The 115,343-nt window shown below is 69.2% G+C and carries 100 protein-coding genes and 2 pseudogenes (1 of these 102 running past the window's edge); 55 read left to right on the top strand and 47 right to left on the bottom strand.

Annotated features, from left to right (window positions below; all coding sequences use genetic code 11):
- Window positions 1–175: 175 nt before the first annotated feature.
- The 3 genes from AB4Z09_RS01470 to dapD all read right to left on the bottom strand — a co-directional run bounded on the left by AB4Z09_RS01470 (window position 176) and on the right by dapD (window position 3,425).
- Window positions 176–985, bottom strand: coding sequence for an enoyl-CoA hydratase (locus tag AB4Z09_RS01470; protein ID WP_174909115.1), 810 nt, complete (start codon window positions 983–985; stop codon window positions 176–178).
- A 78-nt stretch (window positions 986–1,063) separates the two neighbouring features.
- Window positions 1,064–2,452 carry an amino acid permease gene (locus AB4Z09_RS01475; protein WP_174909117.1) on the bottom strand — a complete coding sequence of 463 codons (1,389 nt, stop codon included), beginning with the start codon at window positions 2,450–2,452 and terminating at the stop codon, window positions 1,064–1,066.
- 10 nt (window positions 2,453–2,462) lie between these two features.
- A complete protein-coding gene (dapD, locus tag AB4Z09_RS01480; protein WP_114718439.1) occupies window positions 2,463–3,425 on the bottom strand; it encodes a 2,3,4,5-tetrahydropyridine-2,6-dicarboxylate N-succinyltransferase in 963 nt (320 codons plus the stop codon).
- Between the two features lie 119 nt (window positions 3,426–3,544).
- Between dapD and dapE the strand changes: the two genes are divergently transcribed.
- The 10 genes from dapE to AB4Z09_RS01530 all read left to right on the top strand — a co-directional run bounded on the left by dapE (window position 3,545) and on the right by AB4Z09_RS01530 (window position 12,055).
- Window positions 3,545–4,642, top strand: coding sequence for a succinyl-diaminopimelate desuccinylase (dapE, locus tag AB4Z09_RS01485; protein ID WP_114718575.1), 1,098 nt, complete (start codon window positions 3,545–3,547; stop codon window positions 4,640–4,642).
- Window positions 4,643–4,677: 35 nt separating this feature from the next.
- Complete coding sequence (locus AB4Z09_RS01490) at window positions 4,678–5,484, top strand: TIGR00730 family Rossman fold protein (RefSeq protein WP_174909123.1); 807 nt, start codon at window positions 4,678–4,680, stop codon at window positions 5,482–5,484.
- Window positions 5,478–6,032, top strand: a complete 555-nt coding sequence (locus tag AB4Z09_RS01495; protein ID WP_114718441.1) for a TIGR00730 family Rossman fold protein — start codon at window positions 5,478–5,480, stop codon at window positions 6,030–6,032. Before AB4Z09_RS01490 ends, AB4Z09_RS01495 begins: the two co-directional genes overlap by 7 nt.
- A gap of 103 nt (window positions 6,033–6,135) precedes the next feature.
- Complete coding sequence (locus tag AB4Z09_RS01500; protein ID WP_174909127.1) at window positions 6,136–7,911, top strand: long-chain-acyl-CoA synthetase; 1,776 nt, start codon at window positions 6,136–6,138, stop codon at window positions 7,909–7,911.
- Between the two features lie 29 nt (window positions 7,912–7,940).
- Window positions 7,941–8,858, top strand: a complete 918-nt coding sequence (gene folP / locus AB4Z09_RS01505; RefSeq protein WP_174909129.1) for a dihydropteroate synthase — start codon at window positions 7,941–7,943, stop codon at window positions 8,856–8,858.
- The gene (locus AB4Z09_RS01510) at window positions 8,855–9,778 is read left to right on the top strand and encodes a glucosyl-3-phosphoglycerate synthase (protein WP_114718444.1); all 924 of its coding nucleotides are present in this window, start codon (window positions 8,855–8,857) and stop codon (window positions 9,776–9,778) included. Before folP ends, AB4Z09_RS01510 begins: the two co-directional genes overlap by 4 nt.
- A 50-nt stretch (window positions 9,779–9,828) precedes the next feature.
- A complete protein-coding gene (locus tag AB4Z09_RS01515) occupies window positions 9,829–10,173 on the top strand; it encodes a DivIVA domain-containing protein (protein ID WP_114718445.1) in 345 nt (114 codons plus the stop codon).
- The gene (locus AB4Z09_RS01520; RefSeq protein WP_254622857.1) at window positions 10,170–10,769 is read left to right on the top strand and encodes a DNA-3-methyladenine glycosylase I; all 600 of its coding nucleotides are present in this window, start codon (window positions 10,170–10,172) and stop codon (window positions 10,767–10,769) included. Before AB4Z09_RS01515 ends, AB4Z09_RS01520 begins: the two co-directional genes overlap by 4 nt.
- A 153-nt stretch (window positions 10,770–10,922) precedes the next feature.
- Window positions 10,923–11,090: a DUF3117 domain-containing protein gene (locus AB4Z09_RS01525; RefSeq protein WP_003931055.1), complete on the top strand. Its 168-nt coding sequence runs from the start codon at window positions 10,923–10,925 to the stop codon at window positions 11,088–11,090.
- Window positions 11,091–11,200: 110 nt separating this feature from the next.
- Window positions 11,201–12,055, top strand: a complete 855-nt coding sequence (locus AB4Z09_RS01530; protein ID WP_174914555.1) for a putative RNA methyltransferase — start codon at window positions 11,201–11,203, stop codon at window positions 12,053–12,055.
- Here AB4Z09_RS01530 and glgA read toward each other — a convergent pair.
- On the bottom strand, window positions 12,028–13,200 hold the full coding sequence (gene glgA, locus AB4Z09_RS01535) for a glycogen synthase (RefSeq protein WP_174909131.1): 1,173 nt from the start codon (window positions 13,198–13,200) through the stop codon (window positions 12,028–12,030). The genes AB4Z09_RS01530 and glgA overlap by 28 nt on opposite strands.
- A gap of 99 nt (window positions 13,201–13,299) precedes the next feature.
- Between glgA and glgC the strand changes: the two genes are divergently transcribed.
- The gene (gene glgC, locus AB4Z09_RS01540; RefSeq protein ID WP_114718447.1) at window positions 13,300–14,514 is read left to right on the top strand and encodes a glucose-1-phosphate adenylyltransferase; all 1,215 of its coding nucleotides are present in this window, start codon (window positions 13,300–13,302) and stop codon (window positions 14,512–14,514) included.
- Between the two features lie 39 nt (window positions 14,515–14,553).
- On the opposite strand, the gene AB4Z09_RS01545 is transcribed toward glgC, so the two are convergent.
- Complete coding sequence (locus AB4Z09_RS01545) at window positions 14,554–15,186, bottom strand: O-methyltransferase (protein WP_174909133.1); 633 nt, start codon at window positions 15,184–15,186, stop codon at window positions 14,554–14,556.
- Between the two features lie 330 nt (window positions 15,187–15,516).
- On the opposite strand from AB4Z09_RS01545, the gene sigE reads away from it, so the two are divergent.
- The 4 genes from sigE (at window position 15,517) to tatB (ending at window position 18,652) form a co-directional block, all read left to right on the top strand.
- On the top strand, window positions 15,517–16,188 hold the full coding sequence (gene sigE, locus AB4Z09_RS01550; protein WP_114718449.1) for an RNA polymerase sigma factor SigE: 672 nt from the start codon (window positions 15,517–15,519) through the stop codon (window positions 16,186–16,188).
- A gap of 17 nt (window positions 16,189–16,205) precedes the next feature.
- On the top strand, window positions 16,206–16,565 hold the full coding sequence (locus AB4Z09_RS01555) for an RNA polymerase subunit sigma-70 (protein WP_174909134.1): 360 nt from the start codon (window positions 16,206–16,208) through the stop codon (window positions 16,563–16,565).
- A gap of 79 nt (window positions 16,566–16,644) precedes the next feature.
- Window positions 16,645–18,165, top strand: coding sequence for a S1C family serine protease (locus tag AB4Z09_RS01560; protein ID WP_174909136.1), 1,521 nt, complete (start codon window positions 16,645–16,647; stop codon window positions 18,163–18,165).
- Window positions 18,166–18,247: 82 nt separating this feature from the next.
- A complete protein-coding gene (gene tatB / locus AB4Z09_RS01565) occupies window positions 18,248–18,652 on the top strand; it encodes a Sec-independent protein translocase protein TatB (protein ID WP_442239023.1) in 405 nt (134 codons plus the stop codon).
- Window positions 18,653–18,680: 28 nt separating this feature from the next.
- Here tatB and AB4Z09_RS01570 read toward each other — a convergent pair.
- From AB4Z09_RS01570 to AB4Z09_RS01585, 4 genes and pseudogenes are all read right to left on the bottom strand, one after another.
- Window positions 18,681–19,599 (bottom strand): annotated as a pseudogene (locus AB4Z09_RS01570) (P-loop NTPase); the annotation flags it as partial.
- Between the two features lie 22 nt (window positions 19,600–19,621).
- Entirely contained in the window at window positions 19,622–20,653 is a 1,032-nt protein-coding gene (locus tag AB4Z09_RS01575; protein WP_254622858.1) for a lytic transglycosylase domain-containing protein, read from the bottom strand.
- Between the two features lie 238 nt (window positions 20,654–20,891).
- On the bottom strand, window positions 20,892–21,425 hold the full coding sequence (locus tag AB4Z09_RS01580) for a DUF1003 domain-containing protein (RefSeq protein ID WP_114718454.1): 534 nt from the start codon (window positions 21,423–21,425) through the stop codon (window positions 20,892–20,894).
- On the bottom strand, window positions 21,418–22,692 hold the full coding sequence (locus tag AB4Z09_RS01585) for a magnesium transporter MgtE N-terminal domain-containing protein (RefSeq protein WP_114718455.1): 1,275 nt from the start codon (window positions 22,690–22,692) through the stop codon (window positions 21,418–21,420). Before AB4Z09_RS01585 ends, AB4Z09_RS01580 begins: the two co-directional genes overlap by 8 nt.
- A 56-nt stretch (window positions 22,693–22,748) precedes the next feature.
- On the opposite strand from AB4Z09_RS01585, the gene AB4Z09_RS01590 reads away from it, so the two are divergent.
- Window positions 22,749–23,711 carry an HpcH/HpaI aldolase/citrate lyase family protein gene (locus AB4Z09_RS01590; RefSeq protein WP_429516457.1) on the top strand — a complete coding sequence of 321 codons (963 nt, stop codon included), beginning with the start codon at window positions 22,749–22,751 and terminating at the stop codon, window positions 23,709–23,711.
- A 96-nt stretch (window positions 23,712–23,807) separates the two neighbouring features.
- The gene (locus AB4Z09_RS01595) at window positions 23,808–24,296 is read left to right on the top strand and encodes a general stress protein (protein ID WP_114718457.1); all 489 of its coding nucleotides are present in this window, start codon (window positions 23,808–23,810) and stop codon (window positions 24,294–24,296) included.
- On the opposite strand, the gene AB4Z09_RS01600 is transcribed toward AB4Z09_RS01595, so the two are convergent.
- On the bottom strand, window positions 24,293–25,720 hold the full coding sequence (locus AB4Z09_RS01600) for an MFS transporter (RefSeq protein WP_174909144.1): 1,428 nt from the start codon (window positions 25,718–25,720) through the stop codon (window positions 24,293–24,295). The two genes, AB4Z09_RS01595 and AB4Z09_RS01600, sit on opposite strands and share 4 nt — an antisense overlap.
- A 166-nt stretch (window positions 25,721–25,886) precedes the next feature.
- On the opposite strand from AB4Z09_RS01600, the gene AB4Z09_RS01605 reads away from it, so the two are divergent.
- The 5 genes from AB4Z09_RS01605 to AB4Z09_RS01625 all read left to right on the top strand — a co-directional run bounded on the left by AB4Z09_RS01605 (window position 25,887) and on the right by AB4Z09_RS01625 (window position 30,453).
- Complete coding sequence (locus AB4Z09_RS01605) at window positions 25,887–27,029, top strand: winged helix DNA-binding domain-containing protein (protein WP_442239024.1); 1,143 nt, start codon at window positions 25,887–25,889, stop codon at window positions 27,027–27,029.
- Between the two features lie 30 nt (window positions 27,030–27,059).
- Complete coding sequence (locus AB4Z09_RS01610; RefSeq protein WP_114718460.1) at window positions 27,060–27,647, top strand: suppressor of fused domain protein; 588 nt, start codon at window positions 27,060–27,062, stop codon at window positions 27,645–27,647.
- A 54-nt stretch (window positions 27,648–27,701) separates the two neighbouring features.
- Entirely contained in the window at window positions 27,702–28,586 is an 885-nt protein-coding gene (locus tag AB4Z09_RS01615; protein ID WP_442239025.1) for a PHP domain-containing protein, read from the top strand.
- Entirely contained in the window at window positions 28,586–28,900 is a 315-nt protein-coding gene (locus AB4Z09_RS01620; protein WP_174914559.1) for a hypothetical protein, read from the top strand. Before AB4Z09_RS01615 ends, AB4Z09_RS01620 begins: the two co-directional genes overlap by 1 nt.
- 362 nt (window positions 28,901–29,262) lie before the next feature.
- Window positions 29,263–30,453, top strand: coding sequence for an NAD(P)-dependent malic enzyme (locus AB4Z09_RS01625; protein ID WP_114718463.1), 1,191 nt, complete (start codon window positions 29,263–29,265; stop codon window positions 30,451–30,453).
- Between the two features lie 91 nt (window positions 30,454–30,544).
- On the opposite strand, the gene AB4Z09_RS01630 is transcribed toward AB4Z09_RS01625, so the two are convergent.
- On the bottom strand, window positions 30,545–31,009 hold the full coding sequence (locus AB4Z09_RS01630) for a MarR family winged helix-turn-helix transcriptional regulator (protein ID WP_114718464.1): 465 nt from the start codon (window positions 31,007–31,009) through the stop codon (window positions 30,545–30,547).
- A 134-nt stretch (window positions 31,010–31,143) separates the two neighbouring features.
- Here AB4Z09_RS01630 and AB4Z09_RS01635 point away from each other — a divergent pair, with 134 nt between their 5' ends.
- Complete coding sequence (locus AB4Z09_RS01635; RefSeq protein WP_114718465.1) at window positions 31,144–32,598, top strand: MFS transporter; 1,455 nt, start codon at window positions 31,144–31,146, stop codon at window positions 32,596–32,598.
- Here AB4Z09_RS01635 and AB4Z09_RS01640 read toward each other — a convergent pair.
- From AB4Z09_RS01640 to AB4Z09_RS01655, 4 genes are read right to left on the bottom strand one after another with little or no spacing between them, the layout of a single operon-like run.
- Window positions 32,525–33,313, bottom strand: a complete 789-nt coding sequence (locus AB4Z09_RS01640) for an ABC transporter permease (RefSeq protein ID WP_254622859.1) — start codon at window positions 33,311–33,313, stop codon at window positions 32,525–32,527. The genes AB4Z09_RS01635 and AB4Z09_RS01640 overlap by 74 nt on opposite strands.
- A 1-nt stretch (window position 33,314) precedes the next feature.
- Complete coding sequence (locus AB4Z09_RS01645; RefSeq protein WP_114718466.1) at window positions 33,315–34,001, bottom strand: ABC transporter permease; 687 nt, start codon at window positions 33,999–34,001, stop codon at window positions 33,315–33,317.
- 4 nt (window positions 34,002–34,005) lie between these two features.
- The gene (locus AB4Z09_RS01650) at window positions 34,006–35,127 is read right to left on the bottom strand and encodes an ABC transporter ATP-binding protein (RefSeq protein WP_114718467.1); all 1,122 of its coding nucleotides are present in this window, start codon (window positions 35,125–35,127) and stop codon (window positions 34,006–34,008) included.
- A complete protein-coding gene (locus AB4Z09_RS01655; protein WP_174909148.1) occupies window positions 35,124–36,068 on the bottom strand; it encodes an ABC transporter substrate-binding protein in 945 nt (314 codons plus the stop codon). The genes AB4Z09_RS01650 and AB4Z09_RS01655 overlap by 4 nt, the downstream gene beginning before the upstream one ends.
- Window positions 36,069–36,269: 201 nt before the next feature.
- On the opposite strand from AB4Z09_RS01655, the gene AB4Z09_RS01660 reads away from it, so the two are divergent.
- Window positions 36,270–37,160 carry an ABC transporter substrate-binding protein gene (locus AB4Z09_RS01660; protein WP_254622860.1) on the top strand — a complete coding sequence of 297 codons (891 nt, stop codon included), beginning with the start codon at window positions 36,270–36,272 and terminating at the stop codon, window positions 37,158–37,160.
- 23 nt (window positions 37,161–37,183) lie between these two features.
- On the opposite strand, the gene AB4Z09_RS01665 is transcribed toward AB4Z09_RS01660, so the two are convergent.
- From AB4Z09_RS01665 to AB4Z09_RS01680, 4 genes are all read right to left on the bottom strand, one after another.
- Window positions 37,184–39,529 carry a hypothetical protein gene (locus AB4Z09_RS01665; protein WP_174909152.1) on the bottom strand — a complete coding sequence of 782 codons (2,346 nt, stop codon included), beginning with the start codon at window positions 39,527–39,529 and terminating at the stop codon, window positions 37,184–37,186.
- Window positions 39,519–41,378 carry an HSP90 family protein gene (locus AB4Z09_RS01670; protein WP_442239026.1) on the bottom strand — a complete coding sequence of 620 codons (1,860 nt, stop codon included), beginning with the start codon at window positions 41,376–41,378 and terminating at the stop codon, window positions 39,519–39,521. Before AB4Z09_RS01670 ends, AB4Z09_RS01665 begins: the two co-directional genes overlap by 11 nt.
- Window positions 41,379–41,474: 96 nt before the next feature.
- The gene (locus AB4Z09_RS01675; protein WP_114718472.1) at window positions 41,475–42,305 is read right to left on the bottom strand and encodes an SDR family NAD(P)-dependent oxidoreductase; all 831 of its coding nucleotides are present in this window, start codon (window positions 42,303–42,305) and stop codon (window positions 41,475–41,477) included.
- Window positions 42,302–43,900 (bottom strand): flavin-containing monooxygenase, encoded by a 1,599-nt coding sequence (locus AB4Z09_RS01680; RefSeq protein WP_442239027.1) that lies wholly within the window; start codon window positions 43,898–43,900, stop codon window positions 42,302–42,304. Before AB4Z09_RS01680 ends, AB4Z09_RS01675 begins: the two co-directional genes overlap by 4 nt.
- A 71-nt stretch (window positions 43,901–43,971) precedes the next feature.
- Between AB4Z09_RS01680 and AB4Z09_RS01685 the strand changes: the two genes are divergently transcribed.
- Complete coding sequence (locus tag AB4Z09_RS01685; RefSeq protein ID WP_114718474.1) at window positions 43,972–44,580, top strand: TetR/AcrR family transcriptional regulator; 609 nt, start codon at window positions 43,972–43,974, stop codon at window positions 44,578–44,580.
- Window positions 44,581–44,619: 39 nt separating this feature from the next.
- Here AB4Z09_RS01685 and AB4Z09_RS01690 read toward each other — a convergent pair whose 3' ends face one another.
- The 9 genes from AB4Z09_RS01690 to AB4Z09_RS01730 all read right to left on the bottom strand — a co-directional run bounded on the left by AB4Z09_RS01690 (window position 44,620) and on the right by AB4Z09_RS01730 (window position 58,743).
- Window positions 44,620–46,026 carry a selenium-binding protein SBP56-related protein gene (locus tag AB4Z09_RS01690; RefSeq protein WP_174909162.1) on the bottom strand — a complete coding sequence of 469 codons (1,407 nt, stop codon included), beginning with the start codon at window positions 46,024–46,026 and terminating at the stop codon, window positions 44,620–44,622.
- A gap of 111 nt (window positions 46,027–46,137) precedes the next feature.
- A complete protein-coding gene (locus tag AB4Z09_RS01695; protein ID WP_114718476.1) occupies window positions 46,138–49,887 on the bottom strand; it encodes a multifunctional oxoglutarate decarboxylase/oxoglutarate dehydrogenase thiamine pyrophosphate-binding subunit/dihydrolipoyllysine-residue succinyltransferase subunit in 3,750 nt (1,249 codons plus the stop codon).
- A 112-nt stretch (window positions 49,888–49,999) separates the two neighbouring features.
- On the bottom strand, window positions 50,000–53,857 hold the full coding sequence (locus tag AB4Z09_RS01700; protein ID WP_174909165.1) for an ABC transporter ATP-binding protein: 3,858 nt from the start codon (window positions 53,855–53,857) through the stop codon (window positions 50,000–50,002).
- A 67-nt stretch (window positions 53,858–53,924) separates the two neighbouring features.
- Window positions 53,925–54,698 carry an ABC transporter permease gene (locus tag AB4Z09_RS01705; RefSeq protein ID WP_174909167.1) on the bottom strand — a complete coding sequence of 258 codons (774 nt, stop codon included), beginning with the start codon at window positions 54,696–54,698 and terminating at the stop codon, window positions 53,925–53,927.
- Window positions 54,695–55,825, bottom strand: coding sequence for an ABC transporter ATP-binding protein (locus AB4Z09_RS01710; protein ID WP_442239028.1), 1,131 nt, complete (start codon window positions 55,823–55,825; stop codon window positions 54,695–54,697). Before AB4Z09_RS01710 ends, AB4Z09_RS01705 begins: the two co-directional genes overlap by 4 nt.
- A gap of 76 nt (window positions 55,826–55,901) precedes the next feature.
- A complete protein-coding gene (locus tag AB4Z09_RS01715; protein WP_442239029.1) occupies window positions 55,902–56,624 on the bottom strand; it encodes a DUF305 domain-containing protein in 723 nt (240 codons plus the stop codon).
- A gap of 93 nt (window positions 56,625–56,717) precedes the next feature.
- Window positions 56,718–57,119, bottom strand: coding sequence for a DUF6153 family protein (locus AB4Z09_RS01720; protein ID WP_442239030.1), 402 nt, complete (start codon window positions 57,117–57,119; stop codon window positions 56,718–56,720).
- Between the two features lie 29 nt (window positions 57,120–57,148).
- Complete coding sequence (locus AB4Z09_RS01725; RefSeq protein ID WP_254622862.1) at window positions 57,149–57,967, bottom strand: alpha/beta fold hydrolase; 819 nt, start codon at window positions 57,965–57,967, stop codon at window positions 57,149–57,151.
- Window positions 57,968–57,999: 32 nt separating this feature from the next.
- Window positions 58,000–58,743: a hypothetical protein gene (locus AB4Z09_RS01730; RefSeq protein WP_254622965.1), complete on the bottom strand. Its 744-nt coding sequence runs from the start codon at window positions 58,741–58,743 to the stop codon at window positions 58,000–58,002.
- 101 nt (window positions 58,744–58,844) lie between these two features.
- Between AB4Z09_RS01730 and AB4Z09_RS01735 the strand changes: the two genes are divergently transcribed.
- Window positions 58,845–59,183: a VOC family protein gene (locus AB4Z09_RS01735; protein WP_442239111.1), complete on the top strand. Its 339-nt coding sequence runs from the start codon at window positions 58,845–58,847 to the stop codon at window positions 59,181–59,183.
- A 4-nt stretch (window positions 59,184–59,187) separates the two neighbouring features.
- Here AB4Z09_RS01735 and AB4Z09_RS01740 read toward each other — a convergent pair whose 3' ends face one another.
- Both AB4Z09_RS01740 and AB4Z09_RS01745 read right to left on the bottom strand, forming a co-directional pair.
- A complete protein-coding gene (locus AB4Z09_RS01740; RefSeq protein ID WP_114718481.1) occupies window positions 59,188–60,246 on the bottom strand; it encodes a glutathione S-transferase family protein in 1,059 nt (352 codons plus the stop codon).
- 50 nt (window positions 60,247–60,296) lie between these two features.
- On the bottom strand, window positions 60,297–61,001 hold the full coding sequence (locus AB4Z09_RS01745) for a GNAT family N-acetyltransferase (RefSeq protein ID WP_442239031.1): 705 nt from the start codon (window positions 60,999–61,001) through the stop codon (window positions 60,297–60,299).
- 71 nt (window positions 61,002–61,072) lie between these two features.
- Between AB4Z09_RS01745 and AB4Z09_RS01750 the strand changes: the two genes are divergently transcribed.
- From AB4Z09_RS01750 to AB4Z09_RS01775, 6 genes are all read left to right on the top strand, one after another.
- Window positions 61,073–63,433 (top strand): ATP-binding protein, encoded by a 2,361-nt coding sequence (locus AB4Z09_RS01750; RefSeq protein ID WP_429516450.1) that lies wholly within the window; start codon window positions 61,073–61,075, stop codon window positions 63,431–63,433.
- Between the two features lie 139 nt (window positions 63,434–63,572).
- On the top strand, window positions 63,573–64,433 hold the full coding sequence (locus AB4Z09_RS01755) for an alpha/beta fold hydrolase (protein WP_174909177.1): 861 nt from the start codon (window positions 63,573–63,575) through the stop codon (window positions 64,431–64,433).
- An 18-nt stretch (window positions 64,434–64,451) separates the two neighbouring features.
- Window positions 64,452–65,270, top strand: a complete 819-nt coding sequence (locus AB4Z09_RS01760; RefSeq protein ID WP_442239032.1) for an enoyl-CoA hydratase/isomerase family protein — start codon at window positions 64,452–64,454, stop codon at window positions 65,268–65,270.
- 87 nt (window positions 65,271–65,357) lie between these two features.
- Complete coding sequence (locus tag AB4Z09_RS01765) at window positions 65,358–66,917, top strand: class I adenylate-forming enzyme family protein (RefSeq protein WP_442239033.1); 1,560 nt, start codon at window positions 65,358–65,360, stop codon at window positions 66,915–66,917.
- Window positions 66,907–67,668, top strand: coding sequence for a crotonase/enoyl-CoA hydratase family protein (locus tag AB4Z09_RS01770; RefSeq protein WP_114718487.1), 762 nt, complete (start codon window positions 66,907–66,909; stop codon window positions 67,666–67,668). Before AB4Z09_RS01765 ends, AB4Z09_RS01770 begins: the two co-directional genes overlap by 11 nt.
- A 5-nt stretch (window positions 67,669–67,673) precedes the next feature.
- Window positions 67,674–68,642, top strand: a complete 969-nt coding sequence (locus AB4Z09_RS01775; RefSeq protein ID WP_174914562.1) for an adenosine deaminase — start codon at window positions 67,674–67,676, stop codon at window positions 68,640–68,642.
- A gap of 82 nt (window positions 68,643–68,724) precedes the next feature.
- Here the strand turns inward: AB4Z09_RS01775 and AB4Z09_RS01780 are convergent, their stop codons facing one another.
- Window positions 68,725–69,264 (bottom strand): Dps family protein, encoded by a 540-nt coding sequence (locus tag AB4Z09_RS01780; RefSeq protein WP_442239034.1) that lies wholly within the window; start codon window positions 69,262–69,264, stop codon window positions 68,725–68,727.
- Window positions 69,265–69,448: 184 nt separating this feature from the next.
- Between AB4Z09_RS01780 and AB4Z09_RS01785 the strand changes: the two genes are divergently transcribed.
- From AB4Z09_RS01785 to AB4Z09_RS01795, 3 genes are read left to right on the top strand one after another with little or no spacing between them, the layout of a single operon-like run.
- Window positions 69,449–70,303 carry a hypothetical protein gene (locus tag AB4Z09_RS01785; protein ID WP_442239035.1) on the top strand — a complete coding sequence of 285 codons (855 nt, stop codon included), beginning with the start codon at window positions 69,449–69,451 and terminating at the stop codon, window positions 70,301–70,303.
- A gap of 35 nt (window positions 70,304–70,338) precedes the next feature.
- Complete coding sequence (locus tag AB4Z09_RS01790; protein WP_442239036.1) at window positions 70,339–70,980, top strand: ArsR/SmtB family transcription factor; 642 nt, start codon at window positions 70,339–70,341, stop codon at window positions 70,978–70,980.
- Window positions 70,977–72,221, top strand: coding sequence for an MFS transporter (locus AB4Z09_RS01795; protein ID WP_442239037.1), 1,245 nt, complete (start codon window positions 70,977–70,979; stop codon window positions 72,219–72,221). Before AB4Z09_RS01790 ends, AB4Z09_RS01795 begins: the two co-directional genes overlap by 4 nt.
- A 60-nt stretch (window positions 72,222–72,281) precedes the next feature.
- On the opposite strand, the gene AB4Z09_RS01800 is transcribed toward AB4Z09_RS01795, so the two are convergent.
- From AB4Z09_RS01800 to AB4Z09_RS01810, 3 genes are all read right to left on the bottom strand, one after another.
- The gene (locus AB4Z09_RS01800) at window positions 72,282–73,454 is read right to left on the bottom strand and encodes a thiolase family protein (RefSeq protein ID WP_114718493.1); all 1,173 of its coding nucleotides are present in this window, start codon (window positions 73,452–73,454) and stop codon (window positions 72,282–72,284) included.
- 71 nt (window positions 73,455–73,525) lie between these two features.
- Window positions 73,526–74,872, bottom strand: a complete 1,347-nt coding sequence (locus AB4Z09_RS01805) for an amidase family protein (protein WP_442239038.1) — start codon at window positions 74,870–74,872, stop codon at window positions 73,526–73,528.
- Between the two features lie 52 nt (window positions 74,873–74,924).
- Window positions 74,925–76,235, bottom strand: a complete 1,311-nt coding sequence (locus tag AB4Z09_RS01810) for a D-arabinono-1,4-lactone oxidase (RefSeq protein WP_174909192.1) — start codon at window positions 76,233–76,235, stop codon at window positions 74,925–74,927.
- Between the two features lie 77 nt (window positions 76,236–76,312).
- On the opposite strand from AB4Z09_RS01810, the gene AB4Z09_RS01815 reads away from it, so the two are divergent.
- Together AB4Z09_RS01815 and AB4Z09_RS01820 are read left to right on the top strand one after the other, a co-directional pair.
- Complete coding sequence (locus AB4Z09_RS01815) at window positions 76,313–76,984, top strand: TetR/AcrR family transcriptional regulator (protein WP_174909194.1); 672 nt, start codon at window positions 76,313–76,315, stop codon at window positions 76,982–76,984.
- Between the two features lie 36 nt (window positions 76,985–77,020).
- Entirely contained in the window at window positions 77,021–78,199 is a 1,179-nt protein-coding gene (locus tag AB4Z09_RS01820) for an amino acid deaminase/aldolase (RefSeq protein WP_114718496.1), read from the top strand.
- Between the two features lie 7 nt (window positions 78,200–78,206).
- On the opposite strand, the gene AB4Z09_RS01825 is transcribed toward AB4Z09_RS01820, so the two are convergent.
- A complete protein-coding gene (locus AB4Z09_RS01825) occupies window positions 78,207–81,680 on the bottom strand; it encodes a TM0106 family RecB-like putative nuclease (protein ID WP_442239039.1) in 3,474 nt (1,157 codons plus the stop codon).
- Window positions 81,681–81,781: 101 nt separating this feature from the next.
- Between AB4Z09_RS01825 and AB4Z09_RS01830 the strand changes: the two genes are divergently transcribed.
- Together AB4Z09_RS01830 and AB4Z09_RS01835 are read left to right on the top strand one after the other, a co-directional pair.
- Entirely contained in the window at window positions 81,782–82,408 is a 627-nt protein-coding gene (locus tag AB4Z09_RS01830; RefSeq protein WP_174909199.1) for an alpha/beta hydrolase, read from the top strand.
- Window positions 82,408–83,163, top strand: a complete 756-nt coding sequence (locus AB4Z09_RS01835) for a maleylpyruvate isomerase N-terminal domain-containing protein (protein ID WP_442239040.1) — start codon at window positions 82,408–82,410, stop codon at window positions 83,161–83,163. Before AB4Z09_RS01830 ends, AB4Z09_RS01835 begins: the two co-directional genes overlap by 1 nt.
- Window positions 83,164–83,247: 84 nt before the next feature.
- On the opposite strand, the gene AB4Z09_RS01840 is transcribed toward AB4Z09_RS01835, so the two are convergent.
- The 4 genes from AB4Z09_RS01840 to AB4Z09_RS01855 all read right to left on the bottom strand — a co-directional run bounded on the left by AB4Z09_RS01840 (window position 83,248) and on the right by AB4Z09_RS01855 (window position 88,034).
- Window positions 83,248–85,035 (bottom strand): AMP-dependent synthetase/ligase, encoded by a 1,788-nt coding sequence (locus tag AB4Z09_RS01840; protein ID WP_114718499.1) that lies wholly within the window; start codon window positions 85,033–85,035, stop codon window positions 83,248–83,250.
- Between the two features lie 163 nt (window positions 85,036–85,198).
- The gene (locus AB4Z09_RS01845) at window positions 85,199–85,918 is read right to left on the bottom strand and encodes a heme peroxidase (RefSeq protein WP_442239041.1); all 720 of its coding nucleotides are present in this window, start codon (window positions 85,916–85,918) and stop codon (window positions 85,199–85,201) included.
- A gap of 69 nt (window positions 85,919–85,987) precedes the next feature.
- Window positions 85,988–86,632: a phosphoribosyltransferase gene (locus AB4Z09_RS01850; RefSeq protein ID WP_442239042.1), complete on the bottom strand. Its 645-nt coding sequence runs from the start codon at window positions 86,630–86,632 to the stop codon at window positions 85,988–85,990.
- 109 nt (window positions 86,633–86,741) lie between these two features.
- Window positions 86,742–88,034 carry a TrpB-like pyridoxal phosphate-dependent enzyme gene (locus tag AB4Z09_RS01855; protein ID WP_174909206.1) on the bottom strand — a complete coding sequence of 431 codons (1,293 nt, stop codon included), beginning with the start codon at window positions 88,032–88,034 and terminating at the stop codon, window positions 86,742–86,744.
- A gap of 257 nt (window positions 88,035–88,291) precedes the next feature.
- On the opposite strand from AB4Z09_RS01855, the gene AB4Z09_RS01860 reads away from it, so the two are divergent.
- The gene (locus AB4Z09_RS01860; protein WP_429516439.1) at window positions 88,292–90,073 is read left to right on the top strand and encodes a DEAD/DEAH box helicase; all 1,782 of its coding nucleotides are present in this window, start codon (window positions 88,292–88,294) and stop codon (window positions 90,071–90,073) included.
- Window positions 90,074–90,253: 180 nt separating this feature from the next.
- Window positions 90,254–90,793 carry an NlpC/P60 family protein gene (locus AB4Z09_RS01865; RefSeq protein ID WP_442239043.1) on the top strand — a complete coding sequence of 180 codons (540 nt, stop codon included), beginning with the start codon at window positions 90,254–90,256 and terminating at the stop codon, window positions 90,791–90,793.
- A gap of 13 nt (window positions 90,794–90,806) precedes the next feature.
- On the opposite strand, the gene AB4Z09_RS01870 is transcribed toward AB4Z09_RS01865, so the two are convergent.
- The 3 genes from AB4Z09_RS01870 to AB4Z09_RS01880 all read right to left on the bottom strand — a co-directional run bounded on the left by AB4Z09_RS01870 (window position 90,807) and on the right by AB4Z09_RS01880 (window position 94,302).
- Window positions 90,807–92,705 (bottom strand): ABC transporter ATP-binding protein, encoded by a 1,899-nt coding sequence (locus AB4Z09_RS01870; RefSeq protein WP_442239044.1) that lies wholly within the window; start codon window positions 92,703–92,705, stop codon window positions 90,807–90,809.
- 93 nt (window positions 92,706–92,798) lie between these two features.
- Entirely contained in the window at window positions 92,799–93,428 is a 630-nt protein-coding gene (locus AB4Z09_RS01875) for an AMIN-like domain-containing (lipo)protein (RefSeq protein ID WP_114718504.1), read from the bottom strand.
- A 97-nt stretch (window positions 93,429–93,525) separates the two neighbouring features.
- Complete coding sequence (locus tag AB4Z09_RS01880; protein ID WP_442239045.1) at window positions 93,526–94,302, bottom strand: deoxyribonuclease IV; 777 nt, start codon at window positions 94,300–94,302, stop codon at window positions 93,526–93,528.
- Between the two features lie 114 nt (window positions 94,303–94,416).
- On the opposite strand from AB4Z09_RS01880, the gene AB4Z09_RS01885 reads away from it, so the two are divergent.
- From AB4Z09_RS01885 to AB4Z09_RS01920, 8 genes are all read left to right on the top strand, one after another.
- Entirely contained in the window at window positions 94,417–95,178 is a 762-nt protein-coding gene (locus tag AB4Z09_RS01885; RefSeq protein ID WP_114718506.1) for an SDR family NAD(P)-dependent oxidoreductase, read from the top strand.
- Window positions 95,179–95,342: 164 nt separating this feature from the next.
- Window positions 95,343–97,715, top strand: a complete 2,373-nt coding sequence (locus tag AB4Z09_RS01890; protein ID WP_442239046.1) for an arylsulfatase — start codon at window positions 95,343–95,345, stop codon at window positions 97,713–97,715.
- A gap of 72 nt (window positions 97,716–97,787) precedes the next feature.
- Window positions 97,788–98,555, top strand: coding sequence for an ABC transporter ATP-binding protein (locus tag AB4Z09_RS01895; protein WP_114718508.1), 768 nt, complete (start codon window positions 97,788–97,790; stop codon window positions 98,553–98,555).
- A gap of 4 nt (window positions 98,556–98,559) precedes the next feature.
- Window positions 98,560–101,085, top strand: a complete 2,526-nt coding sequence (locus AB4Z09_RS01900; RefSeq protein ID WP_114718509.1) for an ABC transporter permease — start codon at window positions 98,560–98,562, stop codon at window positions 101,083–101,085.
- A 60-nt stretch (window positions 101,086–101,145) separates the two neighbouring features.
- The gene (locus tag AB4Z09_RS01905) at window positions 101,146–101,589 is read left to right on the top strand and encodes a hypothetical protein (protein WP_114718510.1); all 444 of its coding nucleotides are present in this window, start codon (window positions 101,146–101,148) and stop codon (window positions 101,587–101,589) included.
- Window positions 101,590–101,680: 91 nt separating this feature from the next.
- The gene (locus AB4Z09_RS01910; protein ID WP_114718511.1) at window positions 101,681–102,856 is read left to right on the top strand and encodes an acyl-CoA dehydrogenase family protein; all 1,176 of its coding nucleotides are present in this window, start codon (window positions 101,681–101,683) and stop codon (window positions 102,854–102,856) included.
- An 8-nt stretch (window positions 102,857–102,864) separates the two neighbouring features.
- Entirely contained in the window at window positions 102,865–103,998 is a 1,134-nt protein-coding gene (locus AB4Z09_RS01915) for an acyl-CoA dehydrogenase family protein (RefSeq protein ID WP_174909219.1), read from the top strand.
- Window positions 103,999–104,033: 35 nt separating this feature from the next.
- The gene (locus tag AB4Z09_RS01920) at window positions 104,034–106,910 is read left to right on the top strand and encodes an ATP-binding protein (protein ID WP_442239047.1); all 2,877 of its coding nucleotides are present in this window, start codon (window positions 104,034–104,036) and stop codon (window positions 106,908–106,910) included.
- Window positions 106,911–106,952: 42 nt separating this feature from the next.
- Here the strand turns inward: AB4Z09_RS01920 and AB4Z09_RS01925 are convergent, their stop codons facing one another.
- The 5 genes from AB4Z09_RS01925 to AB4Z09_RS01945 form a co-directional block, all read right to left on the bottom strand.
- Complete coding sequence (locus AB4Z09_RS01925; protein ID WP_442239048.1) at window positions 106,953–108,272, bottom strand: DUF222 domain-containing protein; 1,320 nt, start codon at window positions 108,270–108,272, stop codon at window positions 106,953–106,955.
- A gap of 117 nt (window positions 108,273–108,389) precedes the next feature.
- Window positions 108,390–108,977: a hypothetical protein gene (locus AB4Z09_RS01930; protein ID WP_442239049.1), complete on the bottom strand. Its 588-nt coding sequence runs from the start codon at window positions 108,975–108,977 to the stop codon at window positions 108,390–108,392.
- A 127-nt stretch (window positions 108,978–109,104) separates the two neighbouring features.
- Window positions 109,105–109,539, bottom strand: a complete 435-nt coding sequence (locus AB4Z09_RS01935; RefSeq protein WP_442239050.1) for a PPOX class F420-dependent oxidoreductase — start codon at window positions 109,537–109,539, stop codon at window positions 109,105–109,107.
- Between the two features lie 18 nt (window positions 109,540–109,557).
- The gene (locus tag AB4Z09_RS01940; RefSeq protein ID WP_174909226.1) at window positions 109,558–110,493 is read right to left on the bottom strand and encodes a hydroxymethylglutaryl-CoA lyase; all 936 of its coding nucleotides are present in this window, start codon (window positions 110,491–110,493) and stop codon (window positions 109,558–109,560) included.
- Entirely contained in the window at window positions 110,493–111,737 is a 1,245-nt protein-coding gene (locus tag AB4Z09_RS01945) for a CaiB/BaiF CoA transferase family protein (protein WP_442239051.1), read from the bottom strand. Before AB4Z09_RS01945 ends, AB4Z09_RS01940 begins: the two co-directional genes overlap by 1 nt.
- 132 nt (window positions 111,738–111,869) lie before the next feature.
- Here AB4Z09_RS01945 and AB4Z09_RS01950 point away from each other — a divergent pair.
- The 6 genes and pseudogenes from AB4Z09_RS01950 to AB4Z09_RS01975 form a co-directional block, all read left to right on the top strand.
- Window positions 111,870–112,746, top strand: a pseudogene (locus tag AB4Z09_RS01950) (SDR family NAD(P)-dependent oxidoreductase).
- 176 nt (window positions 112,747–112,922) lie between these two features.
- The gene (locus tag AB4Z09_RS01955; RefSeq protein ID WP_442239052.1) at window positions 112,923–113,123 is read left to right on the top strand and encodes a hypothetical protein; all 201 of its coding nucleotides are present in this window, start codon (window positions 112,923–112,925) and stop codon (window positions 113,121–113,123) included.
- A 72-nt stretch (window positions 113,124–113,195) separates the two neighbouring features.
- A complete protein-coding gene (locus AB4Z09_RS01960) occupies window positions 113,196–114,374 on the top strand; it encodes a hypothetical protein (RefSeq protein WP_442239053.1) in 1,179 nt (392 codons plus the stop codon).
- Window positions 114,375–114,553: 179 nt separating this feature from the next.
- On the top strand, window positions 114,554–115,060 hold the full coding sequence (locus AB4Z09_RS01965) for a DUF7700 domain-containing protein (protein WP_174909232.1): 507 nt from the start codon (window positions 114,554–114,556) through the stop codon (window positions 115,058–115,060).
- A 111-nt stretch (window positions 115,061–115,171) separates the two neighbouring features.
- Window positions 115,172–115,264, top strand: coding sequence for an alpha-L-fucosidase (locus AB4Z09_RS01970; protein WP_217487194.1), 93 nt, complete (start codon window positions 115,172–115,174; stop codon window positions 115,262–115,264).
- Window positions 115,265–115,317: 53 nt separating this feature from the next.
- A protein-coding gene (locus AB4Z09_RS01975) for a hypothetical protein (protein WP_174909234.1) crosses the window boundary here: on the top strand, window positions 115,318–115,343 show its beginning. Its footprint extends 208 nt past the window's final position; the window shows 26 of its 234 coding nt (coding positions 1–26); its start codon is at window positions 115,318–115,320; its stop codon lies beyond the right edge, outside the window.

Here is a 115,343-nt window from a genome sequence, read left to right on the forward strand (position 1 = left end):
CCCCTGGCGGCCCTTGGATGGGTCGCCGCCACGTTGCAGCAGGCCGTACCGCGCCCGGGAACACCACGGAGTGGTCCTGCTGCAGCGGGGTGAGGACGGTGTTGAAGACACCTAGCGCCAGGGCTGGTCATTTTTCAGACATGCCCTAGGTGGCATCCTTCTGTCGCGGCGGAACCTACCTGGCGTCGCGGAAGACCGGATCCCGCTTCTCGCGCCGTGCGAGGGTCGCCTCCTCGAAGTTGTCGGTCATCAGCCGGATGAGCAGCTGCCCGAGTCCCTCCTGGTTCATGTGTTGCGCCATCGACGACGCATCCAGGCTCGACCACAGCGTTCGTTTGGTCAGCTCGATGCCGGGGCGGGAGAACGACGCGATCCGCTGCGCCAGGTCGAACGCGTCGTCCAGTAGATCCTCCTGCGCGACGATGCGCGACACCAGTCCGATCCGTGCGGCCTCGTCGGCGTCGATGTCCCGGCCGGTGAGCATGATCTCGAACGCGCGCGACGATCCGATCGCGCGGGGCAGCAGGTAGCTCAGGCCCAGCTCGCTCGCGGTCAGACCGTTGTTGATGCCGGCCGCCCGGAAGTACGCCTCCGGCGCGGCCAGCCGGATGTCCGCCGCCATCGACAGACAGAAGCCGCCACCGATCGCGGCGCCGTTGACCGCCGCGATCACCGGCTGGTGCATGCGGCGCAGCGTGAGCACGACGTCGTCGAGCATCTCCATCGACCGCAGCGCGATCGACGGTCGGGTGAGCCCGTCGATGTGGGGCGGGCTGCCCGCGGACGTCTGGTCGGCGCCGGAGCAGAAGCCGTGGCCCGCCCCGGTCAGCACGAGGGCGCGCACCGAGTTGTCGCTGCTGATCGCCTCGAGCGATTCCTTGAACGGGACCATGACGTCGAACGCCATCGCGTTCATGCGTTCCGGACGGTTGAGGGTCACCAGCGCCACGTTCTCGCGCGGCCGTTCGACGAGGATGAAGCTCAACGGATCTCCTACGGTCCCGGGGGCGATTGTGCGCCGACCCTACGCCGCAGGAGCGTCCGGTGTGCCCGTTCTCGCGACCTAGATCGCGGGGTCCTCGACGGCCGCGTCCTTCCGCGCCCGGCGGCGCGAATTGATCACCGACAGCAGCAGAATGAGGAGGAACAGCCCCGCCGTGGCGATCAACTGGTCGCGGGCGTCGTCGTCGAACATCATCAGCACGGCGAACGCGGCGAGCAGTGCCAGCGTGAGGTAGCTCAGGTACGGGAACAGCCACATCTTCACGGTGAGCTTGCCCTCGCGCTCGAGCTGCGGCCGCAGCCGAAGGTGCGAGATGACGATGAACACCCAGATCACCAGCAGCGCCGCACCGACCGCGTTGAGCAGGATGCCGAGCAGGTCGTCGGGCAGCAGCCAGTTCAGCAGGACACTGACGAAGCCGAAGAACACCGACAGCACCACCGCATTGGTGGGCACGCCGGTCGTCGAGAGCTTCGCGAGCGGTGCCGGGCCGTCGTTCCGCCGGGCGAGCGAGAACGCCATCCGGGAGGTGCCGTAGACGTTCGCGTTGAACGCGGACAGCAGCGCGATCACCACGACCAGTTCCATCAGGCCGGAGACGTACGGGAGATTGGCCCGCTCGAGCACGGCGACGAAGGGGCCGTCCTGCAGGCCGGGATCGTTCCACGGCAGGACCAGGACCATGATGCCGATCGCGCCGATGTAGAAGACGCTGATCCGCCACATGACGGTGCGGACGGCCGTGGCGATCGAGCGCTCGGGGTCCTCGGACTCGGCCGCGGCGATCGTGACGATCTCGATGCCGCCGAACGCGAATGCCACGACCAGCAGGCCCGCCGCGATACCCGCGAATCCGTTGGGCATGAATCCGCCCTCACCGAGCAGGTTCGTGAATCCGACCGGATCGGTGTCCGGGAGCAGGCCGAAGACGAGCAGCACACCGACGACGAGGAAACCGATGATGGCGGCGACCTTGAGGGCCGCGAACCAGAACTCGAATTCGCCGAAGTTGCTGACCTTGGCGAGATTGACGACCGCGAAGAACGTCACGAAGACGAGGGCGATCACCCACTGCGGCACACCGGGCATCCAGTCGTTGACGATCGCCGAGGCGCCCGTGATCTCGGCGCCGAGCACCATGATCAGCATGAACCAGTACAGCCAGCCCATGACGAAGCCGGCCCATTCGCCGATGCCGATGCGCGCGTAGTGCGAGAAGGATCCGCTCGCCGGCAGCGCGGCGCCCATCTCGCCGAGCATGCGCATGACGCACACCACGACGAAACCGGCGATCACGTAGGAGATCAGGACCGCGGGGCCGGCCTTCGCGATCCCGACGCCGGTCCCGAGGAAGAGACCGGCGCCGATGGCCGACCCCAGGCCCATCATCGTCAGATGACGGACCTTGAGGCCGTGCCCTAATCGGACTGGGGTTTCGGTGGAGCTCACAAGCTGCGGATCAGTCGTTGGCGTGCAGTGCTGCGTTCAGTTCCACGCCCGTGCCCTTCCACGGCACCACCTCGACGGCGCCGGAGACGGAGTTGCGACGGAACAGGATGTTCGACTGGCCGCTCAGGTCGGCGGCCTTGACGACGGTGCCGTCCGGGCCGGTGACCTTGGTGCCGGCGGTGATGTAGAGGCCCGCCTCGACGACGCAGTCGTCGCCGAGCGAGATGCCCAGGCCGGCGTTGGCGCCGAGCAGGCAGCGCTCGCCGACGGAGATGACCTGCTTGCCGCCACCGGACAGCGTGCCCATGATCGAGGCGCCACCACCGACATCGGAGCCGTCACCGACGACGACGCCCGCGGAGATGCGGCCCTCGACCATCGAGCTGCCGAGCGTGCCGGCGTTGAAGTTCACGAAGCCCTCGTGCATGACGGTGGTGCCGCTCGCCAGGTGGGCACCCAGGCGGGCGCGGTCGGCGTCGGCGATGCGCACACCGGCCGGGACGACGTAGTCGACCATGCGCGGGAACTTGTCGACACCGAACACGGTGACCGCGCCGCGGATCCGCAGCCGCGAGCGGACCAGCTCGAAGCCGTCCACGGCGCACGGGCCGAAGTTGGTCCACACCACGTTCGCGAGCAGACCGAACTGGCCGTCGAGGTTGACGCCGTGCGGCTGCACCAGGCGGTGCGACAGGAGGTGCAGACGCAGGTAGACGTCGTGCGCGTCGACCGGCGGCGCGGACAGGTCCGTGATCGTGGTGCGCACCACGACCTGCTTGACCTCACGGGCTTCGTCGTGGCCGGCGAGCAGAGCGAGGTCCGACGGAATGTCGGTGCCCTCGAGCGCGACGGTTCCGGCGACGGTGCCGCCCTCGTACTCGCCCAGCTCGGGGGCCGGGTACCAGGTGTCGAGAACCGTGCCCGACTCGGTCACGTTGGCGACGCCTACTGCAGATGCTCCCTGTGCACTCACGGGTGCACAGGTTACGCGAGGTGTGCGAGGCCGTCCGGGGCGGTGAGCCGATTGTGATCCCGACCGCGCGTTCCGACCGGTCGGGTGCCCTGGTGGACAGGGCACCTAACCTGGAAGCCGTGAGCATCCTCGATCTGCACGCCGACCCCATCGACCTCACCACCGCGCTCGTGGACATCCCCAGCGTGTCGCAGGACGAGGGCGTCATCGCCGACGCCGTCGAGGCCGCGCTGCGCGAACAGACATCCGGGTTCGAGGTGATCCGCAGCGGCAACGCGGTGCTCGCCCGCACCGCCCGCGGGCTGCCGAGCCGGGTCATGCTCGCCGGTCACCTGGACACCGTGCCGATCGCCGACAACGTTCCGAGCCGGCGCACGACCGACGAGCGGGGCGACCTGCTGCACGGCTGCGGCACCGTCGACATGAAGTCCGGCGACGCGGTCTTCCTGCACCTGGCCGCGACGATCTCCGACTTCGCGCACGATCTGACGCTGGTGTTCTACGACTGCGAGGAGATCGCCGCGCAGTACAACGGGCTCGGACGCATCGAGCGTGACCTGCCCGAGTGGCTGGCCGCGGACGTCGCGATCCTCGGCGAGCCCACGGCCGGGTTCATCGAGGCGGGGTGTCAGGGCACGCTGCGGGTGCGCCTGACGACGTCGGGTGTGCGCGCGCATTCGGCGCGATCGTGGCTCGGCGACAACGCGATCCACAAGTTCGCCCCGGTGCTGGACCGGTTGTCGGCGTACGAGGCGCGGTCCGTGGACATCGACGGCTGTGTCTACCGGGAGGGGCTGTCCGCGGTGCGGATCGCGGGCGGGGTCGCGGGCAACGTCGTGCCCGACGCCGCCGAGATGGACGTCAACTTCCGCTTCGCGCCCGACCGCAGCGTGGAGCAGGCCGTCGAGCACGTGCGCGAGGTGTTCGAGCCGTCGGCGCTCGGCGGTCTCGAGCTCGGCTTCGAGGTCACCGACAGCTCGCCCGGCGCGTTGCCGGGTCTGTCGAACCCCGCGGCCGCGGCGCTGATCGAGGCCGCCGGCGGGCAGTATCGCGCCAAGTACGGCTGGACCGACGTATCCCGGTTCTCGGCGCTCGGTATCCCCGCGGTCAACTACGGTCCCGGCGATCCCAACCTGGCGCACAAGCGGGACGAGCACGTCCCGGTGGAGCAGATCACCGACGTCACGCGGGTGCTGCGCGGGTACCTCAGCGCGTAGGTGTGCGCCGCGGGTGAACGGCTAGCCTTGCCCGCATGGCACCAGACAGGAAGACCGGGGCCGCCCGGCGCAGTAGTTCCTCGGTGAAACACCGCGGTCCGATCATGTTGCGGCGCGACCGCAAGGTGGAGGCGACCACCACCGACCAGCGGCTCCTCGACCAGCGCGGGCCTACGGACTGGGTGCACACCGATCCGTGGCGGGTACTGCGGATCCAGAGCGAGTTCATCGAGGGCTTCGGCGCGCTCGCCGAGGTGCCGCGCGCCGTGACCGTGTTCGGGTCGGCCCGGACGGGGGAGGGCACCTCCGAGTACGCCGCCGCGCGCGAACTCGGCACGGCGCTCGCGGCGGCCGGATTCGCGATCATCACCGGCGGCGGACCCGGTGTCATGGAGGGCGCCAACCGCGGCGCCAGCGAGACCGGCGGATACTCGATCGGCCTCGGCATCGAGTTGCCGTTCGAGCAGGGACTCAACGAGTGGGTCGATCTCGGCATCAACTTCCGCTACTTCTTCGCGCGTAAGACGATGTTCGTGAAGTACTCGCAGGCGTTCATCTGCCTTCCCGGCGGATTCGGCACTCTCGACGAGCTGTTCGAGGCGCTGACGCTGGTGCAGACCCGCAAGATCACCCGGTTCCCGATCGTGCTGATCGGCACGGAGTTCTGGGGCGGGCTGATCGACTGGGTCCGCGGCACTCTCGAGCGGACCGGGAAGATCTCGCCCGGGGACGCCGATCTCATCCATGTCACCGACAGTGTCGAGGAGGCGGTCCGGATCGTCGTCGAGTCGCAGCACGGCGTGGACGAGGCGGCACTGCTGGGAGACGAGGACGAGTGGTGAGCACGAGCGACAAGAAGTTCAGCGTCTGCGTGTACTGCGCGTCGGGGCCCGTGGATCAGCAGTTCCTCCAGCTGGCATCCGAGGTGGGCACGGCGATCGGCCGCCGGGGATGGCAGTTGGTATCCGGCGGCGGCAACGTCTCGATGATGGGCGCCGTCGCGACCGCGGCCCGCGAAGCGGGCGCGTGGACCGTCGGCGTCATCCCGAAGGCGCTGGTGCACAAGGAGGTTGCGGACGTCGACGCCGACGAGCTGATCGTCACCGACACGATGCGTGAACGCAAGCGCATCATGGAGGACCGCGCCGACGCATTCATCACGCTGCCCGGTGGGATCGGCACCCTCGAGGAACTGTTCGAGACCTGGACCGCCGGATACCTCGGTATGCACGAGAAGCCGGTGGTGATGCTCGATCCCGTCGACCACTTCCGCGGACTGCTGCACTGGCTCGAGGGGCTGCGCGGTCAGGGGTTCGTCGCGCAGCGTGCACTTGACGGGCTGATCGTCACGGGCGACGTCGAATCCGCGCTGGACGCCTGCGTGCGCTGAAAACGGTTCCTGTCGAGGGGTTCCGGGGGCGGGTCGTAAAGGTTACTGTGGAGTAAGAAACGTCCCCTTTCGACCCTCCCTGCCCCTTCCGACAAGGATGCCGATGAGTTCAGACGCCACCGCTTCGACGATCAGTCTCGTGCAGCTCGCGCTGCAACTGCCGCGGATGGCGACCGAACTCCCCAGCCTGGCGCGCGGGGCGCTGGGGATGACCCGCAAGCCGGAGTCGCGCGAGTCGATCGGCCGGGTGTTCCAGGAACTGGCCCGCCGCCAGCCGGATCAGCCGTTCATTCGCTTCGAAGGCGAGTCGATCGGCTACGGGGATGCCAATTCTCGGGTCAACCGCTACGCCGACGTCCTCGTACGGCACGGCGTCCGGCGCGGCGACGTCGTCGGGATTCTCATGAAGAACCGGCCCGAGACGTTGCTGCTGACCCTGGCGGTGGTCAAACTCGGCGCGGTCGCGGGCATGCTCAACCACAATCAGCGCGCCGATGTGCTGGCGCACAGCCTGTCCGTGCTGGACAGCCGGGTGCTGGTGGTGGGGGAGGAGTGCGGCGAGGCGATCGCCTCACTGGGGAGCGAGGTGCACGCGAAGGCTGTGTTGGCCGCAGTCGATCTGGACCGACTCGCGCAGGATGCGGACTCGTCGAACCCCGCTGTGTGCGAGCACATCCGGGGCACGGAGCGTGCCTTCTACATCTTCACCTCGGGCACGACCGGATTGCCGAAGGCCAGCCTGATGAGCCACTTCCGGTGGCTCAAGAGCATGTCCGGGCTGGGCGCGATGGGAGTTCGACTGCGCCGCAACGACACTCTGTACTGTGCGTTGCCGCTGTACCACAACAACGCGTTGACGGTGTCGCTGTCGTCGGTGCTCTCCGCCGGAGCCGCGATCGCGATCGGACGCACCTTCTCCGCCTCCCGGTTCTGGGACGACGCGAAGGCCAACCGGGCCACCGCGTTCGTCTACATCGGTGAGGTCTGCCGGTACCTCCTCAACCAGCCGCCCAGGGCGAACGACCGCGACAACGGAATCCGCCTGATGGTCGGCAACGGGCTCCGGCCGGAGATCTGGACCGAGTTCACCGAGCGCTTCGGCATCGAGCGAGTCGCCGAGTTCTACGGCGCCAGCGAGTGCAACATCGCGTTCGTCAACGCCCTCGGCGTCGACCGCACCGCAGGGGTGTGCCCGCTGCCGTACGCGGTGGTGGAGTTCGACCCCGAGACCGGGCGTGCGCGCCGCGACCCGAAGGGGAGGCTGCGGCGCGTCGGCACCGGCGAGGTGGGGCTGCTGCTGTCGAAGGTGACCGATCGGGCGCCGTTCGACGGCTACACCGACCCGGAGGCCAGCGAGAAGAAGCTGGTGCGGGACGGATTCAAGGACGGCGACTGCTGGTTCGACACCGGCGATCTCGTGCGCAGCCAGGGCTTCATGCACGTCGCGTTCGTGGACCGTCTGGGTGACACGTTCCGGTGGAAGGGCGAGAACGTCGCGACCACCGAGGTGGAGGGGGCGCTGTCCGCGCACCCCGCGATCGAGCAGTCGGTGGTGTACGGCGTCGCGGTGCCCGGCACGGACGGCAAGGCGGGGATGGCGGCGGTGACGGTGCGCTCGGGTCACGCGCTCGACGGCGTTCGGCTCGCCGAGGAGCTGTACACCCGGCTGCCGGCGTACGCGATCCCCCTGTTCGTGCGTGTCGTCGACTCGCTCGAGACGACGTCGACTTTCAAGAGCCGCAAGGTGGAACTGCGCGAGGAGGGGTACTCGTCGACCGTCGACGAGCTGTACGTGCTCGCCGGCCGGGGTGAGGGTTACCGGCCCGCATACGACGGATACGTGCGTGATGTCGCCGAGGGCAATGCTCCCCGGGCGTAACGTCCTCCCGCTCATGCGACTATGGGGGCATGGCACCGCGCCCCGCCTCCGGCGACGACTCGGCCGTCTCGGCCCCCGGACACGTCCTGCCCACCCTGTGTGGCAGGCCGGTCGTGACCGATCGCGCCCTCGTGATGGCGATCGTCAACCGCACCCCGGACTCCTTCTACGACCGCGGTGCGACGTTCTCGGACGAGGCGGCGATGGCGGCGGTCGATCGCGCGGTCGCGGAGGGTGCCGATCTCGTCGACATCGGGGGCGTGAAGGCGGGCCCCGGCGCGCTCGTCGACGCCGCGGAGGAGACGCGCCGCGTGGTGCCGTTCGTGGAGGCGATCCGGGCGCGCTACCCGGACGTGATCATCAGCGTGGACACGTGGCGCAGCGAGGTCGCCCGACTCGCGTGCGGTGAGGGTGCCGACCTGATCAACGACACGTGGGCGGGGGCCGACCCCGAACTGGTGGAGGTCGCGGCCGAACTCGGTGCCGGGATCGTCTGCTCGCACACCGGGGGAGCGGTACCGCGCACGCGCCCGCACCGCGTCCGCTACACCGACGTGGTCGCCGACGTCGTCGGCGAGGTGGTCGCCGCGGCCGAACACGCGTCGCGGCTGGGGGTGCGGGCGGACTCGATCCTGATCGATCCCACCCACGATTTCGGGAAGAACACCTTTCACGGGCTCGAATTGTTGCGTCGCGTGGAAGATCTCGTTAAGACCGGATGGCCCGTGCTGATGGCGCTCAGCAACAAGGACTTCATCGGGGAGACTCTGGGTGTGGAACTGGCCGAGAGGTTGGAGGGAACCCTGGCGGCGACTGCTCTGGCGGCCGCCGGTGGGGCCCGCGTATTCCGCGTCCACGAGGTTGCCTCGACCCGGCGTGTGGTCGACATGGTCGCCGCGATCATGGGAACCAGGCAACCCGTCCGCACCGTACGGGGGTTGGCATGAGCATCACCGAAGCGTCGCGCACCTGGACGGACGCCAACAGTTGGGACCACCCGGTCTGGAGCATCGCGGAACTCGAGCGGGCCAAGGCCGGGCGCACCGTGTCGGTGGTGCTGCCGGCCCTCAACGAGGAGAAGACGGTCGCCGGTGTCGTCGACACCATCCACCCGCTGCTGGGCGGACTCGTCGACGAGCTGATCGTCCTGGACTCGGGCTCGTGCGACGCGACGGCCGAGCGCGCCGCGGCCGCCGGGGCGACGGTGATCAGCCGGGAGGACGCCGTCCCGGGACTCGCTCCGGTGCCGGGCAAGGGCGAGGTGCTGTGGCGTTCCATCGCCGCGAGCACCGGTGACCTCATCGCCTTCGTCGACTCCGACCTGGTCGAGCCCGATCCGGCGTTCGTCCCCAAGCTGCTGGGTCCGCTGCTCACGGTCGACGGGATCCATCTGGTCAAGGGCTACTACCGACGTCCGTTGCGGGTCAGCGGCACCGAGGACGCCAACGGCGGAGGGCGGGTGACCGAACTGGTGGCCCGGCCGATGCTCGCGGCGCTGCGTCCCGAACTGACGTGCGTCCTGCAGCCGCTCGGTGGCGAGTACGCCGGCACGCGTGAGCTGCTGTCGTCGGTGCCGTTCGCGCCCGGCTACGGCGTCGAGATCGGGCTGCTGCTCGACACCTACGACCGTCTCGGGCTCGGCGCGATCGGCCAGGTCAATCTGGGTGTGCGCAAGCACCGGAACCGGCCGCTGTCCGAACTCGGCGTGATGAGCCGCCAGATCATCGGCACGATGCTGCGCCGGTGCGGTGTCGAGGACACCGGCGGCGGTCTGACCCAGTTCCTGGTGGACGGAGACTCGTTCGTGCCCGCCCGGACCGACGTCGCGCTCACCGATCGGCCGCCGATGAACACGATCCGTCCCTGACTGCCGCGCGCGGCGACGTTCCTGTCGGTGGTTCGTGACAGTATCGGGGCATGCTGACGGTCCTTCTGTACCTGTTGATCATGGTGCTGGTCGGTGGCCTGCTGTACTTCGCCGCGAGCATGGTGTTCGGCCGTTCCGAGGAGTTGCCGCCGCTGCCGGCCGGCACCACCGCGACGGTGCTCCCCGCCGAGGGCGTCACCGGCTCCGACGTGCGCGCGCTCCGATTCCAGCAGACGCTGCGCGGGTACAAGGCGAGTGAGGTGGACTGGGCGCTCGACCGTCTCGGTCGGGAGATCGATTCCCTGAGAGCGCAATTGGAGACTCGGGTAGGCCCTGCGCCGGCCGATCGCGGCGAGGCCGCGGACGGGTCCGACAGTGCGGAGCCGGAGCGGTGAGCGCCGTCGGGATCGACGTCGGCGCACCGCCGGAAGAGCGGGTGCGTTGCCCCTGGGCCACCGACACCGACGGCTCCCGAATCTACAGCGACTACCACGATTTCGAGTGGGGGCAGCCGCTGCACGGCCGCGACGAATTGTTCGAGCGGCTGTGCCTCGAGGCGTTCCAGTCGGGGCTGTCCTGGATCACCATCCTGCGCAAGCGGCCGGCGTTCCGGGACGCGTTCGCGGACTTCGACCCCGAGATCGTCGCGGCCTACACGGAGTCCGACGTCGACCGCTTGCTGGGCGACGCACGGATCGTCCGGAACCGGGCGAAGATCGAGGCCGTGATCGGCAATGCCCGTGCGGTCCTGGATTTGGCCGACACCGATCTCGACACGCTGTTGTGGTCGTTCGAACCGCCGCGGCGCGCGCGGCGGTTCGAGCGAGTCGACGATGTTCCGGCGGTCACGCCCGAGTCCACCTCGATGGCCAAGGAACTGAAACGTCGGGGCTTTCGTTTCGTGGGCCCTACCACGGCATATGCGCTCATGCAGGCCACCGGGATGGTCGACGACCACATCGCGGCGTGCTGGGTGGAACCCGGCCTGTGACGCTGTCTGATTCGGGTGGTTTTGTGCCTCAGCTTCCCGGCAACCCACTCGATAGGGAAGAATGGACTCCAGAGCCTCGCTAATTGCTGGCGAGGTATCCACGGTAACCCGAGGCGCTAGAAAAGTCCGGCGCAGATTTGGAGGGAGCAGAGGATGGCGGCCATGAAGCCCCGGACCGGGGACGGTCCCCTCGAGGCAACCAAAGAGGGACGAGGAATCGTCATGAGGGTTCCACTCGAGGGCGGTGGACGTCTGGTCGTCGAACTCACCCCGGAGGAAGCAGCAGCGCTCGGGGACGAACTCAAGGGTGTCACCAGCTAGCGGATCAACCCTCTTCGGCGTTCCGGCCGGGTCGGCAAGACGACCCGGCCGGAGACGTTGATGCGTGATCGGACGAACGGGTGATCTCCGGAAAGGGCACGGCGGTACAGGTGCTGGCGGATGTGTGCGCGCTACTCGCGTGCCCGCAGTGCGGCGACGAGTTGGATCTGGCCGATCGTGCCCTGGTGTGCGCGCGTGGCCACAGCTTCGACATCGCGCGGCAGGGATACGTCACGTTGCTGACCGGTGCCGCGACCAAGTTCACCGGGGACAGCCCCGAGATGATCGCTGCGCGCTGCGATTTCCTCGACGCAGGGCACTTCGACCCGCTCATGACCGCGGTCGCCGAGGCCGTCGTGCAGACGACGGACGACGGTGTCGATCCCCGCATCCTCGAGATCGGTGCCGGCACCGGGCATTATCTCGCCCGCGTCCTGGACGCGTCGGCGTCCGCGCAGGGCATCGGGCTCGACGTCTCCAAGCCCGCGGCGCGGCGACTGGCCCGGGCGCATCCGCGTGCCGCCGCCGTCGTCGCCGATGTGTGGCGGCAACTGCCCGTGCAGGACGCCGCCCTCACTCATGTCCTCTCGATCTTCGCGCCGCGCAACGCCGCCGAGATCGACCGGGTTCTGACGGACGGGGGCACCCTCGTCGTGCTCACACCCACGGACCGGCACCTCGTCGAGCTCGTGGAGCTGCTCGGCATGGTCAGGGTCGACGACCGCAAGGTCGAGCGGCTGGGAGAGACCGTCGCCGGACGGTTCGAACGGGTTCACCGCACGCCCGTCGAGACCCGGATGATGCTCTCGCACCGGGATCTCGAGAACCTCGTGGGAATGGGGCCGTCCGCCCGTCATCTCACGGCCGAGCGCCGAACCGATGCGATCGCGGCGCTGCCCCAACCGTTCCCGGTGACGGCATCGGTGGTCGTCTCGACCTATCGGCGGTCGAGGACCTCGGTGTAGACGTCCAGGGTCTGCTGCGCGATACGGGCCCACGAGAACTCCGCCGTCGCCCGCAGCCGGCCCGCCCGCCCCATCTCCGCGGCTCGGTCCGGATCGGTCGCCACCTCGTTGACGGCTGCCGCAAGCGCGTGCTCGAACGCCCCCGGCTCGTACGAGTTGTAGTGGACCAGCCGACCGGTGACGCCGTCCTCCACCACTTCGGGAATCCCGCCGACGTCGGAGGCGACCACCGCGGTTTCGCACGCCATGGCCTCGAGGTTCACGATCCCCAACGGTTCGTACACCGACGGGCACACGAATACCGTCGCGGCGGAGAGCATTTCCCGCACCTGCGTGGTGGGGAGCATGTCCCGGATCCAGAAGACCCCGCCGCGTCGCGCGGTGAGGCGCGCGACGGCCGCCTCGGTTTCCGCGGCCAACTCGGCGGTGTCGGGTGCACCCGCGCACAACACCAGCTGGATCGCCGGGTCGAAGTCGTGTGCCGCGGCGACCAGATGGCCGAGCCCCTTCTGCCGGGTGATCCGTCCGACGAAGACCACGATGGGCCGCGCGGGATCGATGCCGTGTGTCGCCAGCACCGAGACGGCGTTCGGCTCGGCCGGACCGGGATACCACGCGCCGGCGTCGATGCCGTTGTGCACCACGTGCACCCGGGCCGGATCGATCGCCGGATACGTGTCGAGGACGTCGGCACGCATGCCCGCGCTGACCGCGATCACCGCGTCGGCGTGCTCCATCGCGTTGCGCTCGGACCACGATGACACCCGGTAGCCGCCACCGAGCTGCTCGGCTTTCCACGGCCGCCGCGGCTCCAGGGAGTGCGCGGTGACGATGTGCGGGACGTCGTAGAGTTCGCCCGCCAGATGCCCGGCGAGACCGGTGTACCAAGTGTGCGAGTGCGCGACGTCGGCGCCGCCCACGGCGTACGCCATCCGCAGTTCGGCCGACAGGGTGCTCAGGGCCGGATTGGCGCCGGCGAGGGCGGGATCGGGGCCGTGGACGAACGCACCGTCGCGGGGCGCACCCATGCAGTGCACGTCGACATCGCACAGCCGCTGCAGGTGGGTGACCAGTTCGGTGACGTGGACACCGGCGCCACCGTAGATCTCCGGGGGGTACTCCTTCGTCATCATCGCGACCCGCACCGGCTAAACGTAACCGCCGGAACCCGTTCCGGCCAGCACGACCCCGCCTGTTCGGGGCAATGCTGGCGGCGGTCGGGGCTGGCCGATAGGTTGACGGGTGTGAGGAGTCAGCCCCATGTGCTCGGGATCGTGCTCGCCGGTGGCGAGGGTAAGCGCTTGTACCCGCTCACCGCTGACCGCGCCAAGCCCGCAGTCCCCTTCGGTGGCGCCTACCGCCTCATCGACTTCGTGCTCAGCAATCTGGTGAATGCGGGGTACCTACGGATCTGCGTGCTCACCCAGTACAAGTCGCATTCCCTCGACCGGCACATCTCGCAGACGTGGCGGCTGTCCGGATTCGCCGGCGAGTACATCACCCCGGTACCTGCGCAGCAGCGGTTGGGCCCCCGCTGGTACACGGGCAGCGCCGACGCGATCTTCCAATCCCTCAACCTGGTCTACGACGAGGATCCCGAGTACATCGTCGTCTTCGGTGCCGACCATGTGTACCGGATGGATCCCGAGCAGATGGTGCAGCATCACATCGACTCGGGCGCGGGGGTCACCGTCGCCGGGATCCGGGTACCGCGCAGCGAAGCGTTCGCGTTCGGATGCATCGACAGCGACGAGACCGGCCGGATCACCCAGTTCCTCGAGAAGCCCGCACACCCGCCGGGAACGCCCGACGACCCCAATGTGACGTTCGCCTCGATGGGCAACTACGTCTTCACCACGAAGGTTCTCGTCGACGCGATCCGCGCCGACTCCGAGAACTCCGATTCCGACCACGACATGGGCGGCGACATCATTCCGGCGCTCGTCGACGCCGGGCTCGCGTCGGTCTACGACTTCAAGAACAACGTGGTCCCCGGCGCGACGGACCGTGACCGCGGGTACTGGCGGGACGTGGGCACCATCGACGCGTTCTACGACGCGCACATGGACCTCGTCTCCGTCCATCCGGTGTTCAACCTCTACAACCGGCGCTGGCCGATCCGGGGCGGTGCCGAGAACCTGGCGCCGGCGAAATTCGTCAAGGGCGGACTGGCACAGGAGTCCGTCGTCGGTGCCGGGTCGATCCTGTCCGCGGCCACCGTCCGGAACTCGGTGCTCAGCTCCAACGTCATGGTCGAGGACGGCGCCACCGTCGAGGGCAGCGTCCTGATGCCCGGCGTCCGGGTCGGCAAGGGTGCCGTGGTACGCCGCGCCATCCTCGACAAGAACGTCGTGGTCGGCGAGGGCGAGATCATCGGTGTCGACCTCGAACGGGACCGCCAACGGTTCGCCGTCAGCAACGGCGGCGTCGTCACGATCGGAAAGGGCGTGTGGATCTAGCCGCCGCCGGACCGCGCGTCCAGGCCGGTGGCCTGGGCGTCAGTGCCGGGCGGCGCAGAGCAGACCGTCGCCCACCGGGAACAGCACGCGGGTGAGCCGGTCGTCGTCGGCGATGGTCCGCGCGGCCTCCCGGACCGCGACCGTGGTGGCATCGCGCTGGCCCGGATCGGCCACACGGCCGCCCAGCAGCGCGTTGTGGAGCACGATCACGCCACCCGGGCGCAGCAACCGCACGCCCTCACGGACGAAGTGCGGGTGGTCGGCAGGGCAGTTGTCGACGAACACCAGGTCGTAGGCCGAATCGGCGAGGCGCGGCAGAACATCGAGGGCGCGGCCGTTGATCAGGCGGGTCCGGGACGGCGCGATGCCGGCCACTCGGAACGCCTGCTTGGCGGCACGCTGATGTTCGGGTTCGCTGTCGATCGTGGTGAGGACGCCGTCCTCGCGCATGCCACGGAGCAGCCACAACCCGCTGACGCCGGCGCCGGTTCCGACCTCGACAACGGTCTTCGCATCGAGCATCCTGGTGAAGAGCGCGAGTGCGGCACCGACCGGCGCAGGTACCGGCTCGGCACCGAGTTCCGCGGCTCGGTCCCGTGCGGTGGTCAGCATCTCGTCCTCGAGGATCGTGTCCTCGGTGTGGGTGAGAATCCGTTCGGCGTTCGTGTGCACGCAATAGAGGCTAGCCGCGCCGCGTTCCCGATTCCTCGAGGCTCGCTCGTCTGGACCCGTCGAGGCTCGCCTCGGCGCCATTGTGAGGCCCACCTCGGTGACATCGCGAGGCTCGCCTCGGCAGAATTCTCAGCCCCCGCTCAGCTTGTTCATAGTGCGCACATATCGGGGTACGACAGGCTGAGTGCAACGCCGGACGACTAGACCGCACGGCGTGAAGATCACGCTCCTCGCGGGCGGTGGGAACAATTCCGAGTTCTCGGTAGTTGAACCTCCGCAATCCCGTGTCTCGTGATCAGCGGTCCTGAGTAGGAGGATCCACCCATCCTGATGATCAATGCCGAACGCACACCCACCGACACCGCCGAAGGAATCGCGGCGGGCACAGATTCTGGTGTGTCCGCAGTCGGCATCGATGTCGAATGCCCCGAACCGACCGGCACGGCCGCGTTCGACGCTACGGGTGACCGGGCCGCGATGCCGTCGTGGGACGAGTTGGTCCGCGAGCACGGCGACCGCGTCTACCGGCTGGCCTACCGCCTCTCGGGCAACGCGCAGGACGCCGAGGACCTGACGCAGGACACGTTCATCCGTGTCTTCCGGTCGCTGCAGAACTACCAGCCCGGCACGTTCGAGGGTTGGCTGCACCGGATCACCACGAACCTCTTCCTGGACATGGTGCGTCGTCGCAACCGCATCCGGATGGAGGCGCTGCCCGAGGACTACGACCGGGTCCCGTCGGATTCGCCGAACCCCGAGCAGATCTACCACGACGCGCGTCTGGCACCCGACCTGCAGTCGGCGCTGGATTCGCTGGCTCCCGAGTTCCGTGCCGCGGTGGTCCTGTGTGACATCGAGGGACTGTCGTACGAGGAGATCGGTGCGACACTGGGAGTCAAGCTGGGTACTGTTCGCAGCAGGATTCATCGCGGACGACAGGCATTGCGTGACCACCTGGCCGCGAATGGGAAGGTTGACTCCGATCAGATCGGTGTCGGGTAGTGGTGCAGGAGGGTTTGATGACGCAGGCGCGCAGACCTCGTCAGTTCGGCTCCACTGAACACCTGGCGAGCGAGGCGATCGCCTCGTACGTGGACGGCGAACTCCGCATGAATGCGTATCTGCGTGCCTCCCAGCACCTGGCCTTGTGTCCCGACTGCGCCGCGGAGGTCGATGCCCAGCAGCAGGCGCGGATCGCGCTGCGGCATGCCGGCGAGGTCGCCATGCCCAGTTCCCTGCTCGGTCTGCTGAGCCAGATTCCGCGCTGTCACGTGCCCGACCCCGAGGACACGCCCGCACGGGATTCCGCTCCGGGCATCATCTCGTTCGACCGGGACAGCGACATTTCCCGTCGCTGGCCGTTCCGTCGGCGCCGCTGACGGTGCCTCCCGGCACACCGCTGTCCTGATCGGTGATACTGGCATGCGTGACTGACGCACACGAGGGGGACATGCGCGCGTGACGGCTGATTCGAGCACGCCGGGGACGGCTGACGGCGACACCCCGGACACCGGCGGGCACGCGGGTTCCGCCCGTCAAGACGGGCCGCGGCTGGCTCCCCGCCCTGTGTATCGCCCCGACGTCGACCCCACGGCACAACACGCGTTCGGGCGTCCCGCGGGCGTGAGCGGTTCCTTCGTGCCGGAGGCCGAGCACCGCGCCACCGGCGCGCCCACGCTCCGCCTCGGTGCGCCCGACGCGGTCATGGCGGAGGCGTTCGGTCGTCCCGCCGGTGAGCCACATTCGCTGCAGCGCGGCCCCGAGGGCCCACCCGACGTCCCCGAGGACGCACCGGACGGCGATCCGTGGCGCGATCCCGAGGCCCCCGTCCGGCTCGGCGCTCCAGCCGAGGCCGCCACCGGTCCCGCGCCGCTGTCGGACGCCCCCAAGCTCGGCATCCGTGACGTCCTGTTGGGCGAACGCATCGAACGGAAGGCGCTCGTGGCCCTGGCGGCCACCGCGCTCGCGATCGGCCTGGTGGGCGGCCTGATCGCCACCGCGGTCACGTCGGACCGGGGGTCCCTCACGAGCGATCGGGTGACGCTGTCGCAGTCCGGCGGCGGCGAAGACGCCCCGCAGGGGCAGATCGCCACCGTCGCCGACGCCGTCCTGCCGTCGGTGGTGTCGATCCAGGTGGCACAGGGTGATCAGTCCGGAACCGGTTCGGGCGTCGTCGTCGACGGCGCGGGCTACGTCGTCACCAACAATCACGTCATCTCGATGGCCGCGACCAATCCGGGGGACTCGACGATCCGCGTCACGTTCTCCGACGGCACGAAGGTGCCGGCGCAGATCGTCGGCCGCGACATCAAGACCGACCTCGCGGTCCTCAAGACCGAGGCGGAGAACCTGACTGTCGCCGACCTCGGCCGGTCCGACGACGTGCGGGTGGGCCAGGACGTCGTGGCGGTCGGCTCCCCGCTGGGTCTGAACAAGACCGTGACCCGGGGCATCGTGAGCGCACTCCAGCGTCCGGTGCGGCTCAGCGGCGAGGGCACCGACACCGACGCCGTGATCGACGCCGTCCAGACCGACGCCGCGATCAACCCCGGCAACTCGGGTGGCCCCCTCGTCGACATGGAGGGCCGCGTGATCGGCATCAACTCGGCGATCCGATCCGAGAGCGGCGGCTCGGTGGGTCTCGGCTTCGCCATCCCGATCGACGACGTCACGGCGGTCGCGCAGGAACTGATCCGCAACGGCGTGATGCACCATCCGGAGATCGGCGTCAACGCCCGCACGGTCATCAACGACGCGACCAGCGGTGCCCAGGTCGCCAACGTGCAGTCCGGAAGTCCGGCGGAGGAAGCCGGCATCGTCGAGGGCGACGTGATCGTCAAGGTCGGTGATCGGACCGTGGCGAGCGCCGACGAGCTGGTCGTGGCCGTGCACGACCAGACGGTCGGTCAGCAGGTTCAGGTGCAGCTGGTCCGCTCCGGGCGGCTCGTCGACGTCCAGGTGACGCCCACATCGGACTGATGTGAGCGTCCAGTATGTGACGGGCATGTGATATTTGCGGATCACACGAGCGATTCCGGCGTCGGGCACGTACTCTGAACCCGTGTTTGGCAACATCGGCTGGGGCGAGTTCATGGTGCTCCTCATCGCAGCGCTCGTGATCCTCGGACCCGAGCGGCTTCCTGGCGCCGTCAGCTGGGTCACCAAGACGATGCGTCAGGTCCGGGACTACGCGGGCGGCGCCAGCCAGCAACTCAAGGACGAGCTGGGACCGGAGTTCGACGATCTCCGCAAGCCGCTGTCCGACCTCAACCAGCTGCGCGGCATGACGCCGCGCGCGGTCATCACCAAGCACCTGCTCGACGGTGACGACTCGATCATCAGCGGGACCTTCGGCGGCAAGCCCTTCGCGAACGGGTCCACGGGCCCGTCGTTGTCGAAGCAGGCGCCCTCGTCGCCGCCCCTCGCGGCGAACGAGCGCCCGCCGGTCGACCCGGACGCCACGTAGCCGACCGGCCGCCACGTACACACGAGTAGGGCCCCCACGGCCTGCCCGCCACCCGAGCCGAACACCTCCATACGGGTGCCGTCGGGCAGTTCCATCCACGACATGTTCTCCACGACACCGGCGATGCGCTGGCGGGTCTGCAGCGCGATCGCGCCGGCCCGCTCGGCGACCTCGGCCGCGGCCTGCTGGGGCGTCGTGACGACGAGGATCTCGGCGCCGGGGATGAGCTGTGCGACGGAGATCGCGACGTCACCGGTGCCGGGCGGCAGGTCCAGCAGCAGCACGTCGAGATCGCCCCAGAAGACGTCCGCGAGGAACTGCTGCAGCGCGCGGTGCAGCATCGGTCCGCGCCACACGACCGGGGTGTTGCCCTGGGTGAACTGGGCGATCGAGATCAGCTTCACGTCGTGGGACTGCGGCGGCATGATCATCCGCTCCACCTGGGTGGGCTTGGCATCGGTGCCGAGCATGCGGGGCACGGAGTGGCCGTAGATATCGGCGTCGAGCACGCCCACCGACAGGCCCTTCGCGGCCATGGCCGCAGCGAGATTCACTGTGACGCTGGACTTTCCGACGCCACCCTTGCCGGACGCGACCGCGTAGACGCGGGTGAGCGAGCCGGGCTGGGCGAACGGGATCACCGGCTCGGTGGTGTCGCCGCGGAGCGAGCGGCGCAGCTCGGTCCGCTGCTCGTCGCTCATCACGTCGAGGTCGACGCGGATCGTGCCCGCGCCCTCGACGTCCGCGACGGCCTTGGTCACGCGTTCGGTGATCTCGGTACGCAGCGGGCAACCCGCGGTGGTGAGGTAGATGCCGATGTCGACACTGCCGTCGTCGCCGATCTCGATGCTCTTGACCATCCCGAGTTCCGTGATGGGTTTACGGATCTCGGGGTCCTGCACCCGCGACAGTGCGGTGCGGACGGCGGTCTCGCTCAGGGCTGCCATGCCCCCATGGTAGGCGGCGCCGTTATGCGACCGGGCCCGGTGGGGGTGCGGGTGCCTCCGCCGGTGCGGCGGGCGGGCAGAAGACGAGGCACGGCAGCGGCGGAAGCCCGGGGATGACGGGGAGGGGCATGGGCGCGGGCGCAGGTGCGGGGACCTGCTCGGCAGGCGGTGCCGCGGGTGCGGTGGGCGGTGTGGCCGACGTGGACTCGGGAGCCACGGCGGCCACCGATGCCGCCTCCGAATCGGGGGACCGCTCGGGCGGTGCGGGGGTGACGGGAACCGACGGGGCGGCTGTTCCGCCGGTCCGATAGGCCGCCGACCATCCGAGGACGTTCGCCATGTACGAGGCCGAGTTGTTGTAGCGCAGCACGGCGCGCGACGCCTGGGCCGGGTCGTTCAGATCGAGGCCGCCGGCACACAGGTACCGCGCCGCCGCGAGGGAGGCGTCGAAGACATTGTTGGGGTCCGCGACGCCGTCGCCGTTGCCGTCCGACGCGTAGCGCGCCCAGGTGCTCGGAATGAACTGCATCGGCCCGACGGCGCGGTCGTGCGTCGGATCACCGTCGAGCAGACCGCGATCGGTGTCGGTGATGATCTCGTTGCCGGCCAGGTGTCCGTTGAGGGTGGGGCCGAGGATCGGTGTGACGGTGGTGCCGGCCGCGTCGGTCTGGCCGCCACCCGCGTGGCCGGATTCGATCTTCCCGATGCCGGCGAGGAGGTTCCACTGCAGTCCGCAACCCGGCTGGGTGCTCGCCATCGTCAGCTCGGCCGACCGGTAGGCGTTGAGGACGATCTCCGGGATGCCGAGCGGGCCGACCACCACGGGGACCGGGACCGAGCGCGGCGCGGCGCCGGGCAGCAGGCTCGCCGGGTCCGGGATCGTCGGCGTCGCGGCCGGCTTCGCGGTGCGCAGTTGACGCTCGGGCCGGGGTGCGGCGGGGACCAGCCCCACGGTGGGGATGAGGGCGGCCTGCGCGGCCGGAGGCTCGGTGGTGGGATCCAGGTCGTGGGTCGCCGCGGCCGACGCGGACTCGGTGGGGGGAGCCTCGAACACGCCACCTATCGATGACGCTGCTGTCACGAATCCGGCAAGGACGAGGGCCGACACTCCGACAGTTCCACGCACACGCACTCGACAACCCCTCCTTGCAGGAACCCTGCATCCACGCTCACGTACCTCGTTCCGAGCGTTCCGTCGGATACATCTCGAACGATGTGACACACGTTACATATCGGTGACGGGTCGTGTCGGGGAACCGTGGCACCCGCGGGGATCGTCCGCTGTGTCCGGGCTACTTGCGCGCGGGGCGAGCCTTCGGGGATGGACCGGGTTCGCCGTCGTCGTCCTGTCGGGCGTCGCGTTCGGCGAGGATCTGCTTGAGGTCGTCGAGTTCGCGGCGCAGGTAGTCCCGGGTCGCGACCTCGCCCACCGCCAGCCGCAGCGCGGCCAGCTCGCGGGCCAGGAACTCGGTGTCCGCCTTGGTTTGTTCGGCGCGCGCCCGGTCCTCCTCGAGCGAGACGCGGTCGCGGTTCTCCTGCCGGTTCTGAGCCAGCAGGATCAGCGGCGCGGCGTACGCGGCCTGCGTCGAGAACGCGAGGTTCAGCAGGATGAACGGGTAGGGATCCCACTGCAGGCTCACCGCGAAGATGTTCAGCGCGATCCACACGATCACGATCACGGTCTGGATCAGTAGGTAACGGCCGGTGCCGAGGAACCGTGCGATGCTCTCGCTCACCCTGCCCACGGCCTCGACGTCGAAGTGCATGCGCAGCCCGCGAGTCCCGCGGGGGGTCTCGAGGCGCTGGCGTCCGGTCGGCTCACTCATCGCCGGCCTCCTCTTCACGCCAGTCCGTCGGCAGGAGGTGGTCGAGCACGTCGTCGACGGTCACCGCGCCGAGCAGATGGTGCTCGTCGTCGACGACGGGCGCGCACACCAGGTTGTAGGTGGCGAAGTACCGCGTGACGGTGGCGAGCGAGTCCTCGGGATCGAGTCGGGGCAGGTCGTCGTCGAGCACGCCGCCGACAAGGCTCGCGGGCGGCTCGCGGAGCAGCCGTTGCAGGTGGACGCACCCCAGATATCGCCCGGTCGGCGTCGCGGTCGGTGGCCGCACCACGAAGACCATGCTGGCGAGCGCGGGGGTCAGGTCGGCGTTGCGGGCGCGGGCCAGCGCCTCGGCGACCGTCGTGGACGGCGTCAGGACCACCGGCTCGGGCGTCATGAGACCGCCCGCGGTGTCGGGGGAGTGCTCGAGGAGACGACGGACCGGGGCGGAGTCCTCCGGATCCATCAGCTGCAGCAACGACTCGGCGTCGGTCTCGGGGAGCTCGCCGAGGAGGTCGGCGGCGTCGTCGGGGTCCATCGCCTCGAGCACGTCCGCCGCGCGTTCGACCTCGAGGTGGAGCAGCAGGTCGGTCTGGTCGTCGGCGGGCAGCTCCTGCACGACGTCGGCGAGGCGTTCGTCGTCGAGCGCGAATGCCACCTCGTGGCGGCGCTTCTCGGGCAGCTCGCGCATCGCGTGCGCGACGTCGGCGGGGCGCATGCCCTCGAACTGCATCAGCAGCTGGGAGACGCCCTGGCCCGGCATCGACAGCGCGGTCGGGGTCAGCCCGTGCACGTGCTGCCAGTCGACGACGTGGATCGCGGAGCGGCGGCCGAGTCGCCCGCGCGGAGCACGCACCGCGACCCGGGACACCACCCAGTCGCGGGTGCGGGTGAGCTCGATCCCGAGGTCGACGATCACCGCGTCGGTTCCGATGGTCTCGGTGACCTCCGGATCGTCGATCCGGACGCGGGAATCGAGAACCTGGGCGAGTGCCAGGATCTCGGTCGGACGCTGGGTGAAGCGGCGCAGACTGACGTTGCCGGTCTTGAGGGTGACCGACGCCGGTTCGATCGCGGTGACGCGGAGCATGGGCACGAAAATTCTCTTGCGCGTGAACATTTCGATGACCAGGCCCAGCACCCGGGGCGGTTGTCGGCCTATTCGGATCGTCAGGACCACGTCCCGCACACGCCCGATCGACTCGCCGTCCGGTCCGAGAACCACCAGGCCGGCGAGCCTGGCTGCGAATACCTTGTTCACAGCTGCCATGATGAAAAGGCTAGATCCTTGCTGTGTGATCCACTGAATTCGGAGGGCCGTCGGTCATGACTTCTCGTATCAGGCCGCGTCGGTCCGTCCTGGCGGTGCCGGGTTCGAGCCGGAAGATGATCGACAAGGCGAAGGGTCTGCCTGCCGACGAGATCTTCCTCGATCTCGAGGACGCGGTGGCGCCGATCGCGAAGGCCGAGGCGCGGGCGCGGATCGTCGACGCGCTCAACGAGGACGGGTGGGGCGAGCAGATCAAGGTGGTGCGGGTCAACGACTGGACCACCGAGTGGACCCACGCGGACATCGCGACCGTTGTCGGCGGCGCGGGCGCCAATCTCGACGCCGTGCTGCTGCCGAAGGTGCCCGACGCCAGTCACGTTCAGGCCCTCGACCTGCTGCTGACGCAGATCGAGAAGGCCAACGGCCTCGAGGTGGGCCGGATCGGCATCGAACCGCAGATCGAGAATGCGATCGGCTTGACGAACATCAACGCGATCGCGACCGCCAGCCCGCGCGTCCAGACGCTCGTGTTCGGTCCGGCGGACTTCATGGCCAGCATCAACATGCGCACGCTCGTGGTCGGCGAGCAGCCCGACGGGTACGACCGCGGCGACGCCTACCACCACATCCTGATGACGATCCTGATGGCCGCGCGGGCGCACGACCTGCAGGCCATCGACGGCCCGTACCTGCAGATCCGGGACGTCGACGCGTTCCGTCGCTCCGCGCAGCGGACGGCCGCACTGGGGTTCGACGGCAAGTGGGTCCTGCACCCCACCCAGATCGACGCCGCGAACGAGGTCTTCAGCCCGCGGCAGGAAGACTTCGACCAGGCGGAGATGATCCTCGACGCCTACCAGTTCCACACCTCCGCGGAGGGTGGCGGACGCGGTGCGGTCATGCTCGATGACGAGATGATCGACGAGGCGAGCCGCAAGATGGCCCTGGTGATCTCGGCGAAGGGGCGCGCGGCCGGCATGGCGCGCACGTCGGCGTTCACGCCGCCCGCGAACGGGTAGGCGCTCGTCGCTCGGTGCGGGCACAATTGATATCAAGAACCGGACATCGGTAGAACCGGACATATCGCACGCCCCCGAGCAGAAGAGACGAAGACGATGACGAATCCACTCTCGCAGCCGAACCGACAGGGCCGCGGGCTACCGACGCCGCCCACCGGCTGGCCCATCGGTTCGTATCCGACGTACGCCGAGGCGCAGCGCGCCGTGGACTACCTGTCGGATCAGGAGTTCTCGGTCGAGGACGTCACGATCGTCGGCGTCGACCTGATGCAGGTCGAGCGCGTGCTCGGCAGGCTGACCTGGGCCAAAGTCATTGGTGGCGGCATCGTTTCGGGTGCCTGGCTGGGCGTGTTCTTCGGCCTCCTGCTCGGCATCTTCACCGGCGGATTCCTCGGACCGTTGCTGGTGGGCGTGTTCGGCGGCATCATCTTCGGGCTGATCTCCACCACAATCCCGTACGCGGCGGCCCGTGGCACGCGCGACTTCTCGTCGACGATGCAGTTGGTGGCCGGACGTTACGACGTGCTGTGCGACCCGAAGACGGCGGAGTCCGCCCGCGACATGCTGGCCAAGCTTGCGCTCTAGCCGACCGGCGCCGCTTCCGCACCGGCCTGCCGGCGCCGGTGGGACTTCGCGGTAGCGAGGAACACCAGCAGGGTCGCGGCCACAGCGCATCCGGCACCGATCGCGAACGCGATCAGGTAGGCGTCCACCGTGGCTACACCGGCGGCAGTGTGGGTCGTGAGCAGGGTCGCCAACAGGGCGCTCGCGACGCTGCTGCCGACGGTCCGGGCGATCGAGTTGACGCTGTTGGCGACGCCCGTCAGGCCCGGTTCCACCTCCGCGACCAGCAACGCGGGCAGGGACGCGTACGACAGGCTCGTGAACGCGCACATCAGCATCGACGCGCACACCACCTGCCACGCGTGCTCGTGCGCCACGATCATCGAACCGAACCCGAGCACCCCGAGCACGGATGCCGCCGCCATCACGCTGCGCGGGCCGAACCGGGTGATGAGCATGCCGCTGCAGATCGACGCGATCACGCCCACGGTCGCGCCGGGGAGGATGAACATCACGCTGGCGCGCATCGGATCGGCGTCGAAGCCGTAGCCGGCGACCCCGAGGGAACTCTGCACGAAGTACATCACCGCCGTGACGTTGACGAACATTCCGGCGCCGACGAGCAGACCGGCCAGGTGGGTGAACAGCACGGGCCGGCGAGTGAGCATCTCGGTCGGCACGAGCGGCTGGCCGATCCGGCGTTCGAGGGCGAACCAGACGCCCAGCACGACGAGGCCGCCGAAGGCGCAGCCGATCGTCGCGGGCGAGGTCCAGCCCCACCGGACGCCCTCGGCCAGCGGCATCAGCAGCAGCACCAGCCCCGCGCCGAGCAGTGCGGCGCCGGCCCAGTCCACCCGACCGGGGGTGGGGTTCGGGCGGGACGGCACCGTCGCGACGACGCCGACGAGCGCGATGATCGTCATGCCTGTCGCGAGCCAGAACACTCGTCGGTAGTCGGTGCCCTCCGAGACGAGCAGTCCGGTCAGGACCATGCCGATGGCGCCGCCGAAACCGAGCGTGCCGGACAGCAGGCCCATCGCGGACGTCAGCCGCTTCGGCGTGAACTCGTCGCGCAGAATCGCGATACTCACCGGGAAGGCTGCGAACGACAGACCCTGCAGCACGCGTGCGACCAGCAGCCACGGCAGCGACTCGGTGACGGCCCCGATGATCGACCCGACCAGCACGATCACCAGGACGCCCAGCAGGACCGTCCGCTTGCGGCGCAGATCCGCCATCCGGCCCGCTATCGGTGTGGTGACCGCCGCCGCGAGGAAGCTCGCGGTGAGCGTCCAGCCGATCGCGGTCGTGTCGACGTCGAGCTGGTGGCCGATCACACCGGACAGGGGGATGACGATGGTCTGCTGGACCGACGCGACGAGGATGACGAAGCAGAGCGTGGCGGTCAGGGCGGTGCCGGGCGGGCGGGTTTCATTGCGGGGCAAGGGGACTCCTGGACGAATCTGAACGAGATCGAGCAAAGGGCGGAGCAAGGTGTGCGCGAGGCAAGGGGGAGTGCAAATTGGTTAATTCATCTAACTAGTGCGTCGGGTAGGGGATGTCCAGTCGGCTTCCCTGTGGTCGGGAGAGGATCGAAGTAGGTTCGAGCCCATGAACGTTCGACGCCCGAGCCCGACCACCGTTCGGCCCCACGCGTTGTCGCAGCGTTCGGCAGGGCGGGCAACGCTCGCGCGTCAGCACCTACTGCGGCGCAGCGCCGGCGACACGCTCACGACGGTGGAGCACCTGTACGGCGTCCAGGCGCAGTCCCCGTCGGCGCCGTACTTCGCGTTGTGGTCGCGGCTGAAGGGATTTCGGCCCGAGCATCTCGCCAGGCTGATCGAACGCGGCGAGGTGGTCCGCATCGCCTTGATGCGTGGCACCGTCCATCTGGTGACCGCCGACGATGCGTTCGCGCTCCGGGCTCTCGTCCAGCCGCTCTTCGACCGCGATCTCGACACCACTACGCAACACGCCCCGCACCTGGCCGGAATCGACCGGGTCGAACTCGCGGCGGTCGGACGGCGACTCGTCGAGCAAGAGCCCCGCACGATGGCACAGTTGCGCCCGCTGCTGGCCGAGTGTTGGCCCGGACGTGACCCGAACGCCCTCGCGCACGGGGTGCGCGGGCTGGTCCCGCTCGTGCAGCTTCCACCCCGCGGACTGTGGGGCCGGTCGGGGTCTGCGGTGTGCACCACACTGGACTCGTGGGTGGGCAGGTCCGCCCCGTCGGCCCCCTCGGTGGAGCAGATGGTGCTCCGGTACCTCGCGGCGTACGGTCCCGCGAGCGTGCGCGATGTCCAGGCCTGGTCCGGCCTCACCCGGCTGGGGGAGGTGGTCGACCGCCTGCGGCCCGGGCTCGAACGATTCTCGTCGGAGGCGGGGGCCGAGCTGTTCGACCTTCCGGACGCTCCGCGGCCCGACGCCTCGGTCCCGGCCCCGGTGCGGTTCCTCGCGCCGTACGACAACATGCTGCTCTCGTACGCCGATCGCACGCGTTTCCTCGCCGACGAGCACAGGCGGGCGCTGTTCACGCAGAACGGGATCGTCAAGCCCGCGCTGCTCGTCGGCGGCACTGTCGCCGGATGGATCGCAGCGCGGATGGAGGGTGCGACCGCGGTGCTCGAGGTCTCGACCTTCCGGACCCTCGCCCGCACCCACGCGGCGGCCGTGGAGGCGGAAGGGCGGCGTCTGCTGCGCTTCGCCCACCCGGAGGCCGAGACGTTCGATGTGCGGATCGGGCGAGCGGAGTGAGCCTCGCGCGCCCGGGTGTTAGATGGGTGTGTGACTGACAGCGTTATCTCCGCCGTACGCGCACATCTCGACGAATACATCGGCGGGCCGGAGCCGACCGCTGCGTCCGTGACGTTCCTCGGAGTCGAACCCGTCGATGTCCTCCGCTACCCCGGCGACGGTGATGGTCCGGTCCGCTACGCGAGCCTGGGGTGCTCGCGGCACCCGATGGGCGATCCGAGCGACATGATCGCCGACCCGACACGTGGTCCGCGCGCCGAACTGGTGCTCAGCCTCGTCGGCGGCGCGGGCGTCGCGTCCGGCGTGCACCGCACGCTGGCCGTCCTCGCCGCTGCACCGTCCGTCGAGGGCGTGGTCCTCAAGCCGGACGGCCTGATCGACCTGGGGGAGCCGCTGTGGAAGGGCGTGCCGTTCACCGCGGTTCTGCTGGGGCCCAGCGAGATCCCGGACCTGGTGCTGCCCGAACCTCTGGACCCCGTCCAGTTCCTCTCGGTGGTGCCGTTGACCGGAACCGAGGCGGCGTGGGTGCGTCTGCGCGGCGCCGCCGCGCTGCGTGAGGCCTGGGCGGAGGCCGGAATCGACGTGCGCGACCCCGATCGGGGCGCCGCCGCCTTGTGACCCGCCGGTAAAGCGGGCGCAGCGCACATCTTTCGGACCTGACACACTGGACCGGTGCGTATCGATCTCCACACCCACTCGACCGCCTCCGACGGCACGGACACGCCGACGGAACTGGTGCACGCCGCGGCGCGGGCCGGAGTCGACGTACTCGCGATCACCGACCACGACACCACCGCAGGCTGGAGCGACGCGGCGGCCGCCCTTCCCGCCGGAATGCAGTTGGTGCGGGGCATGGAGATGTCGTGCGAGGGGCGGGGCGAGGACGGGCGTCCGGTGGCCGTGCACCTGCTGGCCTACCTGTTCGATCCGAGCGCGCGCGAATTCGCCGTCGAGCGCGAGCGCCTGCGCGGGGAGCGGGTGGCGCGGCTGCGTGCGATGGCGACACGGATGGCCGACGACGGGCTTCCGATCGATCCCGACGCGCTGATGGCCGACGCCGGCCCCGCTGTCGGACGTCCGCACCTGGCGCAGGCGCTGGTCCGTGCCGGCGTGGTCGCCAGCGTCGGCGAGGCGTTCACCGATCTGCTGTCCACCCGGAGCCGCTACTACGTGCACAAGGTCGACACCCCGCTCGAGCACGCGGTCCAGATGGTCGCCGGTGCCGGCGGGGTGAGTGTGATCGCGCACGCCCGGGCCCGCACGCGCGGACGGCTGCTGTCGCTCGACCACATCCGTGTACTCGCCGAGCGCGGTCTGGGTGGACTCGAGGTCGATCACCCCGATCACGACGAGCACGACGTCGCGGTCCTGCGGTCGCTGGCGTCCGAACTGGATCTGATCACCACCGGGTCGTCGGACTACCACGGGTCGAACAAGACCATCGAGCTCGGCTGGCACACCACCGATCCCGGCGAGTTCGAGGCGCTGGTGGCGCGGGCGAGTGGAGTGCCGGTGCTCTCCGGCAGCGACGTCACGATCGGGGGATCCGGCCGGTGATGCGGGACGGATTCGACGGCGTCCGTCGTCGGGGTGACTCGTGGGCGGTGCGTGCCCTGCGGGGGCTGTCCGGTGTCGTGGCGGGCGGCGTCGTGGTCCTCACGCTCGTCGTGATCGGTACCGCGTACCTCGCGTCGGACCGCGGTTTCCCCGGGCCGGGCGGCGAGTCGATCACCGCGCACGCGCTGGCGAGTGTCGCCGTTGTCGGGCTCCAGGTGTTCGCGGATCGGCGCCGCGGGGGAGCCGCGGTGATGTCGGCGATCGCGGCGCTGGCGATCACCGGGCTGTTGCTGTGGAGCCAGTGGTGGTCCTGACCGCCCACTTTCGTCGCCATCCGGCGCGCGACACTGTGCGTCCTCACAGGTAGAACCACTTTTCGGTGAGGTTTCGACCGATCTGACGGATTTGATTCCTGCCTCCCGATGGTGCAGAATTACTGCACTCCACGTGGGTGCTACCGCCCTTCGTTGGAGTTCTCCAGGTGGCAGAACTTGAGCCAGGGCCCACCCCGCCCGGCGCCATCACGCTCCGGCAGTAGTGCAGCGATCGCGCGCCCCGGTAGCTGCAACCGATCAAATCCTGTGTTTCGAAGTGCTGTCTCGTTTTCATCTTGCCGAGACGGTTACTTCTCAGTAACCAGGACCCGAGTGAGTCTGGCCTCAAGAGGAGTGTCATCGTGTCCCCTGTGTCTGAAGCTTCCGTAACGCCAAAGGTCGAAATCACCGACGAGGAAATTTTCGCGGGCCACATCGGTGGCAAGCTCTCAGTTGAGACGACCGCGCCCCTCGATTCCCAGCGTGCGCTGTCGATCGCGTACACCCCCGGTGTTGCGCAGGTCAGCCGTGCGATCCACGCCGACGAGACGCTGGCCGATCGCTACACGTGGACCAGCCGGCTCGTCGTCGTCGTGAGCGACGGCACCGCGGTTCTGGGCCTCGGCGACATCGGCCCGCGCGCCTCGCTTCCCGTCATGGAGGGCAAGTCGGCGCTGTTCAAGAACTTCGCCGGCCTCAACTCGATCCCGCTGGTGCTCGACACCAAGGATCCCGACGAGATCGTCGAGACCCTGATCCGTCTGCGCCCGAGTTTCGGCGCAGTGAACCTCGAGGACATCTCGGCGCCGCGCTGCTTCGAGATCGAGCGCCGCGTCATCGAGGCGCTGGACTGCCCCGTGATGCACGACGATCAGCACGGCACGGCCATCGTGGCGCTCGCGGCGCTGCGCGGTGCCGCGAAGGTCCAGAACCGCGGGATCGAGGGTCTGCGCGTGGTGATCTCCGGTGCCGGTGCAGCCGGTGTCGCGTGCGCCAACATCCTGCTCGCTGCGGGTGTGCCCGACGTGACCGTCCTGGATTCGAAGGGCATCGTCTCGAGCGACCGCGGCGATCTCAACGAGATCAAGGCCGACCTCGCTGCTCGCACCAACCCGGCCGGACGCACCGGTGGGATCGTCGAGGCACTCGACGGCGCCGACGTGTTCCTGGGTGTCTCGGCGGGCACGGTGCCCGAGGAGATCATCGCGACGATGGCTCCCGAGTCGATCATCTTCGCGATGTCGAACCCGGATCCCGAGATCCACCCCGACATCGCGAGCAAGTACGCCGCGATCGTCGCGACGGGCCGCAGCGATTTCCCGAACCAGATCAACAACGTGCTCGCGTTCCCCGGTGTCTTCAAGGGCGCCCTGGACGCCGGTGCGCGCCGGATCACCGAGGGCATGAAGCTGGCAGCCGCGGAGGCGATCCTGTCGGTGCTCGGCGACGAGCTCGCGGTCGACAAGATCGTCCCGAGCCCGCTGGACCCGCGGGTTGCCCCGGCGGTCGCCGCGGCGGTCGCGCAGGCGGCCAAGGACGAGGGCGTCGCGTAGGACGTCCAGGGCGCATCGCGTCTATCGGATCAGCGAAACGCTCGGCCGGGGTTCCCCGGCCGAGCGTTTTCGTGTTCTGGCCCGGTCCCCGTCAACGTCGTTGCGCGAGTAGCGCCGCAGCGAACGCGTCGAGGTCGGCATTGAGGCGTCGCACTCGCTCGGCGCCGAGTTCCTCGACCAGCCGACCGTGGAAGTCCTCCAGGATGTCCCGGCCTGCGGCGGCGGCCGTTTCGCCCGCGTCGGTGAGGGAATGACCGATGATCCTCCCCTTGCCCGGGGTGCGGAGGATCAGGCCGTCGCGTTCCAGGATCGCGGCCATGCTCGTGAGGGACTGGGGCGTCTGCAGCGTCGTGTTCGCCAGCGCCGCGCCCGAAACACCTGGGTGGCGCTTGATCGCCGCGAGCACCGTGTACCTCGCGATCGTGAGATCGATCGTCGCCATCTCGTCGTCGACGACGCGTAGCGCGAGTTGGGAGACATACCGGAGTCGGTGATGAAGGTTGTCGAGTCCGGTCGGATCCGGTTGCGAGAGAAGGTCGGACAGATAGTCCGCCACGGTGGTCTCCTCGAGTTCGTCGTGCCGTTGCCGGCAGTCTATATCAGGTGCCTTATCAGGGACCTGATATAAATGGTTCGGCTCGCCTTCCGGTTCAGCCGACTCCAGAGAGAAGGGATGGACCGTTGCGGGCAGTGCGGCCGACCAACACGGACCGAGGCCGCCTCGACGCGGATCGCGACGACGACGCCGACGGGAAGCGCTCGAGAATGACCGTGCCCGTCATCGCCTTCTCGGCGCTGCTGGGCACGATGATGCAGGCCCTCGTCGTCCCGATGCTGCCGGAGCTCCCCGAAATGCTGAACGCATCGTCCGGTGCGACTTCGTGGATGGTGACCGCGATGCTCCTGTCGGGAGCGATCAGCAGTGTGCTGTTCGGCAGTCTCGGTGACCTCTACGGTCAGCGGCGGATGATGGTCATCGCCATGGCCTGCATGGTTGCCGGATCGGCGATCGGCGCATCGGCGACGACAGTCGGTCCGATGATCGTCGCCCGTGTCCTCCAGGGCGTCACGATGGCGATGATCCCCCTGGGCATCAGTGCGTTGCGTTCGTTCGTGCACGGCGACCGCGTGTTCAAGTCGGTCAGCCTGGTCAGCGCGATGGTGGGTGTGGGCGGTGCTCTCGGCTTCACGGTGAGCGCCGTGGCCGCCGAGTTCGTCGGGCTGCGCGGGTTGTTCGGTGCGTGTGTGGTTCTCGGCCTCATCGCTCTGGCCGGCATCGTCGCCGTCGTGCCGGAAACGACCGGGCGGCCGGGCACGCGAGTCGATGTCGTGGGCGCAGTGGGGCTGAGTATCGGCGTGATCGGCCTCCTGATCGCCCTCAGCAACGGAAACCTGTGGGGATGGGGTTCCGCGGCGACGATCGGCACACTCGCCGGTTCCGTGATCGTGCTCGCGTTGTGGGGGTGGTACGAGTTGCGGATCAGTGCGCCGTTGCTCGACCTGCGTACGACCGCGACCCGCCCGATCCTGTTCACGAACCTGGCCACGATCGCGGTCGGAATCGGTATGTACGTGATCCTGCTCGCGCAGCCTCAGTTGATGCAGCTACCGACCCAGACGGGATTCGGACTGGGGAAGTCCCTCGTCTTCACGGGTCTCTGTGTCGCCCCGAGCGGCCTGGTGTCGCTGACGATGCCGGGCATCGCGGCGCGGGTGTCGGAGCGGTTCGGCCCGAAGATCACGATGGTCATAGGCGCGAGCGGGTTCGCCGCCGGGTACGTGTTTCTCGTACCGTTCCACGGTCAGCTCTGGCAGTTGGTCGCGGCGAGCATGCTCATCATGGGTAGCGTCGCGTTCTGCTTCTCCGCGGCGCCCGCTCTGATTCTCCTGCACGTCGACCGGGCCCAGTCCGGCCAGGCGAACGGAATCAACACTCTCGGACGCTCCCTGGGAACGTCGATCTCGAGTGCCGTGACGACGGCCATCCTGTCGACGACGCTCATCACCACCGGCTTCGGTGCAGGAGAACTCCCGAGCGAACGCGGTTTCACGACGGCGTTCGTCATCGCAGTCATCGCCGGCGTATCGGCGGTCGCGTTCGCCGCAGCGATCCCCCGCGAGGGTCCGGCTGCGGACCGACTGTGACGGGAGCTTCGGAGTCGGTGGGGACGGTCGGTGCGGTGCTCGGTGCGATGTAGGGGCGGCGCAGGCGCCCGGTGCCGGGCACCGACGCCCACACCGCCGCGGCCAGCACGCCGTCGACGATCAGAGCCAGCACCGCCACCAGGATCGCGCCGACCAGGACGCGGTCGTAGCTGCGCAACGCCAGTCCGTCGAAGATGTAGCGGCCGAGGCCACCCAGATTGACGTACGCGGCGACGGTCGCGGTGGCGATCACCTGCAGGGTCGCGCTGCGCAGCCCGCCGAGGATCAACGGCAGCGCGTTGGGGATCTCGACCCGCACCAGCACCTGCAGCGGCGTCATCCCCATCGCCTCCGCGGCGTCCACCACGGTCCGGTCCACGTTCGCGACGCCCGCGTACGTGCCGGCCAGCAGCGGCGGGATACCGAGCAGGACCAGCGCGAGGATCGGCGGCACCAACCCCAGCCCCAGTAGCAGTACCAGCAGTGTGAGCACGCCCAGGGTGGGCAGGGACCGCAGCGCGTTCACCACGCCCACGACGACGATCTCGCCGCGGCGGAAGTGACCGATCGCCAGACCTGCCGGCACCGCGATCACCGCCGCGAACACGACCGCCAGCAGGCTGTACCAGAGATGCTGCAGGATCCGGGCGCCGATCCCGGTCGGACCCTGCCAGTTGGCGGGGTCGACGATGAAGTCCCATGCGCTCGTGAACATGTCAGGCCGGCCCCTCGGACAACTCGAGGGTGTCGCGCCGGGAACGATCGGGGCGCGGGCCGTGCTCCCACGGCGTGAGCAGCCGACCCAGGACGTACAGCGCGGCGTCGAAGATCAGCGCCAGCGCGACGATCGCGATGATGCCGGCCACGATCTGGTCCGGGTAGTCCCGCTGGTAGCCCTTCGTGAACAGCTCACCCAGGCCGCCCACTCCGATCAGCGAGCCCACCGACACGAGCGAGATGTTGGTGACGGCCACGACCCGGACGTTCGCGATCAGGACGGGCAGGGCCAGGGGGAGTTCGACGGTGAGCGCGCGGCGCAGCGGCGTGAACCCGATCGCGGTCGCGGCGTCCACGACATCGTCCGGCACCGCGTCCAACGCCTCCGGAACCACACGGATCAGCAGCGCGGTGGAGTACACGCTCAGCGCGATCACGACGTTGTTCGGGTCGAGGACGCTCAGCCCGAACACACTCGGAATGGTCACGAACAGCGCCAGCGACGGGATCGTGAACGCGATACTCGCGGCGACGAGGGTGGTGCGGCGCAGCCAGCGGACACCCCGGATCGCGGTGCCGACCGGCACCGCGATCACCAGACCGATCAGGAGCGGAAGCAGCGCCAGATAGAGGTGTGTGCGGGTCAGTTCCAGCACGTGCGAGAAGTTGTCGATCAGCCAGCGCACACGATCACCGGCCGTTCCGCAGTCGGTCCTCTTCGCGCCGCTGCTCGGCCAGCCGGGCGATCACGTCGGCCGCGTCGATGCCCCCGGCGACCACACCGCGCTCGTCCACCGCGACACCGATCCCGGAGGGCGAGGAGATGGCGGCGTCGAGGGCCCGGCGCAGGTCCGTGCCGACCGTGAACAGCGAACCGCCGGCCGCGGTCGCGTCCGCGACGGTGCGTCCGGTGCGGACGGCGTCGACCCCGGCCGCGTCGATCCAACCCTGGGGGCGGTCGTCGGCGGTGACGATCAACGCCCATTCGTCGGGGCCGAGCGTGGTTGTCGCGGCTTCGGATTCGCGCACGCGGCGGATCTCGCGCAGCTCCACCGTGTCGGCGCTGCGGAAGGACAATCCGCGGTACCCCCGATCGTGCCCCACGAAGTCGGCAACGAAATCGGTTGCGGGCGCCGAGAGTACGCTGCGCGGCGTGTCGAACTGCTGCAGGCGGCCGTGCGGGCCGAACACCGCGAGCCGGTCGCCGAGCCGGACGGCCTCGTCGATGTCGTGGGTGACGAACACGATGGTCTTGCGCAGCTCGGACTGCAGCCGCAGCATCTCCGACTGCAGATCGGCCCGTACCACCGGATCCACCGCGCTGAACGGCTCGTCCATCAACAGGATCGGGGGATCGGCCGCCAATGCCCGGGCCACGCCCACCCGCTGCTGCTGACCGCCGGACAGCTGGCCCGGATACCGTCCGGCCAGCGCCGGGTCCAAGCCCACGCGTTCGAGCACCTCGAGCGCGACCCGCCGCGCTGCGCGGCGCGAGTCGCCGCGCAGCACCGGAACGGTCGCGACGTTGTCGACGACGGTGCGGTGCGGCAGCAGGCCGGCGCTCTGGATGACGTACCCGATGCCGAGTCGCAGTCGGACGGCGTCCGTCGCGGCCACGTCCTGACCGTCGACGGTGACGGTTCCCGCGGTGGGCAGCACCATCCGGTTGATCATCCGCATCGACGTCGTCTTGCCGCACCCGGACGGGCCGACGAACACCGTGAACGAGCCTTCGTCGATCTTCAGGTCGAGGTCGTCGACGGCCACCGTGCCGTCGGGAAAACGTTTGGTGACACCGGAGAACGAGATCACGAGACGGGAGCGTCCAATCCCTGCCGTGCGACCCACTGCTTCGCCGCGGCCTCCGGTTCGGTCTTGCTGTCGCCCGATACGGCGTCGTTGAGGCCCACCAACTCCTCGGTGGTGAGCTTCGCCGACACAGCGTCCAGGACGCGCGCCAACTGCTCGGTCTTCGCGGATGCACGCAGCAGCGGCACCACGTTCTGCGCCGGGAAGTTGCTCTTCGGATCGGCCAGCACCACCAGATCGTTCGCCTCGATCGCGGGTGAGGTCGTGAAGATGTTCGCGGCGGTCACCTGTCCCGACGTCAGCGCCTTCACCGTCGCGGGGCCACCGCCGTCGGCGATCGGAACGAAGTTGGACGGCGAGATCTCGAGTCCGTAGTTCTCGCGCAGGCCCGGAAGACCCACCGCGCGCTCCTGGAACTCGGCCGGCGCCGCGAACTTCACCTCCGCCGAATGCGCGGCGAGGTCGGCGATCGACGTCAGGTTCCATTTCTCGGCCGTCTCGCGCGTCACCACGACGGCGTCCTTGTCCTCGGCCGGTGCGGGTGTGGTGATCGCGAGATCCGGCGCGAGCGCAGCGGGCAGGGCGGCGTCGATTTCCTCGGCGGTCGTGGCCGTCGAGGACGGGTCGATGTAGTCGAGGAGATTCCCGGTGTAGTCGGGAATGAGCGTGAGCGAACCGTCGCGCAGGGCCGGGACGTAGATCTCCCGGGAACCGATGTTCATCTTGGTCTGCACGTCGAAACCGTTGGCCCGCAGCGCCTCGGCGTAGACGAAGCCGACCGTCTCCGACTCGGGGAAGTTGGCGGAGCCGACGACGATCGAGTTGGGGTCACCACCGCTCGATCCATTGCTTTCGAGCGGGTCGCTGCTGCCGCACGCCGTGAGGAGTGCCAGTGACGCCGCGACTGCGACGCCCGCGAGCCTGTGGATCCGAGAACTCTTCATGTCGTCCTTCCATCGGATCCGGCGTGGCGGCCGCCCAGGGGAGCGGAGCCGTGCGGTGACAAGCCGGATCTCTCGACCGCTCGTGATGGTGCGCGAAGTCAGTGTAACGATAGGTACGACAAGTGCGCGGTACCGACAGGTGCCGGTTCGCACCGCAGCAGAGCGGAGAGGGACACGGTGTCACCGAACGGAAATGGGCGCGTGGGCAGGTTCGCGGCGCGGTTGACGATCGCTGCGCTGCTCGCGGTCGTGACGGCCTGCGGTGTGGACACCGGCAGCAGCGTCGGGGGACCCGAGACACCCGAACCGGTCGTCGTCGGCGCCTCGGACACGGTCGAGAGCGAACTCGTCGCCCGGTTGTACGCGGGCGCGCTCGAAGCTGCCGGGCGCAGCACCGAAGTCGTGCTGGGGCTGGGAGACCGCGCCGACCGCGTCGCCGCCCTCGATGCGAACCGGGTGGCACTGGTGCCGGAGCACACCGGGCGCCTCCTGCACTGGTTCGATCCGGACGCCGATGTCACCGACGCCGAGGACGTATTCGAGGCGCTCAACAAGTCTCTGCCCGAAGGCCTTACGGTGTCCGACTACTCGCCGGCCGACGACCGGTCCGCGCTGGCGCTGTCCGCGGCACAGGCCGACGACCTCGGTGCCCGGTCGATCGACGACATCGCTTCCGCGTGCGCAGGCATGACGCTGTACGCATCCGACACGTTCCGCGAGGATGCGCAGGCGCTCTCGGGTCTCCGATCGGCCTACGGGTGCACGTTCGGGACCGTCGTCCCGGTCCGTTCGACCTCCGACGCGGCCCGTGAACTGATCGTCGGCGCGTCACCCGTCGGCGGCACCACGGCCGCCGCACCCGACGTCGCGCGGGACGAGCTCGTCGTTCTCGCCGACACGAAGGACGCGTTCACCGCGCAGAACGTGGTGCCGCTCTTCCGCAGCGGGGTGCTGCGGGCCGACGACGTCAAGGGGCTCAGCGTGGTCCTGCAACTCACCACCGCGGACCTCACGGACATGGCCGGGCGGGTCCGCGGCGGCGAGATCACCTCGGCCGACGCCGCGGGGGAGTGGCTCGCCGAGCACATCTGACGGCCCCGCGGGGTCGGCCGTCGTCAGCCTCCCACCCGTGCCCGCGCTGCCGCGGCGGCGTCGTGCCGGCCGAGAGCTTCGTGGGCGTCGCCCTCCATCAGCGCGACCCGGACCGCGAGCCGCGGCGCCTCGGTCACCCGCGGCGCGGCGTCGGCGAGCACCGCGAGGGCCTCCTCGTGGCGGTCGGTCGACAGCAACGCCTGCGCGACGACGATCAGTGCGCTGCCGGAGCCGACGACGTCCTCGGCTGCGGCGTAGGCATCGGAGGCCGCGAGCCCCGTCCGTACCGCCTCGTCGAACCGGCCCAGCTGGGACAGTGCCCGAGCCGTCGAGTCCTCGATGTCCGCACGGGTCCAGGGGTCGGCGTGTTCGGCCGCGGCCCGTAGGTCCTCGAGCCCGTCCTCGTCGGCGAACTGGCACCGAGCCCGCCCACGTGCGTGCAGGAGGTCGGCGAGTGCGTCCGGCTGATCGGTGAGTTTCCGGGCGTCCTCGACCGCGTCGTCGAGGGCTTCGACGGCGTCCTCGTCGTCGAACTGCATCATCAGAAGCCCGAGTTCCTTGCCGACCCGTGCCGCCACCGCATAGTCCTCGCCCGCCCGGGCCAGCTCCCGGCCTTCGACCCACACCGCGACCGCTGCCCCCGGCTCGCCGGCGTCGCGCCTCGCGTAGCCGAGCCACAGGAGGGTCAGGGCACGGGATGCGGGCTCGGTGTCCCGGGCTTCCTCGATCTCCGCCACCGTCGTGAGTTCGTCGACGGCCTCGTCGGGGTGTCCGGACCGTACGAGCGTCACGCCGAGCCGGTAGCGGTGGCCGACGGACTCGGTGCCGGCCAGATCCGCCTCGCGCGTGGCCAGGCGCAGTCGGCCGGCCGCCTCGTCCAGCCGGCCCAGGTCGTCGCAGATCTGGGCGCTCAGGGCAGCCAGCGGGGCGGTCACGGACCGGGCAGCGTGGGTAACGGACAGGTCGAGCGCGGCGTCGACCGCGGTCAGCGCCTCCTCGAACCGGCCGCCCCCAGCCAGTAGTTGGGCCAGCAACCGCAACAGCACCGCGCGGCGTCCGGGCGCGGTTGTCGGGGTCAGTTCGGACTCGAGCCAGGCGAGCGCCGCCTCCCCGCCCTCGGCACCCAGGATCGTGTCGACCTGCTCGTCCAGCGGGCCCGAGCCTGTCACCTCGTCGACGAAGGCCGTCGTCGCGGCCGGGTCAGCCGAGGCGGGAGGAGCTGGCACAACGTGCGTCGTGCCGATCGGCAGGTCCCAGTGCTGCCCAGCCAGAGTCCTTGCGGCGGCGACCTTCTCGCTGCGCCGCTCGGTGCCGTTGCGCTCGTCGAATCGGGTCGCGAGTTCCTCGGCGGCACGCCAGGATGACTGTGCCAGTTCGGCGACGGTCCAGGCGCCGGTGTGCGCGCCGAAGAACCGGCGGAGGGGCTCCGCGCCGGCCCCGCGGACGTGCTCGTGTCCGAGCCCGGCACGGTCGGCCGCCGTGCACGTCACCGCGAAGGCGGTGAGGGCGTCGAGGTGCGCGATCGCGTTGAGGTTGTCGTGCGCCAGCCAGCCGATGTGCCGTTCGAGCATCTCCAGGGCGCGCTGAGCGTTTCCGGTGACCGAGAGGAAGATCAGGTGCTGCCCGACCATGTCGATGTTGTCGACGTTGCGGCGTGCGAGTCGGTAGCCCCGCATGTGCATCTGCTCGGCATCGTCGAGACGGCCGACCTGGAGCAGCGGCACCAGCGTGTGGGCCATCGCCCGCTCCGGTTCGTCGGCGCACCCCATGTCCTGGTCCAGCATCTCCTGGACGACGGCCAGTCCGGCCTCGAGGTCCCCGGTGGCGAGTCGGAACTGGGCCTCCTCGGAACGAACGCACGCCTCGCAGTGGCTGTAGTCGTCGCGCGGGGTCCGTCCCAGCTCCTCGAGGTAGCGGGCGGCCTCCTCGATCCGGCCTGCCTCGAATGCCTGCCAGAACCGGGTCTGCACCACCCCGGACAGGCCGACGCCGGCCTGCCGGTACGCGATCTCCATCTGCTCGATCGACTCGGCGATCGTCGCCCGCGGGAACATCGGGTTCGAGGCGAGCGCGTCGGCGATCCACTTGTGGAACCACAGCAGGTCGTGGTCGTCGACCTCGGTGGGGAAGGTGGCCGGGTCGGCGGCGTTTCGCCCGACACACCACGCGAATGCGGTGAGCAAGGCGTCGGTGTCGCCCGTCATGGAGGCGGACTGGATCAGGCGCATCCGCACGGCGTAGGCGGCGGCCTCGTCGCCGGTCTCCTCGGCGAGCGTGATCGCCCGCTCGATGAGTTCGCGTTCCGCCGGTCCGTAGGCCGTCGAGTCGATCTCGCTGATCAGTGCGTCGAGGGTGGTCTCAGTCGGCATGGTCGTCCTTGTCGATGGTGGAGGGGGAGTGCGGTCCGGCATCGGTGACGACGCCCGCGTCGAGACCGACGGACAGGTGCACGATGTCGGTCATGGCGTCGGTCAGGGCCGAGCGATCGGTCGCCCGCAGCGGCCGGTGCCCGGCAAGCAGTGCCTGGACGTAGAGGATCCGCACCGCCCGCGACAGCACCGCATCGTCGTCGACTGCGGCGAGGGTACGCACCAACCGATTTCGCCAGTTCAGGGCCAGCCGACCGGAGGCGTCGGCACCGGAGGCCGCCGCTGCGTCCTCCACCCGGCCGAGGACATCGGCCCAGAACCCACCGGCCGACTCGCCGGCTTGCTCGCGCCGCAGGTTCCGGAGCACCGCCTCGTCCGCGACGTACAGGGCCGGGACGGTTTCCGGCTGGAACGCCCGTACCGCGGTCGCGCAGTCGAGGTCCGCCAGCGCGGCGTCGGCACGCTCCTGCAGGCGGCGGGACGCGGCCCGCTCGGACAGCGGCGGCACGTCGAGGTGATCGATTTCGTCTGCCACGGTGACGATCTCGACTGCGGCACCGGGCACGAACTCCGGCAGCCGGGCCGCGATCTCCGCGTCGTAGACGTAGCCGCCGTTGACGATCGGAGCGCCGGGGCGGGCGATCCCGGCCAGCTGCCGGAACTCGTCGACGGTCCGGGTGTACCGCACCGTGCCGCGGCGGGCGGCCTCGCCGAAGGTCGTCTGCCCCTCGGTGGTCTCGATCGGCAGGTGGGGGACGATGAACCGGGCCAGTTCGTCGTCGTGGAGGACGAGCGCCCGCAACGCGAGGTGGTGCACGGACAGGAACGCCGCCAGCCGGTGCGGCGATTCCGTCGCCAGACCGATGACCCAGCGGCGAACCGCGGCACCCAGCTCGGCACGAGTCTCCTCGAGCGCGGTGTCCTCGATCAGGGACTCGCGGGAGGCCGTCGGGTGCAGCCCGGTGGTGTCCACGACGGACCGCACGAAGAACGCCCAGTCCGGCAGGAGGTCGTCCATGCGCTCGGACAGCAGCATGCCGCCCAGGTAGACGCGGCTCGACTGCCGTTGGCCAGGGGAGAGCTGGAACGGCAGCACGAACGCGGTGCCCCGGGTGCCGGTGGATGGGACATGCAGCGGAATCGTGGCGAAGGGCTCGGCACCGACGATCTCCCGGCCCAGCTCGCGCAGCTCGGGCGACGGGACTGTCGTGCGCTCGAGGAACGACGCCGGTCGGGTCACCGTCTCACCGGCCACGGTCACCCGCACCGGCAGGTGCCGGCCGAACCGGTCTGCCAGCTCGTACGCCCCCGCGCGCGATACGAGTCCGGCGGAGTCCGGGCGGGGGAACAGTTCGACCCGGGTTCCGACCGGCAGATCGTCGGCGAGTTCGGTCACCGTGAACGTGCCGTCGGTGCGGCCGGCCCATTCGACGGCGGGCGCACCGGTGGCCGACCGGGACCGGACCCGGATCTCGTCGCTCACCATGAAGCAGCTGAGCAGGCCGATCCCGAACTGGCCGAGGCGGTCGGTGCGTGGCAGATCGAGGATGTCGCGTTTGGAACTGCGGCCCACCGTCGCGAGCAGCTCGCCCACCTCGGCCGCGGTCAGTCCGACGCCGTCGTCCTCGACCGCGAACACGGCCCCGGCCTCGTCTGCGGGCAGCACCCGGATGGTGCCGACGTGGCCGGGTTCGTGGTCGCGACGGGCCGCGATCGCATCGCACCCGTTCTGCAGGAGCTCACGGATGAAGACCTGCGGCCCGGTGTAGATGCTCGCGCTGAGAAGCTCGATGATCCCACCGAGGTGTACCTGGAATGGACGGCTGCCGCCGTCGGCTCTCGTTGTCATCGAGGGAAGAGCTTAGCGAGGGGTAACGACATTTCGGTCAGCCGCGATCGGCCCAGGTGGTCCGGGGCGGCCGGCCGGATAGTCGGGACCGGCCCGTCAGTTCGCCTTCGGCAGGACGCGCGAGGTGATCGTCGCGACCACCCGCTGGTAGCTCGGGCCGACGATGCGCACCCAGGCGTCGAGGAACTTGGCGTCGGCACCGATCAGCACGCGCGCCTTGCCTTTTCGCACTCCGTTCACGATGGTCTTCGCGGCGTCCTCGGGCGTGGTGCGGGCCAGGTGCTTGTCGAAGAACTGGGCGAAGGTGACCTGGTCGTCGCCGTCGGGCACCGCCGCGTTTCGGGCGATCGCGGTCTTGATGCCGCCGGGATGCACGCACGTCACCTTCACGGGGTGCTTGGCGATCAGCATCTCCTGGCGCAGCGATTCGGTGAACCCGCGCACCGCGAACTTGGCTGCGTTGTACGCGCTCTGGCCCGGAATCGACAGCAGTCCGAACAGGCTCGAGACATTGACGATGTGTCCGTCGCCGGACGCGATCACGTGCGGCAGGAACGCCTTGGTGCCGTTCACGACACCCCAGAAGTCGACGTCCATGATGCGCTCGATGTCCTTGAACTCCGAGCGCTCGACCTCGCCGTGGAAGGCGATGCCGGCGTTGTTGTAGATCTGGTTGACCTTGCCGAAGTGCGCCACGACGGCGTCCGCGTACTCGAGGACGGCCTCGCGCTGGGTGACGTCGAGATGATCGGACTTCACGTGCGCGCCGAGCGCCTCGACCTGTCGTACCGTCTCCGCCAGGCCTGCCGGATCCATATCCGAGAGAGCGAGTTTCGCGCCCTGTCCGGCGAGGTTCAGTGCTACGGCCCGGCCGATGCCGGACCCCGCACCGGTGATGACACAGACCTTGCCCGCGAATTCACTCACTGTGCTGCCACCTTGTCGTCGTCGAGATCGGTCAGTTCGGTATCGATGCCTGCTGCGGTCGACACCGCCGCGGGTGCGGGCACCCGCAGGTCGCCGGTGGTCACGCTGCGGTACGCGCCGAGGTCGAATTGCTTTGTCATGTTGCGGAACTCGAACGTGAAGCCCGGCCACAGCGTGGTGTTGTTGCCGTGCTTGTCGAGGTACCAGCTGGCGCAGCCGCCGTTGTTCCACACGCTCTTGGACAGCCTGTCCTGCAGTTCCCGGTTGTAGCGGTCCTGCACGTCCTTGCGGACCTCGATGGTGCCGATGTCGTAGCGCTCGATCGCGTCGATCGCATCGACGACGTAGTTGAGCTGCGACTCGATCATGAACACCATCGACGAGTGGCCCAGTCCGGTGTTGGGGCCGACGAGAAAGAACATGTTGGGGTAGTTCGCGATTGCGGAGCCCTTGTATCCCTGCTGTCCGCCCTCGTCGAACGTCTCGGCCAGCGAGCGTCCGTCCTTGCCGAAGATGCCGGCGAAGGTGGGGGAGTCGGTGACGTGGAAGCCGGTGGCAACCACGATCGCGTCCACCTCCCGGACCGTGCCGTTCCTGTCGACGACGGAATCGGCGCGCATCTCGGCGATGCCGTCGGTGACCACGTCGACGTTCGACTGCGCGAGCGCCGGGTAGTAGTTGTTCGAGATCAGCATGCGCTTGCAGCCGATCTGGAAGTCGGGGGTGACCTTGCGGCGCAGCGCCCTGTCCTCGATCTGACGGCGCAGGTGGCGCTCGGCCGCGAACTGCAACGGCTTCATGAAGATCGGGGCCTTCGCCAGACCCACGACCTGAGTCTCCCGCATCCAGTAGATGCCGGTGCGGCAGAGCTTCTGGAAACCGGGCAGGTACTTGAACGCGAGATGCTCCGCCTTGGTGTACTCGCGGTCCGCGCGCGGCAGGATCCACGGCGCGGTGCGCTGGTACACGTCGAGGTGGGAGACCTTCTGCGCGAGTTGCGGCACGATCTGGATCGCCGACGCGCCGGTGCCGATCACCGCGACCCGCTTGCCGGTGAGGTCGGCGTCGTGGTTCCACTGCGCGGAGTGGAAGATCTCGCCCTCGAACTCGTCGATGCCCTTGATGTCGGGCAGCGACGGCTCGCACAGCGCGCCGACGGCGGAGACGACGATCTTGGCCTCGAAGTCGCCCTTCGACGTGCGGACGTCCCAGCGGGCCGTGTCCTCGTTCCAGCGCGCCGAGAGCACGTCGCACCCGAACACGTGCCTGTCGAGCACGTTGTACTTGCGGGCGACCGACGAGATGTAGCGCTGGATCTCGGGCTGTGGCGAGAACGAGCGGGTCCACTCCGGATTGAGTGCGAACGAGTACGAGTACAGGTGCGATGGGACGTCGCATGCCGCACCGGGATAGGTGTTGTCGCGCCACGTGCCGCCCACGTCGGCGCCGCGCTCGAGGACGAGGAAGTTGCGCTTGCCTGCCTGCGTCAGCTTGATAGCCGCGCCGAGGCCGGCGAAGCCGCTGCCGATGATCAGTGTGTCGACCTGGCGCGGAGATGCCGCCCGGGCGGAAGTATCTGTGACGGGAAGACTCATGTAGATGAGCGTAGGGAGTTGTTGATTGCTAGTCAATAGTCTACTGAACACGATTCAGTAAGGTGGACGTCATGGAAGGCGCAAAACGCACGCGGCTCAGCCCCCAGGAACGGCGCGCGCAGCTCATCGATCTGGGCGTGCGCATGCTCGCGGAACGGACGCTCGAACAGATCTCGGTCGAGGACATCGCCGACCGGGCCGGGGTGTCCCGCGGCCTGCTGTTCCACTACTTCGCGTCCAAGCACGACTTCCACGTCGAGATCGTCCGCCACACCAGCGCCGAGATGCTCGACCGCACCGCGCCGAACCTCGATCTGCAACCGATCGAGATCCTGCGCGACGTCATGGCGTCGTACGTCGACTACGTCTCCGAGAACCGCGACACCTACGTCTCGCTGCTGCGCGGAACCGCGAGCGGTGATCCGGCGATGCGGGAGGTGTTCGAACAGACCCGGGCCGAGATGGCACGCCGGGTCGTCGAGCAGTTGCCGACGCTCGGCATCGAACCGGACGCGCGCATCGCGCTGTCCGTGCGAGGCTGGATCGCCTTCGTCGAGGAAGCGACCATCACATGGCTGCGGGCGCCCGAGATCTCCCGTGAGGAACTGATCGAACTCCTGGTCACGGCGCTGCCGGCCGTTGCGCTCAGCTCCGACATGGCGGCGGCGCTGCTCCAGTAGCGGCGGTGCCCCGGGATCGCGGCGTGCCGTCGCCGGCCGCTACCGGTAACAGTAGGAATCCGACGAGGCATCGCCACCCTGGAGCCGGACCTGGTGCGCCCGTAGGCCCCGGAAGTCTCCGTCGTGCGGGAAGAAGCGCTCGTCCACGGTCATCCCACCGCGCGGATCGGTGTGCAGCAACGCCATCCAGGCGCCGACCCCGTCCGGGTAGAACTGGTCGTCCCAGGCGCCGTACAGGGAGTTGGTGACGTACACCCGCCGGCCGTCCCGACTGATCTCGACCATCTGTGCACCGCCGGACAGCGGCCGGTCCGGTGCGGCCGGATGCGCGGTGCGGCCGACGATGCCCCCCAGCCGGACGGACGCGGTCTCCTTCGGGGAGGCGGGGTCCCGCACGTCGAACTGCTTGAGCTCACCGGTGCCCCAGCACGAGACGTAGAGGAACGCGTCGTCGACGGACAGGTCGATGTCGGTGACGAGCGGGGGCACCGCACCGAACGGTTTCAGCGCCGGTGGGAGCGCGTCCGGCTCGGCGGTCTCGGCCGGGATGGTGATCACCTTGTCCACCGCCCAACCGCCGTCGTCGCGGTGCCAGCGCCACACCGAGGCCGACAGGTCCTCGGTCGAGACCACCACGCCGACGAATCCCCAGGTGGCCTCCGGATCGTGCGACGGGCGCAGTTCGAGCGGCATCTGGTGTTGTGCGCCGAGGTCCACCCGCTGCTGGTGCCGACCGGTGGCCAGGTCCCAGAAATGGATTGCGTGGCCGTACTCGTTGGCCAGCAGCAGGTCCGGTCGCAGCCCGTCCTCGATCATCGACGGCGTGCCCCATTCGCTGCTGATCAGCGTGTTCTGGTTGAGATGCCACCAGGCGTCGTACGCGAAGTACTGCGGTCCCCGATCGGTCTCCCAGCGTCGGAGCACGTCGAACGTGTCGTGATCGAGCAGGGCGATCCCGCCCGGGCCGTCCGATCCGTCGGCCCCTCCGAGGCAGGTCATGAAGATGCCGTCCGGCCCGCAGTGCAACGTGTGCGGCCGGGAGTATCCGGCCTTGGCGGCGAGTTCGGCGGCGTCCACCACCCTGGTCACCGTCGGCCGGCGCGGGTCGGGTCCGGTGTCGAGCACGTTCAGGGTGGACGAGCGCAGCCCCGGCACGATGAGGTACCGGCGGGCCAGCCCCGCCATGTCGTGCCCCTCGTGCTTCAACGCGCTGCTACACGCGTTCCAGCCGAAATGGTGCAGCTCGTTGCCCAGACCGGGAACTTCCGTCCAGCCCACCACCCGGCCGTAGGTGTCCGAGCCGGGATCCACGTCGACGACGCTCATCGCGTCGGGCTGGTCCGCCGCGCGGTCGAACGCGGCCACGTAGGCCAGTGACTCCGGTGGTGCGGCCGCCGCGTCCGCGGCTGTCCGGTAGAACGTCGGGTCCGTCGTCGGCTGACTCATCTTCAGCCTCCTTCGTAGAGACGATGAGCCCCGCTTCTCAGCCTATGAGAGCCGGGCGTGAGAAGGAACCGTGGTGACCGGGCCGCCGGGCCGGGATGCCGTGAAAGTCGATCAGACGGTGGGCGTGAACGCCGCGTCGATGATCTCCTGCTGCTCGACGGCGTGGACCTTGCTCGATCCCGACGACGGTGCCGACATCGCACGACGCGAGACGCGCTTGACGCCCGCCAGCTTCTCGGGCAGCAGCTCCGGCAGTGCCAGGCCCAGGAACGGCCATGCACCCTGGTTCGCCGGCTCCTCCTGGACCCAGTAGAACTCGGAGACGTTCGGGTAGCGGTCCAGCGTCTCCGCGATGCGGCGGCGCGGCACCGGGTACAGCTGCTCGATCCGGACGATCGCGACGTCGTCGCGGTTGTCCTTCTGCTTCTTCGCGAGCAGTTCCCAGTACAGCTTGCCCGAGGTCAGCAGCACGCGCTTGACCTTGGCGCGGTCGGCGTCGCCGGTCTCGTACGTCGGCTCCTCGAACACCGAGCGGAACTTGCCGGTCGTGAAGTCCTCGAGGTTGCTGACCGCGGCCTTGTTGCGCAGCATCGACTTCGGCGTGAACACCACCAGCGGGCGGCGGATGCCGTCGAGGTGATGGCGACGCAGCAGGTGGAAGTAGCTGGCCGGAGTGGACGGCACGGCAACGGTCATCGAGCCCTCGGCGCACAGCTGCAGGAACCGCTCGATACGACCGGAGGTGTGGTCCGGACCCTGGCCCTCGTGGCCGTGCGGCAGCAGCAGCACGACGTCCGACAGCTGGCCCCACTTGGCCTCACCGGAGCTGATGAACTCGTCGATGATGGTCTGCGCGCCGTTGACGAAGTCACCGAACTGCGCCTCCCACAGCACCAGCGCGTCGGGGTTGCCCACCGAGTAGCCGTACTCGAAGCCCACGCCCGCGTACTCGGTCAGGGCCGAGTCGTAGACCATGAACTTGCCGCCGTTGTCGGCGTTTGCCGCGATCTCGGAGATCGGGTTGTACTCGTCGCCGTTCTTGCGGTCGATGAGCACCGAGTGGCGCTGCGTGAACGTGCCGCGGCGCGAGTCCTGGCCGGTCAGGCGCACCAGTGCGCCCTGCTCGACCAGCGAGCCGAACGCCAGGAGCTCGGCGAACGCCCAGTCGATGTGGCCCTCGCGGGACATCTCGCGACGCTTCTCGATGACCGGCTTGACGCGCGGGTGCACCGTGAAGCCCTCGGGCACGTTGACGAACGCGTCACCGATGCGCTCGAGCACCGACTTGTCGACGGCCGTGGTCAGGCGCGCAGGCGGCGTCTGGTCCAGCTCCACCGACTCCGACGGTTCGGGCTTGAACTTCTCGAGCTCGCGAACCTCGTTGAACACCCGCTCGAGCTGGCCCTGGTAGTCGCGCAGGGCGTCTTCGGCTTCCTTCATCGAGATGTCGCCGCGGCCGATGAGGGACTCGGTGTAGCTCTTGCGGACGCTGCGCTTGGTGTCGATCACGTCGTACATCGCCGGCTGGGTCATCGACGGGTCGTCGCCCTCGTTGTGACCGCGACGGCGGTAGCAGATCATGTCGATCACGACGTCCTTGCCGAACTTCTCACGGAAGTCGACGGCGAGCTGCGCCACCCAGACACAGGCCTCGGGGTCGTCGCCGTTCACGTGGAAGATCGGTGCGCCGATCATCTTCGCGATGTCGGTGCAGTACTCGGACGAACGCGAGTGCTCCGGAGCGGTGGTGAAGCCGACCTGGTTGTTGACGACGATGTGCACGGTGCCGCCGGTGCGGTAGCCGCGCAGCAGCGCCAGGTTCAGGGTCTCGGCCACGACACCCTGGCCCGCGAAGGCAGCGTCGCCGTGCAGCATCAGCGGCAGGACGGTGAAGCCCTCCTGGCCCTTGTCCAGGATGTCCTGCTTGGCGCGGACCAGACCCTCGAGGACCGGGTCGACCGCTTCGAGGTGCGACGGGTTCGCGGTGAGCGAGACCTTGATGTCGTTCTCGCCGAACATCTGGATGTAGGTGCCCTCGGCGCCCAGGTGGTACTTCACGTCGCCGGAGCCGTGTGCGGCCGCCGGGTTCATGTTGCCCTCGAACTCGGTGAAGATCTTCGAGTAGGGCTTGCCGACAATGTTCGCCAGGACGTTGAGGCGACCACGGTGCGGCATGCCGATGACGACCTCGTCGAGGCTGTGCTCGGCGCTCTGGTCGATGACGGCGTCCATCATCGGGATGACGGACTCGGCGCCCTCGAGCGAGAAGCGCTTCTGGCCGACGTACTTGGTCTGCAGGAAGGTCTCGAACGCCTCGGCGGCGTTGAGCTTGCTCAGGATGTACTTCTGCTGCGCGACCGTGGGCTTGACGTGCTGGGCCTCGACGCGCTCCTGCAGCCATGCCTGCTGGTCCGGCTCGAGGATGTGCGTGTACTCGACGCCGATGTGGCGGCAGTACGCGTCACGCAGGATGCTCAGCACGTCGCGGAGCTTCATCCGGGCCTTGCCGTGGAAGCCGCCGACGTTGAACTCGCGGTCCAGATCCCACAGGGTCAGGCCGTGCGTCGTGACGTCGAGGTCCGGGTGGCTGCGGAACTTGTCCTTGACGAACTGCAACGGGTCCGTGTCGGCCATCAGGTGACCGCGGTTGCGGTACGCCGCGATGAGCTCGAGCACACGGGTGTTCTTGTCGACCGCGCCCTCCGGCACATCCTTGCGCCAGCGGACCGGCTCGTAAGGAATGTGCAGCGAGTGGAAGACCTCGTCGTAGAACTCGTCGCTGATCAGCAGGTTGTGGATCGTGCGCAGGAAGTCGCCGGACTCGGCGCCCTGGATGATCCGGTGATCGTAGGTGGAGGTCAGCGTCATCAGCTTGCCGACGCCCATCTCCGCGATGCGCTCGTCGCTCGCGCCCTGGAACTCGGCGGGGTACTCCATCGCACCGGCACCGATGATGGCGCCCTGGCCCTGCATCAGGCGCGGGACGGAGTGGACGGTGCCGATGCCGCCGGGGTTGGTCAGCGAGATCGTGACACCCGAGAAGTCCTCGGCCGTGAGCTTGCCGTCGCGCGCGCGACGGACGATGTCCTCGTACGCGCTGTAGAACTGCACGAAGTTCATCGAGTCGGTGCCCTTGATGGCAGCGACGACGAGCGAACGGCTGCCGTTCTTGCCGGGCAGGTCGATGGCCAGACCGAGGTTGGTGCTGGCAGGCGTGATGACGTTGGGCTTGCCGTCGATCTCCGCGAAGTGGCGGTTCATGTTCGGGAACGCCTTGACCGCCTGCACGATCGCGTAACCCAGGATGTGGGTGAACGAGACTTTGCCGCCACGGGTACGGGCGAGGTGGTTGTTGATGACGATCCGGTTGTCGAACATCAGCTTCGCCGGGATGGCGCGAACGCTGGTGGCAGTCGGGATGTTGAGCGAAGCCGACATGTTGCGGGCCACGGTGGCGGCCGCACCGCGCAGCACCTGGTTGGTGTTCTGAGCGGGAGTTTCCGAGGCGGGGGCAGCCTGGGGAGCGGCGGCCTTGGCGGCCGCAGGCTTGGGGGCGGCTGCCTGGGGGGCAGCTGCGGGCTTGGGTGCCGGCGGGGGCGCGGCCTTCGGGGCCGGAGTGGCAGCGGGTGCCGGGGCGGCAGGTGCCGCAGCCGCAGCACCGTTGGCTGCCTTCGTGGCGACATCACCGGCGCCGTTCAGCGCCTCACCGTTCCCGCCCGCATTCGCCGCATCGGGCGAGTAATCCGTCAGAAACTCGTGCCAACTAGCGTCCACGGATGAGGGGTCATCCTGAAAGCGTTGGTACATCTCGTCAACCAACCACTGGTTCTGTCCGAACTGGGAAGTAGAGCTGCTGCTCACGGCAGGTGTTCGCCTCGTTTCTTTCTTCGGTACCCGATCAGAGCGCCTATACACATGAGGCTAGCCTCCGCGCGTCGAGCTCGGGCATCCGGTCCGTCGCGTGTCGGCTGTCTCACATTGTTGCGATGCGGTCACCATCGATGACGGTTCTCGACGACGAATTATTCCCCTGATGACTGGCCGCCGCATCACAGAGCCTCGCGTAGTGCCCGCCCGAATGTCGAAGTGTGCTGTGAGCACCGGTTTCGACGATCCGGCCACCGTCGACCACCACGATCAGATCCGCCCGGGCGGCGGTCGCCAGGCGATGCGCGACCACCACCGACGTGCGCTTTCGAGTGACCATTCGGTTCGATTCGAGGACCACGCGCTCGGTCGCCGGGTCGAGGGTCGCGGTCGCCTCGTCGAGCAGGAGCAGGTCCGGATCGACCATCTCGGCACGCGCGAGCGCGATGAGCTGACGCTGACCCGCGGACAGCCCCTGCCCGCGTTCGCCGATCGGCTGGTTCATGCCGCCGCGCAGCGCCGCGATGGTCGGCAGTGCACCCACCGCCCGCGCCGCCGCCTCGATCTCGCCGCGGCTCGCATCCGGTCGTCCGTACGCGATGTTGCTCGCCACGGTGCCGGTGAACAGGTGTGCCTCCTGGGGGACGACCCCGAGCCGGCCCCGGTACGTGTGCAGCGGGTAGCGGCGGAGGTCTTCCGCGTCGACCCGGACCGATCCGGACGTCGGATCGTAGAAGCGAGCGAGCAGCTTCACGACGGTCGACTTGCCTGCGCCGGTGCGGCCCACCAGCGCGACCGTCGTGCCGGCGGGGATGTGCAGGTCGATGTCGCTGAGGGCATCCGAGTCGGCGCCCTGGTAGCGGAAGGTCACGTCGTCGAACGTCACGTCGCCGCGCAGATGACCCTCGATCGGGACGGTGTCGCCGGCGTCGGCCGTTTCGATCGAGCTCGGGGTGGCGAGCAGGTCGGCGATCCGCCGCAACCCGACGGCGGCCTGCTGGTAGCCGTCGAACACCTGCGACAGCTGCTGGATCGGCCCGAACAGCAGGCCCAGGTACAGCACGAACGCGACGAGGGTGCCGGCCGTCGCGGAACCGTCCGCGACACGATGCGCGCCCACGAACACGACCGCGGCGAGAGCGAGGTCCGACAGCAGCGTGATGAACGGGAAGTACACCGAGATGGCCCGCTGCGAGCGCATGCGGCTGCGGCGGTAGCTGTCCGCGCGCTCGGCGAACCGCCGCGCCGCGAACCCCTCGCGACGGTAGGCCTGCGCCGCTCGCAGGCCGGCGATGTTCTCCTGGAAATCGGCGTTGACGATCGAGATTCGTTCGCGGGAGACCGAGTACGCGGTGCCGGACACGCGGCGGAACACGATCGTCGCGACCGCGAGCGGGACGAGCGCGGCGAGGGCGACCAGCGCGAGTGTCGCATCGGTCACCAGCAGGGCGACGGCGATACCGCCGAGCGTGAGCAACGCGACCACCGCCGTCGACAGTCCCGTCTGGATGAACGACGACAGCGCGTCGACGTCGGTCGTCATGCGGGTCATGATCCGGCCCGACAGTTCACGTTCGTAGTAGTCGAGGCCGAGTCGCTGCAGGTGTGCGTAGCTGCGCACCCGCAGCCCGAACAGCACGCGCTCCCCGGCACGGGAGGTGATCACCGTGAGCACCGCGACCACGAGCCAGCCGACCAGCGCGAGCAGGGTGCCCACGGCGGTCGCGGCCCACAGCGGACCCGAGTCGGCGGCGGCCACGCCATGGTCGAGCGCGTACCGGACGATCGACGGGAATGTGATGCCGATCAGCGAGTCCAGGGCCAGACACGCGACGACGCCCGCCAGGATCCAGCGCACCGGATGCAGCAGCCGGCCCAGTCGGAACTCGGAGTCGTCGCGGCGCAGCCCGGTGGTGTCGGTGTGCGGGTCCTCCTCGGCCGGCGGCAGCGCCTCGACGGCGCGGAGCAGTTCGGGGGTCGCGGCGACACCACCCAGGGCGCCGGCCATCGGGCCGCCGCCGTGGCCGCCGCCACCGTGCCCGGTTCCCGGACCTGCCTGCGCGGACCCGTTCCCGGCGGTCGCCGCGTCATCCGCTGCGGCCGCGTCCACAGCCGGCCACAACTGCGCCTCGGGGGGCTCCGCGATCGGTGCCGTGACTGCGGCGAAGCCGTTTCCGTCCGGGTCTGCGGGGTCGGCCGGGTCGGGCGCCGCGAGCAGCGTGCGGAACAGCGCGCACCGCTCGTCCAGTTCGTCGACTGTTCCGATGTCGACGATGCGGCCGCCGTCGAGGACCGCGACACGGTCCGCCAGGGTCAGCGTGGACCGTCGGTGCGCGAGGATCAGCGTCGTCCGGCGCCGACCGTCGCGGAGTGCGTCGAAGATGACGGCCTCGGTGTTCGCGTCCACCGCCGACGTCGCGTCGTCCAGGATCAGGACCCGGGGATCGACGAGCAGGGCACGGGCCAGCGCGACCCGCTGGCGTTGCCCGCCGGACAGCGTCAGGCCGCGTTCGCCGACCACGGTGTCGTAGCCGTCGGACAGCGACGAGATGAACTCGTCGGCCTGGGCCAGTTTCGCGGCGGTGCGGATCTCCTCGGAGCTGGCGTCGGGCCGGCCCAGTGCGATGTTCGCAGCGACGGTGTCGGAGAACAGGAACGGCTCGTCGAAAACGAGGCCGACCGCCTCGCGGAGCTGGTCGGCGCGCAGCGCCGACACGTCGAACTCCCGGCCGTCGCTCGTGAGGGACACCGTCCCGGCGCTCGGGGTGTAGAAGCGCGGTAGGAGCAGCGACAGTGCGGTCTTGCCCGAACCCGCCGGACCCACTACGGCCACCGACTCGCCCGGCGCGATCGACAGGTCGAGACCCGAGAGCACGCTGCGGTCCTCCTCGAAGGCGAACTCGACGTCGCGCAGTTCCACGCCGAGGGGACCGCTCGGGAGATCGACGGGGTGCGGCGGATCGGAGACGTCGGGCTCGGTGTCGATCACCTCGTAGACCCGCTCGACGGCGGCCCGGGACAGCTGCGCCATGATCACGACCTGCGACAGCGTCCGGGTCGCGGTCGTCATCATCGTGACGTACGCCGCGAACGCCAGGAACGTGCCGACGGTGATCGTGCCGTGGAGCGCGAGGTAGCCGCCGAGCGCGACCACACCGACGAGACCGAGTTGGGGGAGCGCGGCCATCGACGGCGCGAACCGCGCGTTGATCCGTGCCGCCCGCATGCGTTCGGCGTACAGCGTGCGGCCGAGGTCCTCGAGCTGGTCGACCGCCCGCGCCTCCTGCCCGAACCCCTTGACGACCCGGACACCGGTGACGGTCTCCTCGACGTGCTGGGCGAGGTCGGCGGCCCGCTGCTGCGCCGACCATGTCGCGGCGAACAGGACCGGGCGCACCAGGTAGACCACCAGGGCCACCGCGGGGACCACGACGAGCGCGACCAGCGTCAGCAGCGGCGACAGCCACGCCATGATCCCCAGCGCGAGGACGAACTGCAGCACCACTCCCGCCGACATCGGCACCATCGCCAGCAGTCCCTGCACCAACTGGAGGTCGGTGATCGAGCGGGAGACCACCTGGCCGGTCCGGATCTGGTCCTGGCCGCGGCCGTCGAGGCGCTGCAGCGATCCCAGCAGCCCGAGGCGGAGGTCGTGCTGCACGTCGAGGGAGAGCCGGCCGGCGAGCATCCGGCGGCCGTACTGACAGCCGAAGCGGACGACAGCGAGGACCGCGATGAGTCCCGCCACGCCGGTGATGACCTTGGTGACGGTGGACTCGCCCGCTGACGCCGCGTCGAGCGCGACCTTCGTCAGCAGCGGGAAGACGATGTCGATGATTGCCGCCACCACCGTCACGGTGAGCGCCCCGACCGCGGTTCTGCGGTGGTTCCAGCACTCGGCTCCGAGTCGTCGTATCCAGCCGCGGTGCTCGCCGGACACCGTTGTCGCGTCGTGTGTACCCATCGCGATCAACGGTAGTCCGGCCCGGTGACAGGTCGTGTCGAGGCCGGTGTCCGTGTTGCCCGCGGTGTCAGGTGATGTCGCGCGAGCGGGTGGCCCACCAACCGAGTCCGCACGACGCGACGGCCCACAGACACAGCACCAGCAGCGACAGCGGCCAGCCGGGCATGCCGTCGAGGGCGCTGTGGTCGATCGTGCCGACGAAGGCGGTGACGGTGACCGAGCCCGGGAGCCATTGGGCGACCGCGTCGGCACCGAGCCCGGCCAGCACCAGGCGCACGATGCCTTCGCCCATGACGTACCAGACCACGAGCCCGACGGCGCTGGCGATCGACGAACCCGTCGCGAGAGCCAGACCGGCGCCGATCAGCGCCCACAGCGTCGACGCGACCAGGCCGATCGCCAGTACACCGACGATCGTCCCGTCGATCTCGAAGTTGTCCGACAGGGCGAGCAGCAGGGGCACGCTCACGACCTCGATGACGAGGCAGTAGAGGAGGCCGAACAGGGCCGTCACCGCGAGCTTCGCGGCCAGGACTCCGTCGCGCCCCCGGGCGGTGAGGAAGGTCGTGGTGAGCGTGTTGTGGCGATACTCGGTGCCGGCGTTGACGGCCCCGAACAGCGCCGAGAACAGGAATACCAGGCCCAGCGCGACGAACAGTCCGATCGCGGCGGCGGCGGTGTTCGCCTCCGTCGAGGCGACCTCGTCCGCGACCGCATTGAACATCGGGATGCTGATCGCGCTGGACATCACGCCGACCAGCAGCGGGGCCAGGCCCAGCGCCCACCAGAACCTGAGCGATGTGACTTTGCGGAACTCCGCGGTGAGCAGGCGTGTGGTCACTGTCCGCCTCCGTCGGTCGGACCGAACCAATGCTGGGGCGGCGGAGTCGGCGTGTATCCCGGTGGGGCGCCGTATCCCGGCGGCGGGGGACCGGGCGGACCCTGCGGCGGCAGGCCGGGGCCGAAGCCGTGACCGGGGGCCGCGTACTGCCCCGACGTCATCGCCAGGAAGACCTGCTCGAGATCGACGTGCTCGGTGGACGCGCCGAACACCGTCACCTCGACGTCGGCGGCGACCCGTCCCACCGTGGCGGGGTCGGATCCGGAGATCGCGATCCGCCCGTCGGCGAGGTGCTGGATGTCGATGATTCCGGCGGCCGCGAGGGCTGTCGCGAGCCGGACCGGGTCGGAGCACGCGACGAGCAGTCGTGCGCGGTGGGCTCCTCGGAGCTGATCCATGGCGCCTTGGAACACCAGCGACCCACGGCTGACGATCACCAGGTGATCGACCATCTGCTCGACCTCACGCAACTGGTGGCTCGACACCAGCACGGTGCGACCGGACCGGGCGAAGGCGACCAGGAAGTCGCGCAGCCACGCGATGCCCTCGGGATCGAGACCGTTGGACGGCTCGTCGAGCACGAGGATCTGCGGATCGCCGAGCAGGGCGGTCGCGAGGGTCAATCGCTGGCGCATGCCCAGGGAGAAGGTGCCGGCCTTGCGGTCGGCCGCGTCGGCCAGCCCGACCAGGTGCAGCACGTACAGGGCTCGATCGTCCGGCACACCGATCGCAGCGCAGTACATCCGGAGATGGTGGAGTGCGGTGCGTTTCGGGTGCAGCCCGCGGGAGTCGAGGACGGCGCCGACGGCTCGCGCGGGCTCGTCGATCGCACCGAACGGCCGACCGAAGATCGTCGAGCCTCCGGCGCTCGGGCGCACGAGCCCGAGCAGCATCCGCAGAGTGGTGGTCTTTCCCGCCCCGTTGGGCCCGAGGAACCCGGTGACCGAGCCGTGCGGGACCGAGAAACTCAGGTCGGACACGGCCCGAATCGTCTTGAACTGTTTGGACAGTCCCCGCGCCTCGATGGCCGGCGCGGCCGGTCCCGCCGGCCCGTAGCTCCCCGCCGGCCCGTAACTCCCTGCCGGCCTGTAGCCCCCGGGCGGACCGAACTGCATGGCTGAACTCACGAATCCCCCTCCGCGGCGATCACAGTCGATCGAATTCTTGAGAGGGTACCGGCCGGTCTGCACTACGCAGCTGGGACTACTTGCTCAGGAGAGCTTCCATCTGGGCGATCTCCGCCTGCTGGCTCGCGACGATCTGCTGGGCCAGGTCGCGCACCTGCTGGCTCTCACCGGTCTGGAGGATCTGCTCGGAGCTGGCGACCGCGCCCTGGTGGTGCTCGATCATCATCTCGAGCCACATCCGGTCGAACTCGGGTCCGTTCGCGTTCTCGAGGGCCTGCATCTGCTCGCCCGTCATCATCCCTTCATGACCGCCCTCCATGCCGGGCGTGCCGGACATCGATGCCATGGGGGCCGAGGTGCCGTGGCCCATACCGTCGTGGTCAGAGCCGTCGCGGTCCATGCCGTTGGGGCTGGCGGTGGCACCGGGCGTCCCGACATGGCTCGGTTCGGGAACGCCCCAGGCCTTCAGCCAGCCCTCCATCTGCTCGATCTCGGGGGCCTGGGCCTTCTCGATCTGGGCGGCGAGGGCGACGACGTCGGGATTCCCGCTCCGGCTCGGCACCAGTTCGGCCATCTCCACGGCCTGCTCGTGGTGCGGGATCATCATCTCGACGTAGGCGACGTCCGCGTCGTTGTGCGGGCCGCCCTGTTCGGCGGTTCCCGACGCGCTCGCCGACGTGGTCGTCGAGGTGCCGGTGGCCGAGGTGGCGGTGCCTGAGTCGTTGTTCGAACAGCCGACGACGAGGGTGACGGCGGCCGCCGCCGCACCGATTCCGACCAGCATGCGCTTGGTTTTCATGACGTGTCGTTCCTTACGTGTGTGCACTCGTGTGCGGGATCAAGGACCGGACTGCGGCCGGAACGACCCGAAGGTCGCGCCGCAGTGGCCCTGTCACACCGGCAGGATGCACAGTGACGAGAGGAAGACCGAGGTGGACGGCGCGAAGGGCGGACCGCGTCCCGCCCGGCGCGCCGGCCCGGAAGCACGGCGCGGGCGCACGCGCTGTTCCCGCGCGGTCCGCAGCAGCAACCACACGGCGAGGGTGAGCGTCGCGGCGAGGAGTACCGCCAGACACATGTGGAAGCTGTCGTGGTCCGGCGGGTGGATCGGGGCGTCGGCGGAGCCGTCCGACCCCGTGCCGCTGTGGTGGCCGAGTGCGTGATGCGCGGAGTCCGCGCCCGACGGTGTCGAGACGAGGGGGCCGGTCGTGACGTGGTGCATCGCCAGGACACCGAACGCGAGCGCACACAGTGCCGCGAGTCGAGCGAAGGACACTCGGACCTGGGCACGCATGGCTACAACTGTACCGATCGGCACGGTGCTCACCGTTCGAGAAAGGGGATGACCTCCGCGAGAAATTCGCTGGGGCAGTCCAGCTGTGGGCAGTGCCCGCAACTCGGGATGATCGCAACCCGGCGGTCGACGGACCGGGTGATCCGGTGGGCCGCGCGGGCGGGGGTGAGCAGGTCGTTGGCGCCCCACAGCAGGAGGGCCGGGACGGTCAACTCGTCCACCATCGTCGCGACGGGCAACTCCGCGATCTCCCGGATGACGACCCGCCCGATCGCGAGCAGGTCGGCTACCTGCGCCTTGGTGGCGTAGTGCTGGGTGTAGTCGGCGCGCACCCGGGCATCGGCCCGGCGCGGATGTCGCAGCGCTGCACCGGCATACAGGGTGCCGATCATCTGCTGCAGGTACCGGTCGGGCACCGGGCCGGTGAGCGCCCGCGTCACGCGATCCACACCGAACCGTGCGCCGCGGGTCCACGAGCGCGGAATCCCGGTCACCCCCGGCATGTCCGCGAGGACCACGTCGGTCACCAGGTCGGGGCGCGCGGAGGCGAAGGCGAGGGCGGTCACCGCGCCGAGCGAGTTGCCGATCACACTCACCGGTCCGGTCTCGTCGTCGACGAGGGCGGCGAGGATGTCGACGTAGCCGTCGATCAGCGGCTCGGACCACGATCCGGCGCTGAGGCCGAAACCAGGCAGGTCGACGACGAGGACCCGGAAGCGCTCGCCGAGCGTCGGCACCACTTTCTGCCAGGTGCCGCCGTGATCCGAGTAGCCGTGGAGCAGCACCACCGTGCGATCGCCCGATCCGGAGGTGAGTACGTGGGGAACCTCGGGGGATACGGGGAACACGACGACATCCTTTCGTCGGAGCTGACCCGGTCTCAGGACCGCATGCGGCGAGCCTCGCCCGGCAGTGGTGGGACCACCTGCAGTCGTGCTGCGCCGTCGACCGCGCGGAGTCGGTCCGGCCAGAGGGCCGGTGCCGGGCCGAATGCCTCACGCGCATTGTCGACGACGCCGCGGCCGATCGCGCGATTTCCGGCACCACCGATCACCGCGCCGACCCCGGCGGGGAGCAGCTTGCCGAGGATCAGGGCACTGCGCTTGGCCGCGTACTTGGTCACGAACTTGCGGACCAGCGAGCTGTTCATCGCCCGCATCGTGCTCGGCGGAATCCGGCCGGTGACAAGTCGTGCCCAATTGGTCGCCGTCAGGCCGGTCGCACGCTCGACGATCTCCATGCCCGATTCGCCCAGGGCCACCGCCAGCACGAGCGCGCGGCGCTGCTGGTGATCCTGCGGGGAGATGCCGTGCACCGCGGCGATCGCGAGGGTCAGCAGGGCCGACGCCTCGAGGAAGAACGCGGTCTCGGCGCCCACCGCCGCGATCGAGGTCACGGTTCCCACGGCCGGAACGGCCGCTGCCGCCCCCACCGCGCTGCCGCTGCCGGTGACCGCGGTCAGGAACATCTTCTCCATCCGCGCGACGATCTGTGCCGGGTTCTCGTCGGGATGGGCGCGGCGGACCCGCTCGACGTACTTGGCCACGGCCGGAGCCTGCAGCCGGCTGGCATTGTCGAGGACGGAGACGATGGTCGACTCCACACGTCCCTGCTTCTCGCCCATCATCAGTCCTCACTTCGGTATCCGGCGGTCGGTCGTCCGGTCACGCGATATCCGACTGTCTCGCTATCCGACTATAGGGAAACCGGGCTGTCGACCCCCGAATTCCCGGGGCCGGGACGGAGGCTCCGGGATACGCTGGACGGGTCTGTGACCGCGAGTCGAAGCAGGTGTCGGATATGGCCGAGACGACCAGGGTGTGGCCGGGAGGCGGCATCATGCTCGGCTCGCCCCGCGCCGACTCCGTCCTCGTCGACCTGCCCAGCGGGGTAGGGGCGGTGTACCTCGTCACCGACGATCCCGGCGGGCTCTACACGCGCGCCGTCGACGCCGGTGCGTCGGTGGTGCAGGGGCTCGAGGACGAGGACTACGGTTCCCGGGGATTCACGTGCCGGGATCCGGAGGGCGTGTACTGGAGCTTCGGTACCTATACCGGTGAATAGCGGGTCAGTCCCGCTGTGCGCTCGCCCAGTGTGACAGCGGCACAACCTCTTCCGGTCGTGGCGGGTGCGGCGCGGTGCCGCTGCCGAACGGCCGGCCGCCGAGTGCTTCGCGGCCGTGCGGTTCGAGCCAGTGCGACAGGTCGGGGCCCTTGGGCACGATCTGCGTCGGATTGATGTCCTTGTGGACGATGTAATAGTGCTGCTTGATGTGGGTGAAGTCGATCGTGTCCCCGAAACCCGGGGTCTGGAACAGATCCCGCGCGTAGTTCCACAGCACCGGCATCTCCGACAACTTGCTCCGATTGCACTTGAAGTGGCCGTGGTAGACCGCGTCGAACCGGGCGAGCGTGGTGAACAGTCGGACGTCGGCCTCGGTGATGGTGTCGCCCACCAGGAACCGCTGCGTCGACAGACGTTCGGTCAACCAGTCGAGGCGCTCGAACAGACGGTCGTACGCGCCGTCGTACGCCTCCTGTGAGCCGGCGAAACCGCAGCGGTAGACGCCGTTGTTGACGTCGTGGAACACCAGTTCGGACACCTCGTCGATCTCGCCGCGCAGGTCCTCCGGATACAGGTCCGGGGCCCCCTCGCGGTGGAATTCCTTCCACTCGGTGGACAGGTCCAGCGTGATCTGCGGGAAGTCGTTGGTGACGACCTGCCCGGTCTCGATCTCGACGATCGCCGGCACCGTGATCCCGCGCGAGTATCCGGGGAAGCGGGCGAAGTACGCGTCCTGCAGTCGGGGGATCTTCAGCACCGGGTCCACCCCGCCGGGATCGAGATCGAACGTCCAGCTGCGTTCGTCGTGGGTCGGCCCGCAGATCCCCATGGACAGAACGCCTTCCAGCCCCAGTAGACGTCGCACGATGATCGACCGGTTGGCCCACGGACAGGCGCGGGCCACGATCAGGCGGTACCGGCCGGGCTCGACGGGATAGCCGTCACGGCCGTCGGCAGTGATCCGTGTCGTGATGTAGTTCGTGTCGCGGGTGAACTCCTTGCCCGGTTCCACGAAATCGGCTCCGACGTCTTCGGTGTCCTTCCTGTCCGTGCTCTCGCTCATCGCGCATCAGCTCCGTGTCTCGGCCTCGCCGCTGCCGTGTCACCCCCACTTCACACGGTACTGGGAGCGACCTCGATCGACACCGAGGTTCCGAGTTCCTCGTATCCCAGCGTGGAGGCCAGTCGGCGGGAAGCGACGTTGTCGCGGTGCGCACGCCACTGGGGGATCAGCCCGGCGTCGAGCGCATCGTTGGTGGCCAGCAGTGTTGCGGTCGCACCGAACCCACGCCGGCGGGCAGCGGGTGCCGTCAGCGCGCCCATGTCCGCGACGATGCCCTGCCACTCCGTGTAGCCGGCCGAGGAAAGTGGACGGTGGGCGTCGTCGACGACGGTGAACCAGGCGCCCTTGTCGGCGAGTCCGGCCTCCGCGACGTCGTCGGGCGGGCAGAGGTTCTGCAGTTCGAGAACGTGCGCGAGGTCGTGCGAGACAAGCGGTTCCTCGACCGCGATGTCCGTCCCGAAATCCGCGGCCCAGGCCAGTTCGGTGGGTCCGCCGCTGCGACCCGCGTGATCCTTCGCGAGTGCGGACAGAGCGCCGGAGCGGGCCAGCTCGTCGTCGGACCATTCTTCCGCGCGTTCGGCGGCCCACGCCGGGCCCACGAGCGCGCTGGCACCGGCGATCGTCACGAACCGGATCCGGTTCGCGGTCTCGTCGACCCGCACGTGGCGGGTGCCGGGGGAGTCGAGGGCGCGGTCGGGGAGACCGAGTTCCCGAGACCAGGCGAGCCGGATGATGTCGATCTGATGCGCGTCCACGGGCCCAACGGTAGTGCGGGTTCGCGGCGTACCGTCGAAGCTGCAGGGAGCGCGAGGGAGCGTGACGGTTGATGGCGACCACCGTCCGGAGCAAGGTCGGGAATCTGCCCTCCGCGCTGACCACGTTCATCGGACGTCGGCGCGAGCTCACTGCGGTCAAGCGTTTACTCTCGTCGGCGCGGCTGGTGACGTTGACGGGTATCGGGGGTGTCGGCAAGACTCGGCTCGCGCTGCGGGTGGCCGAGGACGTGCGGCGCGATTTCGCCGACGGTGTGTGGCTCGTCGAGCTCGCGGAACTGCACGACCCCGAGCTGGTGCCCGACACCGTCGCCGCCGTCTTCGGGCTGCACGACCAGGCGGCCCGGTCTCCGATGGACCTGCTCGTCGAGCACTTCGCGGATCGGGACGCGTTGTTGATTCTGGACAACTGCGAGCACCTGGTGGCCGCGGCCGCCGAGTTGACGTCGGTGCTCCTGCGCGAGTGCCCCCGCGTACGGGTGCTCGCCACCAGCCGGGAGCCGCTCGGTGTGGGTGGGGAGGCGATCTTGCGGGTGCCACCCTTGGCGGTTCCGGATCCGGACGCACCACCGACACTGCACGCGCTTCCCCGGTACGAAGCGGTGACGCTGTTCGTCGATCGAGCACGCTCGGCGCTGCCGGATTTCGTTGTCACCGAATACAATCGAGTTGCGATTGCTCGCATCTGCCATCGCCTGGACGGTTTGCCCCTGCCGATCGAGTTGGCCGCTGCCAGGGTCCGTGCCCTGTCCCCGGACCAGATTCTCGAGCGCCTGACGGACAGGTTCCGGCTCCTCACCGCGGGTAGCAGGGTCGCTCCGACGCGGCAGCAGACTCTGCGCTGTTCCGTCGACTGGAGTTACGAGTTGTGCACGCCGAAGGAACGTCGGATGTGGACTCGGTTGGCGGTGTTCTCGGGTGGTTTCGAACTCGATGCTGCAGAGGGCATCTGCGTGGATGACGCCGCGCCGGGGGAGGTTCTGGACGTCGTGGCCTCGCTGGTCGACAAGTCGATCCTCCTCGTGGAGGGTTCCGGCCCGGTGGTGCGGTACGGCATGTTCGAGACTCTGCGCGACTACGGCCTGGAGAAGCTCGAGGAATCCGGCGAGCACGTGCGCTGTCGGCGGCACCACCGCGACTGGTTTCGTGGCTTCGCCGAGCGCGCGGCGGCCGGCTGGATCGGGCCCCGACAACCGGAGTCGATCGCCCGACTCGACCGGGAACAGGCGAACCTGCGTGACGCGCTGGAGTTCTGCGTCACCGAACCGGGCGAGGCAGACGCGGGGGTGGGCATGGCGGTCGCGATCTTCCCGTTCTGGTTCTGTCGCGGGATGTTCGGCGAAGCCCGACGATGGCTCGCGCGGACGCTCGAGCGGGCCGAGGACCGTCCCGATCGGGTCCGGGTGGGGGCGATGTGTGCGGCGAGTCAACTGGCGGGCATGCAGGACGACTTCGCGGCGGGTGCGGACTTGATCGCGCACGCCGCACACCTCGCCGAGCTCATCGGAGATCCGCTGGTCGACGCGACGGTCGCACACGCCTGTGGTCGCCAAGCGATGTTCCGGCGTGAGTTCGAGCGCGCGACCGGCTTCTTCGAGCAGGCGGTCGGTCCGTTTCGGGAGGAAGCCGATCCGCATCGGCTGATCTGCGTCCTGCAGGGTCTCGGACTGGTCGGCGGCATGAGCGGCGACATCGCGCGAGCGAAGGCCTGTCACGAGGAGGTCGTCGCGATCACGGCCGCACGTGGTGAGTGCGAGTTCCGGGCGCGGGCGATGTTCATGCTGGGCGTGGCCTTGTGGTGGCAGGGCGACCGTGCTCGCGCGTCCGGATTGTTCGTCGAGGCGCTGCAACTGACCCGCCGGGTCGACGATCACTTCGGGGGCGCGGGCTGCCTCGAGTCGATGGCGTGGGGGGCCGCGGCTCTCCGGGAAGGCGAGCGAGCGGCGATCCTGTCCGGTGCCGCGGAAGCCCTTCGGCAGTCCATGGGTGTGTCCGTCGCGCTGATAACGACCATGCTCGCCCCCCACGAGGAATGCCGGCGGTTGTGCCGTCAGATTCTCGGCGACCGGGCGTTCGAGGCAGCGTTCGCGAACGGGGCGGCACTCGAGTTCGCCGAAGCCGTCGACTACGCGCTCGGCCGCCGGGACGGGTTCGAACTGTCCCGCGCCGAGATGGAGGCCCCGACGGCGCCGATGCGGATCGTGATGCCGACCCCCGAGACGCCGGCGCTGACCCGCCGCGAAAGTCAGGTCGCGGATCTCGTCGCCCGCGGGCTGACGAACCGCGAGATCGCGGAGAAGCTGGTGATCTCGCCGCGCACCGCGGAGGGTCACGTCGAACGCGTGCTCGCCAAGCTCGGATTCGGCTCACGCGCCCAGATCGCGGCCTGGGTGGCCGAACACGATCGAACCTGACCTGGTCATTCCGTGTGTGGCGCGGATACCCGCCGTAGCGAAGCACGTATGGATACCGGTAGATCTACCGTCCCCGACGGGACGATTCCAGGGCACGCTGCGACCTGTCCCATCCGGTTCCGGAAGTCGAGGTCGTCCTGTGCGCCAGTATCCACCCGTTCACAGTTCGATCGAGGCCCGCTCTGCGGAGGTCCGCTGGCGGGACGTCGTGGTGGACGGGCGGAACGCGCCGTACGGCGTGGCCGGATCGGGGTCACCGGTGGTGTTTCTCCACGGGTTCGGGCTCACCCACCGCACCTATGCGGGCGCAGTCGAGCGACTCGCGGCCACCGGTGTGCGCGTGTACGCGCCCGCGCTACCCGGCTTCGCCGGAACCGACGCGCTGCCCCCGCACCGGGACGGGTTCGGAGGCTACGCGCGGTGGCTGGACCGGTTCCTCGACACGGTCGGTGTCGACGGGCCCGTGATGCTCGTCGGGCACTCGTTCGGCGGCGGGGTGGGGATCGCGTCGACGCACGACCTCGGGGCGCGGGTGTCGAGGTTGGTGCTGGTCAACTCTGTGGGTGGTGGGGCCTGGGCGCCCGGTGGGCCGCCGCGCGAACTCCGCGAACGTCCCCTCTGGCGGTGGGGCGCATCCGCGGCCGTCGACGCTGTCCTCGCCCGGACCCCGGCGAGCGCGATCGCGTCGATCGCCGGCGACGCGCTGCGCAACGCGGTCCGCAGCCCGGCAACGCTGTGGCGGATCGGTGAACTGGCCCGCGGCGCCGATCTGCGGGCCGAGGCGTCCCGGATCGCCGAGCGCGGCGTACCGACCACGATGGTGTGGAGCCACGGCGACACGTTCATCCCCCGCGCCAGCTTCGAGTCACTGCGGGGAGCGCTGCGCGACCCGCACGTGCACCGGGTCCCCGGCTGTCACGGCTGGCTGATCGGCGATCCGGACAGCTTCGGCCGGGCGATGACCACGGTGCTGGGGCTGCCGATCGCGCCGGCCGCGTGACGGTGGCATTCTGTGCCCATGACCGAACCTGACGCCGTGTCCGCCGCAGGATCCCGTCCGACCCGACTCGAGCGCGTCACCACCGACGCCGGTGCCGAGATCGCGATCCTCACCTTCGCGCACGGGCCGCTGAACCTGTTCGACCGGGCCATGTTCGACGCGGTCATCGCCGACATCGCGGACCTCACTGCCCGGCCGCCGCGGGCGGTGCTGTTGCGGGCCGAGGGCAAGGTGGTCTCGGGCGGCGTGGATGTCCACGTGTTCGACGGGCTCACGGTGGAACAGGGCACCGCACTGTGGCAGTCGCTGTTCGCGCAGATCGGGCATCCACTCGAGGTGTTGCCGTGCCCCGTCGTCTTCGCCGCCCACGGGTTGACCCTCACCGCCGCGTTCGAGATCGCGCTCGCGTGCGACATCGTCGTTGCCGGTCCGAAGGCGAAGTTCGGACTGGTCGAGACCGTTGTCGGGTTGACGCCCTCGATGGGCGGCCCGCAGCGTCTGGCCGAACGCGCCGGATCGGGACGCGCCCGGGAGTTGGTGATGACCGCGGACCTGTACGACGCGGCGACCATGCACGAGTGGGGTGTCGTCAACTACGTCCACGAGGACGTCGACGGCGCGGCCCGGTCGCTGGTCGCGCGCCTCGCGGACGGTCCCACCCGCGCGCACGCCGCCACCAAGGAGATTGTCTCGGCGTGGCGTTCCGGCGGTGTCGCGCATGCGGATTCGATCACACCGGAGACCTCCGGTGCTCTGTTCGCGACGGCCGATCTGCAGGGGGCCGTCCGCAGCTTCCTCGACGTCGGGCCGGGGCACGCGACGTACACCGGGGAGTAGCGGCGCGCCGAGGGTGCGGTTCGACGGACGCGAGTGTGAGGGCGGTCATATAGTCGTGCTGGTGGAACCTACTCGGTGGAGGTGGGCATGGCGTCGCTGCTCGAGTACCCGGCCGGGCGCGGTCGCCTGCGGGACGACCGCTTGGTGCGCGGTACGGACGGTCTGCTCCGATACACCGGGCTGACCTCCTCGCTCACCGAACTCCTCGACGTCGCCGCGCACCGCTTCGGCTCCCGTGAGGCCGTCGTCGAGGTCGGCGGTGCGCGCCTCACGCACGCACAGTTGTGGACATCGGCGTCGCGGGTTGCCGGGGGTCTACTCCAGCAGGGAATCGACATCGGTGACCGTGTCGCGATCCGCATGCCGAACGGGGCCCGCTGGGTGCAGGCGTTTCTCGGTGTGCTGCTGGCCGGCGGAGTGCCGGTGCCGATCCATCCGGGCCACGGCGTCGAGGAGACGCGGCACATCATGGCCGACAGCGGCAGTGTTCTCGTGCTGGACGGCGAACTGCCGCAGGGGGTTCCGTTCATCGACGACGGTGCGGGGCCCGACGATTCGGCGCTGCTGTTCTATACCGGCGGCACGACGGGCCCGCCGAAGGGTGTCGAACTCTGCCACGAGAACGTGCTCTCGACGATCGAGTCGGTGATCCGGGCCTGGGACCTGGATGTGGGAGCCGCCGGAGCCGTCGGCGGCGTACGTCACGCGATCGCGTTGCCGCTCAGTTCGGCGGCGGGCTGCGTGTCGCAGTTGCTTCCGACGCTCGTCGTGGGCGGCACCGTCGTCCTGCAATCCCACGCCGACGTCGGAGGTCTGCTCCACGCGCTCGATGTCGAACGAGTCGAACGTCTTTCGGTGGCCGCGCCTCTCTACCGGCAGATGGTCCGGGCGCCCGGCCGCGAGTTCGATGCGGTGCGGTTCCTCGCACTCGACGACGAACCGCTCTCGACCCCGATGCTGCGTCGCCTGCGCGACCGCTTCCCGGCAGCCGACGTCGCCTCCGGCTGGGCGATGACCGAGACGGGTGGTGCCGGACTGATCCAACGGGTCGGTGCCGCCTCCGGTGACGACCACCTACTCGAATCACCGCACGGGGGAATGGAGTTCGCGGTCGCCGAATCCGATCCGGGTATCGGCGAGTTGTGGTGCCGAGGCCCCAGCGTGATGCGGGGCTACTGGGGTGATCCCGCGACCACCGCCCGCACCACGGTCGGGGGATGGCTGCACACCGGTGACGTGATGCGGGTCGGTCGCAACGGTTCGTTCCGCATCGCGGGCCGTGCCGGGGATGCGGTCGAGTTCCCCGGCGGGGTCGTCTACAGCCGAGAGGTCGAGGTCGCGCTGCTCGAATGCCCCGGGGTGTCCGAGGCCGCGGTGGTGGGGGTGACCACCGCCGGCGGGCCGGACCTGGGCGTGGCCGTCGTCCGGGAGTCCGGCGCCGACGTCGGTCTCGACACGGTCCGCGAGCACGTCCGAGCCGTGCTGTCGGGGTATCGCCCGTCGCGTCGCCTGTGCGCGAGCGTGCCCATGCTGCCGCGCACGTCCACGGGACGCGTCGACCGGCGGTCGGTACGGTCTTGGCTGCAGGGTGTGCACGGTTCGCCAGGTTTCTGCTCCACGACGAAGGGATATGTCGATGTCGGATGAGGTCCTGCTCGACCGCCGCGATCGGGTGCTCGTGATCACGATCAACCGTCCGGAGGCGCGCAACGCGATCAACGGCGCGGTGAGCCGCGGTCTCGCCGCCGCCGTCGACGAGTTGGACGAGGATCCGGATCTGTCCCTCGCGATCCTGACCGGTGCCGGTGGGAACTTCTGCGCGGGTATGGATCTCAAGGCATTCGTGGCCGGCGAGAACGTCGTGGTGCCGGGCAGGGGCCTCGGCTTCACGGAGGCGCCGCCGCGCAAGCCGATCATCTCGGCCGTGGAAGGGTATGCGCTGGCGGGCGGCACGGAACTGGTGCTCGCGACGGATCTGGTGGTGGCGTCGCGCGAGGCCAAGTTCGGCATTCCGGAGGTCAAGCGCGGGCTGGCGGCCGGGGCCGGTGGCCTGTTGCGGCTGCCCGAGCGGATTCCGTACCAGAAGGCGATGGAGTACGCCCTGACCGGCGATCCGTTCACGGCCGCGGAGGCCGCCGCGTACGGGTTCGTGAACACGCTGACCGAGCCGGGCGGCGCGCTCGACGGCGCGCTCGCGCTCGCCGACCGGATCACGGCCAACGGCCCGCTCGCCGTCGCCAAGACCAAGGAGGTGCTCGTCCGTGCCCGCGACTGGCCCGCCGACGAGGCGTTCACCCGGCAGCTCGAGGTGATCGGCCCCGTGTTCGGTTCCGAGGACGCGCGGGAGGGGGCCACCGCGTTCGCGGAGAAGCGGGCCCCCGTGTGGAAGGGGCGTTGACGAACATGGCCGCGTTGCCGTTCGCGGAGTTGCACATGCACATCGAGGGGGCGCTCGGCCCGGAGCTGATCTTCGCGTTGGCCGAGCGCAACCGCATGCACCTGCCCTACGTGGACCTGGCCGATCTCGAATCGCGCTACGAGTTCACCGATCTGCAGTCGTTCCTCGACCTGTACTACGCGAACATGGCGGTGCTGCGGACGGCGGAGGACTTCGCCGACCTCACCCGGGACTACCTGCGCCGTGCGGCCGCCGCGGGAGTGCGGCACGCGGAGATCTTCTTCGACCCGCAGGCCCACGTCTCGCGCGGTGTTCCGCTGCAGGTGGTGCTGGACGGGATCCTCGACGCGCTCGCCGCCAGTGAGCGCGAGTTCGGCGTGAGCAGCGGCCTGATCGCGGCGTTCCTGCGCGACCAACCCGTGCACGACGCGGAGGAGGTGCTCGCGGAGATCCTGAGACTGCAGGCGCCGATCATCGGCGTCGGACTCGATTCCGCAGAGGTCGGCTACCCGCCGACGCTGTTCGAGGACGTCTTCGCCCACGCCCGCGCCGAGGGTCTGCACGTGGTGGCGCACGCCGGCGAGGAGGGCCCGCCCGAATATATCTGGCAGGCATTGGATCTCCTCGGCGCCGAGCGGATCGACCACGGTGTGCGCTGTCTCGAGGACCAGGCACTCGTGCAGCGTCTGGTGGACGAGGAGATCCCCCTGACCGTGTGCCCGCTGTCGAATGTCCGTCTGCGCGTGGTGGATACGATCGCCGAACATCCCCTGCGCACGATGCTGCGCGCGGGTCTGCGGGTGACCGTCAACTCCGACGACCCCGCCTACTTCGGCGGTGACGTGGGCGAGAACTTCGCACAGCTGCGGGCCGGGATCGGGTTGACCGACGACGAGGTCGAGACGCTGGCACGCAACTCGATCGAGGCGTCCTTCGCGTCGCCCGCCCGCAAGGCCGAACTGCTCCGCACCTAGGCGGACGGGCGGTCCGGACGCCCCCCAACGGGCGCCCGGACCGGGATCTGGTGGATGCGCTGGTGCGTGTGGCGGGTACCGGTCAGCGCACGGCGGCCGCGGCCTTCTTCTCGGTGGGCTCGCCCTCGTTGGCGAGACGGCCCCCGGAGTTCTCGAGGTGGGCACGGACGAACCACTGGAACTTCTCCAGTTCCGCGGTCTGACCGATCAGCATGTCCTCGGTGATCGGGTCGATCTCGCCGACCTTCGCAATCGCCTTCCGATTGTGCTCGATCACGCCGGTGTACACGAGATCGAGAGCAGCGAGGTGCGCCTGGGCGCTGTCGCGCCCGACGGAGTAGTCGTCCCACGACCGGTCCTTCTCGATGGCACCGGGCGTGCCCTGGGGGGAGGCACCCAACGCTGCGATCCGTTCGGCGACCGCGTCGGCGAAGCCGCGGACCAGGTCCACCTGCGGGTCGATCATCTCGTGGACGCCGATGAAGTTGGGGCCCACGACGTTCCAGTGGATGTGCTTGAGCGTCAGGTGGAGGTCGTTGTAGGCGCTGAGTCGATTCTGGAGCGTGTTCGCGACCGCGGCGCCCTGGTCTGCGGTCAGTCCGGGAACGGTGAAGTTCGTCATCGTCTGTCCTTTCGATCCTGTGTCCACACCTGCCGGCCGATTCGAACTCTTTGTCGGCCGAGCGATGTTGTCCTGTTCAACGGTACTACAAAATCTATGTCATGCACGGTAGATAAGTTGTCGCAGGTGGGGCGAGAATTTTCGAACCCTGGTCGGTGGGCGAGCGCGGTGTCAGGATCGACGCGTGGACGTCGAGGAAGTGGCCGACGAGCTGTACGGGCTGGATCCGTCCGTGTTCGTCGCGGCCCGCACCGGCCGGGTCGAACAGGCGAAGGCGAGGAAGGATCGTGACGCGGCCCGGGCGCTGGCGGCGTTGAGGAAGCCCACGACCGTCGGGTGGCTCGTGAACCTGCTGGCCCGCGAGTCGCCCGACGACGTCTCCGCGGTGCTGGCGCTCGGCGATGCGCTGCGACAGGCGCAGCGACGCCTCGACCCTACGGCGCTCCGCGAGCTCTCCGATCAGCGGCAGCGGGTGGTGCGGGCGCTCGCGGAACGCGCGGGCCGGTTGGCCGCGGAGCGTGGCAGGGCGGTGGGCGAGGCGGCACTGCGAGAGGTCGCGCAGACGCTGCATGCCGCGATGGCGGACCCGGACCTGGCGCGCACCGTGGAGCGGGGACGGGTGCTCTGCGCCGCGAGATACAGCGGTTTCGGGCCGGCCGTTCTGGAATCGGTGGGTCGCGGAGAGCGCTCGTCGGGCGCCGCGGCGGCTCGAAAAGGCTCTGGCGCAGCGAGTCTCGGTGCGGACGCCCGGGAGGTCGCGCGGGCCGAGCTCACCGCCGCCCGCGCCTCGGCCGAGGCGGCGCGGGAGGCGACGGACGTCGCCGAGCGTGAGGTGTCCCGGCTCGATGCGGAAGCCGCGGAGATCGCGGACCGGATGGAGGTCCTGCGGCGCGACCTCGAACATCTGGAACAGCGCGACGCGTTCGTTCGGGAGTCGGCGCACGCGGCGAACGCGGCTGCGCGGTCGGCGCGAAGCGATCTCGAGCGTGCCCGCCGCTGGGAGTCGGAGGCGGAGGCGGCTGTCGAGGACGGCAACTGAGGTGCGTATTCTCGTATTCCAAGGAGTGATGGAATATGAGTGAGTCCGATGCGGACATGTACGACCAACTCGCACGCATAGCGAAGGCGATGGCGAACGGCAAGAGGCTGGCACTACTCGAGTTGATGGCGCAGGGCGAGCAGTCCGTCGAGACCCTCGCTCGGGGAGCGTCGCTCAAGGTGACGAGCGCGTCCTCGCACCTGCAGATCCTCAAGAGTGCCGGCCTGGTGCGCACGCGGCGCGAGGGCACCACGATCTTCTACCGGCTCGCCGGGCTCGACGTCGCGCGGCTGTACGTGTCGATGAAGGACGTCGGTGCGGCGCACCTGCCCGGACTCGCGCACGGCGAGGGGACCGAGTTCTCCGACGAGCTTGCGACGCAGATGCGTTCCGGCTCCGTCGTCGTTCTCGACGTCCGGCCGCACGCGGAGTTCACGGCGGGACACCTGCCCGGCGCGGTATCCATCCCGCTCGACGAGCTCCGCGCGCGCGCCTATGAACTGCCGGTGAGGACGCACGTCGTCGTGTATTGCCGCGGTGAGCTGTGCGGAATGGCCCGCGACGCCGCCGACCTCCTCCGGCAGCGGGGACTGAGCGCGGCCGCGTTGGACGAGGGCATCCTCGAATGGCGGGCCTCGGGCATCGAACTCGCCGGGACCGCCGGAGACGCCTCGTGACGGCGCAGCGGGCGCTCGTGACGCCGGACCTTGCCGCCAGTCAGCGCCGGATCCTCGCGGTCCTGGTCGCGGCGCAGATCCTCAGCGGTGCCGGCCTCGCCGCCGGGATCACCGTCGGCGCGCTGCTGGCCCAGGACATGTTGGGCGGCACCGGCCTCGCCGGTGTGCCGAGTGCCCTGTTCACGATCGGTTCCGCGGCCGCCGCGGTCTCCGTCGGCCGGATCTCGCAGCGCTTCGGCCGTCGACCCGGTCTCGCGCTCGGCTACGGCACCGGCGCGCTCGGCAGTGTGGGAGTGGTCGCGGCAGCGGTCGCCGACAATGTCGTGCTGTTGCTGATCTCGCTGTTCGTCTACGGCGCCGGAACGGCGACCAACCTGCAGGCGCGCTACGCCGGTGCCGACCTGGCCGCCCCGGCCCACCGGGGCCGCGCCGTGAGCACGGTGCTCGTGGCGACCACCGTCGGTGCGGTCGTCGGCCCGAACCTCGTGACGGTCATGGGTGATTTCGCCGAGGGGCTCGGAATCCCGGCACTCGCAGGACCGTTCATCCTGGCCGCAATCGCGTACGCAGCCGCCGGCGCGGTGCTGTGGGTGATGCTGCGCCCGGATCCGCTGTTGCTGGCGCGTGCCGCCGCCGACACTGCGGACCACGCGGCCGGCCCTGGCATCGAACCGTCCGCCGCGCGCACGTGGAATCCGTCCGTCGTGCTGGGCACGACCGTCATGGTCGTCACGCAGCTGGTCATGGTCGGTGTCATGACGATGACCCCGATCCACATGCAGCATCACGGGCACGGAACCGGGGCCGCAGGCCTGGTCATCGCGATCCATGTCGCCGCGATGTACCTGCCCTCGCCACTGTCGGGGAGGCTCGCGGACCGGTTCGGCCCGCGGGTCGTGGCCGCCGCGGCCGCGGTGACGATGCTGGCCGCGGGTGTCACGGCCGCCGCCGCTCCGGTGCACTCGGTGCCGGCGCTCGCGGTCGCGCTGGCGCTGCTCGGGCTGGGCTGGAACTTCGGGCTCATCAGCGGCACGGCGATCATCACCGATGCGGTCCCGCTGGCGACACGTGCCCGCACGCAGGGCACCGTCGATCTGACGATCGCGATCGCCGGCGCGGGCGGCGGACTGTCGTCCGGTGTCATGGTCGCGGCCACCAGTTACGGCTGGCTGGCGCTGCTCGGGGCGGCGATCTCGTTGCTTATCGTCCCCGCGCTCGCCCTGCACGCGCGCCGGGTCTGACGAAACTGAAGGCGGCCGGCTCCGAAAGGAACCGGCCGCCTTCACGACGTGCGGGAGGTGCTAGATGCGCTCGTAGATGGTGGCGTTCGCGGTGCCGCCACCCTCACACATGGTCTGCAGGCCGAAGCGGCCGCCGGTGCGCTGCAGGTGGTGGACCAGCGTGGCGGCCAGACGCGCACCGGAGCCACCGAGCGGGTGGCCGAGCGCGATCGCGCCGCCGAGCGGGTTCATCTTGTCCATCGACGCGCCGGTCTCGAGCTGCCACGCCAGCGGCACCGAACCGAACGCCTCGTTGACCTCGAACGCGTCGATGTCGTCGATCGACAGACCGGCCTTCTTCAGCGCGAGCGCGGTGGCCGGGATGGGGCCGGTGAGCATCTTGACCGGGTCGTCGCCGGCGACGACGGCGGTGTGGATGCGAGCGAGCGGGGTCAGGCCCAGGGCCTTCGCCTTCTCGGAGGTCATGACCAGCACGGCGGCCGCGCCGTCGGAGATCTGCGAGGCGCTGCCGGCGGTGATGACGCCGCCCTCGAGGAACGGGGACTTGAGCTGGCTGAGCTTCTCGGTGGTGGAGCCGCGGCGGATGCCCTCGTCGGCGGAGAAGACGGTGCCGTCCTCGAGGGTGACCGGGGCGATCTCCGCCTCGAACGCGCCGGCGTCCTGCGCGGCGGCGGCACGCTCGTGCGAGGCAACCGAGTACTCGTCGAGCTGCTCGCGGGAGATCCTCCACTCCTGCGCGATGAGCTCGGCGCCGACGCCCTGGTTGAAGCGGCCGTTGAAACCGGGTGCCTCGAGCTGGGCGGCGTAGCGAGTGCGGGCGGGACCTGCGGAGTCGCCGGTGCCCGGAACGTTCGAGGAGCCGAGCGGCACCGCGGTCATCATCTCCACGCCACCGGCGACGATGATGTCGGCCTGGCCCGAGATGACGGACGCGGCCGCCATCGAGATGGTCTGCTGCGACGAACCGCACTGGCGGTCGACGGTCAGGCCCGGCACCGACTCGGGCCAGCCGGCGCCGAGGACGGCCATGCGGCCGATGTTGCCGGTCTGCATGCCGACGCTGTTGACGTTGCCCCAGTAGACGTCGTCGACGATCGCCGGGTCGATGCCGGTGCGCTGGGCAATCGAGCGCAGGACGTGGGCGGACAGCTCCACCGCGTGCACGTCCGCGAGCGAGCCCTTCCGCTTGCCGATGGGGGTACGAACTGCCTCGACGATCACTGCGTCACGCATGGCGCCTCACTCTCGATGAAGTCGGTCGAATCTAAAGAGTTAAACGAATGTACTTCATCGGTGGTGCGGCCTCAGGAGCGGGCGGTGATTCCGGTGCCGGCCATCCGGCCCGCCAGTGCGAGCAGGTCCCGGTCCCGGCCGGGTGGACCCACCAGGGACAGGCCCACCGGCAGGCCACCCGGCGACGTCACGGGCACGGTCACCGTGGGCAGTCCCGCGACGGCCGCAACTGCGACGAGCATCCCGGTGGTCCGAAGCTTCTCCGCGACAAGGACATTGCCGGGATCGTCGGCGGTCGACGGTGCCGGGGACGCCGCCGTAGGCATGACGAGGACACGGGAGCCCAGGTAGTCGCGGACGGAGCGGCCCGCGGCGCCGAGTTCGTCGAGGCTGCGCCGATACGTGGATTCGGAGATCTTCGACGCCGCGAGGAAGTTCGCGCGGGCCTCGTCGCCGACCGACCCGACGGCCGTCGACACCCAGGCGCCGTGTTGCTGCCACGCCTCGTAGCCCTGCACGGTGGTCACGGCGTCGTACCAGTCGGGGAGTTCCGCGATGTCGAGGTCCTGCTCCGACAACGGCGGTAGCGCCGACCGCCTCCATGATGCGAGCGCCTCCCGGACCGCGGGTTGGACGTGCTCGTCGGCGACGGCGGTCACGCCGGGCGCCGTCACCGCCGCGCCGAACGGACTCGCCGACGCCGGGGGGAGCAGCGCGTCGCCGACGGCGATCAGGGTCGTCGGGTCGGCGCACACCCAACCGACCCGATCGAGGGTCTTCGAGAGCGGCATCATGCCGAGTACCGAGACGGTGCCGTGCGTCGGGCCGAAACCCCACAGCCCTTGATAGGAGGCAGGGATCAGGACGGATCCGGTGGTGTCGGGGCCCAATCCGACGGACGCGCTGCCGAGCGCGACGGCGGTGGCCGCCCCCGAGGTCGCGCCTCCCGGAATGCGGCCGGACGCGGCGGGATTGGCCGGCGTCCCGTAGGCCGCGTTCACGCCGGAGTGGCCGAAGCCGAAGTCGACGGTCTGCGTGATTCCGGCAACGGCGGCGCCCTGCCCGAGCAGGCGGGAGATGCTGTCGGCGGTGGTCGTCTCGGTGGGCGCCAGCCCCAGCCATCGGGGATTGCCCGCGCCGACCCGCTGGCCCTCGACGGCGAACAGGTCGGTCACGGCGACCGTACGGCCCGCGAGCGGCCCGGAACCGCTACCTGCGATCAGCGGATCGCCCTGGAGTCGCCACGTCGCGGTGTCGGCGGGCTTGGTGTCCCCGCCGGGTAGTGGCGGCACGCCGGGGTCGCGGAGGTCGTCGCCACATCCCGCGAGCAGCGTCGCGCCGCCCACCGCGGCGCCGAACGCGCCGGCCCGCAGGAACGAACGACGGTCGAGGCGAGGGGAGTTCGGTCCGGTCGGCACGCCGCTCACAGTAGCGACGCGCCGACCGGATCCGGACGGTTCGAGCCCCGTGTCAGGCGAGAACCTGGCGGAGGTACTCGTTGTCGAACGTTCGCGACGGGTCGTGCTTGTCGCGGACCGTGCAGAAATCGTCGAACCGGGCGTACGTGGGGCGCAGGTCGTCCGCGGTGCGGCTGTGCATCTTGCCCCAGTGCGGACGGCCGTCGACCGCGCGGGCGATCGCCTCCACCGCGTCGAAGTACTCGCGGTGATCGCGGCGGTGGTACTGGTGCACGGCGATGTAGGCGCTGTCGCGGCCGTTCGCGGTGGACATCCACACGTCGTCGCCGGGAGCGAAGCGGACCTCGACCGGGAACGCGATTTTGCAGTCGGACCGGTCGAGCCAGTTCGAGATCTCCCGGAGGGTGTCCTTCACGGCCTCCTGCGGCACCGCGTACTCCATCTCGCGGAACCGCACCCGGCGCGGCGACGCGAACACGCGGTAGCTGCGGTCGGTGAACTCGCGGGCCGACAGTGCCCGCGCGCTGACCTGGTTGACCTGCGGAATCGTGGCAGGGAACGCCGACGTCAGCCGGTTGACGCCCTCAAAGAGCGTGTTCGACATCAGCTCGTCGTCGATGAAGCCGCGGATGCGGCCCACGGGTTCGAGCGGCGTGTCGCCGGGCAGTCGTGTGTTCCGCTTCGTCAGAACGCGATTGGTGTGCGGGAACCAGTAGAACTCGAAGTGGTCGACGGTCTCGAGATCGTGCGCGAGTCCGTCGAGCGTCTCGTCGAGTCGCGCCGGTCCCTCGACGGCGCGCATCGCGTAGGCCTGGGTGACCGCGAGGTCGAGTTTGGTGATGATGCCGAACGCGCCGAGGCCGATTCGGGCGGCCTGGTAGAGCTCGGGGTTCTCGGCCTCGGAGCAATCCACGACCGACCCGTCCGCGAGCACGATCTGCAGTCCGCGGATCAGCGTCGCGAGCCCACCGAACCGCGCTCCCGTCCCGTGCGTGCCGGTCGAGAGCGCGCCGGCGATCGACTGGACGTCGATGTCACCGAGGTTGATCATCGCCAGCCCGCGCCCCCACAGCTGCTCGTTGAGGCTGCGCAGGCGAGTCCCGGCCATCACCGTCGCGACCGGACCCGCCGGCGTCGTGCGGACGGATTCGATCCCGGCGAGGTTGTCGAGGCTCACCAGAACGCCGTCGGTGACAGCAACTCCGGTGAACGAATGGCCCGCCCCCACGGCTTTGACGCGTAATCCCCGCTCGGTCGCATTCGCGACCAGCGTGCTCAGCTCGGCTACCGATCGCGGTGTTTCGAATCGGTGAGGTGTCGACGAGTGGGTCCCCGCCCAGTTGCGCCACGTGTCCTGTGCCATTCCCGTCACTATTCACCTGGACGAGCGTCCAGGCAAATGAGACACGTTTTTTCCGTTTCGGGTTTTACGATCGGGAGATGTTGAATCGGCTTCCAGCGGAAGAACGCCGCGCCCAACTCGTCGAAGCGGCGCTGTCCATCGCCGAACGCGGCGGGATCGCAGCGGTGACGATCCGTGCTGTCGCGGAGGAAGCGGGCGTCTCGCTCGGCGTGGTGCACTACTGCTTCGAGAGCAAGGAAGCCCTGGTCGCGGCCATGGCCGAGAGTCTGGTGCTGCAGCTGAGCGCCGGGATGCGCGAGTCGTTCGCGTCGGTGTGGGACTCGCAGGAGTTGAACGGTCTGCGGGATCTGCGCGAGGTGCTGCACACCGGGCTGACCGGGATGTGGCCGCTGGTCGAGGCCACCGCGGATCGCCAGTTGCTCACGTACGAGATCACCGCATACGCGCTGCGCCACCGCGCGGCGGGCGCGCCGCTCGCCGGGAGTGTCGCGGACGAGCAGTACCGAACCATGGACATCGAGGCCACGGTGTTCCTTCAGGAGAGCGCCCGCAGGACCGGGACCACGTGGACCGAACCGGTCGAGGCGATCGCGCGGTTCGCCCTCGCCGTCATCGACGGCATCGTCCTGCGCTGGCTCGTCGACCGCGACAGCAATGCCATCATCACCGAGCTCGACGATCTGGTGCGCATCGTCGCGAGCAAGGCGGTCGACGCGGACCCAGACCTGGACAATCGTTCAGGAGAGTGATCGACTGGTCCGAACGCCTACGACGAACGGACTGATGTGACTGCTGCGATCGACCGACTCACCGCTGCCACGGCTCATCTCGATCCGCCGCTGGCGGCTCTGGACCTCGCCACACTGCACACCAATGCCGCCGACCTGGTGCGGCGTGCCGCCGGCACCCCGGTCCGGGTTGCCAGCAAGTCGGTGCGGTGCCGTGCGGTGCTCGAGGTGGCGCTCGGCTCCGGGCTCACCGCGTCCGGAGGGTTCCGCGGCATCATGTCCTACTCGCTGCGCGAGGCGATGTGGCTCGCGCAGCGAGGCGCCGAGGACGTGCTGATGGGTTATCCCACCGCCGATCGCGCGGCGCTGGCCGAACTCGGCGCCGACCGCACGCTCCTCGACCGCATCACCCTGATGGTCGACGACATCGCGCAACTGGACCTCATCCGGTCGGCGGTCGGATCCGAGAGCGTCCGGCCGCGGGTGTGTCTCGACGTCGACGCGTCGTTGCGTCTCGGCCCGGCCCATCTCGGGGTGCGCCGGTCGCCGCTGCGGGAACCGGGCCAGGTGGCACGGCTGGCGCGGCTGGCGGCCGACCGCGGCTTCGCCGTCGTCGGGGTGATGTTCTACGAGGCGCAGATCGCAGGCCTGCCCGACAGCAGTTTCGCCGTGCGCATGGTGAAGAAGGCGTCGGCCGCCGAACTCGCCACGCGCAGAGGCGCAGTCGTGGACGCCGTCACCGAGGAAGTCGGGAAGCTCGAGATCGTCAACAGCGGCGGTACCGGCTCGCTCGAGGTCAGTTCGGCCGACTCGGTGGTCACCGAGGTCACCGCCGGATCGGGGCTGTACGTGCCGACGCTGTTCGACCGCTACCACTCGTTCACGCCGCGTCCGGCGCTGTTCTTCGCCCTGCCGGCGGTCCGCAAGCCGACGCCGAGGATCACGACGTTGTTCGGTGGCGGCTACATCGCGTCGGGTCCCGCCGGGAACACGCGCGTGCCGGCTCCGGTGTGGCCGCGCGGGTTGAAGCTGCTGCGCAACGAGGGCGCCGGCGAGGTCCAGACGCCCGTCACCGGCGCGGCGGCCGCCGAGTTGGCTGTGGGCGACCGGGTCTGGTTCCGCCACGCGAAGGCCGGCGAGCTGTGTGAGCGTTTCACCGAGGTGCACCTCGTCGACGCCGACGGCACGGCCACGTCCACACCCACCTACCGCGGCGAGGGCAAGTGCTTCGGGTGACCTCGGGTCACTCGCCCAGACGCGTGAACGCGCCCAGTTCGGTCAGCCCGGCAGGTGTCGTCGGAAGGTAGTGCGTGAGCAGCCGCGACCGCACGATCACCGCACACCACTTGCCGCGGGAGACCGCGACGTTGAGCCGGTTGCGGGACAACAGGAACGACATCCCGCGCGGCACGTCCTCGGCCGACGACGCCGTCATCGACACGAGCACCACGGCGGCCTCTCTGCCCTGGAACTTGTCGACCGTCCCGACGTGCACGTCGGCCAGTCCGGCGGCGGCCAGGTGCCGTCGGATCAGGCTCACCTGCGCGTTGTACGGCGCCACGACGAGGACGTCGGACTGTCCGAGCGGGCGGGTCCCGTCGAAGCCGGTCGGATCCGTCCACGCCCGGGCGAGCAGTGCCTGGATCCGCCGGACGACCTCGCGTGCCTCCTCGACGGATTCCGTTGCGTTGCCGCGGTGGTCGAGGACCGCGCTGTCCACGCCGGGCTCGACACCGGCGAGGTGGCGCGCGGTCGTGACCGGTTCCTCGGACTGCAGGCGCCCGCCGTACGACAGCGCCGACACCCGGGCGCACAGCGCCGGATGCATCCGCCAGGTGCGCGCCAGGAAGTAGCCGTGTTCCGGTGGCAGCGCGTCGTGGCCGGCGGCGAGCCAGCCCAGCGCCGACTCGTCCACCGGTTCGGGGTGGGTGCCCTGACTGACCTGCGGTAGCTGCTGCGGGTCGCCGAGGAGCAGAAGATTGCGGGCCGACGCTCCCACCGCCACGGTGTTCGCGAGCGCGAACTGTCCGGCTTCGTCGATCACCAGCAGGTCGAGACTGCCGGGTGGGATCCGCTCGGCGTGCGCGAAGTCCCAGGCGGTCCCGCCGACGACGCACCCGGTCGCCGCGGCGTCGTCGAGGAACTGCGGGTAGGCGTTCGCGGTGATCCCCGTCCACGCGCGGTCCTCCGCGCGGCCGTCCTTCTTCGCGACCATCCGGCCGTCGAGTCCCGCCGCGACCACCGCGTCGAGCATGTTCTCCACCACCGAATGCGACTGTGCCACCAGGCCGATCCGCCAGCGGTGGTGTGTCACGAGGTGGGTGATCACGCGCGCGCCGGTGTGGGTCTTGCCGGTGCCGGGCGGGCCCTGCACCGCGAGGTACGAGTGGTCGAGGTCCAGCAGTGCCGAGACGATCGCGGCGGCGTGGTCACCGGCGCCGTCGGCCGTCGGCAGCCCCGCACCGCTCCGGGTACGCGGAGGGATCCGGCGCAGGACGTCGACGGCCGCGTCCGGCGGCATCGCCGGCAGCATCGCAGCCATCTGCTCGGCCGCTGCCCCGATCGCGGTCTCCATCCGCACCGTAGCGATCGGGTGACCGGGCGCCACGGCCATCGGCAGTGCCGTGTATTCGTCCGGACCGGTGAGCAATTCCTCCACGACGATGACGTCGTCGAAGTTCTCGTCGGCGCCGACCGACAGCACCACCGCCGTCGCTGTCCCGCGTTGCGTGGGGGTCGATCCGGTCATCGCCTCCGCCGGTAGCGGCGGGTCGTACAGGGTGAACACCTCCGCACCGGGGACGACGGTGCTCCCGGTCCCGTACCGGCCCGTCAGCCGCAGATGGCGGCGCAGCTTCCGCTGACGAGGGGTGCTGCGGTGCCAGTCCTGCACCACCACGGCGTGGTCCACCTGCAGCACGTCGCGGGTGTCGGCCCACTCGTCGACCACCTGTGTCAGCCGGTCGAAATGCGCCCACCAGAACGGTTTACGTTCCCGCCGGTGGTAGCCGACGGCGGCTGCCATCAGTGCGGCGGCCTGCTGGTCGGCGCTGCGGGACCCGCGTGCTTCGTCGCCGGCGAACCGTCGCAGAGCCTGCTCGGTGAGGTCGACCTCGCCCTCGTCCGGGACGGGCGGAGGGTCCTCGCGTCGATGCGGCGACACGTCGTGGTCCGCCGCGATCGCGAGCAGCCAGCTGCGCAACTCACGGGTCGAAACGCAGTCGTACTCGTTGTAGTCGCCGATCCCGCGCAACAGCTCGGCGGCCTCCGGCCGCCCCTGGTCCCGGAGGTCGCAGTAATCGGCATATGCCACAACGGAATCGGCGGCGTTGGTTACGTCGCCGTCCCGCAAGCGGGTGCCCATGTAGAGCGGCTCGAGCTTCTTGATGCTGTACGACTGCGCGCCGACCCGCAGTGATGCCCGGACGATCGGATAGAGGTCCACGAGCACCCCGTCCCGCAGGAGTTGGTCGACGGCCTCCTCGCCGACTCCGTGCCGACCGGACAACCGCAGCAGCGCGGACTTCTCGTACGCCGCGTAGTGGTAGATGTGCAGGCCCGGGTGCGCGGCGCGGCGGGCGGCGACGTAGTCGAGGAAATCGATCAGCGCCCGACGCTCCTGCGCTCGATCGTGGGCCCAGAACGGCCGGAACACCGGATCTCCGGCGCCGGTGGGCGGCTCTTCGAGCACGCCGAACAGGTACTCGAGCCCCCACTGCGCCGATCCCGCCTCGGCCCACAGCGGGTCGCCCTCGAAGTCGAAGAAGATGTCGCCGGCGTCCGGGCGGGGCAGGCCGGCGAGGGCGGTCGGGTCGAAGACCTCGAAGGGGTGGCCGCCCTGCGCCTCCCGGCGCAGTTGGAGTGCGGCCTGCGAACGGAGGGCGGAGAGTGTTCGCGCCGACACGTCCGGGACCGGGTCGACTCGCTCCGCCAGGGCGTCGATGGTCGACACTCCCGCCGATACGAGGTGCTGGCGGGTACTCGCGCGAATCCCCGCGACCAGCAGCAGATCTCGATGCGCCTCGACCTCGGCGGCGCAGGTCTCGCAACGCCCGCAGGACTGGCAGTTCGCGTCACCCCACGCGACCGGGACGCCCCGGGATCGGTGGTCGTCGAGGATGCGTTGCAGGCGTGCGCGGCGCGCGGTGTACACCGGGACGAGGTCGGCCAGCGCGTGCACCGAGTCGGAGCCGTCGCCCAGCAGGAGGTGGGCCCTCGGTGCCGGGCGCACACCGCCGGCCGCGAGGGCGTCGGCGTACGCAGCCAGTTGCAGCAGCGCGGGGACCTCGACATGGCGGGCCAGTTTGGTGTCGTACACCGCATACATGTCGCCGTCCGGCCCGTCCTCACGGACGAGGAAGTCGCTGAAGCCGAGGAACCGGCCGTCGAAGAACGTGCCCTGGTAGATCACCGGCGCCCCGGACCGGGCGGCCGCGACGGTCGCCCGGTGCGCGTCGTGCAGGCCGACCGTCGTGTACTCGGGCCGCGCGATGGTCTCGATCCGTCCGAGACGGCGCTCGAAGTCGTCCCGGACCCGTCGTTCGTGGGCCTCGCCGAGCAGGGAGGTCCGCTGCAGCATCGGATCGGCGGCCGAACCCGCCGCGGCCGGAGCGAATCCGAGCAGCCCGTCGAGGCGGCGCAGCAGAGCGAACTCGCACGTCGCGGCGAGCGTCAGATCGCCGGTGCTGTAGACCACCACATCGTCGAGCAGGAACATCGCGCCCCTTTCCCGGTCGGTTCGGGCCGATTGTGCCATCGGGCGGCGACAACCAGGGGAGGGCTCGCGGCCGCCGCAGCGTCCCCCACCACAATGGAGCCATGCCGTTCTTCACCGGGGCGACCGGACAGATCCACTACCGTCGCTGGACCGTCGATCAACCGCGCGCCGTCGTGGTGTTCCTGCACGGGATGGGCCAGCACACCGGGCACTATCACCGGTTCGCCGCCGGACTCGCCCGGCACGACATCGAGATGTGGGGGATCGACCAGGCCGGGCACGGGCTGTCGGAAGGCACTCCCGGTGTGCCCGGCGCGTTGGGGGATCTCGCGGACGACGCGGCCCTCCTCGCGACGACGGCGGCACAGGCGTGTCCCGGGGTGCCGCAGGTACTGATGGGCCACTCGCTGGGCGCGGCCGTGTCGATCACGCTGCTGCGGCGCGGACCGGAGCGGTTCGCGGCAGCCGTCCTCTGTGGAACACCCAAATCCGTTGTGCAGCAAGCCGAGACATCGGACTTCGCGAGACCGGATCTTCCGGTGCTCGCGATCCACGGCGTCGACGACCGGTTGGCGCCGATCGACGGGGTGCGCGCGTGGACGTCCGGCCTGCCGGGAGTGACCGTGCGGGAGTACCCCGACACCGGCCACGACCTGCTGCACGAAAAGATCCACCGGGCAGTCACGAACGATGTCGCCGCCTTCGTGCTCGACGCTACGGTGTGCTGATGGAATACACGCGTCTGCTGTCCGCTCTGCGCGACGAGGGTGAGACACTGGCTGCGACGCCGGTCGTTGCGCTGTCCGAACCTGTTCCCACGGTGCCGGACTGGACCGTCGAACACGTCGTACGACACACCGGCAAGATCCACCAGTGGGTGGTCGCCGCGTTGCAGGCCCCGCCGGAGGCATCGGTGTCGGAGGTCCGTCGCTCCGGCGACATGCCCCGAGGGCCGGAATGTCTTGCCGCCTACAGGGTTGCGCTCGAGGCGCTACTCGACGAGTTCACCCGACTCGACCCCGGGAAGCAGGTTCCGACGATGGTCGGCCCCGGCACCGTGGCGTGGTGGCTCCGCCGGCAGACGCACGAGGTCTCCGTGCACCGGATGGACGTGTCCGACACGCTGCAGGCTGCCGGGGGTCCCAAGGTCGCCGAGCTGGATCCGGAGATCGCGGCCGACGGCGTCGACGAATGGGTGGACGTGTTCCTGGGCCGCCTCGCCGCCGGCGGCCGGCTGCCGGACTCGCTCGCCGGGCGCACCATCCACCTCCACGGCACCGACACCGACGCCGCGGAGTGGCATCTCGCGTTCGCACCGGGAACGGTGGAGGTTACTCGCGAGCATCGCAAAGCCGATGTGGCGCTGCGTGGTCCGGCGCAGGACCTGCTGCTCACGCTGTGGCGGCGCCGCCCCCTGGTGGGCCTCGACGTGATCGGCGATTCCGCGGTGGCGCGGGCGCTGCTGGGCTCGGCGGCCCTGTAGCGACGCGGGCAAATCCACCGACACTGACGACGGTCCGGGCCCGGGTGCGGTGTCGCACCCGGGCCCGGACGTGTCGTCGAACAACTAGGAGTAGATCGCCTCGATCGCGACCGCGTGCTCCTGGTGGATGATGTTGCGCTTAAGCTTGAGCGTCGGGGTCAGCTCGCCCGAATCGACCGTGAAGTCGACCTCGAGGATGCGGTACTTCTTGATCTGCTCCGGGTTGGAGACCTTCTTGTTGCCCTCGGAGACCGCGGCGTCGATCTCGGCGACGAGGTCGGCATGCTTGACGAGTTCCGAGATCGGGGTGTCGGCAGGCAGGCCGTTGCGTTCCTTCCAGCCGGGTAGCGCCTCCGGGTCGAGCGTGATGAGGGCGCCGATGAACGGCTTCGCGTCGCCGACGACGAGGCACTGGCTGATGAGCGCGTGCGCGCGGAGGGCGTCTTCGAGCACGGCCGGGGCGACATTCTTGCCGCCGGCGGTCACGATGATCTCCTTCTTGCGCCCGGTGATCGACACGTACCCCTCGGCGTCGATGGACCCGAGGTCACCGGTGTGGAACCAGCCGTCGCGGATGGAATCGGCAGTGGCCTGGTCGTTGTGCCAGTAACCGTCGAACACGACCGGGCCGCGGACCAGGAGTTCGCCGTCCTCGGCGATCTTCGCGGCGTGACCGTTGATCGGCTTGCCGACGGTCCCCACCTTCTGGTCGCGGATGGTGTTGACCGTGACGGCAGCGCTGGTTTCGGTGAGGCCGTAGCCCTCGTAGACCGGAACGCCGATCCCGCGGAAGAAGTGACCCAGGCGCGCGCCCAGCGCGGCACCGCCCGAGACCGCGCGGTCGCATTCACCGCCGAGCGCGGCGCGCAGCTTGGCATAGACCAGCTTGTCGAACAGTGCGTGCCGCAGGCGCAGGCCGAGTCCGGGGCTGCCCTGCTCCTGCGCCTCGCTCCACGCGATTGCGGTCTCGGCGGCCTTCGCGAAGATCTTGCCCTTGCCGCCGTCCTCGGCCTTCTGCTTGGCCGAGTTGTAGACCTTCTCGAACACGCGGGGGACCGAGAGGATGAAGTTGGGCTTGAAGATCGCGAACTGGTCGATGAGTGTCGTCAGGTCGGCGGTGTGCGCGACGGTGACCTTGGCGTCGAACGCGCCGAACGAGATCGCGCGCGCGAACACGTGGGCCAGCGGCAGGAACATCAGGGTGCGATTGCCCTCCTGCAACGCGTCACCCAACGCAATCCTCACCGCGGCAGACTCGGCGTAGAAGTTCGAGTGGGTGAGCTGCACGCCCTTGGGCCGTCCGGTGGTGCCGGAGGTGTAGATGAGGGTCGCGGGCGAAGACGCGCGCACCTGCTGTCGGCGCTCGTGCAGTTCGTCGTCGCTGATACCGGCGCCACGGGTGATGAGCTCGTCGAGGGCTCCGGCCTCGATCTGCAGGACCTCGCGCAGCGCGGGGGCGGCCTCGGCGACGTCCTTCACGGTCTCGGCGTGCGTCGACGTCTCGACGATGAGTAAGGACGTGGCCGAGTCCTCGAGGATCCACTGCGCCTGGTCGGAGGACGACGTCTCGTAGATCGCGACCGTGCATCCGCCGGCGGTCCAGATGGCGTAATCGAGAACGGCCCACTCGTAGCGTGTGGCCGAGAGGATTGCGACGCGGTCGCCGAGTTCCACGCCGGACGCGATCAGGCCCTTCGCGATGGCCTTGACCTCGCCGGCGAACTGGGCCGCGGTGACATCGACCCATCCACCGTTGCCCGGCTTCTTGAAGGGCACGAGATTCGGACACTCCGCTTCGTACCGGAACACAGTGTCGGCCATGGACGCGTCTTCCGGAATGGTGAACGACTGTGGAACCGAATACTCACGCACTTTGACCCCTCCAAGAAATGACATGATGGATGTGCATTGCATCACATTCAGGGTCTCTTTGCACTAAGTCTCGAGTCCGGTTTGCGCATTTCGGCTGTCGACCTGCGGAAATAAATGTAACTGTATGTAATGCTAACTTTCTCCAGGTAGGGGGCTGTGCGAGTCACGCAACGGGATGAAAGTGGTCCTCGCGCGTGCATCCCCACCGCCGGACCGCGTGCTCGAGCGCGGCTGCCGGGACACCGAGGCGATCGGCGGCCGCGGCGAGGATTTCGGTCGGTGGAGCCGAGGGTGCGGGATCGCCGGGGGTGTCCGCGAGTGCAGACCGCACGAACTCGTCGGTCGCCGTGGCGGTGCCGGGGGAATAGGGCGCACCCGTCAGGGTCATCAGGTGCTGCCACATTGCGTCGTCGGGTCCGCCGCAGCACTCGTCCCACGCGGCGCGCAGGTCACTGCGGGTGCGGTCGTCGCGGGTGGCGCCCACCAGGTCGCCGACCGAGTCGATGTGCAGGGCATACAGACGTTCGGCGGTGCGCTGGATCTCGGCGGCGCGCAACGGGGCGGCGTTCTCGGAGTAGCGGCGCTTGTAGTTGCCGATCTTCCCGGCCCACTGATCGGAACTGCCCACCTCCTCGAACGTGCGCAGCAGCTCACGAGCTCCGTCGGTGACCCGGCCGGGAACGTGGGCCTGCCGGTACGCACGGTAGCGGTCGACCACGGTTCCGGCGTCGGCGTACCGATCACCGGCTGCCTGGACCGACTCGATGATGCAGAGTGCGAGGCTGTCCCGATACTCGTCGGGCGGCACCCAGCCGGCCGGGTCGCCGAGTCTGTCGCGGCAGGCCTGGACCACCGTCTGCACTTGCTGTTCCGAGACGCTCACGAATCCTCCCTCGCTGCGCAGGGCCTCACGAGACGTGTATCGGCGCCGCGGCGTCGAATGTTGCACCGGTCACGCCTGGGATTCGCCGGTGCGGGCGAGCAGCTCGGTGACCTCGCGGTCGTCCAGCTGATGGAAGTCGACGTATGCGCCGCCCACGCCACCGAGATTCACGGGCGTGAACGGACACACCACCTCGTCCGCGGTGACTCGCAGCCGCGAGACGGCCTCCGGCGATGCCACCGGTATCGCGACGACGATCCTGGCCGCCCCCGCGGCACGTGCAACCTGACAGGCGACCGCTGCGGTGGCGCCGGTCGCCATGCCGTCGTCGACGAGCACGACCGTCCGTCCTGTCAGCGGTGTGCGTGCTCGCCCGCCGCGCAGGGCATCGGCGCGTCGCGCCAGTTCCTGCCGCTCCTTCGTGCGGACGGACTCGAGGGCCTGGCGTGTCACACCTCCGCGATGGATCACGTCGTCGTTGAGGACCTCCGCCTCGCCCTCGCCGATCGCCCCCATCGCGAGTTCCGGCTGCCACGGCACACCGAGCTTGCGGACCAGGATGACGTCGAGGGGAGCGCGGAGAGCCTGGGCGACCTCGTATGCCACCGGTACGCCGCCGCGGGGGAGTCCCAGAACCATCGGATCGGACCCGCGCAGATGGCTCAGCGACTTGGCCAGGGCCCGTCCGGCCCCAGCGCGCGTCGCATAGTGCATGACGTGCTCCGTCGAAGAGATTCGATCTCGATCTCGACGATACGCCGCAGACTGCGCACAGGTGCGGCGCCCGGTAACGGATCCCGGGCGCCGCAACCGCGGGTGCGAACTATGCCGTCGAGACCAGGTTGCCGTCGATGTGCGCCTGGTAGGCGGGCAGGTCGAGCATGCCGTGACCGGACAGCCCGATCACCAGCACCTCGGGCTCGGTGAGCCCGCGCGCGTACTCGGCGGCGGCAGCGATCGCATGCGCCGATTCGGGCGCGGGGACGATGCCCTGGGTCCGCGCGAACAGCACGCCCGCGTCGAACGAGTCGGTCTGGTCGACGGCCTGTCCCTTGACGTAACCGAGTTCGACGGTGTGACTGAGCAGCGGCGCCATGCCGTGGTAGCGCAGGCCGCCGGCGTGGATCGGGTCCGGGACGAAGTCCTGGCCGAGCGTGTGCATCTTGAGCAGCGGGGTCAGGCCCGCGACGTCGCCGTGGTCGTAGCGGTACTCGCCCTTGGTGATCGACGGGCAGGCGGCCGGCTCGGCAGCGATGATCCGGGTCTGTGCCTTGCCGTGCAGGACCTCCCGGATGAACGGGAATGCGAGGCCGGCGAGGTTGGAACCGCCACCTGCACAACCGAATACGACGTCGGCGTTCGCCTCACCGGCGGCGCGCAGCTGCTCCACGGCCTCGAGGCCGATCACCGTCTGGTGGAGCACCACGTGGTTGAGGACGCTGCCGAGTGCATAGCGTGCGTCGGGATCGTTCGCGGCGACCTCGACGGCCTCGGTGACGGCCATGCCGAGCGAGCCGGGGGTGTCGGGGAAGTCGGCGAGCATCTTGCGTCCCGACTCGGTGAGATCGGACGGGCTCGGGTGCACGATGCCGCCGTAGGTCTCCATCAGATGGCGGCGGTACGGCTTGGACTCGTACGACGCGCGCACCTGCCACACCTCGAGCTCGATGCCGAACTTGGCGCACGCGAACGACAACGCGCTGCCCCACTGGCCGGCGCCGGTTTCGGTGGTGATCTTCTTGACGCCGTCCTGGGCGTTGTAATACGCCTGCGCGACCGCGGTGTTGGTCTTGTGGCTGCCGACCGGGCTCACGCCCTCGTACTTGACGTAGATCCGAGCGGGCGTCCCCAGCGCCTTCTCGAACTCGCGCGCGCGGATCAGCGGTGCCGGCCGCCAGGTCCGGTAGGCCTCACGGATGGGTTCGGGGATCTCGATGTACTGCTCGGCCGTGGCCTCCTGCTCGATCAGTGCGCTGGGGAACAGCGCCGCCAGATCGGCGGGGGTCACCGGCTCCCTGGTGCCCGGGTGCAGGTGGGGCGGCGGGGCGACCGGCAGGTCCGCGACGATGTTGTACCAGTGGGTGGGGATGGGTGTCGGGATACTCGACTCGGACACTGCTGGTTCCTCTCCAGGGGTGACGGGCGGTCGTCCACATTGTGATGTCAGTCATTCCCGCGTTGCATTCGGGGTGCCGCCCATCCGCCACCGCTCATCTTCGGTGGCCGTGCGAGTGGCCATGCGCCGAACGGGAGTTCACGGCACGCGCGGGGCCCGGAAACGGTCACCGAATTCCCGTTCAGGCGTCGGGGTATGGGCGGAGGGGAGGCGCGCCAGACGCGCGGCGTCGCGCATCGACTAAACTGACTGGTCAAATGAGTGACACCGAGCGTGACCCGCAGTCCGACAACAATCCCATCACCTTCGCCGACCTCGAGATCGACGAACGTGTGCTGAAGGCCCTTTCCGACGTCGGATACGAGTCGCCCTCGCCTATCCAGGCCGCGACCATCCCGCCGCTGCTCGCCGGCAAGGACGTCGTGGGCCTCGCGCAGACCGGCACCGGCAAGACCGCCGCGTTCGCGATCCCGATCCTGTCTCGCCTGGACGTGGACCGGAAGGTCCCGCAGGCGCTCATCCTGGCCCCGACCCGCGAGCTCGCGCTGCAGGTCGCGGAGGCCTTCGGCAAGTACTCGGCCCACATCCCGGGTCTGCACGTGCTGCCGATCTACGGTGGTCAGGCGTACGGCGTGCAGCTGTCGGGTCTGCGTCGTGGCGCCCAGATCATCGTCGGAACTCCGGGTCGCGTCATCGACCACCTGGAGAAGGGCACGCTGGACCTGTCGAATCTCGAGTACCTCGTCCTCGACGAGGCGGACGAGATGCTCAAGATGGGTTTCCAGGACGACGTCGAGCGCATCCTCGCCGACACCCCGGAATACAAGCAGGTGGCGCTGTTCTCGGCGACCATGCCGCCCGCGATCCGCAAGATCTCCAAGCAGTACCTGCACGATCCCGTCGAGATCACCGTCAAGTCGAAGACGGCTACCGCGTCGAACATCACCCAGCGGTGGGTGCAGGTGGCGCACCAGCGCAAGCTCGACGCGCTCACCCGGATCCTCGAGGTGGAGACCTTCGAGGCGATGATCATCTTCGTTCGGACCAAGCAGGCCACCGAGGACCTGGCCGAGCGGCTGCGGGCGCGCGGCTTCTCCGCCGCCGCGATCAACGGCGACATCGTGCAGGCGCAGCGTGAGCGCACGATCGGTCAGCTCAAGTCCGGTGCCCTCGACATCCTGGTCGCCACCGACGTCGCGGCCCGCGGCCTCGACGTCGACCGCATCTCGCACGTCGTGAACTACGACATCCCGCACGACACCGAGTCCTACGTGCACCGCATCGGTCGTACCGGCCGCGCCGGGCGCACCGGTGACGCGCTGCTGTTCGTGGCCCCGCGCGAGCGTCACCTGCTCAAGTCGATCGAGCGCACCACGCGGCAGCCGCTCACCGAGATGCAGCTGCCCACCGTCGAGGACGTCAACGCGCAGCGTGTCGCGAAGTTCGGTGACTCGATCACCGCGAGCCTGAGCTCCGACAACCTGGCACTGTTCCGCAAGCTGATCGAGGACTACGAGCGCGAGCACGACGTGCCGCTCGCCGACATCGCTGCGGCGCTGGCGGTCCAGTCTCGGGACGGCGAGTCGTTCCTCATGTCGCCGGAGCCGCCGGCTCCGCCGCGTGCCCCGCGTGAGCCGCGGGAGCGGCCCGCGCGCCGCTTCGACGACGGTCCGCCGCGCCAGAACCGCGACGGCCAGGAGCTGGCCACCTACCGCATCGCGGTCGGCAAGCGGCACAAGGTGGTTCCCGGCGCGATCGTCGGCGCCATCGCCAACGAGGGCGGGCTGCGCCGCAGCGACTTCGGGCACATCAGCATCCGGCCCGACCACAGCCTGGTCGAACTCCCGGCCGACCTGTCCAGCGAGACGGTCGAGGCGCTGCGCGCGACGCGCATCTCGGGTGTGCTGATCCAGCTGCAGCCCGACCAGGGTGCTCCCTCCGGTCGGCCCTCGCGGGGTGGTCGTGACGACCGCGCCGGCGGAAAGTACGGCCGCCCCAAGGGCGATCGGTCGTCGGACCGTCGTCGCCCGCGCGACTGATTCGTCGGGCCCTCCGACAGGACAAATCGACGCCAGGACGGGTGTCGGCGAGTGTGAACTCGCCGGCACCCGTTTCCTGTGAATGCGAACGATCCTGTGACGGGAGTGACGCCTGCTCTGTAACGTGCCTCACAGTTTGCGGTCGGGGATCGGCGCAATCTTCAGCAAGGAGGCACGAGCGTGGTCCACACGATTCGTCGAGGTCTCATCGCGGCCGCCCTGATCGTGGGCGGTGCAGTCGGTCTGGCCGCACCAGCGGCGGCAGACCCGAGTTCGCTGTTCGGGAGTTCGGGCGGTAGCGGCAGCGCGAGCCTGTTCGCCGGCAGTGGCGACATCGCCATCCCCCTGCCTATCCCCAGCCCGCGCGGTATCGCCGCGCTGGCCGCGGCCACCACGCAGACCGGCAAGCCCTACCTGTGGGGTGGCAACGGTCCCGACGCGTGGGACTGTTCGGGACTGGTGCAGTGGGCGTTCCGCACGGTCGGGATCAATCTCCCGCGGACCAGTCAGGAGATGGCCCGGTTCACCGGCGGCATGCTGGTCCCGCTGTCGGTGCTGCAACCCGGCGACGTCATCACGATGGACACCTACGACATCGCCGGGCACGTGGGGATCTACGCCGGCAACGGCATGGTCTTCAACGCCTACGGCACGGGTGTCCCGACCGGGCTGCGACCGCTGTCGGACTTCCGGATCCACAACATTCGCCGCTTCTTCTGAAGCGGCGCCGAGGTCAGCGCAGCACCTCGGTGAGGACCGGGGCTTCGGGCGTGCCGGTGTCGAACTGGGTCCGGTGCAGCTCGGCGTAGCGTCCGTCGGCCGCGAGCAGTTCGGAGTGGTTGCCGCGCTCGACGATTCGACCGTTCTCGACCACGAGGATGAGGTCGGCCGCGCGAATGGTGGACAGCCGATGCGCGATCACGATCGCGGTCCTGCCGTCGAGCGCCTCGGTCAAGGCTTCCTGGACTGCGGCCTCGGAGGTCGAGTCGAGGTGGGCGGTGGCCTCGTCGAGGATCACGACCCGCGGCTGCGCGAGGAGCAGACGGGCGATGGTGAGTCGTTGCCGTTCACCGCCGGACAACCGGTAGCCCCGCTCGCCGACGACGGTGTCGAGGCCGTCGGGCAGTGACTCGATCAGGGCGGTGAGGCGCGCCCGTCGCAGGACCTCCCACAGCTCCGCCTCGGTCGCCTCGGGCCGGGCGAGCAGCAGGTTGGACCGCACGGATTCGTGGAACAGGTGGCCGTCCTGCGTCACCATTCCGACGGTCCGTCGAATCGAATCGGTGGTCAGATCCTTCACGTCCACGTCGCCGATGAGGACGGACCCGGCGTCGACGTCGTACAGCCGTGGAACGAGCTGCGCGATGGTGGACTTCCCGGCACCGGAGGACCCGACCAGCGCGACCATCCGGCCCGGTTCCAGTCGGAAGCTGACGTCGTGCAGGACCGTCGACCCGGTACGGGTGTCGAGTCCGGCGACCTCCTCGAGCGACGCGAGCGACACCTTGTCGGGGGAGGGGTACGCGAAGTCGACGGACCGGAACTCGACCGACGCCGGGCCTGCCGGGAGGTCGACGGCGTCGGGCTTCTCCGTGATGAGCGGCTTCAGGTCGAGGATCTCGAAGACCCGCTCGAAGCTGACCATCGCGCTCATGACGTCCACTCGGGCACTGGCCAGCGATGTGAGGGGCGAGTACAGCCGGGTGAGCAGGAGCGCCAGGGAGACGACCGCGCCCGCCTCGAGTTGGCCGCGCAGCGCGTAGAAACCACCCAGCCCGTACACCAGCGCGAGTGCCAGCGCCGACACCAGCGTCAGCGCGGTGACGAACACCGACTGCAACATCGCGGTACGGACACCGATGTCGCGGACCCGCCGGGCGCGGACCGCGAACTCGGCGGACTCCTGGCCAGGGCGGCCGAACAGCTTGACCAGGGTGGCCCCCGGCGCCGAGAACCGCTCGGTCATCTGCGTGCTCATCACGGAGTTGTGGTTGGCGGCTTCACGGCTGAGCTGGGCGAGGCGTGCGCCCATCCGGCGGGCGGGCAGGACGAAGATGGGAAGCAGCAGCAACGACAGCAGCGTGATCTGCCACGAGATGCCGATCATCACGATCAGCGTGATCACCAGTGTCACGAGGTTTCCGACGACGCCGGACAGGGTGTCGCTGAACGCGCGTTGCGCGCCGATCACGTCGTTGTTGAGTCGGCTGACCAGCGCGCCGGTGCGCGTGCGGGTGAAGAACGCGACCGGCATCCGTTGCACGTGGTCGAACACGGCTCGGCGCAGATCGAGGATGAGGTCCTCTCCGATGCTCGAGGACAGCCATCGGGTGACGATCGCGAGACCCGCCTCGAACACGGCGATCGCGGCGATGAGCAGCGCAAGCCGCACCACGACGTCGGCCGAGTCGCCGGCCACGATCGCGTCGACGACGCGGCCGGCGAGAACTGGGGTGGCCACCGCCAGCGCCGCGGTGACGACGCTGAGCAGCAGATACCACGCGATGTGGCTACGGTGTGGGCGCGCGTAGCCGGCCACCCGGCGCAGCGTGGCGCGGGAGAAGGGACGACGGTCCTGCTGCGCGTGCATCGCGTTGTACATCGCGTTCCACGCGGTGACCTCCATGCTCATGGTGCGCCCCTCTCGTCGGCCCGGTCACGATACGACCGGGGTCCGACACCGAAGGTAAGACCTCAACATTGCTCGAGGTCAAGGCGCGGGCAGTCAGTGAGCGATGTCGACGACCAGTCGGGTGGGATCGCTCAGGGTGTAGACGCGGTAACCGACATCCCGCTGGGACAGCCCGATCAGCGTCTGCGCCCGACCCTCGAAGACGCCCGCGTCGCGGACCTCGGTCACGACACCGCCGGACCCGACCTCCAGCGGATTGGGTCCCGCATACGGCTCGACACCGGCCTGGGGCTGCATGGTCGACCCCTCGATGAGAACCTGGAGGATGCCCTGGCCCGCGACCGCGAGGGGCTTGCCGCTGCCCTGCTGATTCGCGGTGGACACGATCTCGGCCTGCCACCCGGGCGTGCCGACGCCGCCGAACTCGTACACCACCCGGTCGAAGCCGTCGTGCCTGCCGACTCGCATGTCGGTGATGGTCAGCGCGGCGTCGGGGGAGGCCTGCCCGGTCTGCGGGGCAACCTCGGTCGGGGCGTCGGTCATCGTGCCGTCGGCTGCCGCGAGCGGCGCGATGTTCGTCGGAGAGGCCTCGGACGTCGACGTGGTGATCGAGGTCGTCGACGCGGTCTGCTCGGCGTCGGTGCTCGAGCAACCGGCGAGCGCGAGCGCCGCGACGGCGACGGAGGAGATGGCGAGCGTGCGGCGGGACCGAAGGTACGTCATGAGTGGCGATGGTAGGTCGGGCACGTTCCGCGGTCGCGGTCCGACGCGGCGTCGTGTCCGATTCGGTATGTGTGACGTCGGACGCGCTCAGTCGCGCTCAGTCGCCGGCGAGGGCGTCGCGCAGGTAGGCCAGATCGTCGGCGATGCCGTCGGCGGGGGTCTCGAGGATGACGGGGGCACCGGCCGCGGACGCGACGGCGGTGAGCATCGCGGGGTCGATCAGGCCGGTGGTGAGGTTCGCGTGCCGGTCGCGGGCGGAGTCGAACTCGTCGCGCGAGTTGTTCAGGTGGACCAGGTCGATGCGCCCGGTGATCGCGCGGATCCGCTCGGCGATGCCGAGCAGTTCCTCGCCGCCCGCCCACGCATGGCAGGTGTCGAGGCAGAATCCCGCGCCGAATTCGCCGACCGCGTCCCACAGGCGTCCGATCGCGTCGAGGTGGCGGGCCATCGCGAAGTCGCCGCCGGCCGTGTTCTCGATCAGGATCGGGACCGGGAAACCGCCCTGGTCCTGCTGGCGCTCGAACAACTTGCGCCAGTTCTCGACGCCCGCGGCCGGATCCTCGCCGTCGCGCACGTGACCGCCGTGGACGACGAGGCCGACTGCCCCGATGTCGGCGGCAGCGGCTGCCTGGTCTGCGACGGCCTTGCGGGACGGCATCCGGAGTCGGTTGTTGAGGCTCGCGACGTTGATGACGTACGACGAATGGACGACGACATCGATCGGGCTCGCGAGGATCTGCTCGGTCTGTGGGTGGGGCTCGGGCTTGTCCCACTTCTGGGGGTCGGTGAGGAACAGTTGGACGATGTCCGCGCCGAGACGCTCGCCGGCCCCGATGGGGTCGGCGTCCTGCCGGACATGGGCTCCGATCCGCATGTCCCGAGAGTAGCCGTGGGGCGGTCCCGGTCATCGAGAAACGCCCGCCGTGGATGGACGCCGCCTGGTTATGTGGCTGTCAGCACACCGACAGATGCGGGAGATTGAGACCACATGGGCAAGTTGGACGGAAAGGTCGCGCTCATCACGGGCGCCGGCCAGGGCGTCGGTCAGGGAATTGCGTTCGCACTCGCCAAGGAGGGCGCGAGGATCGCCGTGTCCGGGCGGACGGAGTCGAAGCTGATCGACACGTGCGAGGCGATCGCGGCGTTCGGCGGGATCGCCGAGCCGGTCGTCGCGGACGTGTCGAGCGCCGACGACATCACGCGTTCGGTGGACACGACCGCGGCGCTCTTCGGCGGCGTCGACATCCTGGTCAACAATGCCAGCCTCAACCCGCTGGGTCCGATCAACGATCTCGAGGCGGGTCTCCTCGAGCGCGCGTACACGTCGGGTCCGGTTGCGGCCCTGCGCACGATGCAGGCTTGCTACCCGCACATGAAGGAGCGTGGCGGCGGAGCGATCGTCAACATGGTCTCGTCGGTCGCGGTGCGCTGGGATGCGAGCGGTTACGGCGGCTACGCGTCGGTGAAGGAGGCCGTCCGGTCGCTCACCCGCGCCGCCGCCTGCGAGTGGGGTGTCGATAACATTCGCGTCAATGCTGTTGCACCGCATGCAATGTCGCCGGGTCTGCAGCGTTGGGCGGACGCCCGTCCGGAGGAGGCCGCCGCCTTCGTTGCGAGCATTCCGATGCGACGGATCGGTGACGCCGAGACCGACATCGGCAGCGCGGTCGCGTTCCTGGTCGGACCCGATGCGGCCTATCTGACGGGTGCCACGATTCCGCTCGACGGTGGGCAGGCCCGCTGGGCCTGAGCCTGTCGAAGGCGATGCGGGCCGATCGGACGTCGTGGACTTTCCGGACTGCACAGGCGGTTTCGGCGTCGTGACGGAAAGTCGAACGTAGTCCGACGATCCGGCCCGCGGTCCTCCCGGTGCGTGTGATGATGAGAGTCTCACCGCATCGGGAGGACCCGGTTATGGCTGCGGAATTCACGGGCAAGGTTTCGGTCGACATTCGGGATTCGACGCCGGACTGGGCGCCGTTCGCGGAACCTCGTGCCCCCGAGGGGGCGCCGAACGTGCTGTACGTCGTGTGGGACGACACCGGAATCGGTACGTGGGACATGTACGGCGGGCTGGTCGAAATGCCCAATCTGAAGCGGATCGCCGACCGCGGCCTGCTGCTCAGCCAGTTCCACACGACGGCACTGTGTTCACCGACCCGCGCGTCGCTGCTGACCGGTCGCAACGCGACGTCGGTCGGAATGGCCACGATCGAGGAATTCACCGACGGGTTCACCAACGCGAGTGGTCGCATACCGGCCGACTGCGCGCTGTTGTCGGAGGTCCTGGGTGAGCGCGGCTGGAACACCTACGCGGTGGGCAAGTGGCACCTGACACCGCTCGAGGAGGCGAATCTCGCCGCGACCAAACGGAACTGGCCGTTGGCGCGGGGATTCGAGAGGTTCTACGGGTTTCTCGGCGGTGAGGCCGACCAGTGGTACCCGAACCTCGTCTACGACAACCATCCGGTCGAGCCGCCGTACGCGCCCGAGGACGGGTACCACCTGTCGAAGGACCTGGCGGACAAGTCGATCGAGTTCATCCGGGACTCCAAGGTGATCGCTCCCGACAAGCCGTGGTTCATGTACCTTTGTCCGGGTTGCGGGCATGCGCCGCACCATGTCTCGAAGGAATGGGCGGACCGGTACCGGGGTCGCTTCGACATGGGCTACGAGAAGTACCGGGAGATCGTCCTCGAGAATCAGAAGCGGCTCGGCCTGATCCCGGCGGACACCGAACTGTCCCCGATGAACCCGTATTCCGGGGAGGTCAGCGCGGAGGGCCTGCCTTGGCCGCCGCTCGACACGGTCCGCCCGTGGGACTCCCTCGGCGACGACGAGAAGCGGCTGTTCTGCCGGATGGCCGAGGTGTTCGCCGGGTTCCAGAGCTACACCGATGCCCAGCTCGGCCGGCTGCTGGACTACCTGGAGGAATCGGGTCAGCTGGACAACACCATGATCGTGCTGCTGTCCGACAACGGTGCCAGCGGTGAGGGCGGGCCCAACGGGTCGGTCAACGAGTACAAGTTCTTCAACGGGTACGCCGACAAGGTCGAGGACGGACTGGAGAAGATCGACCAGTTGGGCTGCCCGGAGACGTACAACCACTACTGCCTCGGCTGGGCGATGGCGTTCAACACCCCGTACAAGCTGTTCAAGCGGTACGCGTCGCACGAGGGCGGGATCGCGGACCCGTGCCTGATCTCGTGGCCCGACGGCATCGCGGCCCGCGGCGAGATCCGCGACCACTACATCAGCGTCTCCGACATCACGCCGACCGTCTACGAGTGCCTCGGTATCGATCCGCCGCTTCTGGTCGGCGGTGTTCCGCAGCGGCCGCTCGAGGGCACCAGCTTCAGGCCGATCCTCGACGACCCCGATGCGGCGACCGGGAAGTTGACCCAGTTCTATTCGATGCTCGGGACCCGCGGGATCTGGCACGACGGCTGGTTCGCGAACACCGTCCACCCCGCGGCGCCGTCGAACTGGTCGCACTTCGACGACGACCGGTGGGAGCTGTTCCACATCGCGCGCGATCGCAGCCAGGTCCACGACCTCGCCGCCGCGCGGCCGGACAGACTCGACGAGATGCGCGCGCTGTGGTTCGAGGAGGCGGAGAAGTACGGCGGGCTGCCGCTCAACGACCTCGACATGGTGTCGGCGTTCCTGCGGTATCGGCCGTACCTCACCGGTGCCCGCGAGTCGTTCGTCTACTACCCCGATGCCGCGGAGGTGGGTCCGGGTGCGGCACTGGAGATGCGGGGCCGGTCGTTCTCGGTGCTCGCGGAGGTCAGCATCGAGGCCCGCGACGGCGGACCCGCCGCCGGTGCCGCCGAGGGTGTGCTGTTCGCGCACGGCGGCCGGCTCGGTGGGCACACGCTGTTCGTGCAGGACGGGTTCCTGAAGTACGTCTACAACTTCCTGGGCGAGGAGGAACAGGTGGTGGTGTCGACGGAACCGGTGACGGCCGGCGACCACGTGCTCGGCGTCCGGTTCGTCCGGACCGGCGCGGCCGACGACCAGTTCACGCCGCTCGGCGACACGACTCTGTACATCGATGATCGTGCGGTGGGCTCGCTCACCGGGATGCGACTGCAACCGGCGATGTTCTCCGGGGTCGGGCAGGGCATCCGCATCGGTCGCGACCCCGGACAGTCCGTCTCGGCTCTCTACCGGGCGCCCTTCCGGTTCCGTGGTGGCACCATCGCCAAGGTGGTGGCCGACGTCTCCGGTGAGCCGTATCTGGATCTCGAGCGGGAGATCGCCCGCGCGTTCTCCCATGACTGAGGCTTCATCCGCAGGTCGGGGTCCAAGATCAGGGATGTCCCCGATGGTCTTCTGTCGGGCCCGCGGGTGAGGATGGTTGGCATGCCAACCGAAACCGAGTTGCCCACCGAAACCACAGTCGCCGCTCGCGCGGTCAACCTGACGAAGGTCTACGGGTCGGGGGACACCCAGGTCCACGCGCTCGCGGGCGTGTCCGCGGAGTTCGAGCGGGGGGAGTTCACCGCCATCATGGGGCCGTCCGGCTCCGGCAAGTCGACGCTCATGCACTGCCTGGCCGGCCTCGACGAGGCGTCGTCGGGTTCGGTGTTGATCGGAGCCACCGATCTCACCACGCTCTCGGACAAGCAGATGACCCAGCTGCGCCGCGACCGGATCGGGTTCGTGTTCCAGGCGTTCAACCTGGTGCCGACGCTCACCGCCCTCGAGAACATCACGTTGCCGCTCGACATCGCCGGCCGCCGCGCCGACCAGCAGTGGCTCGACACCGTGATCGACCGGCTCGGGCTGCGGGACCGGCTGGACCACCGGCCCGGTGAGTTGTCCGGCGGGCAGCAGCAGCGTGTCGCGTGCGCGCGGGCGCTGGCCGGGCAGCCGGAGATCATCTTCGGTGACGAGCCGACCGGCAACCTGGACTCGAGTTCCTCGGGTGAGGTCCTGTCGATCCTGCGCGCCGCGGTCGACGAGTTCGGCCAGACCGTCGTCATCGTCACGCACGACCCGCGTGCCGCGAGCTTCGCGGACCGCGTGGTCTTCCTGGCGGACGGCCGGATCGTCGACGAGTTGCGCGAGCCCACCGCGGAGTCGGTGCTGGACCGCATGAAGAACCTCGAGACGGTCTGACGCCATGGCAGTGACCAATTCCCCGATGCGCAAGGTTTCGCTGCGCAATCTCGCCGCCCACAAGGTGCGGCTCGTCCTGACTGTGTTGTCGGTGGTGCTCGGCACGGCGTTCGTGGCCGGTTCGTTCGTCTTCACCGACACCCTGCAGAAGACGTTCGACAGCATCTTCGACGGCACCGCGCAGGGCGTCGACGTCCGCGTCAGTCCCGAAGAGCAGGGTTCGAGCGGCGTCCCCCTCGCGGACGTCGACACGATCCGCTCCGTCGACGGTGTCCGCACCGTCGCGCCGTCAGTGGGTGGCCAGATCGTTGTTCTCAACTCGGCCGGCAAGCCGATGCAGAACGGTGGCGCACCCAGTATCGGTTCGTCGTACCTGCCGCCGGATCAGGCACTGGGAGAGCCGACGGTCTTCGTCACGGGTACCCCGCCGGAGCAGCCGAACCAGATCGCGCTCAACGAGGGTGCCGCGAACCGGGCCGGCCTCGAGGTCGGCTCCGCCACGCGCGTCCTGACGATGCGCGGCTGGAACGACGTCACTGTGTCGGGCATCTACGCGCCCGAGTCCGACACGGGTGGATATGTCGGCGCGCTGTTCACCGACGCGCAGGCGCGCGAGCTGTTCACCGACGGCGGCCACGTCGGGTACATCGACGTTGCCGGGACGGGAGTGTCGCAGGACGAGCTGCGTGATCGGATCGCGGCGGCGCTGCCCGACACCAAGGTTCAGACCGGCGCCGAGGTCAAGCAGGAGACCAAGGACGAGATCGGTGAGGCGCTCAGCTTCGTCAACTACTTCCTGCTGGCCTTCGGCGCCATCGCACTGCTCGTCGGCACGTTCATCATCTACAACACGTTCTCGATGATCGTCGCGCAGCGCCTGCGCGAGCTGGCCCTGCTGCGTGCGATCGGTGCCAGCCGCAAGCAGGTGGGCCGGTCGGTCGTGTTCGAGGCGCTCATCGTCGGCGTGATCGGCAGCGCGCTGGGCATCGCCGCGGGCATCGGGCTCGCGTACGGCCTGCGGGGTCTGCTCAACGCGTTCGATCTCGGCCTGCCCGACGGCCCGCTGCAGGTGGCGCCGCGCACGATCATCGTGGCTCTCGTGCTCGGTGTGATCGTCACGGTCGTCAGCGCGTACGCGCCGGCCCGCCGGGCCGCCAAGGTTCCGCCGGTTGCGGCGATGCGTGAGGAGTTCGCCTCCACGGGTGACACCCTGCGGGTGCGCACGTTGATCGGCGCGATCGCGGCCGTGCTGGGTGTCCTTGCGCTGGTCGTCGGAGCACAATCCACTGGTGGCGGAGCGGCCGCCGTCGTCGGGCTCGGGGCGCTCGCCCTGGTTCTCGCGGTGCTGCTGGCCGCTCCGGCGCTGTCGCGTCCGGTGGTGGGTGCGCTCGGTGCCGTGTTCGCCAAGCCGTTCGGTCCGGTCGGGCGTCTGGCCCGCACCAACGCGGTCCGCAATCCGCGCCGCACCGCGGCGACGGCGTTCGCGCTCACCCTCGGGCTGATGCTCGTGTCGGTGATCGGCGTGTTCGGTGCGTCCGCCAAGGCGAGCGTGAACTCGCTCGTCGACAAGGGCGTGGAGGCCGACTTCGTGCTCACCGGCCCCCAGGGGATCGGGGTGCCGGCCGGCGCCGCCGGCGCCGCCGCGCGGGTGAACGGCGTCACCGACGCGATCTCGCTGCACGGTGTCGCCGCGAAGATCGGCGACGCCGATGTCTACGGCACTGCGCTGAGCGGGTCGCCGGAAGGCGTGCTCGCCTACACGATGAAGGAAGGGGCCTCGTCGGTGTCCGGCACCGACATGCTGGTCAGTGCGACCGAGGCTGCCGACCGCGGGTGGGCGATGGGCACCCCGGTGACCCTCACCGACCGCGACGGCGAGCAGGTCGTCACGACTGTCACCGGTATCTACGAGGACAACCAGCTGCTGGGTCCGTGGCTCGTCTCGGACCAGGTGTACCAGGAGATGACGGCGCCGAACATGCGCACCGAGTGGGCGGTGCTGATCAAGGCGGCGCCCGGTGCCGACCTCACGGCGATGGCGACCGACCTTGCCACCGCGACCGACCCGTTCGTCGTGGTCCAGGTCCAGGACCGCGAACAGTTCAAGGGCACGCAGGGCCAGCAGATCGATGCGCTGCTCGCCGTGCTGTACGGCCTGCTCGCGCTCGCGGTCGTCATCGCGATCCTCGGCATCGTGAACACCCTCGCGCTCTCGGTCGTGGAGCGGCGCCGGGAGATCGGCATGCTGCGCGCGGTGGGTATGCAGCGGGCGCAGGTCCGCCGCACCATCTACCTCGAGTCGGTTCTGATCGCGGTGTTCGGCGCCCTGGTGGGCGTCATCCTCGGTGTCGTGTTCGGGTGGGGCTTCGTCCGGACGCTCGCCGACCAGGGCCTCGACCAGATCTCGGTGCCGTGGGGACAGGTGCTGGGGATGCTGCTGGGTTCCGCGGTCGTGGGCGTCCTGGCCGCACTGTGGCCCGCCAACCGGGCGGCCCGCACCCGGGCGCTCGAGGCCATCGCCGACATGTAGGCGCGGCGAAACCAGGGGCGGTACCTTCGTCGGCTTCGGCCGCGAAGGTACCGTCTTCGCGTGAGCAACCTGCAGGAAATCGGTGATCGTGACGGCTGGCGCTGTTGGCTGTGCGACGAGCCGGTCGACCCGGACATGTCGGTCAACGATCCGCGCGGACCGAGCGTCGACGGCATCAGCACCGCGAAGAAGAGCAAGGGCAAGTCGGTCCAGGAGCGCCTCGCGCACCGTGCCTGCAATACCAAGAAGGGCGCAATCAAGCCGGTCGTCGCGTGGCCCGACGAACTGTTCGTGGTGGACCCGGCGCCGATCATCGGTGTCGTCGAGCAGTTGACGCGCAAGGGCGGCCGGGTCGCGGTGGCACGCTGTCCCGGCGAGGCGGATGCGCGGGCGGCCGGTGAGTGGCTCCTCGACCGCCTCTCGCGGCTTGCACCGGACCTGGATCTGACCACCCGGGTCGACTCCGGTGGCGGAGGCGCTCTGCTGGTTCTCGAGACTCGCTAGGCGCCGCGGCAAAGCGCCGTTCACCGCCCTACATGGGAGTACCGTTCGCATCGAGGACCCGGATCCGGTTCAGGTGTGGAGGGAATCATCGATGAATCTGGCGTTGACCGCGGACGAGCGCGCGTTCCGCGACGAGATGCGCACCTTCTTCCGGAGCGAGGTCCCGGCGGGGATTCGTGAGCGGGTGGCGTCGGGTGCCACACTCGGCCGCGACGACGTGGTCACGACGCAGCGCATCCTGAACGCCGCGGGTCTCGCGGTACCGCACTGGCCCGTCCGGTGGGGTGGCCGGGACTGGACCGCGGTGCAGCGGCACATCTGGCTCGACGAGATGCAGTTGGCGGCGGTCCCGGAGCCGCTGGCGTTCAACGCCAACATGGTCGGTCCGGTGATCGCGGCGTTCGGCTCGGACGAGCAGAAGGCGCGGTTCCTGCCCGCGACGGCCAACCTCGACATCTGGTGGTGTCAGGGCTTCTCGGAGCCGGGATCGGGGTCGGACCTCGCTTCGCTGCAGACCCGCGCCGTCCGCGACGGTGACAGCTACGTGATCAACGGGCAGAAGACGTGGACCACGCTGGCGCAGTACGCCGACTGGATCTTCTGCCTCGTGCGCACCGATCCGGACGCTCCGAAGAAGCAGGCGGGCATCTCGTTCATCCTGGTGAACCTGACGTCCCCGGGCGTGACGGTGCGACCGATCCGCCTCATCGACGGCAGCTACGAGGTCAACGAGGTCTTCTTCGACGATGTCCGCGTGCCGGCCGAGAACCTGGTGGGGGAGGAGAACGCCGGCTGGAGTTACGCGAAGTTCCTCCTCGGCAACGAGCGCACCGGCGTCACCGGTGTCGGCCGCACCAAGATCAAGCTGGCGCGCGCGAAGGAGCACGCGGCGCGCACTCCGCTCGGTGCGGGCACTCTGCTCGACGATCCGCTGTTCGCGGCCCGCGTCGCGGAACTCGAGAATGAACTGCTCGCACTCGAACTCACGCAGCTGCGGGTGGTCGCCAGTTCGGTGCACGGCAAGCCGGACCCGGCGTCGTCGCTGTTGAAGCTGCGAGGTTCCGAATTGCAGCAGGCCGCAACCGAACTGCTCGTCGACATCGCGGGCCCGGACTCGTTGCCGTTCGAGGCCGGCGCCGACATCGAGAGCCCACTGTGGGCGCAGCGAGCCGCGCCCGCGTACCTGAACTACCGCAAGGTGTCGATCTACAGCGGGTCGAGCGAGGTGCAGCGCACCATCATCGCGTCGTCGATCCTCGGATTGTGAGGCGTGGCATGGACTTCGAACTCGACGACGAACAGAAGCTGCTGCGCGACACGACGCGGGAACTCCTCGGCCGCAGCTACGACCCCGAGGCACTCGCGGCGGTCAAGGCGACGCCGCGCGGTTGGAGCGAGGACGTGTGGCGGAGGCTGGCCGAGACCGGACTGCTCGGGCTCGGATTCTCCGACGAGGATGGCGGCTCGGATGCCGGCCCGGTCGAGGTCGGACTCGTGATGTCCGAACTGGGCCGACGGCTCGCGCCGGAACCGCTGCTGGATGCAGTGCTGGTGCCTGGTTCGTTGATTGCCGACGTCGGCAGCGAGGCGCAGCGGCGGAAGATCCTCCCGAGTGTCCTCGGCGGCGCGGTGCTGCTCGCGTTCGCCCACGCCGAGTCGGGGACCCGGTGGCCGGCGGTCGAGGTGGGCACCAGTGCTGTGCGGCAGGGAGATTCGTGGACCCTCACCGGCACCAAGAATCCGGTGCCGCACGGTGACTGCGCCGACTCGGTCGTCGTGTCCGCGGCGTTGCCCGACGGCGGCGTCGGCCTGTTCCTGGTGGATGGGGACGCGCCCGGCGTCGCTCGACAGCGATATGCGACGCACGACGGCTTGCGGGCCGCGCAGATCGAATTCCGGGACGCCCCCGCCGAGCCGTTGGGCGACGGCGGCGATGTCGTCGCCGCGATCCACGCCGCGCAGGTCCGCGCGCAGGCCGCGCTGTGTGCCGAGGCGGTGGGCGCGATGGAGGAGACCCTGCGGCTGACCACCGAGTACCTGCGGACCCGCAAACAGTTCGGTGTGCCGCTGGCGAGCTTCCAGACTCTCACTCAACGCGCGGCCGACATGTATGTCTCGTTGGAACTGGCCCGCAGCATGAGTCTGTACGCGACGATGTCGCTCGCCGACGGCGTGATCGATCCGGTCATCGCATCGCGGGTGAAATTGCGGATCGGCCGGTCGGCCAGGCACATCGGGCAGGAAGCGATCCAGATGCACGGCGGCATCGGTATGACCGCCGAATACGTGGTGGGGCACTACGTGTCCCGACTGACCGCGATCGAACACACCCTCGGCTCGACCGACGATCACCTGCGGGTCCTCGTCGCCGACGTCGCGGGGCACGACATGGTCGACGTCGCGGGCTGACGGCGTCCGCCCGGACGGCGCGAAGGGAGTGACCGATGGCGAACGGAATCGAGTTCGCGGTCCTGGGTCCCGTCACGGCCGTGCGCGGGGGCAAACCGGTCTTGCTCGATCAGCAGCAGCGCGCACTGCTCGCGGCACTGCTGGTGGCCTTCCCCTACTCCGTCGACGTCGAACGTCTCCGCGCACAGGTCCGGCACACGCGGGCGGCGGCCGAGAGGAACGGGCAGCCCGGTGGCGGGGAGACCGATCCACTCGAGCAGGCGCTGGTGGGGTTGCGGAGTCGGCTCGACGGTGACCGCCCGGCACCCGGCGGCAGCATCCTGGTGCGTGAGGGCACCCGGTACCAGCTCGCCGTCGAGCGTGATGCCGTGGATTCGGCCCGGTTCGTCGACCACGTCCGCCAGGGCGACGCGATGCTGCAACACTCGTCGGTCGCGGCCGCCCACTCCTACCAGGAGAGCCTCCGTGAGTGGCGCGGCCTCGCCTATGCGGGAATTCCGTCGTCCGCGTTCACCGAGACCGTGTTCATCGAGAGCGAGGTGGCACGGCTGACCTCGCTGAGGTACCACGCGCGGATGTCGTTGGCGACAGCGCACCTCGAAGGCGCTGCGCCGGCGTCGGCGGTGGTCGAGGCCGAAGCGCTGGTGGCGGATCATCCGCTCGACGAACGGGCGTGGGAGTTGCTGGTGCTGGGGTTGTGCCAGTCGGGTCAGCTGCCGCATGCGCTCGCGGCGATCCGCCGTTGCCGCGCCATCGTCGACGACCGGCTCGGCACCGAGATCAGCGCGGGTCTGCGACGCATCGAATCCGCGATCCTGACGAACGACAGCGTGTATCTGGAGTCGGCGCGGGTGTCGCCGCCGCCGCAGAAGGCGGGGTCGAATCTGGTGGTGCCGCGGACTCGTCTGGTCGATCGTGAACGGGACGTCTCGGCGGTCGTGCAGTTGCTCGACGAGCGGCGGATGGTCACCCTGGTCGGTCCCAGTGGCGTCGGCAAGACCAGGCTCGCGGTCGAGGTGTGTCGTCGGCGCGACGATCCGGACGGGCCGTGGGTTGTGGATCTGACCAAGGTGACGGACGGGGCGCTGATCCCGTCGACGATCGCGACCCTGTTGTCGCTACCGGGGGTGGGTTCGGCGACGCACCTGGCGGAGGTGATGGCGGTTCGATCGTGCGTGCTCGTCCTCGACAACTGTGAGCACGTCGCCGACTATGCGGCCGACGTCGCGCGAGCGATCGTCGCCAGGTGCCCGCAGATTCACGTGATCGTCACGGGCACAGCACGGCTCGGGGTCACCGGTGAGGTCGTGTACGAGGTCGAGCCGTTGCCTGTGGACGACGTCGCGGTCGAACTCTTCGCCGAGCGGGCGGGCGGTGTCACCGCCGGATGGGAGTTGGATCCGAAGAACACCGAGGCCGTGCACACGATCTGTCGTGCGGTCGACGGGCTGCCACTGGGCATCGAACTTGCTGCGGCGCAGTTGCGGTGGATGCGTGAGGACCAGATAGCGGCCGGGCTCGTGGACCGGTACACGCTGCAGCACGGGAACTTGACGGAGACCATCGGTACTCGCGGTCGATTGTGGGACACGATCGACTGGGCGAACCGGCTCATGTCAGACGAGGAGGCCCGTCTTCTGCGTCGGGTCGCGGTGTTCGCCGGGTCGTTCGACGTGGAGGGTGCTGCGGCGATGTGCCTGCTGGGCACCACCGCGGAGGTGTCCGGGGTACTGACCTCGCTGGTCCGCCGCTCGCTGGTCCGCGTGGTTCCCGGAAGCTCACCTACCCGCTACCGGATGCTGGCGACCGTGCGACGGTTTGCGCGTCAGCAGGCCGACGACGCCGAGACGATCGCGATCCACGCGGCGCACCGGGCTTTCGTGCTTGCACGCGTCCAGTCTGTCGCGGGTGCTTTGCGGAGTGCTCGGGCGGGGCAGGCAATGAACATGCTCGGACGGGACCAGGCGGAGCATCGAGCAGCGCTCGAGTCGGCCTTCGCGGTGGACGACGCGCACTATGCGCTGGAACTGGCCGGTGGTCTCGCCTGGTACTGGTATCGCGTCGGCAACATCGGGGAGGGGCTGCAATTCCTGCGCACAGCGCTGGATCTTGTTGCGGGGGACTGGCGTCCACCGGAGCCTCGCGTCATGGCGCGGGCACTGGACGGGCTCGCGTCGCTCACCTACCTGACCGGTGATGCTCCCACGGCGGAGGACGCGGTGCGGCGCGGTGCGCAGCTGTGGTCCTCGATCGGTGAGACCGGCGAGGTGGCGCGTGACGACGCCTGGCGCGCGCATTTCGTGGCGATGCAGGGCCGGCCCGAGGTGGCGGTCGAGTTGGCCCGCCACGCAGTGCAGTTGGCGGCCGAGCACGACGCGGTGTGGGCGGAGGCGGAGGGTCGGATGGTGCTCGGCATGCTGCTGCGCTCGGTGGGCGAGCTCGAGGATGCTCGTAACGAACTGCGGGAGGCGATCCGTGTTGCGGAGCGGTGCGGTCACCGCTGGGCTGTGACGTCGTCGACGTGGGCGCTGATGAAGGCGGCCGCGGATGCCGGCGATGTCGAAGGTGCACTGGCGACGATGCGGGTGCTGCGGGCCGATCTTCAGGAGGAGGGTGATGTGACGTCGTGGCTGGTCATGATCCACTCGACTGCTGCGGTTCTGGCGGCGGCGGGGCGTCCCACCGACGGTGCGGTGTTGTTGGGGGCCGTCGATGCGCTGGGCGCGCAGGCCGGTTTCTTGCCGGCGTGGCTCGACGCTGTGGATGGGCCGATCGAGGCCGCCGTCGTCCACGACGCCCTGGACGACGAGGAGTACGAGCAGTACGCGGCCGTCGGCTCGCACCTCACTCGCGAAGAGGTCAACCGGTTGGTGGGCGAGCTCGTCGAGGGGCCGGTTCCGGAATCACATTAGAGCCCAACGTTATACGGACGAACAGTCCCTCGAGTGTGGCTGCTACGCCGCCCGTGGTCCGGCCCGGTTGTGGGCGGGGATGGGTTTCTTGTGGGGGTCGACGGTGCTTGGTGGTGTGAACCACGGTTGCCGGTCGGGGCCGATCTCGACGTCCCAGTGCGAGTGGTGCAGCAACCGGTGGTGGTAGCGGCACAGCAGCACCAGGTTGTCGAGGTCGGTGGGTCCGCCGTCGGCCCAGTGTTTGACGTGGTGGCCTTCGCAGTGGGCGGGTGGTGCGCCGCAGCCGGGGAAGGCGCAGCCGTTGTCGCGGGCGACTAGGGCTCGGCGTTGTTTCTTCGAGACGGTGCGGGTGGTGCGGCCGAGGTCGAGTGGTACCCCGTCCTTCATGACGATCGGGGTGAGGGCGCAGTCGCAGGCGATCCGGCGGGCGGTTGCGATGGTGAGCGGCCCCATCCACGGCATCCAGGCGACGTCCTTGTCTCCCAACGTGTCCGCGTGATCGGCGGGCGTGGTGCTGCCTGTGTCGGCGTGGTCGTCAGTGTTCGGCTCGGTGCGGGCGAGGTCGCGGGCGTTCACGTGGAGTGACAGGTGTGGCAGTTCGGCGCCTTCGACAGGAGCTGCGCCGGAGTTCAGGTAGTGTCGCAGGATCTCGGTGAAGCCGTCTGCGCGCCGCTGCCCGGGCGTGCGGAGGTTCGCGGGGTCGTCGACCGGGTTCCTCGGTTTGGTGAGGGCCGATAGCGCGGTGAGGAGCATTTCTCCTGTGACCGAGTCGAAGTCGCCCTTGACGGCGACGCGCCCGTTCAAAGTCTTGGAGGCGTGGAGTTCGTTGCGGTCGGTGTCTTCGCTGGCGGGCAGTTCGTCGGATTCGAAGATCCGCTCGAGTTTGGCGATGGTGCCGCGCAGGGTGTCGGTGGTGGCTGTGGGTCCGGTGGCGCAGTCCAGCAGCACGTTGCGGCACGAATCGAGGGCTTCGTCGGGCATGCCGCGGGGCGGGCGCTCACAGAATCTGGCGATCAACCCGGCGTGGTCGGCGGAGATGCGGCCTCCGTCGAAGGCGTCGGCGATCTCGGGTTGGCGTCGGAGGGCTTTACCGAGGGCGAGGATCCGTGCGGCGGCGGGTACTTGGAGGAGGGTTTTCGATGCGAGCCAGAGTTTGACGCTGCGGAACCCGAGGGTGTCGAACGAGACTGCGCGCTCGTCGATTTCGGCGACCGCAGCGATCCGGAGTGTTTCGAGGCGTTCGATCTCGCGGGAAATGTCGACCGCGGCGGCGAGGAGCTCGGATTCGGGGAGCGCGCGCACATCCTCGGCGTGCAGCGGTAAGGCAGCTGCGCCTGGTTCGATGATTCCCCCCGGATTCATGCTGCAAGTCTAGTTCGAACTGGTGTTCGAGTCAATGGTCTTCTAGTTGTACCGCGCAGGCGGGGCGCCCGGCCGGATCGGCCGGCCGACGACGAGCTGGAGCGAAAACGTCTCCTCTCAGCAGTAATACGGTGGTTCTTTGTCGGGATCGTCGACTACAACGTCGACGTGAGGGTTGATCACGAGCTGAGCGATCGCGTCGGACCCAGCACCAATCGACGCGAAATGGGGATCGACGTCGCACGTCACACACCACGCATGATCGGCCGGCCACACGAACGCTGGGGTTGGGGCTTCGATGTCGTGCAGAAGCGTCTTGATCTGGACGTCCCATTCGGCGAAGTCGGCAAGTGCTCCGTGGAACAGAAAGTAGTCGCGGTTCGGTATCGAGACCTTCGGCATCGGATCGTCGATGTGGAAGCTTGGCCATCCATCCCAAATGCAGAAGTAGCAATCATCAGGCGTGCCGGTGCATCGGGCCAGCTGGGTCAGGACGACACCGAGTTGTTCGTTGTCGGATAGCGCGTCCGGAGCGGCGTGGACATTGTTGGCGCTTTGTCCCGGATGGCCCGGGTCCGGGGTGAACCTCAGACGTGCGTACTTGTCGAAGCAGCGGGGCCCGCGAGCGGCCAGTCGCCGCCAGTCCTCGTCTCGCTGTTCGAGCCAGAGCGCAGCCGATAGATCGACACACCGTGTGATGGTCATTCGAGCAGTATGTCCGCCCCTGAATTGTCGAGCAATCAGCGAAGCTGACCCAGCAACCTCCTTCTCGGCTGACGCGGATTCATATCGCTCTAGGGGACTTGGAAGATTCCGATTCCTCGGCCCCGCGTCAGTCGTCCGAGTCCGTGGCGGTGGTGTGCACCGCTCGTCGCGGCTCGTACCACACGTCGCCTGCCGGTTCGCCCGCCATGTTCCAACTCCACGACACTGTCGGGATGATCCGTGAGTACAGTCCGGCGCCGACGATCCCGACGCGTTCGATCGGCGGGTCCGCGATCCCGTAGAACCGGATGCACTTGGCGGTGAGGGGGTCGAGCGACATCAGTTCGTCGACGACGAGTGCCACCCTGTCGTGGCCGCCGAGTATGTTTCGGAACTTTCTGGTGTGAAGCACGGGCTCGCCGGTCCCACCGATCCAGAAGTGGGTGCCGTCGAACTCGAAGGCGAGTGGGACGACATCGGGTTGGCCGTCGTCGGACGTGGTCGCCAGTCGAGCGAGCGGTTGTGACCGCAGGAACTCGACCTCGTCGTCAGTGAAGGACATAGGCTCTTCCTCTCGTGATCACCCGCCCGGGCGCACCCACTCGAAAGCGTGTGCCGCGGAGCGTGTTCCCTCTGCGGTGCGGGAGCGGTTGGGCTCGCCGAGTTCGGCGAGCATCGGAGTCGCGATGTCGACGAGGCCGGTCAGTGCGGCCGGTGTCAGCCACCCGGGGCGGGTTGCGAACGCGATGTCCTCGCTGGAGGTGTTGCCGCTGGCGCCGGGGGCGAACGGACAGCCGCCGAGTCCGCCGAGCGAGCCGTCCACGACCGATGCCCCGGTGGCGATCGCGGCGAGTGTGTTCGCGACACCGAGCCCCCAGGTGTCGTGGCCGTGGAAGACGATGCGCCGCTCGGGGCTTTCGGTCGCGACCCGGCCGATCAACGCCGCCACCTGCGCGGGCACCGCCTGGCCGAGCGTGTCGGCGAGGACGATGTCGTCCGCGCCGTCCGCGCGGGGATCGTTCGCGATCGACAGCACCCGATCGGCCGGGACGTCGCCCTCGAACGGGCACGTGAACGACGTTGCGATACACAGCTGGATGCGCCCACCGACGGCGCGGGTCAACTCGATCGCCGCCGGCATCGCGGCCAGGCTGTCGTCGGTGGAGCGGCCGATATTGGCGCGGTTGTGGGATTCGGATGCGGAGAAGCAGTACTGGAAGTTGCGGGCGCCGGCAGCCGCGGCCTTCTCGACGTGGCGTGGGGTGGCCACCCACACCCAGCAGCGGTCGAGTTCCTCGGGCGTCAGTTCCCCGATCACCTCGAGGGTGTTCGCCATGGGCGGCACCAGGTCCGGCCGCGCCATCGACCCGATCTCGAGTTCGGGTACGCCCAGTGCGAGGAGCCCGCGCGCGATCTCCAGCTTGCGGTCGGTGGGCAGCACCTTGCCGGTGAGTTGCAGTCCGTCGCGCAGCGTCACGTCGCGCAGGATCGATTGCGGTGCAAACGAGTAGCTCATCAGTCCTCCGTCTCGGCGATGATCCGCTCGATCTCGGCGTCGGATCTGCCGAGCACGCTCGCCAGTACCTCGCGGGTGTGCTCGCCGAGGTCGGGGCCGACGTGATCGATCGGGAGCGACCTGTCGCCGATCACCGGCACGATGCCGGGGAACCCGACCGGCTGCGGTGAATCGGCGCCGGTATCCACGTCGAAGGTCTGAATCATGTTGCGCGCGTTGTACTGATCGTCGTCGACGATGTCGGCGGCGGTGTAGATCGGCCCGGACGGGACGTTCGCCGCGTCGAGGATGCGCAGCGCGTCGTCGCGGGTGTGGCGGGACGTCCACTCGCCGATCGCGGCGTCGAGTTCGTCGCGGCGCGCCCAGCGTCCGGCGTTGGTCTGCAGTTCCTCGTCGGCGGCGAGGTCCGGTCGTTCGATCGTCTCCATGTAGCGCTGGAAGATCGCGTCGCCGTTGCCGGAGATGATGATGCTGGTGCCGTCGTTGCACGGGTACGCGTTGGAAGGCGCGATGCCTTCCATGCGGCCGCCGACGCGTTCGCGTTTGACGCCGTACGCGAGGTAGTCGGGGATCAGTGACTCCATCATCGACAGGATCGACTCGTTGAGCGCGACGTCGATGATCCGCTGCGACAGCGCGAGCGATTCGCCCGTGCGGGACTGGCGTTGGAACAGCGCCATCACCGAGCCGAAGGCGGCGTACAGGCCGGCGATGGAGTCGCCGATCGACACGCCGACGCGGACCGGCGGACGGTCCGGGTCGCCGACGAGTTCCCGGAATCCGCCGAGCGCCTCGGCGACCGCGGCGAAGCCGGGCCGTTCGGCCAGCGGACCGGTCTGACCGAACGCGGAGATCCGGGTGATCACCAGATCGGGATTGACCGCGTCCAACTGCTCGGGGCCGATGCCCCACTTCTCGAGCGTGCCGGGCCGGAAGTTCTCGAGCAGGATGTCGCACTGCGCGGCGAGGTCGAGCACCAGCTGCCGGCCCTCCTCGGTCCGCAAGTCCAGCACGATCGACTTCTTGTTGCGGTTGATCGTGCGGTAGAGCATCGACGTGGTGCCCGAATACAGACGCCAGTTGCGCAGTTCGTCGCCGGTGCGGGGCCGCTCGACCTTGATCACCTCGGCGCCGAAATCGGCGAGCAGCCGACCGGCGGTGGGGGCGGCGATGTAGTTGCCGAGTTCGAGTACGCGCACGCCGTCGAGGGGCCGGTGGGGGCGGGTCGGGATGTCCTGCGTCATGACTCGATTCAAGCAGCTTCCTGCGCGTCGTGGTTCTCCCGTCCAGCGGGAAATGACATGCGGATACGCCAGCGCATACGGTGTGCTGAATGAGACGTGGGCCACATTCGATGTGTGGTCGCCCGACGACGGATGGAGTGCATGGTGGGTCTGAGTTCGGATCGGATCGTGGTGGTGACCGGAGCCAGCCGCGGTGCCGGCAAGGGAATCGCGCTCGCGCTCGGGGCGACCGGCGCGAAGGTGTACGTCACCGGACGGACGCAGACCGAGGGCGACGCACCCCTGCCGGGCACCGTGTTCGCGACCGCCGAGGAGATCACCCGCCGCGGCGGTGAGGGAGTTCCCGTCGTCCTCGACCACAGCGACGACGCCCAGGTGGAGGCGTTCTTCGCGCAGCTCCGCGAGGAGCACGGACGCCTCGACATCCTTGTCAACAACGCGCTCAACGTGCCGGACGAGCTGACCAAGAAGGGCCCGTTCTGGGAGAAGTCGCTGTCGCTGCTCGACGTGCTGGACGTCGGCATGCGGTCCAGCTACGTGTCGAGCTACTACGCCGCACCGCTGCTCGCCGCCAACGGTGAGGGCCTCGTCGTCAACACCTCGTCGTTCGGCGGTACCTGCCTACATGCACGGCCCCGCGTACGGCGCCGGCAAGGCAGCGGTGGACAAGATGGCTCACGACATGGCTGTCGACTTCCGGCCCTTCAACGTCGCGGTCGTCTCGCTCTGGATGGGTCTGCTCCTGACCGAGCGCACCAAGGCCGGGTTCGACGCGAACCCGGGCGCGTACGACGGTCTGGCGGCGACCGCGGAGTCGGCGGAGTTCCCCGGACGCGTCATCGACGCCCTTGCCCGCGACCCGGAGCTGATGAAGCGCAGCGGTCAGGTGCTCGTCGGCGCCGAGGTCGCGGAGGAACTCGGGGTCAAGGACCTCGAGGATCGGCAGCCGCCGTCGCACCGGCAGTTCCTCGGTAACCCGCCGGTGTTCTCCGACGCCGTCATCGACTGACACCGATCTGTAGCGGACTCGTATCGGATCGGTATCGGCTGTGGGTACCCGACGTGTCGTCCCGGTGGGGACGGCCGTCGGGGTTAGCGTTCGCGGCGGACGTGAACTACCGCGTAGCCGTCGTTGTCTGCACACCCGAGCCGAAATCACGCGTCGGGACGTGTGAGGGAGTCGTCATGGAGTCCGCTGCAATCAAGTTCGTTCTGCTGAGTCTGTTCCTGGTAGGTCTGGTCGTGGCCGGTGTCGGGGTGGCCGAACTGCACGTGCACGCCACGGTCGCGGCGCTGATCGTCGCGTCGGTGTCGGGGCTGTTGCTGCTCCGCATCCGGGCCGCATCGCACGGCCGCCTCGAGCCGCGAGGCCGGATCGCGGGCTGACGGCGCCGCCGTCGCCACGCGGGTCCCCGATTTCTGGGACAGTGGTGGGCAGGAGCCCTTCGAGGAGGCGCGATGCCTGCACCCGACCCGTCCGCAGCCGTGAACGAACGGCGCGCTCGCATCAACGACCAGGTTCGCCGCTGGTGTGAGCGTGCCCGACTCGACGGCCGGCACCCGCCGCTGTCCGACGTCGCCGCGCTGTTGATCGCGGCCGGGCGAGTGGACGGGCCGACGCGGCAAGCCCTGACCGCCCGTCGTCGTGCGGGCCGGACGATTCCGTCGATCGGCGGTTTCGGTGGTCTTCGCCTGCTCACCGACGAGCACGCGCGGCTTGCCACCCGGGCGGCGTCGTTGCGGCCCGGCCCGGTGCAGCTGGCGCACCGCTATCGCGCCGCGGAGCTGGCGAAACGCATCGACGGTCTGCGTTCGGCGGTGACGATGTCGAACATGCACTACGGCGGTGGCGTCCGGGCCATTCGCCGCGAGCGCCGTGACGGGGTGCATCTGGACCCCGGACAGCGCGACGCGCTGTTCGCGGCGTTGCAGCACACCCCCGCTCCGTTGCCGGTCGAACGGCGGCATCTGCACGAGTTCCGCAACGCGGTCCTCGAGTCGACGGCGCAGCGTGTGGCCCGGCTGTCCGAGCACACCCGGGCCGAGGACGTGGGTCGACGGGCGGTCGACGCGCTCGAACGTGCCGTGGAACCCGACGACGATCGGTTCGCCGACCGCTACGACACCCTGCTGTACCTCGCCGGCTCGCTCTACGACCGGATCGAGGGTTCTCCCGCATGGCATTCGGAGCACTTCGTGGTGCAGCGCGCGCAGCTGGATCTCGCGGAGGAGCTCACGCAGATTGCGGTCGACACCGTTGCGCTGCAAGGCATCCTCGGTGAACTCGACAACGCGCTCACCTCCACACCGGGTGCGCGCGACCACGTGCAGTCCCGCCACGACGCGTTGGTGCCGGTGTGGGACCAGCTGGTCGACCGGGTCGCTGCACTGGCCCGGATCGGGGACCTGTTGTCGCAGGCCGAGACCCAGCTCCAAGCAATGGCGTCGATGCGCTGGGCCACGAGCCTCGATACCCGGATCGACGATCTGATCGCCCGTTCCGGCAACCGCGAACTGTCGGCGGACAACACGCATCAGGTCGGCGATCAGTTCGGTGGCGTCGAGGAACTGATGGGCACGTATCGGAGCGAGTTGGGCGGGGACATCGCCGCGCTCACCGCCCGAGGTGAGTCGTGACCACCGGCATCAGGCCGTTGCCTCGCCGTCGAACCAGTCCCATTGCCCTCCTGTCGGAGGGCATTGACTGACTCGCAGACGCCCATGTATCCAGTGTTTTAAAACATTTGCAAGAAAAGGTCCAGGGGAGGTCCCCCGCATCAGGATCCCGCCCACCGCGTCTGCGAAATGGAGTCGAGATGAATCCCAGTGGAATCGAGGCGTACCGCCTCGGCCGCAGCTTCGACGTCATGCCGATCCCGATGGATCTCGAGCACTGCGTCGAGGTGCCGGCAGGCCCGCTCACCTTCGTCGTCGAGTCGCGACGTCTCACCGACGAGGCCATCAACTCGAACGCGCGCGATCGGGGCCGTCCCGATGCCACGTACGACAGCGGCATCGACGACGGCGGCGCATGTGTCCACGTGCTCGGCACGGCAGATCGGCTGGAGCGCTTGCGCTTCGACTGTTTCGACAACGAACCGCACTACCACTACATCCATCAGTCCGAGCAGGTCAACGTCGTTGTGCGCTTCGACCAGTTCGCCGAGGGGGATCCCCGGGAATGGACTCTCGAACGTCTGCGCTCCCGCCTGCCCCACATGCTCGAACACCTCGGTTCGGTGGGACTGGCCGATGAGGTGCGGGCCGTGGATCTCAGCCCGGCGGTGGACGAGGTGGCGCGACTCCTCGACGTCGCCGGGTAGACCCCGGCGGTCGCGCCCCGAGCCGATAGCGCGGACAGCGGGTGCAGCGCTACCGGTTTCGCGGCCGGCCGCATGCCAACCTGAGCACATGGCGTCGCGATTCGAGGAGAGATGACGATGTTCGATCCCACCTGGGAATCGGTGTCCGGTCGACCGCTTCCGGGCTGGTACGACGGCGCCAAGCTCGGAATCTTCGTGCGGTGATCGGCAGCCGGCCGTAGACGACTGCTGCCGGAACGACGTCCGGGGGCACTCAGGTGCGGTACACCCGCAAGGGCTCCGA

This window comes from Rhodococcus sp. TAF43, from assembly GCF_052113525.1.
Lineage (GTDB): Bacteria > Actinomycetota > Actinomycetes > Mycobacteriales > Mycobacteriaceae > Prescottella.

What these genes read in the sequence shown, in the direction of transcription:
- AB4Z09_RS01490 (WP_174909123.1), top strand. Translation starts at nt 4,678, where the DNA reads ATGGCACCAGACAGGAAGACCGGGGCCGCCCGGCGCAGTAGTTCCTCG.
- AB4Z09_RS01500 (WP_174909127.1), top strand. Translation starts at nt 6,136, where the DNA reads ATGAGTTCAGACGCCACCGCTTCGACGATCAGTCTCGTGCAGCTCGCG.
- folP (WP_174909129.1), top strand. Translation starts at nt 7,941, where the DNA reads ATGGCACCGCGCCCCGCCTCCGGCGACGACTCGGCCGTCTCGGCCCCC.
- AB4Z09_RS01510 (WP_114718444.1), top strand. Translation starts at nt 8,855, where the DNA reads ATGAGCATCACCGAAGCGTCGCGCACCTGGACGGACGCCAACAGTTGG.
- AB4Z09_RS01515 (WP_114718445.1), top strand. Translation starts at nt 9,829, where the DNA reads ATGCTGACGGTCCTTCTGTACCTGTTGATCATGGTGCTGGTCGGTGGC.
- AB4Z09_RS01525 (WP_003931055.1), top strand. Translation starts at nt 10,923, where the DNA reads ATGGCGGCCATGAAGCCCCGGACCGGGGACGGTCCCCTCGAGGCAACC.
- sigE (WP_114718449.1), top strand. Translation starts at nt 15,517, where the DNA reads ATGATCAATGCCGAACGCACACCCACCGACACCGCCGAAGGAATCGCG.
- AB4Z09_RS01555 (WP_174909134.1), top strand. Translation starts at nt 16,206, where the DNA reads ATGACGCAGGCGCGCAGACCTCGTCAGTTCGGCTCCACTGAACACCTG.
- AB4Z09_RS01580 (WP_114718454.1), bottom strand. Translation starts at nt 21,425, where the DNA reads ATGAGTGAGCCGACCGGACGCCAGCGCCTCGAGACCCCCCGCGGGACT.
- AB4Z09_RS01585 (WP_114718455.1), bottom strand. Translation starts at nt 22,692, where the DNA reads ATGGCAGCTGTGAACAAGGTATTCGCAGCCAGGCTCGCCGGCCTGGTG.
- AB4Z09_RS01590 (WP_429516457.1), top strand. Translation starts at nt 22,749, where the DNA reads ATGACTTCTCGTATCAGGCCGCGTCGGTCCGTCCTGGCGGTGCCGGGT.
- AB4Z09_RS01595 (WP_114718457.1), top strand. Translation starts at nt 23,808, where the DNA reads ATGACGAATCCACTCTCGCAGCCGAACCGACAGGGCCGCGGGCTACCG.
- AB4Z09_RS01605 (WP_442239024.1), top strand. Translation starts at nt 25,887, where the DNA reads ATGAACGTTCGACGCCCGAGCCCGACCACCGTTCGGCCCCACGCGTTG.
- AB4Z09_RS01620 (WP_174914559.1), top strand. Translation starts at nt 28,586, where the DNA reads ATGCGGGACGGATTCGACGGCGTCCGTCGTCGGGGTGACTCGTGGGCG.
- AB4Z09_RS01640 (WP_254622859.1), bottom strand. Translation starts at nt 33,313, where the DNA reads ATGTTCACGAGCGCATGGGACTTCATCGTCGACCCCGCCAACTGGCAG.
- AB4Z09_RS01655 (WP_174909148.1), bottom strand. Translation starts at nt 36,068, where the DNA reads ATGAAGAGTTCTCGGATCCACAGGCTCGCGGGCGTCGCAGTCGCGGCG.
- AB4Z09_RS01665 (WP_174909152.1), bottom strand. Translation starts at nt 39,529, where the DNA reads ATGCCGACTGAGACCACCCTCGACGCACTGATCAGCGAGATCGACTCG.
- AB4Z09_RS01670 (WP_442239026.1), bottom strand. Translation starts at nt 41,378, where the DNA reads ATGACAACGAGAGCCGACGGCGGCAGCCGTCCATTCCAGGTACACCTC.
- AB4Z09_RS01680 (WP_442239027.1), bottom strand. Translation starts at nt 43,900, where the DNA reads ATGAGTCTTCCCGTCACAGATACTTCCGCCCGGGCGGCATCTCCGCGC.
- AB4Z09_RS01685 (WP_114718474.1), top strand. Translation starts at nt 43,972, where the DNA reads ATGGAAGGCGCAAAACGCACGCGGCTCAGCCCCCAGGAACGGCGCGCG.
- AB4Z09_RS01690 (WP_174909162.1), bottom strand. Translation starts at nt 46,026, where the DNA reads ATGAGTCAGCCGACGACGGACCCGACGTTCTACCGGACAGCCGCGGAC.
- AB4Z09_RS01700 (WP_174909165.1), bottom strand. Translation starts at nt 53,857, where the DNA reads ATGGGTACACACGACGCGACAACGGTGTCCGGCGAGCACCGCGGCTGG.
- AB4Z09_RS01715 (WP_442239029.1), bottom strand. Translation starts at nt 56,624, where the DNA reads ATGAAAACCAAGCGCATGCTGGTCGGAATCGGTGCGGCGGCGGCCGCC.
- AB4Z09_RS01720 (WP_442239030.1), bottom strand. Translation starts at nt 57,119, where the DNA reads ATGCGTGCCCAGGTCCGAGTGTCCTTCGCTCGACTCGCGGCACTGTGT.
- AB4Z09_RS01730 (WP_254622965.1), bottom strand. Translation starts at nt 58,743, where the DNA reads ATGGGCGAGAAGCAGGGACGTGTGGAGTCGACCATCGTCTCCGTCCTC.
- AB4Z09_RS01740 (WP_114718481.1), bottom strand. Translation starts at nt 60,246, where the DNA reads ATGAGCGAGAGCACGGACAGGAAGGACACCGAAGACGTCGGAGCCGAT.
- AB4Z09_RS01750 (WP_429516450.1), top strand. Translation starts at nt 61,073, where the DNA reads ATGGCGACCACCGTCCGGAGCAAGGTCGGGAATCTGCCCTCCGCGCTG.
- AB4Z09_RS01760 (WP_442239032.1), top strand. Translation starts at nt 64,452, where the DNA reads ATGACCGAACCTGACGCCGTGTCCGCCGCAGGATCCCGTCCGACCCGA.
- AB4Z09_RS01765 (WP_442239033.1), top strand. Translation starts at nt 65,358, where the DNA reads ATGGCGTCGCTGCTCGAGTACCCGGCCGGGCGCGGTCGCCTGCGGGAC.
- AB4Z09_RS01770 (WP_114718487.1), top strand. Translation starts at nt 66,907, where the DNA reads ATGTCGGATGAGGTCCTGCTCGACCGCCGCGATCGGGTGCTCGTGATC.
- AB4Z09_RS01775 (WP_174914562.1), top strand. Translation starts at nt 67,674, where the DNA reads ATGGCCGCGTTGCCGTTCGCGGAGTTGCACATGCACATCGAGGGGGCG.
- AB4Z09_RS01780 (WP_442239034.1), bottom strand. Translation starts at nt 69,264, where the DNA reads ATGACGAACTTCACCGTTCCCGGACTGACCGCAGACCAGGGCGCCGCG.
- AB4Z09_RS01790 (WP_442239036.1), top strand. Translation starts at nt 70,339, where the DNA reads ATGAGTGAGTCCGATGCGGACATGTACGACCAACTCGCACGCATAGCG.
- AB4Z09_RS01800 (WP_114718493.1), bottom strand. Translation starts at nt 73,454, where the DNA reads ATGCGTGACGCAGTGATCGTCGAGGCAGTTCGTACCCCCATCGGCAAG.
- AB4Z09_RS01810 (WP_174909192.1), bottom strand. Translation starts at nt 76,235, where the DNA reads ATGGCACAGGACACGTGGCGCAACTGGGCGGGGACCCACTCGTCGACA.
- AB4Z09_RS01815 (WP_174909194.1), top strand. Translation starts at nt 76,313, where the DNA reads ATGTTGAATCGGCTTCCAGCGGAAGAACGCCGCGCCCAACTCGTCGAA.
- AB4Z09_RS01825 (WP_442239039.1), bottom strand. Translation starts at nt 81,680, where the DNA reads ATGTTCCTGCTCGACGATGTGGTGGTCTACAGCACCGGCGATCTGACG.
- AB4Z09_RS01830 (WP_174909199.1), top strand. Translation starts at nt 81,782, where the DNA reads ATGCCGTTCTTCACCGGGGCGACCGGACAGATCCACTACCGTCGCTGG.
- AB4Z09_RS01835 (WP_442239040.1), top strand. Translation starts at nt 82,408, where the DNA reads ATGGAATACACGCGTCTGCTGTCCGCTCTGCGCGACGAGGGTGAGACA.
- AB4Z09_RS01850 (WP_442239042.1), bottom strand. Translation starts at nt 86,632, where the DNA reads ATGCACTATGCGACGCGCGCTGGGGCCGGACGGGCCCTGGCCAAGTCG.
- AB4Z09_RS01860 (WP_429516439.1), top strand. Translation starts at nt 88,292, where the DNA reads ATGAGTGACACCGAGCGTGACCCGCAGTCCGACAACAATCCCATCACC.
- AB4Z09_RS01870 (WP_442239044.1), bottom strand. Translation starts at nt 92,705, where the DNA reads ATGAGCATGGAGGTCACCGCGTGGAACGCGATGTACAACGCGATGCAC.
- AB4Z09_RS01875 (WP_114718504.1), bottom strand. Translation starts at nt 93,428, where the DNA reads ATGACGTACCTTCGGTCCCGCCGCACGCTCGCCATCTCCTCCGTCGCC.
- AB4Z09_RS01880 (WP_442239045.1), bottom strand. Translation starts at nt 94,302, where the DNA reads ATGCGGATCGGAGCCCATGTCCGGCAGGACGCCGACCCCATCGGGGCC.
- AB4Z09_RS01885 (WP_114718506.1), top strand. Translation starts at nt 94,417, where the DNA reads ATGGGCAAGTTGGACGGAAAGGTCGCGCTCATCACGGGCGCCGGCCAG.
- AB4Z09_RS01890 (WP_442239046.1), top strand. Translation starts at nt 95,343, where the DNA reads ATGGCTGCGGAATTCACGGGCAAGGTTTCGGTCGACATTCGGGATTCG.
- AB4Z09_RS01895 (WP_114718508.1), top strand. Translation starts at nt 97,788, where the DNA reads ATGGTTGGCATGCCAACCGAAACCGAGTTGCCCACCGAAACCACAGTC.
- AB4Z09_RS01900 (WP_114718509.1), top strand. Translation starts at nt 98,560, where the DNA reads ATGGCAGTGACCAATTCCCCGATGCGCAAGGTTTCGCTGCGCAATCTC.
- AB4Z09_RS01910 (WP_114718511.1), top strand. Translation starts at nt 101,681, where the DNA reads ATGAATCTGGCGTTGACCGCGGACGAGCGCGCGTTCCGCGACGAGATG.
- AB4Z09_RS01915 (WP_174909219.1), top strand. Translation starts at nt 102,865, where the DNA reads ATGGACTTCGAACTCGACGACGAACAGAAGCTGCTGCGCGACACGACG.
- AB4Z09_RS01920 (WP_442239047.1), top strand. Translation starts at nt 104,034, where the DNA reads ATGGCGAACGGAATCGAGTTCGCGGTCCTGGGTCCCGTCACGGCCGTG.
- AB4Z09_RS01925 (WP_442239048.1), bottom strand. Translation starts at nt 108,272, where the DNA reads ATGAATCCGGGGGGAATCATCGAACCAGGCGCAGCTGCCTTACCGCTG.
- AB4Z09_RS01930 (WP_442239049.1), bottom strand. Translation starts at nt 108,977, where the DNA reads ATGACCATCACACGGTGTGTCGATCTATCGGCTGCGCTCTGGCTCGAA.
- AB4Z09_RS01935 (WP_442239050.1), bottom strand. Translation starts at nt 109,539, where the DNA reads ATGTCCTTCACTGACGACGAGGTCGAGTTCCTGCGGTCACAACCGCTC.
- AB4Z09_RS01940 (WP_174909226.1), bottom strand. Translation starts at nt 110,493, where the DNA reads ATGAGCTACTCGTTTGCACCGCAATCGATCCTGCGCGACGTGACGCTG.
- AB4Z09_RS01945 (WP_442239051.1), bottom strand. Translation starts at nt 111,737, where the DNA reads ATGACGCAGGACATCCCGACCCGCCCCCACCGGCCCCTCGACGGCGTG.
- AB4Z09_RS01955 (WP_442239052.1), top strand. Translation starts at nt 112,923, where the DNA reads ATGGAGTCCGCTGCAATCAAGTTCGTTCTGCTGAGTCTGTTCCTGGTA.
- AB4Z09_RS01960 (WP_442239053.1), top strand. Translation starts at nt 113,196, where the DNA reads ATGCCTGCACCCGACCCGTCCGCAGCCGTGAACGAACGGCGCGCTCGC.
- AB4Z09_RS01965 (WP_174909232.1), top strand. Translation starts at nt 114,554, where the DNA reads ATGAATCCCAGTGGAATCGAGGCGTACCGCCTCGGCCGCAGCTTCGAC.
- AB4Z09_RS01970 (WP_217487194.1), top strand. Translation starts at nt 115,172, where the DNA reads ATGACGATGTTCGATCCCACCTGGGAATCGGTGTCCGGTCGACCGCTT.